General features: G+C 60.0%; 103 protein-coding genes and 3 pseudogenes (2 of these 106 running past the window's edge). 45 read left to right on the forward strand and 61 right to left on the reverse strand.

Annotated features, from left to right (window positions below; translation table 11 throughout):
• Both rep and ACF6ZU_RS11890 read left to right on the forward strand, forming a co-directional pair.
• Positions 1-784, forward strand: the end of a protein-coding gene (gene rep, locus ACF6ZU_RS11885) for a DNA helicase Rep (protein WP_392892612.1). 1226 nt of this gene lie to the left of the window's left edge; 784 of the gene's 2010 nt are visible here — the last part of the coding sequence; its start codon lies off the left edge, out of view; it ends in the stop codon at positions 782-784.
• Between the two features lie 70 nt (positions 785-854).
• Positions 855-1427 carry a xanthine phosphoribosyltransferase gene (locus ACF6ZU_RS11890; RefSeq protein ID WP_090326577.1) on the forward strand — a complete coding sequence of 191 codons (573 nt, stop codon included), beginning with the start codon at positions 855-857 and terminating at the stop codon, positions 1425-1427.
• A gap of 119 nt (positions 1428-1546) precedes the next feature.
• Here the strand turns inward: ACF6ZU_RS11890 and ACF6ZU_RS11895 are convergent, their stop codons facing one another.
• The 6 genes from ACF6ZU_RS11895 to dadA form a co-directional block, all read right to left on the reverse strand.
• A complete protein-coding gene (locus ACF6ZU_RS11895; protein WP_392892614.1) occupies positions 1547-3469 on the reverse strand; it encodes an acetyl-CoA hydrolase/transferase C-terminal domain-containing protein in 1923 nt (640 codons plus the stop codon).
• Between the two features lie 276 nt (positions 3470-3745).
• Entirely contained in the window at positions 3746-4156 is a 411-nt protein-coding gene (locus tag ACF6ZU_RS11900) for a c-type cytochrome (protein WP_392893785.1), read from the reverse strand.
• Positions 4157-4338: 182 nt separating this feature from the next.
• A complete protein-coding gene (locus tag ACF6ZU_RS11905; protein ID WP_007947433.1) occupies positions 4339-4887 on the reverse strand; it encodes a cupin domain-containing protein in 549 nt (182 codons plus the stop codon).
• 125 nt (positions 4888-5012) lie between these two features.
• Entirely contained in the window at positions 5013-6089 is a 1077-nt protein-coding gene (alr, locus tag ACF6ZU_RS11910; protein ID WP_392892617.1) for an alanine racemase, read from the reverse strand.
• Positions 6090-6184: 95 nt separating this feature from the next.
• Complete coding sequence (locus ACF6ZU_RS11915) at positions 6185-6538, reverse strand: RidA family protein (protein ID WP_392892619.1); 354 nt, start codon at positions 6536-6538, stop codon at positions 6185-6187.
• Positions 6510-7814: a D-amino acid dehydrogenase gene (gene dadA / locus ACF6ZU_RS11920; RefSeq protein ID WP_392892621.1), complete on the reverse strand. Its 1305-nt coding sequence runs from the start codon at positions 7812-7814 to the stop codon at positions 6510-6512. The genes ACF6ZU_RS11915 and dadA overlap by 29 nt, the downstream gene beginning before the upstream one ends.
• A gap of 155 nt (positions 7815-7969) precedes the next feature.
• On the opposite strand from dadA, the gene ACF6ZU_RS11925 reads away from it, so the two are divergent.
• Positions 7970-8458 carry an Lrp/AsnC ligand binding domain-containing protein gene (locus ACF6ZU_RS11925; RefSeq protein WP_003177284.1) on the forward strand — a complete coding sequence of 163 codons (489 nt, stop codon included), beginning with the start codon at positions 7970-7972 and terminating at the stop codon, positions 8456-8458.
• A gap of 111 nt (positions 8459-8569) precedes the next feature.
• On the opposite strand, the gene ACF6ZU_RS11930 is transcribed toward ACF6ZU_RS11925, so the two are convergent.
• Entirely contained in the window at positions 8570-8923 is a 354-nt protein-coding gene (locus tag ACF6ZU_RS11930; RefSeq protein WP_007947437.1) for a YkgJ family cysteine cluster protein, read from the reverse strand.
• 147 nt (positions 8924-9070) lie between these two features.
• Between ACF6ZU_RS11930 and ACF6ZU_RS11935 the strand changes: the two genes are divergently transcribed.
• The gene (locus ACF6ZU_RS11935; RefSeq protein WP_392892624.1) at positions 9071-10363 is read left to right on the forward strand and encodes an NAD(P)/FAD-dependent oxidoreductase; all 1293 of its coding nucleotides are present in this window, start codon (positions 9071-9073) and stop codon (positions 10361-10363) included.
• A 125-nt stretch (positions 10364-10488) separates the two neighbouring features.
• Here the strand turns inward: ACF6ZU_RS11935 and ACF6ZU_RS11940 are convergent, their stop codons facing one another.
• Positions 10489-10734, reverse strand: coding sequence for a DUF1127 domain-containing protein (locus ACF6ZU_RS11940; protein ID WP_392892626.1), 246 nt, complete (start codon positions 10732-10734; stop codon positions 10489-10491).
• Positions 10735-10913: 179 nt separating this feature from the next.
• Here ACF6ZU_RS11940 and ACF6ZU_RS11945 point away from each other — a divergent pair, with 179 nt between their 5' ends.
• Together ACF6ZU_RS11945 and ACF6ZU_RS11950 are read left to right on the forward strand one after the other, a co-directional pair.
• Positions 10914-12347 carry a PLP-dependent aminotransferase family protein gene (locus ACF6ZU_RS11945; RefSeq protein ID WP_392892628.1) on the forward strand — a complete coding sequence of 478 codons (1434 nt, stop codon included), beginning with the start codon at positions 10914-10916 and terminating at the stop codon, positions 12345-12347.
• Positions 12348-12407: 60 nt separating this feature from the next.
• Positions 12408-13976 (forward strand): phospholipase D family protein, encoded by a 1569-nt coding sequence (locus tag ACF6ZU_RS11950; protein WP_392892630.1) that lies wholly within the window; start codon positions 12408-12410, stop codon positions 13974-13976.
• A gap of 109 nt (positions 13977-14085) precedes the next feature.
• Here ACF6ZU_RS11950 and ACF6ZU_RS11955 read toward each other — a convergent pair whose 3' ends face one another.
• Both ACF6ZU_RS11955 and ACF6ZU_RS11960 read right to left on the reverse strand, forming a co-directional pair.
• Positions 14086-15231, reverse strand: coding sequence for an MFS transporter (locus ACF6ZU_RS11955; RefSeq protein WP_392892632.1), 1146 nt, complete (start codon positions 15229-15231; stop codon positions 14086-14088).
• 176 nt (positions 15232-15407) lie between these two features.
• Positions 15408-16901: an aldehyde dehydrogenase gene (locus ACF6ZU_RS11960; protein WP_392892634.1), complete on the reverse strand. Its 1494-nt coding sequence runs from the start codon at positions 16899-16901 to the stop codon at positions 15408-15410.
• A gap of 248 nt (positions 16902-17149) precedes the next feature.
• Between ACF6ZU_RS11960 and ACF6ZU_RS11965 the strand changes: the two genes are divergently transcribed.
• Together ACF6ZU_RS11965 and ACF6ZU_RS11970 are read left to right on the forward strand one after the other, a co-directional pair.
• Positions 17150-17512 (forward strand): cupin domain-containing protein, encoded by a 363-nt coding sequence (locus ACF6ZU_RS11965; RefSeq protein WP_392892636.1) that lies wholly within the window; start codon positions 17150-17152, stop codon positions 17510-17512.
• Between the two features lie 180 nt (positions 17513-17692).
• Positions 17693-17965, forward strand: a complete 273-nt coding sequence (locus ACF6ZU_RS11970; RefSeq protein WP_392892638.1) for a peptidase inhibitor — start codon at positions 17693-17695, stop codon at positions 17963-17965.
• Between the two features lie 71 nt (positions 17966-18036).
• Here the strand turns inward: ACF6ZU_RS11970 and rpmG are convergent, their stop codons facing one another.
• Both rpmG and rpmB read right to left on the reverse strand, forming a co-directional pair.
• On the reverse strand, positions 18037-18192 hold the full coding sequence (rpmG, locus tag ACF6ZU_RS11975) for a 50S ribosomal protein L33 (protein WP_007894709.1): 156 nt from the start codon (positions 18190-18192) through the stop codon (positions 18037-18039).
• 11 nt (positions 18193-18203) lie between these two features.
• Positions 18204-18437 carry a 50S ribosomal protein L28 gene (rpmB, locus tag ACF6ZU_RS11980; RefSeq protein ID WP_007894701.1) on the reverse strand — a complete coding sequence of 78 codons (234 nt, stop codon included), beginning with the start codon at positions 18435-18437 and terminating at the stop codon, positions 18204-18206.
• Positions 18438-18880: 443 nt separating this feature from the next.
• Here rpmB and ACF6ZU_RS11985 point away from each other — a divergent pair, with 443 nt between their 5' ends.
• Positions 18881-20467, forward strand: coding sequence for an ABC transporter substrate-binding protein (locus tag ACF6ZU_RS11985; RefSeq protein WP_392892642.1), 1587 nt, complete (start codon positions 18881-18883; stop codon positions 20465-20467).
• Between the two features lie 138 nt (positions 20468-20605).
• Here the strand turns inward: ACF6ZU_RS11985 and radC are convergent, their stop codons facing one another.
• The gene (gene radC, locus ACF6ZU_RS11990) at positions 20606-21280 is read right to left on the reverse strand and encodes a DNA repair protein RadC (protein ID WP_392892644.1); all 675 of its coding nucleotides are present in this window, start codon (positions 21278-21280) and stop codon (positions 20606-20608) included.
• 136 nt (positions 21281-21416) lie between these two features.
• Here radC and coaBC point away from each other — a divergent pair, with 136 nt between their 5' ends.
• The 4 genes and pseudogenes from coaBC (at position 21417) to argB (ending at position 25738) form a co-directional block, all read left to right on the forward strand.
• A complete protein-coding gene (coaBC, locus tag ACF6ZU_RS11995) occupies positions 21417-22625 on the forward strand; it encodes a bifunctional phosphopantothenoylcysteine decarboxylase/phosphopantothenate--cysteine ligase CoaBC (RefSeq protein ID WP_392893787.1) in 1209 nt (402 codons plus the stop codon).
• Between the two features lie 5 nt (positions 22626-22630).
• Entirely contained in the window at positions 22631-23086 is a 456-nt protein-coding gene (dut, locus tag ACF6ZU_RS12000; protein WP_010465200.1) for a dUTP diphosphatase, read from the forward strand.
• Positions 23087-23411: 325 nt separating this feature from the next.
• Positions 23412-24815: pseudogene (locus ACF6ZU_RS12005) on the forward strand (phosphomannomutase/phosphoglucomutase); the annotation flags it as partial.
• Between the two features lie 17 nt (positions 24816-24832).
• Positions 24833-25738, forward strand: coding sequence for an acetylglutamate kinase (gene argB, locus ACF6ZU_RS12010; RefSeq protein WP_008030582.1), 906 nt, complete (start codon positions 24833-24835; stop codon positions 25736-25738).
• Between the two features lie 127 nt (positions 25739-25865).
• Here the strand turns inward: argB and ACF6ZU_RS12015 are convergent, their stop codons facing one another.
• Entirely contained in the window at positions 25866-26729 is an 864-nt protein-coding gene (locus ACF6ZU_RS12015; RefSeq protein WP_392892646.1) for a LysR family transcriptional regulator, read from the reverse strand.
• A gap of 112 nt (positions 26730-26841) precedes the next feature.
• On the opposite strand from ACF6ZU_RS12015, the gene ACF6ZU_RS12020 reads away from it, so the two are divergent.
• On the forward strand, positions 26842-27450 hold the full coding sequence (locus tag ACF6ZU_RS12020) for a LysE family translocator (protein ID WP_392892648.1): 609 nt from the start codon (positions 26842-26844) through the stop codon (positions 27448-27450).
• A gap of 125 nt (positions 27451-27575) precedes the next feature.
• On the opposite strand, the gene pyrE is transcribed toward ACF6ZU_RS12020, so the two are convergent.
• Positions 27576-28220 carry an orotate phosphoribosyltransferase gene (gene pyrE / locus ACF6ZU_RS12025; RefSeq protein ID WP_253433763.1) on the reverse strand — a complete coding sequence of 215 codons (645 nt, stop codon included), beginning with the start codon at positions 28218-28220 and terminating at the stop codon, positions 27576-27578.
• A gap of 82 nt (positions 28221-28302) precedes the next feature.
• Between pyrE and ACF6ZU_RS12030 the strand changes: the two genes are divergently transcribed.
• Positions 28303-29082 carry an exodeoxyribonuclease III gene (locus ACF6ZU_RS12030; RefSeq protein WP_392892651.1) on the forward strand — a complete coding sequence of 260 codons (780 nt, stop codon included), beginning with the start codon at positions 28303-28305 and terminating at the stop codon, positions 29080-29082.
• Between the two features lie 116 nt (positions 29083-29198).
• Here the strand turns inward: ACF6ZU_RS12030 and ACF6ZU_RS12035 are convergent, their stop codons facing one another.
• Positions 29199-29567 (reverse strand): DUF4870 domain-containing protein, encoded by a 369-nt coding sequence (locus ACF6ZU_RS12035; RefSeq protein WP_008038052.1) that lies wholly within the window; start codon positions 29565-29567, stop codon positions 29199-29201.
• Positions 29568-29596: 29 nt separating this feature from the next.
• Positions 29597-30319 carry a ribonuclease PH gene (rph, locus tag ACF6ZU_RS12040; protein WP_392892653.1) on the reverse strand — a complete coding sequence of 241 codons (723 nt, stop codon included), beginning with the start codon at positions 30317-30319 and terminating at the stop codon, positions 29597-29599.
• Positions 30320-30600: 281 nt separating this feature from the next.
• Here rph and ACF6ZU_RS12045 point away from each other — a divergent pair, with 281 nt between their 5' ends.
• The 6 genes from ACF6ZU_RS12045 (at position 30601) to ACF6ZU_RS12070 (ending at position 35895) form a co-directional block, all read left to right on the forward strand.
• On the forward strand, positions 30601-31464 hold the full coding sequence (locus ACF6ZU_RS12045) for a YicC/YloC family endoribonuclease (RefSeq protein WP_392892654.1): 864 nt from the start codon (positions 30601-30603) through the stop codon (positions 31462-31464).
• 12 nt (positions 31465-31476) lie between these two features.
• Positions 31477-32097, forward strand: a complete 621-nt coding sequence (gene gmk / locus ACF6ZU_RS12050) for a guanylate kinase (RefSeq protein ID WP_392892656.1) — start codon at positions 31477-31479, stop codon at positions 32095-32097.
• 167 nt (positions 32098-32264) lie between these two features.
• A complete protein-coding gene (rpoZ, locus tag ACF6ZU_RS12055) occupies positions 32265-32528 on the forward strand; it encodes a DNA-directed RNA polymerase subunit omega (protein WP_003177259.1) in 264 nt (87 codons plus the stop codon).
• A gap of 57 nt (positions 32529-32585) precedes the next feature.
• Positions 32586-34691: a bifunctional GTP diphosphokinase/guanosine-3',5'-bis pyrophosphate 3'-pyrophosphohydrolase gene (spoT, locus tag ACF6ZU_RS12060; protein ID WP_392892659.1), complete on the forward strand. Its 2106-nt coding sequence runs from the start codon at positions 32586-32588 to the stop codon at positions 34689-34691.
• Positions 34692-34716: 25 nt separating this feature from the next.
• Positions 34717-35097: a RidA family protein gene (locus tag ACF6ZU_RS12065; protein ID WP_003229509.1), complete on the forward strand. Its 381-nt coding sequence runs from the start codon at positions 34717-34719 to the stop codon at positions 35095-35097.
• Between the two features lie 57 nt (positions 35098-35154).
• On the forward strand, positions 35155-35895 hold the full coding sequence (locus tag ACF6ZU_RS12070) for a hypothetical protein (RefSeq protein ID WP_392892661.1): 741 nt from the start codon (positions 35155-35157) through the stop codon (positions 35893-35895).
• 135 nt (positions 35896-36030) lie between these two features.
• On the opposite strand, the gene ACF6ZU_RS12075 is transcribed toward ACF6ZU_RS12070, so the two are convergent.
• Entirely contained in the window at positions 36031-36888 is an 858-nt protein-coding gene (locus tag ACF6ZU_RS12075) for an SDR family oxidoreductase (RefSeq protein ID WP_392892663.1), read from the reverse strand.
• Between the two features lie 188 nt (positions 36889-37076).
• Between ACF6ZU_RS12075 and exbB the strand changes: the two genes are divergently transcribed.
• From exbB to ACF6ZU_RS12105, 6 genes are all read left to right on the forward strand, one after another.
• Positions 37077-38033, forward strand: a complete 957-nt coding sequence (gene exbB, locus ACF6ZU_RS12080; protein ID WP_392892665.1) for a tonB-system energizer ExbB — start codon at positions 37077-37079, stop codon at positions 38031-38033.
• A gap of 6 nt (positions 38034-38039) precedes the next feature.
• Entirely contained in the window at positions 38040-38468 is a 429-nt protein-coding gene (exbD, locus tag ACF6ZU_RS12085; RefSeq protein WP_392892667.1) for a TonB system transport protein ExbD, read from the forward strand.
• A complete protein-coding gene (locus ACF6ZU_RS12090) occupies positions 38465-39211 on the forward strand; it encodes an energy transducer TonB (protein WP_392892669.1) in 747 nt (248 codons plus the stop codon). Before exbD ends, ACF6ZU_RS12090 begins: the two co-directional genes overlap by 4 nt.
• 284 nt (positions 39212-39495) lie before the next feature.
• Positions 39496-40425 (forward strand): hydrogen peroxide-inducible genes activator, encoded by a 930-nt coding sequence (locus ACF6ZU_RS12095; protein WP_008030615.1) that lies wholly within the window; start codon positions 39496-39498, stop codon positions 40423-40425.
• Positions 40426-40434: 9 nt separating this feature from the next.
• A complete protein-coding gene (gene recG, locus ACF6ZU_RS12100) occupies positions 40435-42510 on the forward strand; it encodes an ATP-dependent DNA helicase RecG (RefSeq protein WP_392892672.1) in 2076 nt (691 codons plus the stop codon).
• 78 nt (positions 42511-42588) lie between these two features.
• Positions 42589-43989 (forward strand): aminoacyl-tRNA deacylase and HDOD domain-containing protein, encoded by a 1401-nt coding sequence (locus ACF6ZU_RS12105; protein WP_392892674.1) that lies wholly within the window; start codon positions 42589-42591, stop codon positions 43987-43989.
• A 96-nt stretch (positions 43990-44085) separates the two neighbouring features.
• Here the strand turns inward: ACF6ZU_RS12105 and ACF6ZU_RS12110 are convergent.
• Positions 44086-44202: pseudogene (locus ACF6ZU_RS12110) on the reverse strand (helicase); the annotation flags it as partial.
• A gap of 94 nt (positions 44203-44296) precedes the next feature.
• Here ACF6ZU_RS12110 and ACF6ZU_RS12115 point away from each other — a divergent pair.
• Complete coding sequence (locus ACF6ZU_RS12115; protein ID WP_392892676.1) at positions 44297-44554, forward strand: hypothetical protein; 258 nt, start codon at positions 44297-44299, stop codon at positions 44552-44554.
• Positions 44551-45315, forward strand: coding sequence for a Fic/DOC family protein (locus ACF6ZU_RS12120; protein ID WP_392892678.1), 765 nt, complete (start codon positions 44551-44553; stop codon positions 45313-45315). The genes ACF6ZU_RS12115 and ACF6ZU_RS12120 overlap by 4 nt, the downstream gene beginning before the upstream one ends.
• 38 nt (positions 45316-45353) lie before the next feature.
• Here the strand turns inward: ACF6ZU_RS12120 and ACF6ZU_RS12125 are convergent, their stop codons facing one another.
• Positions 45354-45737, reverse strand: a complete 384-nt coding sequence (locus tag ACF6ZU_RS12125) for a helicase (RefSeq protein ID WP_392892680.1) — start codon at positions 45735-45737, stop codon at positions 45354-45356.
• Between the two features lie 500 nt (positions 45738-46237).
• On the opposite strand from ACF6ZU_RS12125, the pseudogene ACF6ZU_RS12130 reads away from it, so the two are divergent.
• Positions 46238-46635 (forward strand): annotated as a pseudogene (locus ACF6ZU_RS12130) (DUF6124 family protein).
• A gap of 130 nt (positions 46636-46765) precedes the next feature.
• On the opposite strand, the gene ACF6ZU_RS12135 reads toward ACF6ZU_RS12130, so the two are convergent.
• The 24 genes from ACF6ZU_RS12135 to tssA all read right to left on the reverse strand — a co-directional run bounded on the left by ACF6ZU_RS12135 (position 46766) and on the right by tssA (position 77220).
• Positions 46766-48004, reverse strand: coding sequence for a lysozyme inhibitor LprI family protein (locus ACF6ZU_RS12135; protein ID WP_392892682.1), 1239 nt, complete (start codon positions 48002-48004; stop codon positions 46766-46768).
• A 190-nt stretch (positions 48005-48194) separates the two neighbouring features.
• Positions 48195-48605, reverse strand: a complete 411-nt coding sequence (locus tag ACF6ZU_RS12140) for a hypothetical protein (RefSeq protein ID WP_392892684.1) — start codon at positions 48603-48605, stop codon at positions 48195-48197.
• Positions 48606-48608: 3 nt separating this feature from the next.
• The gene (locus ACF6ZU_RS12145) at positions 48609-51626 is read right to left on the reverse strand and encodes a hypothetical protein (RefSeq protein ID WP_392892686.1); all 3018 of its coding nucleotides are present in this window, start codon (positions 51624-51626) and stop codon (positions 48609-48611) included.
• Positions 51626-52648 (reverse strand): sel1 repeat family protein, encoded by a 1023-nt coding sequence (locus ACF6ZU_RS12150; RefSeq protein WP_392892688.1) that lies wholly within the window; start codon positions 52646-52648, stop codon positions 51626-51628. The genes ACF6ZU_RS12145 and ACF6ZU_RS12150 overlap by 1 nt, the downstream gene beginning before the upstream one ends.
• A gap of 11 nt (positions 52649-52659) precedes the next feature.
• Positions 52660-54696: a type VI secretion system tip protein TssI/VgrG gene (gene tssI / locus ACF6ZU_RS12155; protein WP_392892690.1), complete on the reverse strand. Its 2037-nt coding sequence runs from the start codon at positions 54694-54696 to the stop codon at positions 52660-52662.
• Between the two features lie 28 nt (positions 54697-54724).
• Positions 54725-55726, reverse strand: a complete 1002-nt coding sequence (locus ACF6ZU_RS12160; protein ID WP_392892692.1) for a serine/threonine-protein kinase — start codon at positions 55724-55726, stop codon at positions 54725-54727.
• The gene (locus tag ACF6ZU_RS12165) at positions 55723-56451 is read right to left on the reverse strand and encodes a PP2C family protein-serine/threonine phosphatase (protein WP_392892694.1); all 729 of its coding nucleotides are present in this window, start codon (positions 56449-56451) and stop codon (positions 55723-55725) included. Before ACF6ZU_RS12165 ends, ACF6ZU_RS12160 begins: the two co-directional genes overlap by 4 nt.
• The gene (gene tssM, locus ACF6ZU_RS12170) at positions 56451-59975 is read right to left on the reverse strand and encodes a type VI secretion system membrane subunit TssM (protein WP_392892696.1); all 3525 of its coding nucleotides are present in this window, start codon (positions 59973-59975) and stop codon (positions 56451-56453) included. The genes ACF6ZU_RS12165 and tssM overlap by 1 nt, the downstream gene beginning before the upstream one ends.
• A 13-nt stretch (positions 59976-59988) precedes the next feature.
• The gene (icmH, locus tag ACF6ZU_RS12175; RefSeq protein ID WP_392892698.1) at positions 59989-60864 is read right to left on the reverse strand and encodes a type IVB secretion system protein IcmH/DotU; all 876 of its coding nucleotides are present in this window, start codon (positions 60862-60864) and stop codon (positions 59989-59991) included.
• Between the two features lie 5 nt (positions 60865-60869).
• Complete coding sequence (tssK, locus tag ACF6ZU_RS12180) at positions 60870-62201, reverse strand: type VI secretion system baseplate subunit TssK (protein ID WP_392892700.1); 1332 nt, start codon at positions 62199-62201, stop codon at positions 60870-60872.
• A 2-nt stretch (positions 62202-62203) separates the two neighbouring features.
• A complete protein-coding gene (gene tssJ, locus ACF6ZU_RS12185; protein ID WP_392892702.1) occupies positions 62204-62704 on the reverse strand; it encodes a type VI secretion system lipoprotein TssJ in 501 nt (166 codons plus the stop codon).
• 5 nt (positions 62705-62709) lie between these two features.
• The gene (gene tagH, locus ACF6ZU_RS12190; protein ID WP_392892704.1) at positions 62710-63906 is read right to left on the reverse strand and encodes a type VI secretion system-associated FHA domain protein TagH; all 1197 of its coding nucleotides are present in this window, start codon (positions 63904-63906) and stop codon (positions 62710-62712) included.
• A 17-nt stretch (positions 63907-63923) separates the two neighbouring features.
• Positions 63924-64064 carry a type VI secretion protein gene (locus ACF6ZU_RS12195; RefSeq protein ID WP_392892706.1) on the reverse strand — a complete coding sequence of 47 codons (141 nt, stop codon included), beginning with the start codon at positions 64062-64064 and terminating at the stop codon, positions 63924-63926.
• 93 nt (positions 64065-64157) lie between these two features.
• Positions 64158-65675, reverse strand: coding sequence for a sigma-54 interaction domain-containing protein (locus ACF6ZU_RS12200; protein ID WP_392892707.1), 1518 nt, complete (start codon positions 65673-65675; stop codon positions 64158-64160).
• 10 nt (positions 65676-65685) lie between these two features.
• Positions 65686-68316: a type VI secretion system ATPase TssH gene (tssH, locus tag ACF6ZU_RS12205; protein WP_392892709.1), complete on the reverse strand. Its 2631-nt coding sequence runs from the start codon at positions 68314-68316 to the stop codon at positions 65686-65688.
• 13 nt (positions 68317-68329) lie between these two features.
• Positions 68330-69337, reverse strand: a complete 1008-nt coding sequence (tssG, locus tag ACF6ZU_RS12210) for a type VI secretion system baseplate subunit TssG (protein WP_392892710.1) — start codon at positions 69335-69337, stop codon at positions 68330-68332.
• Positions 69301-71088: a type VI secretion system baseplate subunit TssF gene (gene tssF, locus ACF6ZU_RS12215; protein WP_392892712.1), complete on the reverse strand. Its 1788-nt coding sequence runs from the start codon at positions 71086-71088 to the stop codon at positions 69301-69303. Before tssF ends, tssG begins: the two co-directional genes overlap by 37 nt.
• Positions 71089-71243: 155 nt before the next feature.
• Positions 71244-71666: a hypothetical protein gene (locus ACF6ZU_RS12220; RefSeq protein WP_392892714.1), complete on the reverse strand. Its 423-nt coding sequence runs from the start codon at positions 71664-71666 to the stop codon at positions 71244-71246.
• Positions 71666-72604 (reverse strand): DUF6402 family protein, encoded by a 939-nt coding sequence (locus ACF6ZU_RS12225; protein WP_392892716.1) that lies wholly within the window; start codon positions 72602-72604, stop codon positions 71666-71668. The genes ACF6ZU_RS12220 and ACF6ZU_RS12225 overlap by 1 nt, the downstream gene beginning before the upstream one ends.
• Positions 72605-72669: 65 nt before the next feature.
• The gene (locus ACF6ZU_RS12230; RefSeq protein ID WP_392892718.1) at positions 72670-73194 is read right to left on the reverse strand and encodes a PAAR domain-containing protein; all 525 of its coding nucleotides are present in this window, start codon (positions 73192-73194) and stop codon (positions 72670-72672) included.
• Between the two features lie 10 nt (positions 73195-73204).
• Positions 73205-73612, reverse strand: coding sequence for a type VI secretion system baseplate subunit TssE (gene tssE, locus ACF6ZU_RS12235; protein ID WP_392892720.1), 408 nt, complete (start codon positions 73610-73612; stop codon positions 73205-73207).
• 14 nt (positions 73613-73626) lie between these two features.
• Positions 73627-75102: a type VI secretion system contractile sheath large subunit gene (tssC, locus tag ACF6ZU_RS12240; protein ID WP_017341541.1), complete on the reverse strand. Its 1476-nt coding sequence runs from the start codon at positions 75100-75102 to the stop codon at positions 73627-73629.
• Positions 75103-75127: 25 nt separating this feature from the next.
• Complete coding sequence (gene tssB / locus ACF6ZU_RS12245) at positions 75128-75631, reverse strand: type VI secretion system contractile sheath small subunit (RefSeq protein WP_223415127.1); 504 nt, start codon at positions 75629-75631, stop codon at positions 75128-75130.
• A 32-nt stretch (positions 75632-75663) separates the two neighbouring features.
• Entirely contained in the window at positions 75664-77220 is a 1557-nt protein-coding gene (gene tssA / locus ACF6ZU_RS12250; RefSeq protein ID WP_392892723.1) for a type VI secretion system protein TssA, read from the reverse strand.
• 674 nt (positions 77221-77894) lie between these two features.
• Between tssA and tssI (ACF6ZU_RS12255) the strand changes: the two genes are divergently transcribed.
• The 4 genes from tssI (ACF6ZU_RS12255) (at position 77895) to ACF6ZU_RS12270 (ending at position 83433) form a co-directional block, all read left to right on the forward strand.
• Positions 77895-81314 (forward strand): type VI secretion system tip protein TssI/VgrG, encoded by a 3420-nt coding sequence (gene tssI / locus ACF6ZU_RS12255; protein ID WP_392892725.1) that lies wholly within the window; start codon positions 77895-77897, stop codon positions 81312-81314.
• Positions 81307-81978 carry a DUF2931 family protein gene (locus ACF6ZU_RS12260; protein ID WP_392892727.1) on the forward strand — a complete coding sequence of 224 codons (672 nt, stop codon included), beginning with the start codon at positions 81307-81309 and terminating at the stop codon, positions 81976-81978. The genes tssI (ACF6ZU_RS12255) and ACF6ZU_RS12260 overlap by 8 nt, the downstream gene beginning before the upstream one ends.
• The gene (locus tag ACF6ZU_RS12265; RefSeq protein ID WP_392892729.1) at positions 81965-82669 is read left to right on the forward strand and encodes a DUF2931 family protein; all 705 of its coding nucleotides are present in this window, start codon (positions 81965-81967) and stop codon (positions 82667-82669) included. The genes ACF6ZU_RS12260 and ACF6ZU_RS12265 overlap by 14 nt, the downstream gene beginning before the upstream one ends.
• A gap of 386 nt (positions 82670-83055) precedes the next feature.
• A complete protein-coding gene (locus ACF6ZU_RS12270) occupies positions 83056-83433 on the forward strand; it encodes a DUF6124 family protein (RefSeq protein WP_392893789.1) in 378 nt (125 codons plus the stop codon).
• 231 nt (positions 83434-83664) lie between these two features.
• On the opposite strand, the gene ACF6ZU_RS12275 is transcribed toward ACF6ZU_RS12270, so the two are convergent.
• The 3 genes from ACF6ZU_RS12275 to ACF6ZU_RS12285 all read right to left on the reverse strand — a co-directional run bounded on the left by ACF6ZU_RS12275 (position 83665) and on the right by ACF6ZU_RS12285 (position 85469).
• Positions 83665-83940: an HU family DNA-binding protein gene (locus ACF6ZU_RS12275; protein WP_003213368.1), complete on the reverse strand. Its 276-nt coding sequence runs from the start codon at positions 83938-83940 to the stop codon at positions 83665-83667.
• A gap of 192 nt (positions 83941-84132) precedes the next feature.
• The gene (locus tag ACF6ZU_RS12280) at positions 84133-85281 is read right to left on the reverse strand and encodes an NAD(P)/FAD-dependent oxidoreductase (RefSeq protein WP_392892735.1); all 1149 of its coding nucleotides are present in this window, start codon (positions 85279-85281) and stop codon (positions 84133-84135) included.
• A gap of 20 nt (positions 85282-85301) precedes the next feature.
• Positions 85302-85469, reverse strand: coding sequence for a rubredoxin (locus ACF6ZU_RS12285; protein WP_007954349.1), 168 nt, complete (start codon positions 85467-85469; stop codon positions 85302-85304).
• 201 nt (positions 85470-85670) lie between these two features.
• On the opposite strand from ACF6ZU_RS12285, the gene ACF6ZU_RS12290 reads away from it, so the two are divergent.
• Together ACF6ZU_RS12290 and ubiA are read left to right on the forward strand one after the other, a co-directional pair.
• Positions 85671-86222 (forward strand): chorismate--pyruvate lyase family protein, encoded by a 552-nt coding sequence (locus tag ACF6ZU_RS12290; protein ID WP_392892737.1) that lies wholly within the window; start codon positions 85671-85673, stop codon positions 86220-86222.
• Positions 86222-87112: a 4-hydroxybenzoate octaprenyltransferase gene (ubiA, locus tag ACF6ZU_RS12295; RefSeq protein WP_392892739.1), complete on the forward strand. Its 891-nt coding sequence runs from the start codon at positions 86222-86224 to the stop codon at positions 87110-87112. The genes ACF6ZU_RS12290 and ubiA overlap by 1 nt, the downstream gene beginning before the upstream one ends.
• A gap of 126 nt (positions 87113-87238) precedes the next feature.
• Here ubiA and ACF6ZU_RS12300 read toward each other — a convergent pair whose 3' ends face one another.
• Positions 87239-87631: a hypothetical protein gene (locus tag ACF6ZU_RS12300; protein WP_392892741.1), complete on the reverse strand. Its 393-nt coding sequence runs from the start codon at positions 87629-87631 to the stop codon at positions 87239-87241.
• Positions 87632-87783: 152 nt separating this feature from the next.
• Here ACF6ZU_RS12300 and phoB point away from each other — a divergent pair, with 152 nt between their 5' ends.
• The 3 genes from phoB to ACF6ZU_RS12315 all read left to right on the forward strand — a co-directional run bounded on the left by phoB (position 87784) and on the right by ACF6ZU_RS12315 (position 91305).
• On the forward strand, positions 87784-88473 hold the full coding sequence (gene phoB, locus ACF6ZU_RS12305) for a phosphate regulon transcriptional regulator PhoB (RefSeq protein WP_007896474.1): 690 nt from the start codon (positions 87784-87786) through the stop codon (positions 88471-88473).
• Positions 88474-88554: 81 nt separating this feature from the next.
• A complete protein-coding gene (gene phoR / locus ACF6ZU_RS12310) occupies positions 88555-89841 on the forward strand; it encodes a phosphate regulon sensor histidine kinase PhoR (RefSeq protein WP_392893791.1) in 1287 nt (428 codons plus the stop codon).
• 123 nt (positions 89842-89964) lie between these two features.
• Complete coding sequence (locus ACF6ZU_RS12315; protein WP_392892744.1) at positions 89965-91305, forward strand: hemolysin family protein; 1341 nt, start codon at positions 89965-89967, stop codon at positions 91303-91305.
• Between the two features lie 122 nt (positions 91306-91427).
• Here the strand turns inward: ACF6ZU_RS12315 and ACF6ZU_RS12320 are convergent, their stop codons facing one another.
• The 8 genes from ACF6ZU_RS12320 to ACF6ZU_RS12355 all read right to left on the reverse strand — a co-directional run bounded on the left by ACF6ZU_RS12320 (position 91428) and on the right by ACF6ZU_RS12355 (position 102137).
• Entirely contained in the window at positions 91428-92324 is an 897-nt protein-coding gene (locus tag ACF6ZU_RS12320) for a peptidoglycan DD-metalloendopeptidase family protein (protein ID WP_392892746.1), read from the reverse strand.
• Between the two features lie 232 nt (positions 92325-92556).
• Positions 92557-93459, reverse strand: a complete 903-nt coding sequence (locus ACF6ZU_RS12325) for a response regulator (protein WP_392892747.1) — start codon at positions 93457-93459, stop codon at positions 92557-92559.
• A 167-nt stretch (positions 93460-93626) separates the two neighbouring features.
• Entirely contained in the window at positions 93627-94388 is a 762-nt protein-coding gene (gene phoU, locus ACF6ZU_RS12330; RefSeq protein WP_008150055.1) for a phosphate signaling complex protein PhoU, read from the reverse strand.
• Between the two features lie 71 nt (positions 94389-94459).
• Positions 94460-95293, reverse strand: a complete 834-nt coding sequence (gene pstB / locus ACF6ZU_RS12335) for a phosphate ABC transporter ATP-binding protein PstB (protein WP_224541637.1) — start codon at positions 95291-95293, stop codon at positions 94460-94462.
• A 145-nt stretch (positions 95294-95438) separates the two neighbouring features.
• On the reverse strand, positions 95439-97109 hold the full coding sequence (gene pstA, locus ACF6ZU_RS12340; protein ID WP_392892750.1) for a phosphate ABC transporter permease PstA: 1671 nt from the start codon (positions 97107-97109) through the stop codon (positions 95439-95441).
• 15 nt (positions 97110-97124) lie between these two features.
• Complete coding sequence (locus ACF6ZU_RS12345) at positions 97125-99158, reverse strand: ABC transporter permease subunit (RefSeq protein WP_392893792.1); 2034 nt, start codon at positions 99156-99158, stop codon at positions 97125-97127.
• A 468-nt stretch (positions 99159-99626) separates the two neighbouring features.
• The gene (locus ACF6ZU_RS12350; protein ID WP_214379900.1) at positions 99627-100628 is read right to left on the reverse strand and encodes a phosphate ABC transporter substrate-binding protein PstS; all 1002 of its coding nucleotides are present in this window, start codon (positions 100626-100628) and stop codon (positions 99627-99629) included.
• 210 nt (positions 100629-100838) lie between these two features.
• On the reverse strand, positions 100839-102137 hold the full coding sequence (locus tag ACF6ZU_RS12355; protein WP_392892753.1) for an MFS transporter: 1299 nt from the start codon (positions 102135-102137) through the stop codon (positions 100839-100841).
• 360 nt (positions 102138-102497) lie between these two features.
• On the opposite strand from ACF6ZU_RS12355, the gene ACF6ZU_RS12360 reads away from it, so the two are divergent.
• Both ACF6ZU_RS12360 and ACF6ZU_RS12365 read left to right on the forward strand, forming a co-directional pair.
• On the forward strand, positions 102498-102902 hold the full coding sequence (locus tag ACF6ZU_RS12360; protein WP_007896491.1) for an acyl-CoA thioesterase: 405 nt from the start codon (positions 102498-102500) through the stop codon (positions 102900-102902).
• 57 nt (positions 102903-102959) lie between these two features.
• Positions 102960-103859 (forward strand): D-hexose-6-phosphate mutarotase, encoded by a 900-nt coding sequence (locus ACF6ZU_RS12365; RefSeq protein ID WP_392892756.1) that lies wholly within the window; start codon positions 102960-102962, stop codon positions 103857-103859.
• A 113-nt stretch (positions 103860-103972) separates the two neighbouring features.
• Here ACF6ZU_RS12365 and ACF6ZU_RS12370 read toward each other — a convergent pair whose 3' ends face one another.
• The 5 genes from ACF6ZU_RS12370 to ACF6ZU_RS12390 form a co-directional block, all read right to left on the reverse strand.
• Positions 103973-104509 carry a DUF3299 domain-containing protein gene (locus tag ACF6ZU_RS12370; RefSeq protein WP_392892758.1) on the reverse strand — a complete coding sequence of 179 codons (537 nt, stop codon included), beginning with the start codon at positions 104507-104509 and terminating at the stop codon, positions 103973-103975.
• Positions 104510-104596: 87 nt separating this feature from the next.
• Complete coding sequence (locus ACF6ZU_RS12375) at positions 104597-104842, reverse strand: GlsB/YeaQ/YmgE family stress response membrane protein (RefSeq protein WP_008030708.1); 246 nt, start codon at positions 104840-104842, stop codon at positions 104597-104599.
• 270 nt (positions 104843-105112) lie between these two features.
• Positions 105113-106195 (reverse strand): 5-(carboxyamino)imidazole ribonucleotide synthase, encoded by a 1083-nt coding sequence (locus ACF6ZU_RS12380; RefSeq protein WP_059403824.1) that lies wholly within the window; start codon positions 106193-106195, stop codon positions 105113-105115.
• Between the two features lie 11 nt (positions 106196-106206).
• Positions 106207-106698 (reverse strand): 5-(carboxyamino)imidazole ribonucleotide mutase, encoded by a 492-nt coding sequence (gene purE / locus ACF6ZU_RS12385; protein WP_008030713.1) that lies wholly within the window; start codon positions 106696-106698, stop codon positions 106207-106209.
• A gap of 331 nt (positions 106699-107029) precedes the next feature.
• Complete coding sequence (locus ACF6ZU_RS12390; protein WP_392892760.1) at positions 107030-107947, reverse strand: LysR substrate-binding domain-containing protein; 918 nt, start codon at positions 107945-107947, stop codon at positions 107030-107032.
• Between the two features lie 180 nt (positions 107948-108127).
• Here ACF6ZU_RS12390 and aspA point away from each other — a divergent pair, with 180 nt between their 5' ends.
• The 4 genes from aspA to ACF6ZU_RS12410 all read left to right on the forward strand — a co-directional run.
• On the forward strand, positions 108128-109552 hold the full coding sequence (gene aspA / locus ACF6ZU_RS12395) for an aspartate ammonia-lyase (protein ID WP_392892762.1): 1425 nt from the start codon (positions 108128-108130) through the stop codon (positions 109550-109552).
• A gap of 497 nt (positions 109553-110049) precedes the next feature.
• Positions 110050-111501, forward strand: a complete 1452-nt coding sequence (locus ACF6ZU_RS12400; protein ID WP_392892764.1) for an alanine/glycine:cation symporter family protein — start codon at positions 110050-110052, stop codon at positions 111499-111501.
• Positions 111502-111650: 149 nt separating this feature from the next.
• Positions 111651-112655, forward strand: a complete 1005-nt coding sequence (locus ACF6ZU_RS12405) for an asparaginase (protein WP_392892766.1) — start codon at positions 111651-111653, stop codon at positions 112653-112655.
• A gap of 120 nt (positions 112656-112775) precedes the next feature.
• Positions 112776-113639, forward strand: the 5' end (the start) of a protein-coding gene (locus ACF6ZU_RS12410; RefSeq protein ID WP_392892768.1) for a dermonecrotic toxin domain-containing protein. It continues 3744 nt past the right edge of the window; only the first 864 of its 4608 coding nucleotides appear in the window; it begins with the start codon at positions 112776-112778; its stop codon lies off the right edge, out of view.

The raw sequence follows: 113639 nt of genomic DNA on the forward strand, positions 1-113639 counted from the left end.
GCGCCGGGAGATCGGTTCGACCACGCTTGAGAAGCTCGGCAACTACGCCACCGAACGCAAGATTTCGATGTACGCCGCCACCGACGAAATCGGCCTGGGCGAGCACCTGGACACGCGCTTCACCGATCGCCTGTCGCGCTTCAAGCGCTTCATGGACAAGGTCCGCGAACAGTGCGCCGGCGAAGACCCGATCTCGGCCCTGCGCAGCATGGTCATGGACATCGACTACGAGAACTGGCTGCGCACCAACAGCTCCAGCGACAAGGCCGCCGACTACCGCATGGGTAACGTCTGGTTCCTGATCGAGGCGTTGAAGAACACCCTGGAGAAAGACGAAGAAGGCGAGATGACCGTCGAGGACGCCATCGGCAAACTCGTCCTGCGCGACATGCTGGAGCGCCAGCAGGAAGAGGAAGACGGTGCCGAAGGGGTGCAGATGATGACGCTGCACGCCTCCAAGGGCCTGGAATTCCCCTACGTGTTCATCATGGGCATGGAAGAGGAAATCCTCCCGCACCGCTCCAGCATCGAGGCCGACACCATCGAAGAGGAACGCCGCCTGGCCTACGTCGGGATTACCCGCGCGCGTCAGACCCTCGCGTTCACCTTCGCAGCCAAGCGCAAGCAATACGGCGAGATCATCGACTGCGCCCCCAGTCGCTTCCTCGATGAACTGCCACCGGACGATCTGGCCTGGGAAGGCACCGACGACACGCCGGTTGAAGTCAAAGCCGTTCGCGGCAATACCGCATTGGCGGATATACGCGCGATGTTAAAGCGCTAGAATTGGCTACTTTTTAACCGAACACTTTTGACACGCTTCGGCGCACACGGCGCCACAAGAGGAAAGCTTCATGGAAGCACTGCACCAGAAAATTCGCGAACAAGGCATCGTGCTTTCCGATCAGGTCCTGAAGGTCGACGCCTTCTTGAACCACCAGATCGACCCGGCCCTGATGAAGCTGATCGGCGACGAATTCGCCACGCTGTTCAAGGACTCGGGCATCACCAAGATCGTCACCATCGAAGCCTCGGGCATTGCTCCGGCGATCATGACTGGCTTGAACCTCGGCGTTCCGGTGATTTTCGCGCGCAAGCACCAGTCCCTGACCCTGACCGAAAACCTGCTGTCGGCGACCGTCTACTCGTTCACCAAGCAGACCGAAAGCACCGTGGCGATCTCCCCGCGTCACCTGACCAGCAGCGACCGCGTGCTGATCATCGATGACTTCCTGGCCAACGGTAAGGCGTCGCAAGCGCTGATCTCGATCATCAAGCAAGCCGGCGCGACCGTTGCCGGCCTGGGGATCGTGATCGAGAAGTCGTTCCAGGGTGGACGTGCGGAGCTGGATGCGCAGGGTTATCGCGTTGAATCGCTGGCTCGCGTCAAGTCGCTGGCCGGCGGCGTTGTGACGTTCATCGAATAATTTACTGACACAACTCCACCTGTAGGAGCCGGCTTGCTGGCGATGGCGGTGGATCAGCCAACATTGATATTGACTGACCCACCGCCATCGCCAGCAAGCCGGCTCCTACAAGTTGGCAGTTATTGCGCGGTGGCTTTGAGGCCGGTGAGCAGCAGCCGCTGGAACAGATCCTCTTTCAAACCCTCCGGGTTCGCCAGCTGCATGCGCTCCAGATGCTCGGGAAACGCTGCCGGCTCCGGCGCATCCAGTGCAGCCTTGCCCAACTCCAGAATCTCCGTCAGCTTGAACTTGCTCTTCAGCCAGTTCAGCGCCCGCAACAGATCCCGCTCTTGCGCCGTGAAATCACTCCCCAGCGGATACTCCGGAAACAACTGCGGGTGCCGCGTCTGAATCCCCTGCAAACGCTCCGGAAGGTTGTCGGCAAACCGCGGATCGAGGCGGAAGTCCTTCGGCAATTTACCGACATTCTGCGCCTGCTCGATCAACCCCGACTGGAACCGTGAATCGCTGACGTTCAACAGCGCCTCGATCACTGCCGCATCGGTCTTGCCACGCAAATCGGCGATGCCGTACTCGGTGACCACGATGTCCCGCAGATGCCGCGGGATCGTGCAATGGCCGTATTCCCAGACGATGTTGGAACTGACCTCGCCCCCCGACTCACGCCAGCTGCGCAGCAGCAGAATGGAACGTGCACCTTCCAGCGCATGGCCCTGGGCAACGAAGTTGTACTGCCCACCGACACCGCTGAGCACCCGGCCGTCTTCAAGTTGATCAGCCACGCCGGCGCCCAGCAACGTCATGGTGAACACGGTGTTGATGAAGCGCGCATCCAGGCGCTGCAAGCGTTTGAGCTCTTCCTGACCGTAAAGCTCGTTGATGTAGCTGATGCGCGTCATGTTGAATTCGAGCCGCTTGCCTTGCGGCAACTCCCTCAGGCGCTCGTAGAAACTGCGGGGCCCGAGGAAGAAGCCGCCGTGCACCGAGATGCCGTCGGTTTGCGCCGCTTCGTCGAGGGTGCCGTCGTTGGCCTGTTGCTGGGTCGCCACGTCTGGATAGACCTTGCGCCGCACGATCCCGGCGTCCGCCAGTACCAGCAGGCCGTTGACGAACATTTCGCTGCAACCGTAAAGCCCCTTGGCGAAGGGCTCGACACCGCCTTCGCGGCCAATCAACGGCGCCCACTGGCTCAGGTTCACCTCCGCCAGCAGTGCCTGGTAACCGGCGTTATCCGCCTGACGCGCCAGCAACGCGGCCGTCAGCGCATCGCCCATGGCGCCGATGCCGATCTGCAACGTACCGCCATCGCGCACCAGGGCGCTGGCGTGCAGGCCGATGAAATGGTCCTGGAAACCCACCGGCATGTTCGGCGTGGAGAACAGTGTGGTGCTGTCTTTCTCATCGATCAGCAGGTCGAACCCATCGATGCCGATTTCGGCGTCGCCGGGCATGTACGGCAGATCGTTGTGCACCTGGCCGACCAGCAGGATCGTTTCCCCCGCCGCCCGGCGTTTCTCGATCATCGGGAACAGGTCGAGGGTGATGTCCGGGTTGCAGCTCAGGCTCAGGCGATCCGGGTGCTCGGAATGGCTGGCGACCAATTGCGCGACCAGGTTCAAACCGGCGGCGTTGATGTCCCGCGCGGCATGGCTGTAGTTGCTGCTGACGTAATCCTGCTGGGCGGACACGCTATGGAGAAGGCTGCCGGGCTGCATGAAGAATTGCTGGACGTGGATGTTGGGCGGCAGGTTGTCCTTGTGCAGGCCCGCGAGGAAATCCAGCTCCGGATAATCACCGAAGACCCGTTCGATGAAGGGTTCGAGGAAGCGCTTCTGCAAACCATCGCCCAATGCCGGACGGCCAAGGCACAGCGCGGTGTAAATGGTCAGCTGCCGTTCGGGCAGTTGCACAACGCGTTGAAACAGCGCGTTGACGAAGTGGTTGGGTTTGCCGAGGCCGAGGGGCAGGCCCATGTGGATATGCGCCGGCAACCTTGCCAGCACCTCATCGACCGCCTGTTCGATAGAACACAGCTGCACCATCTGATCCTCCCTTATATTCCGTCAATGGGGGTTGGACCGAGCTTGCCGGGTCTTTGCTGCAAAGAACAGCTTGTTAGTAATCCGGCGTGACAAAGAACCTTGTAGGAGCGAGCCTGCTCGCGATGGTCGTCAACGATGATGCGTAGAAACTGACGCCCTCCGGCGCCTTCAAATTCTTCGCGAGCAGGCTCGCTCCTACAAGGGACGCGGCGTGTCCGAAATGGCAGGCACAAAAAAGCCGCCCGGAGGCGGCTTTTCGCGAAGGATGCGGGCGTGTTACAGACCGGACATCTCTTTGATGGCGCCTTTCAGCTCATCATCGGAGCAGTCGGCGCAGGTGCCTTTAGGCGGCATCGAGTTGATACCGGTAATGGCCTTGGCCAGGATGCCGTCGAGGCCGCCCTGGTGATCGGCGCGCTCTTTCCAGGCAGCCTTGTCACCGATTTTCGGTGCGCCCAGCAGGCCGGTACCGTGGCAAGCGTTGCAATGTTTTGCAATCACGTCTTTAGGCGCCTTGGCACCACCGCCGCCGGTAGCAGCAGCGACTTCCATGCCCTTGCACTCCTGGCCCGTCACACAGACCTGGCCGACAGGCTCAAGGCGTTTGGCAATGTCTTCATTCGTCGCAGCTTGAGCGCTGACAGCCCATAGGGCCAATACGGTTGCTGGTACGGCCAGCATTTTCATAATTAGGTTCACGCGTTCACCCTCAATGGTGGCTAGTCACGCCTACGGCCACGGTTCGCAGGCGGGCGCAAGTATAGCGGTAAGCCCGCCGCACTGAAACAACCCCAAAGTCGAAGGGGTCTTGTTGCGCCGCGGAAAAACCCTTCGGGTGTCGCTGCCGTGCTGGCAGGACGCCTCTTCTCTTAGAAATTCGCTGGCGTGGCTGCGCTGATTAGTCGCGCCGGCGCGTCGAACGGATTACGGAAACGATGCGGCTTGGTACTTTCAAAGTAGTAGCTATCGCCGGCTTCGAGCACAAAAGTTTCCAGCCCGACCACCAACTCCAGTCGCCCTTCCACCAGAATCCCGGTTTCCTCGCCCTCATGGGTGAGCATCTCGTCACCGGTGTCGGCGCCAGGCGGGTAGATTTCATTGAGGAAGGCGATCGCGCGGCTCGGGTGCGCCCGGCCGACCAGCTTCATGGTCACTGCGCCATCGGAAATATCGATCAGCTCGTTGGCCTTGTAGACGATCTGAGTCGGTTTTTCCTGCAGGATCTCTTCGGAAAAGAACTCGACCATGGACATGGGAATCCCGCCCAGAACCTTGCGCAGCGAACTGATCGAGGGGCTCACGCTGTTCTTCTCGATCATCGAAATGGTGCTGTTGGTGACGCCCGCGCGTTTGGCGAGTTCACGCTGCGAAAGACCTTTGAGCTTACGGATGGATTGCAGTCGTTCACCGACGTCCAAGCTTGCGCCTCCAGGATTCAGGTTGTAGGAATATTGAGCGTTATCATGGCGACAGCGTTCAGTATTTACAACACTTTGGCCTGAATCCTGTTCGGCGAAACGACTTCCGGTCCGCGAGGTTCGGGTCAAGCCCCGGAATAGAGCAGCGGAACCCGGCGCAGGTTGCAGAAGATCTGGTAAGGAATCGTGTCTGCCGCTTCCGCCACCGTGCTGGCGAGCACGTTTTTGCCCCACAACTCGACGGTCGAACCGAGCCCGGCTTGCGGTACATCGGTCAAATCGATGCAGAGCATGTCCATCGACACCCGGCCGATCAACTGGCTGCGTTGCCCGGCGACCCACACGGGCGTGCCGGTCGGCGCGTGGCGCGGATAACCATCGGCATACCCCATGGCCACAACGCCTACGCGCATCGGCTTCTGGGTGATGAATTTGGCGCCGTAACCGATCGGCTCGCCGGCCGGCAGTTCACGCACGCAAATCACTTTCGATTCCAGGGTCATCACCGGTTGCAGGCGCGAGGCCACGGCGTTGGTTTCTTCGAAAGGCGTGGCGCCATAGAGCATGATGCCCGGGCGCACCCAGTCGCTCGGGATCTGCGGCCAACCGAGCACGGCCGGCGAGTTGCGCAGGCTGACTTCCGCGGACAAGCCCTGGCGCGCCGCTTCAAACACCGCCACCTGCTCGGTGCTGGCCTGGCTGTGCAGCTCATCGGCGCGGGCGAAGTGGCTCATCAGCACCACTTTCGCGACCTTGCCGCTGGCCAGCAGCCGTTGATACGCCCCTTGATAATCCTTGGGATGCAGCCCGACACGGTGCATGCCCGAATCGAGTTTGAGCCAGACCGTGATCGGCTTGCTCAGCGCGGCTTTTTCGATCGCGTCCAGCTGCCACAGCGAATGCACCACGCACCAGAAATCATGCTCGACGATCAGTGCCAGCTCGTCGGCTTCGAAGAAACCTTCCAGCAACAACACCGGGGCACGAATGCCGGCAGCACGCAGCTCCAGTGCTTCTTCAATGCACGCCACAGCAAAACCGTCCGCCTCGGCTTCCAGCGCCTGGGCGCAACGCACCGCGCCATGGCCGTAGGCATCGGCCTTGATCACCGCAAGGGCCTTTGCCCCCGGCGCAAGCTCACGGGCGAGTTGGTAGTTGTGGCGCAGGGCTTGGAGGTCGATCAGGGCACGGGCTGGACGCATGGCGGCAGGCTTCTAGGCAGTCATGGGAATAAAAACCGGCGCTGGCTGACGGCGCGAACCGCCAACAGCACCGGGAGAGGGATCTTTGCGAAGGCTTACGGCAGAGCGGCTACAACCGACAGCTCAACCAGGATTTCCGGTTCGCACAGTTTCGACTCAACCGTCGCGCGGGCCGGGGCGACGCCTTTTGGCAGCCACGTGTCCCACACCGCGTTCATGCCTTCGAAGTGCGCGTCGATGTCCTTCAGGTAAATCGTCACCGACAGCAAATGGTGCTTGTCGGTGCCGGCCAGATCGAGCAAACGCTCGATGTTGGCGAGGGTTTCACGGGTCTGCTGTTCAATCCCGGCGCTCATGTCGTCGCCCACCTGGCCGGCCAGATACACGGTGCCGTTGTGGCTGACGATCTGGCTCATGCGTTCATTGGTGAGCTGGCGCTGGATTGACATGTTTTGCGGACTCCTGAATTTTTTTGCTGTAACGGGAAATATCGAGGCCTTCGGCGCTGATCTGCGGCGTTTTCTTCGCCATCAGGTCGGCCAGCAAGCGACCGGAACCGCACGCCATGGTCCAGCCGAGTGTGCCGTGGCCAGTGTTCAGGAACAGGTTGCTGAACGGTGTCGCGCCAACGATCGGCGTACCGTCCGGGGTGGTCGGACGCAGGCCGGTCCAGAAACTCGCCTGGGCCAGATCGCCGCCCTGAGGATAAAGGTCGTTGACGATCATCTCCAGGGTTTCGCGCCGACGCGGGTTCAGCGACAGGTCAAAACCGGCGATCTCCGCCATGCCGCCGACGCGGATGCGGTTGTCGAAACGGGTGATCGCGACCTTGTAGGTCTCGTCGAGAATGGTCGACGTCGGGGCCATCGCGGGGTTGGTGATCGGCACGGTCAGGGAGTAGCCCTTCAGCGGATACACCGGCGCCTTGATGCCCAGCGGCTTGAGCAGTTGTGGCGAGTAGCTGCCGAGCGCCAAAACGTAGCGGTCAGCGGTTTCCAGCTTGCCGTCGATCCACACGCCGTTGATGCGATCACCGGCGTAGTCGAGCTTTTGAATGTCCTGGCCGTAACGGAATTCCACACCCAGTTTCACGGCCATTTCGGCCAGGCGGGTGGTGAAGATCTGGCAGTCACCGGTCTGGTCGTTCGGCAGGCGCAGGGCACCGGCGAGGATGTCGGTGACGCTGGCCAGCGCCGGTTCAACCCGGGCAATGCCGGCGCGGTCGAGCAGTTCGAACGGCACGCCGGACTCTTTCAACACGGCGATGTCTTTCGCGGCGCCGTCGAGTTGGGCCTGGGTGCGGAACAACTGAGTAGTCCCGAGGCTGCGGCCTTCGTAGGCAATGCCGGTTTCGGCGCGCAGTTCGTCGAGGCAGTCACGGCTGTACTCGGACAGGCGGACCATGCGCTCCTTGTTCACCGCGTAACGGCTGGCGGTGCAGTTGCGCAGCATCTGCGCCATCCACAGGTATTGGTCGATGTCGGCGGTGGCCTTGATCGCCAGCGGCGCGTGGCGCTGCAACAGCCACTTGATGGCTTTGAGCGGTACGCCCGGCGCGGCCCACGGCGAGGCATAACCCGGCGATACCTGCCCGGCGTTGGCGAAACTGGTCTCCATGGCCGCAGCCGGCTGACGGTCCACCACCACCACTTCGAACCCGGCACGCGCCAGATAATAAGCACTGGTGGTACCGATGACGCCGCTACCCAAGACCATAACGCGCATTTTCATTCCCTCATCGCGGCGTGCCGCTGACGTTTGTAGTTCAGACCGTAGATGTGGGCAGTTTAAAAAAGATTAGCCAGTGCATTTCACTATATAAGTGCCTATATTTGGCGACAATTCTCGGCAAAAACGCTTTTCACGGAGGCGCATCCCCTATGCGTACCAACACTCAGACCAAACGCGAGCTGGACAAGATCGACCGCAACATCCTGCGGATCCTGCAGGCGGACGGGCGAATCTCCTTCACGGAGCTGGGGGAAAAGGTCGGACTCTCGACCACGCCCTGCACCGAGCGGGTTCGGCGGCTGGAGCGTGAAGGGATCATCATGGGCTACAACGCCCGGCTGAATCCGCAGCACCTCAAGGGTAGTCTGCTGGTGTTCGTCGAGATCAGCCTCGACTACAAATCCGGCGATACTTTCGAAGAGTTCCGACGCGCGGTGCTGAAACTGCCCCACGTGCTGGAATGCCATTTGGTATCAGGGGATTTCGACTACCTGGTGAAGGCGCGGATCTCGGAGATGGCTTCTTATCGCAAGCTGCTGGGCGACATCCTGCTCAAGCTGCCGCATGTGCGGGAATCGAAGAGCTATATCGTGATGGAAGAGGTGAAGGAGAGTTTGAGTTTGCCGATTCCGGATTGAAAGTTTTGCGGTGTCTGCTCGGGCCCCATCGCGAGCGGGCTCGCTCCTACATGGAATGCATTTCAACTGTAGGAGTGAGCCTGCTCGCGATTGTGGCGACTCGGTTTCGACCTAGACGAGGACTTGCCGGGTAGAAGCCATGTACTCATGAATCTGCTTCTCCACCCGCGGATGAATCAGCTCCACCGGCCCCCGCCCATTCGGGCACGGCAAGGTCTTGGTAGTACCAAACAACCGGCAAATCAGCGGACGCTCGTCATACACCGTGCAGCCATTCGGCCCCAGATGCACACAGTTGAGTTCATCCATCGCCGCATCCTGCTCGGCGCGGGTCTTGCGCGGCAGGCGCGACATTTCTTCCGGCGACGTGGTCACCGGCCCACAGCAGTCATGGCAGCCGGGTACGCACTCGAACGAAGGAATCTGCTGACGCAGCGTGCGGATTTTCTGACTGTTGCAGCTCATGAAAGCGGTGACCCAATGCGGACTAGACTGCGATTCTGAAGCAAAAGCCCCGATCCAGACAGCCACAACCGACCAGTGTTGCCCGTGTCGGAAGGTCCGGCTTATGCTCCGTCAAATTTTATAAACACAAGAATCAGGATGACGCGCATGAATGCCCGTGCCCAGCACACTGCCTCCTACTACGCCGCCAGCAGCCTGCCGCAGCCTGATCATCCGGCGCTGATGGGTGAACTGGTGGCCGACGTGTGCGTGGTCGGCGGCGGGTTTTCCGGGCTGAACACCGCGCTTGAACTGGCGGAACGCGGCCTCAGCGTGGTGCTGCTCGAAGCCCATAAAGTCGGCTGGGGCGCCAGCGGCCGTAACGGTGGGCAGCTGATTCGTGGCGTCGGGCACGGGCTCGATCAGTTCGCCAACGTCATCGGTGCGGACGGCGTGCGTCAGATGAAACTCATGGGCCTGGAAGCGGTGGAAATCGTCCGACAGCGCGTCGAGCGTTTTCAGATCCCTTGCGACCTGACGTGGGGTTACTGCGACCTCGCCAACAAGCCCCGCGACCTGGAAGGTTTCGCCGAAGACGCCGAAGAATTGCGCAGCCTCGGCTACCGCTACGAAACCCGATTGCTGCAAGCCCACCAAATGCACAGCGTGGTGGGCTCCGATCGCTACGTCGGCGGTTTGATCGACATGGGCTCGGGCCATCTGCATCCCTTGAACCTGGCACTGGGCGAAGCGGCGGCGGCACAGCAACTGGGTGCCAGACTGTTCGAACAATCGGCGGTGACCCGCATCGATTATGGCCCCGAGGTGAAGGTCCATACAGCGCAGGGTTCGGTGCGTGCGAAAACGCTGGTGCTCGGCTGCAACGCCTACCTCAACCAGCTCAACCCCGAACTCAGCGGCAAGGTGCTGCCAGCCGGCAGCTACATCATCGCCACCGAACCCTTGAGTGAAGAACAGGCGCATCTGCTGCTGCCGCAGAACATGGCGGTGTGTGATCAGCGGGTGGCGCTGGATTACTACCGGCTCTCGGCGGACCGTCGCTTGCTGTTCGGTGGCGCCTGCCATTATTCAGGTCGCGACCCCAAGGACATCGCCGCGTACATGCGGCCGAAGATGCTGGAGGTGTTCCCGCAACTGGCCGGCGTGAAGATTGATTATCAGTGGGGCGGGATGATCGGCATTGGCGCTAACCGACTGCCGCAGATCGGTCGACTCAAGGATCAGCCGAACGTGTATTACGCCCAGGCTTATTCGGGTCACGGGGTGAATGCCACGCACCTGGCGGGCAAGTTGTTGGCCGAGGCGATCAACGGGCAGCAGGGTGGCGGGTTCGATCTGTTTGCCAAGGTGCCGCACATTACGTTCCCTGGCGGGAAGCATTTGCGCTCGCCGCTGCTGGCGTTGGGGATGTTGTGGCATCGGCTCAAGGAGTTGGTCTGAAAGTTTCATGTCGTCAGTAAGGACGCCTTCGCGAGCAGGCTCGCTCCCACAGGGATCTATGTCGCCCACACATCCACTGTAGGAGCGAGCCTGCTCGCGATTGGATTTCATGAACACCACACACCTCAGATCCGCCAGAACGGCTTAAGACCCTCCTCCCGCGCCTGCTCCCGACTCAACCCGATATCCCGCAGTTGCTCCGGCGTCAGCTCCAGCAACGCCTTGCGCGTGTGCAGACGATGCCAGAACAGACCCCAGCGACTCAGGCCGGACGGCGCATTGCGCATCAGCGCCTCACGCGCGCCGTTTTTTTGCCCTGCCGCCAGTTCCTGACTGCGTAACGTCAGCCGCACATCGCTCAAGCCGTTCATTTTGATTGCTCCTGTTTACTTGGGTAGCCAGAGCTTTCATGATGCGCGGACGTCGAAAAGCATTACAGATTCAACTAACCTGTATTACTTCCATACAGATTTGCCGATTCTGTCACTGAATCCTAGTTTTTTGCCTCATCTGTACTGGTTAACCGAATCACCCACACCGAGACTGCGCCATGACCCTATACGTCAACCTCGCCGAGCTGCTCGGCACGCGGATCGAACAGGGCTTCTATCGCCCCGGAGACCGGCTGCCGTCGGTGCGGGCGTTGAGCGTCGAACACGGGGTCAGCCTGAGCACGGTGCAGCAGGCCTATCGGGTGTTGGAAGACAGCGGCCTGGCGATGCCGAAACCCAAGTCCGGCTATTTCGTTCCGGTCAGCCGTGACCTGCCGGAATTGCCGGCGATCGGTCGTCCGGCGCAACGCCCGGTGGATATCTCACAGTGGGACCAGGTGCTGGAACTGATCCGCGCGGTGCCGCGCAAGGACGTGGTGCAACTAGGGCGCGGCATGCCGGATATCACCACGCCGACCATGAAACCGCTGCTTCGCAACCTCGCGCGCATCAGCCGGCGGCAGGACATGCCCGGTCTGTATTACGACAACATCCACGGCACCCTCGAACTGCGCGAGCAGATCGCCCGCCTGATGCTGGATTCCGGCTGCCAACTGACGGCCAATGACCTGGTGATTACCACCGGCTGCCACGAAGCGCTGTCCACCAGCGTTCGCGCGATCTGCGAGCCGGGTGACATCGTCGCGGTGGATTCGCCGAGTTTTCACGGCGCCATGCAGACGCTGAAAGGGCTGAACATGAAGGCCCTGGAAATCCCCACCGACCCGCTGACCGGGATCAGCCTCGATGCGCTGGAACTGGCCCTGGAACAATGGCCGATCAAGGTCATACAGTTGACCCCCAACTGCAACAACCCGCTGGGCTACATCATGCCGGAGTCGCGCAAACGCGCGTTGTTGACGCTGGCACAGCGTTTCGACGTGGCGATCATCGAGGACGATGTGTATGGCGAACTGGCCTACAACTACCCGCGACCACGCACAATCAAATCCTTCGACGAAGACGGCCGCGTCCTGCTTTGCAGTTCATTTTCCAAGACTCTGGCACCCGGTTTGCGCATCGGCTGGGTGGCGCCGGGCCGGTATCTGGAGCGGGTGCTGCACATGAAATACATCAGCACCGGTTGCACGGCGCCACAACCACAGATTGCCATTGCCGAATTCCTCAAGGCCGGCCACTTCGAACCGCATTTGCGGCGGATGCGCACGCAATACCAGCGCAATCGCGACATTATGATCGATTGGGTCAGCCGCTATTTCCCCGCCGGCACCCGGGCCAGTCGCCCGCAAGGCAGCTTCATGCTCTGGGTTGAACTGCCGGACGGTTTCGACACCCTGAAACTGAACCGCGCCTTGCACGACCAGGGCGTACAGATTGCCGTCGGCAGCATCTTTTCCGCCTCGGGCAAGTACCGTAACTGCCTGCGGATGAACTACGCTGCCAAGCCAACACCGCAGATCGAAGACGCGGTGCGCAAGGTGGGCACCGCGGCGATCAGACTGCTCGCGGAAAATGACAGCTTCTCTGACTGACCTTTCGCCGGAATCCAGCGTCCATATGCTCACACCTGCCGCCAATCGGAACGATCCTACGTGAGAGTCAGACAGCCCCTGCTTGCTCTTCTGCTACTCGCCTCGCTCCTGGGCGGTTGCGCCAGCCTTGATGTTCAACGCGAACCGAGCCAGGCGCTGCCCGCCAGCGACTCGGCATTCGGTCGCTCAATCCAGGCTCAGGCCGCACCCCACGAAGGCAAGTCCGGTTTTCGACTGCTGGCCAATAGCAGCGAAGCCTTCATGGCCCGTGCCGAGCTGATCCGCAACGCGCAAAGCAGCCTCGACTTGCAGTACTACATCGTCCACGACGGGATCAGCACGCGGATGCTGGTGGACGAATTGCTCAAGGCCGCCGACCGTGGCGTACGGGTGAGGATCCTGCTCGATGACACCACCAGCGATGGCCTCGACTGGATCATCGCCACACTAGCGGCGCATCCACAGATCCAGATCCGTCTGTTCAACCCGCTGCACCTGGGCCGCAGCACCGGCGTGACGCGGAGCATGGGCCGGCTGTTCAACCTGTCGCTGCAACACCGGCGCATGCACAACAAGCTGTGGCTGGCGGACAACAGCGCCGCTATCGTCGGCGGTCGCAACCTGGGGGACGAGTATTTCGACGCCGAGCCCAACCTGAATTTCACCGACATCGACATGCTCGGCGTCGGGCCGGTCGCGGAGCAACTGGGCCACAGTTTCGACCAATATTGGAACAGTGCGCTGAGCAAGCCGATCGATGAGTTCCTGTCGAGCCGACCGACGCAAAAGGACCTGCAGAACACCCGAACGCGCCTGGAAGAATCGCTGGAAGAAACGCGTAAACAGAATCACGCGCTGTATCAGCAATTGATGACCTACACCACACAACCGCGCATGGACATCTGGCGCCGGGAACTGATCTGGGCCTGGAACCAGGCGTTGTGGGACGCACCGAGCAAGGTCTTGTCGGACGGCGAGCCCGACCCGCAATTGCTGCTGACCACGCAGTTGGCGCCCCAGCTCAACGGGGTCAGCAAAGAGTTGATCATGATCTCGGCCTACTTTGTGCCGGGCCAGCCAGGGCTGGTGTACCTCACCGGCCGCGCGGATGCCGGGGTTTCCGTCACCCTGCTGACCAACTCACTGGAGGCCACCGACGTGCCGGCGGTGCACGGCGGTTACGCGCCCTATCGACGGGCGTTGCTGGAACATGGCGTGAAGCTGTATGAACTGCGCCGCCAACCCGGCGAAGGCGGCGGCAGCGGGCCGCATATTTTCTACAGCAAGTCCTTTCGCGGTTCCGATTCGAGCCTGCACAGCAAGGCGATGATCTTCGACCAGCAAAAATCCTTCATCGGTTCCTTCAACTTCGACCCGCGCTCAGTGCTGTGGAACACCGAGGTGGGCGTGCTGGTGGACAGCCCCGAACTTGCCGCGCATGTGCGCAAAGCGGCCATGGAAGGTATGACGCCGCCCCTGAGTTATCAGGTGAAGCTGGAAGGCGACCGGATCGTCTGGGTGACCGAGGACGACGGCAAGATGCACACGTTGACCCGAGAACCGGGAAGCTGGTGGCGGCGGTTCAATGCATGGATGAGCACAGCGGTCGGCCTGGAGAAAATGCTCTAACCCACAACAAAGAAACCCTGTAGGAGCGAGCCTGCTCGCGATGGCGTGTCAGTCAAACCTGTGTGGCTGACGCACCATCGCGAGCAGGCTCGCTCCTACAGTTTGGTTTTTAGGCAGGCTCGGCGACGGTGCCGAACGCACCCTGGCGCGACAGCAAAATCACTAGCCCGAACGCCCCCGCCGCCATGAACAACGGCAACGCATGACCACTGATCCACTGGCTGCCAGCGCCCGCCGCCAAAGGCCCGACCAGGCAACCAATGCCCCACAACTGCGCAATATGCGCATTGGCCCGCACCAGCGCGTCATCACGATAACGCTCGCCGATCAGGATCAGTGACAAGGTGAACAGCCCACCGGCACTGGCGCCGAACAACACCCACAACGGCCAGATCAACAAGGTGTCGATCAGCATCGGAATCGCCAGGCTCGACAACATCAGCACCACCGCGCACCCCGCAAACAACGTGCGTCGCGACAGGTAATCCGCCAGCGCGCCGATCGGCAATTGCAGCAAGGCATCGCCGACGACCACGGTGCTGACCATCGCCAGGGCGATGTCCGTGGTGAAGCCCTGACGCAGGCAATAGACCGGCAGCAAGGTCAGGATCATCGCCTCGAACGCCGCGAACAGCGCCACGCCCCAGGCAATCGCCGGCAGGCCTCGGCAAAAGGCCCACAGATCGCTGAACGTCACGCTGCAGGCTTCGCTGGTCGGCGCACCGCTGCGGCCAAGCAACAGGAACGGCGCGGCCGTGAGCAGACCGACCCCAACCCAGAACCCGTAATCGTGTTCGGTGCCCAGAACGCCCAGCAGCAATGGCCCGGCCAGCTGACTCAGCGCATAGCTGCTGCCATACAGCGCCACCAACCGGCCGCGCCACTGCTCGACCACCAGTTGATTGATCCAGCTTTCACCGAGGATGAAGACGAGGGTCAGGATCACCCCGATCATCAGGCGCAACACCAGCCACACCGGATAACTCGGCAGCAGCGCCAGCACACCGATGGACACCGCCCCAGCCCAAAGGCACAGGCGCATCAGATTGGCCGTGCCGAGCCGTGCCGCCAGATGACTGGAAATCTTTGCCCCCAGCAGCACGCCAATCGCTGGCATCGCAGCCATTACGCCGATGGCGAACGAACCGTAACCCCAACCCTCCAGGCGAAAGGACACCAGCGGCATGCTGACACCCAAGGCCAGGCCGACACTCAAGACAGACGCCAACACGGCGAAATAAGTCGCCCAACGCATGTTCCACGCTCCTGTGGATATTTTTTGTGTGACACAAAACACTGTGGGAGCGAGCCTGCTCGCGATGACGTAGCAACATTCAACATTTCGTCGACTGTTACACCGCTATCGCGAGCAGGCTCGCTCCCACAGGGGATCTGCGTTGAGCCCCGGAAACCACCGGGGCTCACATCAAATTACAACTTGATCCAGGTCGCCTTCAGCTCGGTGTACTTGTCGAACGCGTGCAGCGACTTGTCACGACCGTTGCCCGACTGCTTGAAGCCACCAAACGGAGCGGTCATGTCGCCGCCGTCGTATTGGTTGACCCACACGCTACCGGCGCGCAGTGCGCGGGCGGTCAGGTGTGCCTTCGAGATGTCCTTGGTCCACACTGCAGCTGCGAGGCCGTACGGCGTGTCGTTGGCAATCGCGATGGCTTCTTCGGCGGTATCGAACGCGATGACCGACAGTACCGGGCCAAAGATTTCTTCCTGGGCGATTTTCATCGCGTTGCTGACGCCGTCGAAAATCGTCGGTTCAACGTAAGTGCCGCCGGTTTCCTGCAACGTGCGCTTTCCTCCAGCAACAAGCTTGGCGCCGTCGCTGTGGCCGGACTCGATGTAGGACAGCACGGTGTTCATCTGCTGGGTGTCCACCAGCGCGCCGACGTTGGTCGCCGGGTCCAGCGGGTTGCCCGGCTTCCAGCTTTTCAGGGCCTCGATTACCAGCGGCAGGAATTGGTCCTTGATCGAACGCTCGACCAGCAGACGCGAACCGGCGGTGCAGACTTCGCCCTGGTTGAAGGCGATGGCGCCCGCTGCCGCTTCGGCGGCTTCCTGCAGGTTCGGCGCATCGGCAAACACGATGTTCGGGCTTTTGCCGCCGGCTTCGAGCCACACGCGCTTCATGTTCGATTCGCCCGAGTAGATCAGCAGTTGCTTGGCGATCTTGGTCGAACCGGTGAACACCAGGGTGTCGACATCGTTATGCAGGGCCAGGGCCTTGCCGACGGTGTGACCGTAACCCGGCAGCACGTTCAGCACGCCTTTCGGGATGCCGGCTTCAACGGCCAGCGCAGCGATGCGGATGGCGGTCAGTGGCGATTTTTCGGACGGCTTGAGGATCACCGAGTTACCGGTGGACAGCGCCGGGCCTAGTTTCCAGCAGGCCATCATCAACGGGAAGTTCCACGGCACGATCGCGCCGACAACGCCGACCGGTTCGCGAGTGACCAGACCCAACTGATCGTGCGGGGTCGCAGCGACTTCGTCGTAGATCTTGTCGATGGCTTCACCGCTCCAGCTCAGGGCTTGCGCCGCGCCGGGAACGTCGATGTACAGGGAGTCGCTGATCGGCTTGCCCATGTCCAGGGTTTCAAGCAGGGCCAGCTCTTCGGCGTGCTGTTTCAACAGGCCGGCGAAACGGATCATGGTGGCTTTGCGTTTGGTCGGCGCCAGGCGCGACCACACGCCGGAATTGAACGTGGCGCGAGCGTTTTCAACGGCACGTTGTGCGTCGGCGGCGTCACAGCTGGCAATCTTGCCCAGCAGACGGCCATCGACCGGGCTGATGCACTCGAAGGTCTCACTGGAGACGGCATCGGTGTATTCGCCGTTGATGTAGGCGCGGCCTTCGATCTTCAGATCGCGAGCCCGTTGTTCCCAATCGGCACGAGTCAGGGTGGTCATTCGAGTGTCCTCCTCTTATTGAATACGAGCGCCCCGCGTTCTTCGCGGACGTCCCCAGGAATTCTGCCCGGCCAGCCTGCAATTCGGCCGAAGGCAACCGCCACCCTAAACCAGTGGCCGGGGTTGTTTCAATATATTTGACATAAGGTCGGCAAACGGCCTTGCGGTGTTCATTTTAATAAACATAGACTTTGGGCTTTCCAACACCTTTCAAGCCACTCGCGCCGCAATCACGGGGGATAACAACAATGAGCATCCAGAACGTCGTCGACTTCAGCCACGCCACTACCGAGCCCGAACGCTACAGGCCGGATCAGGCCAAAATCCTCAAGGGAGACCCCGAGCAAGTGGTTTACAACCACTACAACAGTCCTTGCGGTCAGTTGAATGCCGGGGTTTGGGAAGGCGCAGTCGGTCAGTGGCATGTGAACTTCACCGAGCATGAGTACTGCGAAATCGTTCAGGGTGTTTCCGTACTGCGCGACAACGACGGCAACAGCAAAACCGTGCGTGCAGGCGATCGCTTCGTTATACCGGCCGGTTTCAGAGGCACTTGGGAAGTGCTGGAGCCGTGCCGCAAGATTTATGTGGCGTTCGAACAGAAGGCCTGACGCGATTCCTCAAACGATAAAAAAGGCCCGTCTCTCGCGATTCGGGCCTTTTTCGTGGAACGGCCTTTTAAAGCCGAACGACATACATAGTTACCGCACGCAGTCGCTGGCCATGGCGGATGCTGGTCCGAGCCTCGAAAGAGACCCTCGACCCCTTCATTCACAAGGAAGCGAATTAACATGAAAAAGTTTTTCCCCCGTGGCCTGCTGACAGGCCTCACCCTTGCAGCCACCCTGACGACGGCGCATGGCGACGAATCATCGCAGCAATGCAATGCGCAGTGGACAGCGGACTTCATCGGCCAATATCTGACACGGGCAATCAAGGAGCAGGCGCGCGTGGAGGCGCGTGCGGCGAAGGTCGTGGTCAATTTGCTTAATCAGGAGTTTGAGCCCAACCGCCTGCGGATTGTAACTGAAGGCTATAAGATTATTAGAATCTACTGCGGCTGACCCAAAGGCATCGCCAAAAAAAAGGCCCGTATCTCGCGATACGGGCCTTTTTCGTAAGAGGGAAAAATCAATTACTTGATTTTGCCTTCTTTGTAGATCACGTGCTTGCGAACAACCGGATCAAATTTCTTGATCTCGATTTTGTCCGGAGTAGTGCGCTTGTTCTTGTCGGTAGTGTAGAAGTGACCAGTACCGGCGCTCGAAATCAAACGAATCAATTCACGCATGATTAGCTCCCTTAGATCTTGCCGGCTTTGCGGATTTCGGCCAGAACGACAGTGATGCCGCGCTTGTCGATGATACGCATGCCTTTGGCAGATACGCGCAGACGCACGAAACGTTTCTCTTCTTCAACCCAGAAGCGATGATGCTGCAGGTTCGGCAGGAAACGACGACGGGTTTTGTTGTTTGCGTGGGAAATGTTATTCCCAGTCACCGGACCCTTACCGGTAACTTGACATACTCTCGACATGCCTCAGCCCTCTAAAACCACATGCCCAACCCGGCATGGGTTGGCCGCTTAATCTCTCAGTTGGCGCCGAGGCGCCGCGTTTCTTTAGGGGTCTTACCGGCTACACCTACAGTGAAGGAACCGGGCCCCTAGAAAAGAGCGCTGCTTTATACCAGAAAGACTGGAGAGCAACAACATTCGTTGTGAACAGACCTGATAAAAACCCCGGTTTTCTGGCTCCGAGCGCCTTGGATAAAGGCTATCGCCGACCAAGACCGCTCGTCGCAGAGAACGAGCCGATCCGCCAATTCAGGATTTCGCTCGGGCACTGCATACCAAAAACGATCGCACATAGTCCCCTTAAAATGAAAAAGGGGATAGTCATTTGCAAAAGAGCCCACTAGGGTAGGCCTTTTCCAGACTGCACTTGCAGATGGGCCTTCGATCTGTAAAGGAATCCGACCATGCGCCTCGCTGCCCTACCGCTGTTGCTCGCCCCGCTACTCCTGAGCCCGCTGGCCCACGCCGCCGCCCTGAGCGTCTGCACCGAGGCCAGCCCGGAAGGGTTCGACGTGGTGCAATACAACTCGCTGACCACCACCAATGCCTCGGCCGACGTGCTGATGAACCGACTGGTGGACTTCGACACGGCCAGTGGCAAAGTGGTCGCCGGCCTCGCAGACAGCTGGGAAGTGAGCCCGGACGGCTTGACCTACGTGTTCAAGCTGCACCCGCAGGTGAAATTCCACCGCACCGAATACTTCAGCCCGACACGCGAACTGACCGCCGAAGACGTGAAATTCAGCTTTGACCGCATGCTCGACCCGGCACACCCGTGGCACAAAGTGGCGCAAAGCGGCTTCCCGCACGCGCAATCGATGCAGCTGCCCGCACTGATCAAGAAGATCGACGCGCTGGACCCGCTGACCGTGCGCTTCACCCTCGATCATCCGGATTCGACCTTCCTGCCGACCCTGAGCATGGGCTTCGCCTCGATCTACTCCGCCGAATACGCCGACCAGCTGCTGAAGGCCGGCACCCCGGAGAAGCTCAACAGCCAGCCTATCGGCAGCGGACCGTTCGTGTTCACGCGCTTCCAGAAGGACGCCACGATTCGCTACAAGGCCAACCCGGATTACTTCCGTGGCAAGCCTTCGGTGGACCCGCTGATCTTCGCCATCACCCCGGACGCCAACGTGCGGTTGCAGAAACTGCGTCGCAACGAGTGCCAGATCGCCCTCTCTCCGAAACCGCTGGACGTACAGGCCGCGCTGAAAGAGCCGACCCTGAAAGTGGAAAAAACCGACGCGTTCATGACCGCGTTCGTCGCCATCAACAGCCAGCATCCGCCACTGGACAAGCCTGAAGTGCGTCAGGCGATCAACCTCGCCTTCGACAAGACCAACTACATCAAAGCCGTGTTTGAAGACACCGCCGAGGCCGCCAACGGTCCGTATCCGCCGAATACCTGGAGCTACGCTAAAGGCTTGCCCGGCTACGCGCATGACGTGACAAAGGCCAAGGCATTGATGGCCAAGGCCGGTCTGAAGGACGGTTTCCAGACAACCATCTGGACCCGTCCGTCGGGCAGCCTGCTGAATCCCAACCCAAGCCTCGGCGCGCAGATGCTGCAGTCGGACCTGGCGGAAATCGGCATTCAGGCCGAAATCCGCGTGATCGAATGGGGCGAAGTGATCCGCCGTGCCAAGGCCGGCGAACATGACTTGCTGTTCATGGGCTGGGCCGGTGACAACGGCGACCCGGACAACTTCCTGACGCCGCAGTTTTCCTGCGCAGCGGTCAAATCCGGCACCAACTTCGCCCGTTACTGCAACCAGGACCTGGACAAGCTGATCAGCGCCGGCAAGACCACCTCAGAGCAAGGCGTGCGCACCAAGCTGTATGAACAGGCCCAGGCGCAGATCCAGCAGCAGGCGCTGTGGGTGCCGCTGGCGCACCCGACGGCTTTTGCAATGATGCGCAAGGAAGTCGAGGGTTACGCAGTGAGCCCCTTCGGTCGCCAGGACTACTCCAAGGTCAACCTCAAATAACAGCCTCTCGCAAAACCTTGTAGGAGCGAGCTTGCTCGCGAAAAACGGACAGACAACGCGGGCAGCCAGGCACCCCGTGTCATCGTTGACGTTCTTCGCGAGCAAGCTCGCTCCTACAGGGAGTTTCGCAACCCTCGCCTACATCCACCCGTACTCGGCCATCGACAGCGGATCGCCGTCGCCGATGATGAAATGGTCGAGTATCCGCACATCGATCAAGTCCAGCGCCTCTTGCAGACGCTTGGTCAGCTTTCGGTCGGCCTGACTGGGGTCGGGATTGCCTGACGGGTGATTGTGGCAAAGGATCACAGCTGCGGCGTTGTGAGCCAACGCGCGCTTGACCACCTGACGCGGATAAACACTCGTGCAGTCGATAGAACCGCGAAACAGCGATTCAAACGCCAGCACTCGGTGTTTCGAATCGAGAAACAGACAACCAAACACCTCATGAGGCTCATGTCGCAGCATCGACTTGAGGTAATCCCGCACCATCAGCGGATTCTCCAGCACGGAGCTGTGACGCAAGCGCTCAGCCAGATGCCGACGGGCCATTTCCAACACTGCCTGCAACTGCGCAAACTTGGCCGGTCCGAGCCCCAACTGCCCGCTGAAGGCTTTCAAATCCGCTTCAAGCAAGGCGCGCAGACTGCCAAATTGACTCAACAAATGTCGCGCCAGATCCACCGCGCTCTTCCCGGACACGCCGGTGCGTAAAAATATCGCCAGCAGCTCTGCGTCCGAAAGGCTCGCCGAACCCAACTCAAGCAATCTCTCCCGCGGCCGCTCGGCTGCCGGCCAATCCCGAATACTCATAGCACCTCCCTGGTCTGTGGGCGCCGCTGTTCCGTAGCGGTCGCTGTGATATCGTAGCCCATCTTTTTTGCGAGCGATTTCACTCCTGGGGAGGGGGTATCGCCACGCAGTCATCAACGAAATGAAAGGCAGACCTATGCAGCGGCTGTATCGGAAACGCATCGTTCTGGGCGTCGGCGGCGGCATTGCTGCCTACAAGAGCGCCGATCTGGTTCGCCGCCTGATCGACCAGGGCGCCGAAGTGCGCGTGGTCATGACCCGTGGCGGCGCCGAGTTCATTACTCCGCTGACCATGCAGGCCTTGTCCGGGCACCCGGTTCACCTGGACCTGCTGGACCCCGCGGCCGAAGCGGCGATGGGCCACATCGAACTCGCCAAGTGGGCCGACATGGTGCTGATCGCTCCGGCGACCGCGGACCTGATCGCACGTCTGGCCCAAGGCATCGCCGACGACCTGCTGACCACGCTGGTGCTGGCCACCGACGCCGTGGTCGCCGTTGCCCCGGCGATGAACCAGGCCATGTGGCGCGACCCGGCGACCCAGGCCAACCTGCAAACCCTTGAAAATCGCGGCATCAAGGCCTTCGGTCCGGCTTCCGGCAGCCAGGCCTGCGGAGACGTCGGCCTCGGCCGCATGCTCGAAGCCGTCGAACTCGCCCAGTGCGCCGCAGACTGCTTCAAGCGCCAGGCGCTGACCGGCAAACACGTGCTGATCACCGCCGGCCCGACCCAGGAAAACATCGACCCGGTGCGCTACATCACCAACCACAGTTCCGGGAAAATGGGCTTTGCCCTGGCCGAAGCGGCAGTGGAAGCCGGTGCCCGCGTGACCCTGATCACCGGCCCGGTGCACCTGCCGACCCCCGATCGCGTCACCCGCATCGACGTGGTCAGCGCCCGCGACATGCTCGCCGCCTGTGAAGCCGCGATCCCTTGCGACCTGTTCATCGCCTCGGCAGCGGTTGCGGACTACCGTCCGGAAGTCGTCGCCCCACAGAAACTCAAGAAAGACCCTACAAACGGCGACGGCTTGCTACTACAAATGGTGCGCAACCCGGACATCCTGGCCACCATCGCCACCCGTCCCGACCGTCCGTTCAGTGTCGGTTTCGCCGCTGAAACCGAACACCTGCTCGACTACGCTGCGCGCAAGCTGAAAGACAAGAACCTCGATTTGATCGTCGCCAACGACGTCGCCAACCCGAGCATTGGCTTCAACAGCGAAGAAAACGCCTGCAGCGTGATCGACCGTGAGCTTCACGCCACACTTTTCGCCCAGACCAGCAAGAGCAAGATTGCTCGCCAGCTGATCACTTTTATCGCCGAACGTCTGAACCAGGTTTAATTTACATGCACGCTTTGCAAGCCAAGATCCTCGACCCACGCATCGGTACCGAATTCCCGCTGCCGCAATACGCCACCCCGGGCTCCGCCGGCCTCGACCTGCGCGCCATGCTGGAAAAAGACACCGTGATCAAGCCGGGCGAAACCCTGCTGATCCCGACCGGCCTGTCTGTCTACATCGGCGATCCAGGCCTGGCAGCGTTGATTCTGCCTCGCTCCGGCCTGGGCCATAAGCACGGCATCGTGCTGGGCAACCTGGTCGGCCTGATCGACTCCGATTACCAGGGTCCTCTGATGGTTTCCTGCTGGAACCGCGGTCAGACCGATTTCAACATGGTGGTGGGCGAACGCCTGGCCCAGCTGGTTCTGGTGCCGGTGGTTCAAGCGCACTTCGAGATGGTCGAAGAGTTCGTTGAAACCGAGCGCGGCGCGGGTGGTTTCGGGCATTCCGGCAGCCATTGATCCCGGCTGTCTCACCCAGACATTCCACTGTGGGAGCGAGCCCGCTCGCGATGACGGTTGCACATCCAACACGAGTGTTGCCTGGCGGTCCGCTATCGCGAGCAGGCTCGCTCCCACAGGTTTTGCGTTGAAAATTGCACAGCCGTCATCTGCAAGGTTTAACACTGGAAATCAAGGCATTGGCCGGCCAAATGCTCCATGAAGCCGGTGTCATGGCCTTTTCGCACCACGAACTCTCTGCGGAAAACGCCGTCATACCCTTCAGTTTGAGCCCGCCGACGAGTTCTTCGCGGACAGGTCCAGCCACTTTCGAGATGGAGCATTCCCACAGATGAGCACCCCCGCCCAAGTCGCACCGAAGTTTCCCGACAGCATTTTCCGCGCCTACGACATTCGCGGCACCGTCCCGGAATTCCTCAACGCCGAGACCGCTTACTGGCTCGGTCGCGCCATCGGTGCGCAGAGCCTGGCTCAGGGCGAACCGAACGTGTCCGTGGGTCGCGACGGCCGCCTGTCCGGTCCGGAACTGGTCGAGCAACTGATCAAAGGCCTGGCCGAGGCCGGTTGCCACGTCAGTGACGTCGGACTGGTGCCAACGCCGGCGTTGTACTACGCCGCCAACGTACTGGCCGGCAAATCAGGCGTGATGCTGACTGGTAGCCACAACCCGTCGAACTACAACGGCTTCAAGATCGTCATCGCCGGCGACACCTTGGCCAACGAACAGATCCAGGCCCTGCACGATCGCCTCAAGACCAATAACCTGAGCAGCGGCAAGGGCAGCATCACCCAGGTTGAGATCCTCGATCGCTACAACACCGAAATCGTCCAGGACATCAAACTGGCCCGTCGCCTCAAAGTCGTGGTCGACTGCGGCAACGGCGCGGCTGGCGTGATCGCCCCGCAACTGATCGAAGCGCTGAACTGCGAAGTCATCCCACTGTTCTGCGAAGTGGATGGCAACTTCCCGAACCATCACCCCGACCCGGGCAAGCCTGAAAACCTGGTCGACCTGATCGCCAAGGTCAAGGAAACCAACGCCGACATCGGCCTGGCTTTCGATGGCGACGGCGACCGCGTTGGCGTAGTGACCAACACCGGCAGCATCGTCTACCCGGACCGCCTGCTGATGCTGTTCGCCCGCGACGTCGTGGCGCGCAATCCGGACGCGGAAATCATCTTCGACGTCAAATGCACCCGCCGCCTGACGCCGCTGATCAAGGAATACGGCGGTCGTCCGCTCATGTGGAAGACCGGTCATTCGTTGATCAAAAAGAAAATGAAACAAACCGGCGCCCTGTTGGCCGGCGAAATGAGCGGGCATATTTTCTTCAAAGAGCGCTGGTTCGGTTTCGACGACGGCATTTACAGCGCCGCACGGCTGCTGGAGATCCTCAGCAAGGAAAAATCCACCGCGGAAGAGCTGTTCGCCACCTTCCCGAACGATATTTCTACGCCGGAAATCAATATCCATGTGACCGAAGAGAGCAAATTCAGCATCATTGATGCATTGCACGACGCGAAGTGGGGCGAAGGCGCTGACCTGACCACCATCGACGGCGTGCGAGTCGACTACGCCAAAGGCTGGGGCCTGGTGCGCGCATCCAACACCACACCGGTGCTGGTGCTGCGTTTCGAGGCCGATGACGAGGCTGAATTGCAACGCATCAAGGACGTTTTCAAAGTCCAGTTGAAGCGTGTTGCACCTGATCTCCAACTACCGTTCTGATTCACCCGGAGCCCTGAATGACCCTCGAACGCGAAGCCGCCGCCAACACCGCCAAGGTCCTGTCCGAAGCGCTGCCTTACATCCGCCGCTATGTCGGCAAGACGCTGGTGATCAAATACGGCGGCAACGCGATGGAAAGCGAGGAGCTGAAAACCGGCTTCGCCCGCGACATCGTGCTGATGAAGGCCGTCGGCATCAACCCGGTGGTGGTTCACGGCGGCGGCCCGCAAATCGGCGATCTGCTCAAGCGACTGTCGATCGAGAGCCACTTTGTCGATGGCATGCGCGTCACCGACGCGGCGACCATGGACGTGGTGGAAATGGTCCTCGGTGGCCAGGTCAATAAAGACATCGTCAACCTGATCAACCGTCATGGCGGCAGCGCCATCGGCCTGACCGGTAAAGATGCCGAGCTGATTCGCGCGAAGAAGCTGACCGTCACCCGTCAGACGCCGGAGATGACCCAGCCGGAAATCATCGACATCGGTCACGTCGGCGAAGTGGTCGGCATCAACACCGACCTGCTGAACCTGCTGGTCAAAGGCGACTTCATCCCGGTGATCGCGCCAATCGGCGTCGGTGCCAACGGCGAGTCGTACAACATCAACGCCGACCTGGTGGCCGGCAAGGTGGCCGAAGCGCTGAAAGCCGAGAAGCTGATGCTGCTGACCAACATCGCCGGGTTGATGGACAAGTCGGGCCAGGTTCTGACCGGCCTGAGCACTCAGCAGGTCGACGACCTGATTGCCGACGGCACGATCTACGGCGGCATGCTGCCGAAGATCCGTTGTGCGCTGGAAGCGGTTCAGGGCGGCGTGGGCAGCTCGCTGATCATCGACGGTCGCGTGCCGAACGCGATTTTGCTGGAAATCTTCACGGATACCGGCGTGGGCACCTTGATCAGCAATCGCAAGCGTCACTGACTTCATAACCTAAAAAAGACCGCAGTCTTCAACGATTCCTACGGCAATTCGGGCTCTTGCGCGAAACGTCCGTAGGACTTGATGAAACCTGCGGTCTTTTTTTTCGCGAAGGAAAGGCCCGACAAACCTACGCCTGAAGTCTTAGCGCACTGATGATGAAAGCATGAAGGCTATTGACCGCTTTAGACCCGCGAGAGGCTCGGCTACGTAGAATCGACACTTCCATAGGTTCAATGCCACCCAAGCCGTGCTCGCTGCTCAAGACCTGAAGCGACGCCTGCACCGTGCACTGAGTGATGGCGGCAATAGCGAGCCCGCCCTCGACGGCGGCCACTTGGCCAGCAAGGCTGGAGCTGTTGTATACCAACTTGAATTCACGCCCCTGTTGGGTCAATGAGTTCACTGCATAGCGCCGCGCCAGGCTTTCACTTTCATAGACCGCGATAGGCAGCGGATCTCGTCTCCACAGTTCGAACTGCGGTGAACCCACCCAGACCATGGGCTCCTTGAAAAGAAATGTGCCGCATTGAGGCGAGTCCCTGGACACCAGCGCAAGGTCAAGATCACCGTTTCGCACCCGCGGAATAAGCGCGGTCGACTGCTCACAGGTCAGCTCTATCTCCACGCCCGCGTAGCGCGGCGAAAAACGCTTCAGAACCGGCGTGAGGTATTTCGCCGCGTAGTCCTCCGCGACGCCGAGGCGGATTCGTCCGGTTAACTCTTCGCCGTGAAAAGCCGCCTGGGTCTCAGCGTGCAGTGCGAGCATGCGACGGGCATAGCTCAGCAGTGTCTGGCCGTCAGCGGTCAGTTGCAGGTGCCGCGGGCCACGACTCAACAACTGCCGTCCAAGCGCGGCCTCCAGTTTCTTCATCTGCATGCTGACGGCGGACTGCGACCTGTTTACCTCATGGGCTGCGCCCGATAGCGACCCGGCATCCACCACTGCCACGAAACACTTGAGCCAATCGATCTGCAAATCACTGGCAGGCATTGCCGTTACCTCTATTCGTTAATCGAATGGCTACCACGTGAATTATGCGCTTTCCATGATAGCGGCTCACCCGCAAGCTGCCGGCCTGAATCAACATCTACTGGATCGGAACATGCCATTCGAGACCTGGTTGCTCTACCTGTTCACCTGCTGTGGCATAGCGGTAGTACCCGGGCCCAATGCGTTATTGGTGCTGACCCATGGCGCTATCCACGGGAACCGAAAAACACTGTTCACTATCAGCGGTGGCGTGCTCGGCTTTGCGGTCGTGCTTTCGCTTTGCGCATTGGGATTGGGCGCACTGATCCAGGCGTCGGCCACCTGGTTCACAGCCTTGAAGGTGGTTGGCGGGCTCTATCTGATCTGGTTGGGCTTCGGGCTATGGCGGGCCGCGCCCGTCAGCCTGGAGACGACCGGTACCAAAACCTTGCGAAGCTGGTCACTGTTCCGCCAAGGGCTGGTATCGGCCATTTCCAACCCCAAGGCACTGCTGTTATTCACGGCGTTTATCCCGCCATTCCTTGACCCCCATAGAAGCATCATCGCGCAGACGGCCGCCATCGCACTGACTTACGCCGTCGTCGAGTTCGTCGTTGAGTATCTGGTGGCCAGCGCTGCGCACCGGGTCAGGCCTTGGTTGGCTCGAACGGGGCGCCGATTCAACAAGGTCTGCGGTGGTTTTTTTGTGCTCTTCGGGTTGGCACTGCCCATCCATACCTGAGGCACGGCTAACAAAAAGGCCCCTCCAGATGATCTGGAGGGGCCTTTTTGTGCGGCACATCGGCGATGGCGTCCGGCCTGATACACCGCGTTGCCAGGATCGCCAGCAAGCCGGCTCCTACTGGGTCAGACGCCGAATTGGGCGCGGTAGGCTTCCACGGCTGGCAGGTGTTGCTTGAGCTGTGGATCGTCGGCCAGGAATTCCAGCACCTGGTTCAGCGAAACAATGCTGATCACCGGAATGCCGAAATCACGCTCAACTTCCTGGATCGCCGACAATTCACCATTGCCACGCTCCTGACGGTTGAGGGCGATCAGCACGCCTGCCGCCTTGGCGCCGTCCTGGGAAGCAATGATCTGCATTACTTCACGGATCGCGGTGCCGGCAGTGATTACGTCGTCAATGATCAGCACATCGCCGGTCAATGGCGCGCCAACCAGGCTGCCTCCTTCGCCGTGGGCCTTGGCTTCTTTGCGGTTGAAGCACCACGGCAAATCACGCTCATGATGCTCAGCCAGCGCGACCGCCGTGGTCGCCGCCAAAGGGATGCCTTTGTAGGCCGGGCCGAACAGCACGTCGAACGGAATGCCGCTCTCGACGATGGCTGCTGCGTAGAAGCGACCCAGCTGCGCCAAGGCCGAACCCGAGTTGAACAGGCCGGCATTGAAGAAGTAAGGACTGGTGCGCCCGGACTTCAGGGTGAACTCACCGAAGCGCAAAACGCCGCGATCGATGGCAAAACGAATGAAATCGCGCTGATACGCTTGCATGAAAAAAACCCCAAATACCACGGATTTAGCTAATTAGGTTGACGCCGTGTATCATACACGCACGCGATTTTTGGGGCCATTTATGCGGATCATCAGTGTGAACGTCAATGGTATTCAGGCTGCAGTGGAGCGAGGTTTGCTCAGTTGGCTGCAAGCACAGAATGCCGACGTCATCTGCCTGCAGGACACCCGCGCCTCCGCCTTTGAACTGGACGATCCAGCTTTCCAACTGGATGGCTACTTCCTTTATGCCTGCGAAGCCGAAGTTCCCGCCCAGGGTGGCGTGGCTTTGTACTCGCGGTTGCAACCGAAGGCAGTCATCAGTGGTCTCGGGTTCGAGACAGCCGACCGCTACGGGCGCTACCTGCAAGCCGATTTCGACAAGGTCAGCATCGCGACCTTGCTGCTCCCTTCGGGGCAGAACGGCGATGAAGACTTGAACCAGAAGTTCAAGCTAATGGACGACTTCGCCCGTTATCTGGATAAACAGCGGCGTAAACGTCGCGAGTACATTTATTGTGGCTCGCTGTACGTGGCGCAACAGAAGCTGGATATCAAGAACTGGCGCGACAGCCAGCAATCCCCGGGCTTCCTGGCACCTGAGCGCGCCTGGATGGACGAGATTGTCGGCACTATGGGTTATGTCGATGCCCTGCGCGAAGTCAGCCGTGAAGGCGATCAGTACAGCTGGTGGCCGGATAACGAACAGGCCGAGATGCTCAACCTGGGCTGGCGCTTCGATTACCAGATCCTGACTCCGGGCCTGCGTCGCTTCGTACGCAGCGCACGCCTGCCACGTCAGCCAAGGTTTTCGCAGCATGCGCCGCTGATCGTGGACTACGACTGGACGCTGACCATCTAAGCGTCGTTACACAGACACAAAAAAGCCGACAGCAGTGTCGGCTTTTTTGTGGGCGCTGATTTTGCTTTCTGTAGGAGCTGGCAAGCCAGCTCCTACACCGAAAACTGTGTTGATCGTTATTTGATCAACCGCCAGGTAAACGGATACCGATACGGCACCCCTTCATTGGCCTTCACGCCAGCAATGATCGTCAATACCAACGCACCTATCGCCAGCAATCCGAACAGGAAGAACCCGATGATCAACACCATCAGCAGGAAGCAGATGGCAGAAGCAATCGCGACGGTGATCTGAAAGTTCAGCGCCTCCTTGCCCTGCGCATCGACGAACGGGTCCATCTCACGCTTCATCTGCCAGAGAATCAACGGGCCGATCAGCGTGCCGAACGGAATCCAGATCCCCAACAAGGCGGACAGGTGACAAAACATTGCCCATTGCCGAACTTCTTTGCTCGGGACGGGAAGCAGCTCTTGCTCGTCACTCATATTGTCCTCCTTGTCTGGAATGGTTCCGGTCAGTCAGCCAGTGCGGCCTTTTGCAGTTCGAAGATCTCGGTCATGCCTTTCTTCGCCAGCTCAAGCATAGCGGTCAACTCTTCAGGCTGGAACGGCGCGCCTTCGGCAGTGCCCTGAACTTCGATGAAGCCGCCAGTGCTGGTCATCACCACGTTCAGGTCAGTCTCGGCAGCCGAGTCTTCCAGGTAGTCGAGGTCGAGCACAGGCTCGCCCTGGTACATACCTACCGACACAGCGGCGATCATTTGCTTGAGTGGGTCGCCGCCTTTCAGGCCGCCGCGCTTCTTGATCACTTTCAACGCATCGACCAGCGCGACCATGGCGCCGGTGATGGACGCAGTGCGGGTACCGCCGTCAGCCTGGATCACGTCGCAGTCGACGTACAGGGTAACGTCGCCCAGCTTGGACATGTCCAGCGCGGCGCGCAGCGAACGACCGATCAGGCGCTGGATTTCCAGGGTGCGACCGCCTTGTTTGCCACGGCTCGCTTCACGCTGGTTACGCTCGCCGGTGGCGCGCGGCAGCATGCCGTATTCAGCGGTCAACCAGCCCTGGCCCTGGCCCTTGAGGAAACGCGGCACGCCATTTTCGACGCTGACGGTGCAGATGACTTTGGTATCACCGAACTCGACCAGTACGGATCCCTCGGCGTGTTTGGTGTAGTTGCGGGTAATGCGGATCGAGCGGAGCTGATCGGCAGCGCGACCACTTGGACGTTTCATAGGGAATACCTGTACGGGGGACGGAAAACTGCCGAGCATTATAGAGCCGCGCGCCGAGCCTGGGCACTTCTAAAAAATCCGCCCGACGATCGAAGGCTCTGGCTTGAGCTTAGAACAGCGCTTTACCGACGGCCTGCAGCCCTTTGTCACACCGTGTGTTTGGGCGCATCCGCGCCGTTGCGCTACAATCCTGCGCCTTTGCTGCCTGTCGGCTTTAATTCACAGATAGCGGGTCCGCGAAACCTCTGGTAACGCATGGACCTGCATTGCGAGGTACCTCCATGGTGCACAGCATGACCGCCTTCGCCCGCGTCGAAAAAGCCGGCGTCCAGGGCACCCTGAGCTGGGAATTGCGCTCGGTCAACAGCCGCTACCTGGAACCGCACCTGCGCCTGCCCGAGTCGTTTCGCGACCTCGAAGGCGCGGTCCGTGAAGCCCTGCGCCAAGGCATCTCCCGGGGAAAGCTCGAATGCACCTTGCGCTTCACCGAAGAAAACACTGACAAACCCCTGCAAGTGGATCGCGAGCGCGCCGCGCAATTGGTCGCTGCCGCCGAGACCATCGCCAGCCTGATCAAGAACCCGGCAGCGCTGAACCCGCTGGAAGTGCTGGCCTGGCCCGGCGTTCTGGTCGGCGACGCCACCGACCCGCAAGCCTTGAACGCTGAAGCGCTGGCCCTGTTCAACGAAGGCCTGAAAGAACTCAAGGCCGGCCGCGAGCGCGAAGGCGCGGAGCTGGCACGGTTGATCAACGACCGCCTGACCTCCATTGAAGAAGACGTGGTGACCCTGCGCGAACTGGTCCCGCAGATGCTCGCCACCCAGCGCCAGAAAGTCCTCGACCGCTTCGCCGACATGAAAGCCGAGATGGACCCGCAGCGCCTGGAACAGGAAATGGTCATGCTCGCTCAGAAGAGCGACGTCGCCGAAGAACTGGATCGCCTGAGCACTCACATCATCGAAGTTCGCCGGGTGCTCAAGTCCGGCGGCGCTGCCGGCCGGCGCCTCGACTTCCTGATGCAGGAACTCAACCGCGAAGCCAATACACTGGGCTCCAAAGCCTTCGACCCGCGCAGCACCCAGGCGGCGGTCAACCTCAAGGTGTTGATCGAGCAGATGCGCGAACAAGTGCAGAATATTGAGTAAGGCAAACCCGACATGACCCACAGCACCGGCACCCTGTACATCATTTCCGCCCCTTCGGGCGCGGGCAAGAGCAGCCTGGTCAAGGCTTTGACCGACGCTGACCAGGAGATCCGCGTTTCGGTCTCCCACACCACCCGCGCCATGCGCCCCGGTGAAGTGGACGGCGTGAACTATCACTTCGTCGAGCGCAGCGAGTTCGTGAAGATGATCGAGCACGGTGATTTCCTGGAGCGAGCCGAAGTGTTCGGCAACCTCTACGGCACCTCGCAAAGCCATCTGCAGCAGACGCTGGATGAAGGTCACGACCTGATTCTGGAAATCGACTGGCAGGGCGCCGAGCAAGTACGCAAATTGATGCCGCAGGCTCGCTCGATCTTCATTCTGCCGCCGTCTTTGCAAGCCTTGCATCAGCGCCTGACCAACCGTGGCCAGGACAGCGACGAGATCATCGATGGCCGGATGCGTGAAGCCGTCAGCGAGATGAGCCACTACGTCGACTACGACTACCTGATCATCAACGACAATTTCGCCCACGCCCTGCACGATTTGCAGGCGATTTTCCGCGCCAATCAGCTGCATCAGAAGCGTCAGCAGCAGCGCAACGGCAAACTTTTGGCTGAATTGCTCGGCTAAACAGCTCTTCCCAAAACCGCTGCAAGGGCTTTACATTGGCACTTGCAGCGCGTTGAAGGGCTTGGTCAAAAAATCAGCGCTTCCCTAATCGCTGGTGATTTTTTAAACTGTTGAGTCCGCTCGCCCAACCGGGCAGCGCGCATATTGCATTCGCTCCGAGGAATACCATGGCCCGCGTAACCGTTGAAGACTGCCTAGAACACGTGGAAAACCGCTTTGAGCTGGTCATGCTCTCTACCAAGCGTGCCCGTCAACTGGCCACCGGCGGCAAAGAGCCCCTGGTTCAGTGGGAAAACGACAAGCCTACCGTTGTAGCCCTGCGTGAAATCGCCGAAGGCCTGATGAGCTACGAGTTCATCGCCAACGCTGAAATCGTCGAAGACGAACCGCTGTTCGCAGCGTTCGAGGACGAGTCCAACGAGGCCGTCTAAGCCTATGCCTGGTCGACGTAGCACGGCGCGGGGTCACAGCGAACGGCAGGAGTCATCATGCCGAGCATAGACGCCCTCGCCGATCGCTTATCGGCCTACCTCGGCAAGGACCAGGTCAATCTGGTCCGCCGAGCGTACTTCTACGCCGAACAAGCCCACGACGGCCAACGCCGCCGTAGCGGTGAGGCGTACGTCACGCATCCTCTTGCCGTGGCAAACATTCTTGCCGACATGCACATGGACCATCAGAGCTTGATGGCTGCAATGCTGCATGACGTGATCGAAGACACCGGTATTGCCAAGGAAGCGCTGCAAGCGCAGTTCGGCGAAACCGTGGCCGAACTGGTCGATGGCGTCAGCAAGCTGACCCAGATGAACTTCGAGACCAAGGCCGAAGCACAAGCCGAAAACTTCCAGAAAATGGCCATGGCCATGGCGCGCGACATTCGCGTGATCCTGGTCAAGCTCGCCGACCGCCTGCACAACATGCGCACGCTGGAAGTCCTGTCCGGCGAAAAGCGCCGGCGGATCGCCAAGGAAACCCTGGAAATCTATGCGCCCATCGCCAATCGGCTGGGCATGCACGCCATCCGCATAGAATTCGAAGACCTCGGCTTCAAGGCCATGCACCCGATGCGTTCCGCGCGGATCAACCAGGCCGTCAAACGCGCCCGGGGCAACCGCAAGGAAATCGTCAACAAGATCGAAGAATCCCTCGGCCACTGCCTGGCCATCGACGGGATTCAGGGCGAAGTCAGCGGTCGCCAGAAACACCTCTACGGCATCTACAAGAAAATGCGCGGCAAACGTCGGGCCTTCAACGAGATCATGGACGTCTACGCGTTCCGGATCATCGTCGACAAGGTCGACACCTGCTACCGCGTGCTAGGCGCTGTTCATAATTTGTACAAACCGTTGCCGGGGCGCTTCAAGGATTACATCGCGATCCCCAAGGCCAACGGCTATCAGTCGCTGCACACCACGTTGTTCGGCATGCACGGCGTACCGATCGAGATCCAGATCCGCACCCGTGAAATGGAAGAGATGGCCAACAACGGCATCGCCGCCCATTGGCTGTACAAATCCAGTGGCGAAGAGCAGCCGAAAGGCACTCACGCCCGCGCCCGCCAGTGGGTCAAGGGCGTGCTGGAAATGCAGCAACGCGCCGGCAACTCGCTGGAATTCATCGAAAGCGTGAAGATCGACCTGTTCCCGGACGAGGTCTACGTGTTCACGCCCAAAGGCCGGATCATGGAGCTGCCCAAAGGCTCCACTGCGGTCGACTTCGCGTATGCGGTGCACACCGATGTTGGCAACAGCTGCATTGCCTGCCGGATCAATCGCCGACTCGCGCCGCTGTCCGAGCCGCTGCAAAGCGGCTCCACGGTCGAGATCGTCAGCGCCCCTGGCGCGCGGCCGAATCCGGCCTGGCTCAACTTCGTGGTCACCGGCAAGGCGCGAACGCACATCCGCCATGCGCTGAAACTGCAACGCCGCTCGGAATCCATCAGCCTCGGCGAACGCCTGCTGAACAAAGTCCTCAACGGTTTCGACAGCGCCCTGGACAAAATTCCGGCCGAGCGCGTCAAGGCCATGCTCACCGAATACCGTCTCGAACTGATCGAAGACCTGCTCGAAGACATCGGTCTGGGCAATCGCATGGCTTACGTGGTCGCCCGTCGCCTGCTGGGCGAAGGCGAGCAACTGCCGAGTGCGGAAGGCCCGCTGGCGATTCGCGGCACCGAAGGCCTGGTCCTCAGCTACGCCAAGTGCTGCACGCCGATTCCGGGCGACCCGATTGTCGGTCACCTGTCGGCGGGCAAAGGCATGGTCGTGCACCTGGACAACTGCCGCAACATCAGCGAAATCCGCCACAACCCGGAAAAATGCATCCAGCTCTCGTGGGCCAAGGATGTCACCGGCGAATTCAACGTCGAGCTGCGCGTGGAGCTGGAACACCAGCGCGGCCTGATCGCGCTGCTGGCCAGCAGCGTCAACGCGGCCGACGGCAATATCGAGAAAATCAGCATGGACGAACGCGATGGTCGCATCAGCGTGGTCCAACTGGTGGTCAGCGTGCACGACCGCGTGCATCTGGCCCGAGTGATCAAGAAACTGCGCGCATTGACCGGGGTGATCCGCATCACCCGCATGCGCGCCTAAGCCCACCTATTACAAGGAGTCATTCATGACCAAGACTGTTATCACCAGCGATAAAGCCCCGGCCGCCATCGGCACTTACTCCCAGGCGATCAAGGCTGGCAACACCGTTTACATGTCGGGCCAGATTCCTCTGGACCCAAAAACCATGGAACTGGTTGAAGGCTTCGAAGCCCAGACCGTCCAGGTGTTCGAGAACCTCAAGGCCGTAGCCGAAGCGGCAGGCGGTTCGTTCAAGGACATCGTCAAACTGAACATCTTCCTCACCGACCTGAGCCACTTCGCCAAGGTCAACGAGATCATGGGCAAGTACTTTGACCAGCCATACCCTGCCCGCGCCGCCATCGGCGTTGCCGCCCTGCCGAAGGGTTCGCAGGTAGAAATGGATGCCATTCTGGTCATCGAGTAATGCGTCCGGCGCAGCCTTGCGAGGTTGCGCCGACTTTGTTTCTGAAAGGATTTCACCATGCGCCAAGCGCTAGCCCTCTCGCTGGTCGCCCTGTTCCTGGGCGGATGTGCCAGCAACCCTGCCGACCGTGACATCAGCGGCACCTGGATCAACCAGGTGGCGATCGACGCTGCGTCCAAAGGCGGCCCACTGCGTGAAGCACTCCAGGCCTATGGCCCGAACCTGGAATGGGACATCAACACCAAGGCCGGCCAAGCCCGCTACACCAATGGTTTCGAAAACGTCGATGGCAAGTTGCTGGGCGAAGAGTCCGGCGCCTGGAAAATCGACTTTTATGGCAGCTCCGGCAGTGAGCTGAAGCGCGACGGCAAGCAACTGAGCCAGGCTGCAACCGAAAACGAATCGGCACAAGTGTTCGACCGCGCACTGATCCCGGTGCCGGATGGCGCACCGATTGGCGCCAGCTTCGAACGCGCGCTGTACTCGGCCTACATGGGTGGTAGCTGGACAGTCGTCAGCGGCCCCGGTGAAGGCAGCACCGTGCAATTTCAGGCTGACGGTCAAGTGACCGGCTTGCCGGGTGCGGATCGCTATGCGCTGTGCCTGGCTGGCGACTGCGCTTCGATGAGCGGCGGCAACGACAACATGTGGTTGCAACAGAACGGCCAGGGCAACACCTGGATCTTTGCGCGCAAGGGCAAGGAGCTGGAGATTCTGCAGGCGGTGAACACCGCGCAGGCAGACGAAATGCCGCAGTTCACGCCGGGTGATCGCAAGTGGTTGCTGGAAAAGCAGTAACCCGAAAGCCCCACGCAAAACAACTGTAGGAGCCAGCTTGCTGGCGATGAGGCCGTAACATCCAACATCATAGTTGACTGATGCGGCCTCATCGCCGGCAAGCCGGCTCCTACAATTGTTTGGGGTGACCGGAAATCAGCAGCGGCCTTCGAGAATGGCCGCATAACCTTCGCGATAGCTCGGGTACTTCGGCTCCCAGCCCAACGTCTTCGCCCGCGCATTGCTGCACTGCTTGCTGCCGGTGCGCCGCACGCTCGCATCGTCATCCCACTCTGTCACGCCCAGATACTCGCGCAACCAGTCGACCACTTCGGCCAACGGCGCTGGCGCGTCGTCGACTCCGATATAGATGTTATCCAGCGCTGTACCTTTCCGATCCGCCTCAAGCAGAAACGCCATCAACCCGGCCGCGTCATCGGCGTGAATGCGATTGCCATATAAAGGCGGATCGATCGCCACGCGATAACCGCGACGCACCTGGGTCAACAACCACTCGCGGCCCGGGCCATAAATGCCGGTCAAACGCACGATGCTCGCGGGGATACCGCTGTCGAGAGCGATTTGCTCCGCTTCGAGCATCACGCGCCCTGAAAAGCCCGCCGCCACCGCCGGGGAAGTCTCATCGACCCACTCGCCGTCCTGCTGGCCGTAAACGCTGCTGCTGGAAACGAACAACAAGCGATTCGGCACCTGACCGTAATCGCCCAGCCACTCCAGCACATGCTTCAGGCCCTCGATATAGGCCGCGCGATAGCCCGCCTCATCGTGATCGGTCGCAGCGGCGCAATACACCAGGTAATCCACCGCACCGACCGGCCAGGTGTCCGGGCAGTCCTTGTTGAACAAGTCGCCGGCGACGCCGATCACGCCCTCGGGCAGACGCGAGACGTTACGCCGCAGGCCATGAACTTCCCACCCTGCGGCCAACAATTGCGTGGCCAGACGACTGCCGACATCACCGCAGCCGGCGATCAAAACAGATGGCGCGGACATCAAGAAACTCCTATCGGAAAGCCACAGACTAGCGCCGGCAATGGACGAGCGGCTAGTAATGCAGGAAAAAAAGATACTCTATTACTTCTGTTAACAAGAATTACTTGCAATAATGCTCGCCACTTTTGTTCTCGGCCTTCGAGGCCTGGAAGAACATTTACCGTCTTTTTCTCTCAGGTCCGGCCAGCATGACACGCAATCAATTCCCCGCCTCGCCAACCAAACGACCTCGCGCCTGGAGCGCAGTGGCCGCCCTGCTGCTCAGCCTGATGCTGGCGCCGGTCGCCGCATTCGCTGACGCACAAGCACCCGCCACCCCGGCTGCCGCCGCAGCACCGGCTCCAGCCGATCACGCCGCACCGGCGGCCATCGAGCCGGTCCAGGCTGTAGACGCCACTGCCGAAGACGCTCCTGAAGTCCTCGAAGCCGACAACACCCTGGGCATGGCCCATGACCTGTCGCCGTGGGGCATGTACCAGAACGCCGACATCATCGTGAAAATCGTGATGATCGGCCTGGCCATCGCGTCGATCATCACCTGGACCATCTGGATCGCCAAGGGCTTTGAGCTGATGGGCGCCAAGCGTCGTCTGCGTACCGAAATCGTCCACCTGAAAAAGGCCTCCACCCTTAAAGAAGCCAGCGCGACGGCGGCCAAGCCCGGCACCCTCGCCAACCTGCTGGTCCACGATGCACTTGAAGAAATGCACCTGTCGACCAACAGCCGCGAAAAAGAAGGCATCAAGGAGCGTGTGGCCTTCCGTCTCGAGCGTCTGGTCGCCGCCTGCGGTCGCAACATGAGCAGCGGCACGGGCGTGCTCGCTACCATCGGCTCCACCGCGCCGTTCGTCGGCCTGTTCGGTACCGTGTGGGGCATCATGAACAGCTTCATCGGCATCGCCAAAACCCAGACCACCAACCTCGCCGTCGTTGCGCCCGGCATCGCCGAAGCCCTGCTGGCCACCGCGCTGGGTCTGGTTGCCGCGATCCCGGCCGTTGTGATCTACAACGTCTTCGCCCGCTCCATCGCCGGTTACAAGGCGCAAGTGTCCGACGCATCGGCAGAAGTCCTGCTGCTGGTCAGCCGCGACCTCGACCACCAGCCTGAGCGCAGCTCGCAACCGCACATGGTGAAAGTGGGGTAATCGGCCATGGGCCTGCATTTGAAAGAAGGCGCAGACGACGATCTGGCCGAGAACCACGAAATCAACGTCACGCCGTTCATCGACGTGATGCTGGTGCTGTTGATCATCTTCATGGTGGCGGCCCCGCTGGCCACCGTGGACATCAAGGTTGACCTGCCTGCCTCGACCGCCAAACCGGCGCCGCGGCCAGAGAAGCCGGTGTTCCTCAGCGTCAAGGCTGACCAGCGTCTGTTCCTCGGCGAAGAGGAAGTGAAGGCTGAAGCGCTCGGCGCCACGCTGGACGCCAGGACCCAGGGCAAGAAAGACACGACGATCTTCTTCCAGGCCGATAAAGGTGTGGACTACGGCGACCTGATGAGCGTGATGGACAACCTGCGCTCGGCTGGCTACCTGAAGGTCGGCCTGGTCGGACTCGAGACGGCAGTCAAGAAATGATCACGACGCGCCATAAGCTGACGCGTTACGGCGGTAGCCTGGCCGTAGTGCTGGGCGTTCATGCGCTGGCCATTGCGCTGGCGCTGAACTGGACGTCGCGCCCACCGATCGAGCTGCCGCCCCAGGCGATGATGGTCGAGTTGGCGCCAGTTCCGGCCCCGCCTCCTCCGGCACCGCCGAAGGTGATAACGCCGCCACAACCACCGGCACCGGTGGAAGAACTGCCGATCCCGAAACTGGCTGAAGCGCCGAAGGCCGAGATCGCCGTGCCGAAACCAGTGAAACCCAAGCCGAAGCCTCAGCCGCCCAAGCCTGTGGAGAAGAAACCGGAGCCACCGAAGGAAAAGCCGGCCGAGGAAAAACCGAGCGACGCGCAACCAACCCAGGCACCGACGGAGAAATCCGCCCAGCCGGCACCGGGTCCGTCGCCCGCGCAGCAAGCCGCCAAGGCCAGCTGGCAAGGGACGTTGCTCGCTCACTTGGCCAAGTACAAAAAGTACCCGGCCAGTGCGCAGGCACGGGGCAAGGAAGGTTTGAACCGTCTGCGCTTCGTGGTGGATGGGGAAGGTAACGTGCTGTCGTTCGAACTGGTGGGCCGCTCCGGTAACGCCGATCTGGACCGGGCCACCCTGGAAATGATCCGCCGCGCGCAACCGCTGCCCAAGCCACCGGCCGACATGCTGAACAACGGCTCCATCGAAATTGTTGCGCCGTTTGTTTACTCGCTGGAACGCCGCCGCTAAATCACCGCGAACCACTGTAGGAGCGAGCTTGCTCGCGATGGAAGTGAACGATGACGTTTGAAGTCTGACACCCCGCGGTGGCTTCAGGTTTTTCGCGAGCAGGCTCGCTCCTACAGGTTCTGCGGCGGTAACAGGATATGCAAAAGGCACCCAAAAGGTGCCTTTTGCATATCCGCCAGCGGCAAACCTGCATTGCCCGGTGTCACTCGACACACTCTCTCTGATAACGTGCGTCTATCGATTGCAGCCGTTATGCTTGGCCCGCAACTTCATGGACGCTCGCTATGACTCTTACAGAATTACGCTACATCGTTACCCTCGCCCAAGAGCAGCACTTCGGCCATGCGGCCGAGCGCTGCCACGTCAGTCAACCGACCCTGTCGGTGGGCGTGAAAAAGCTTGAAGACGAACTCGGTGTGCTGATTTTCGAGCGCAGCAAGAGCGCCGTGCGCCTGACCCCGGTCGGCGAAGGCATCGTGGCCCAGGCGCAAAAAGTCCTGGAACAGGCCCAAGGCATTCGCGAACTGGCCCAGGCCGGCAAGAACCAGCTGACCGCCCCGCTGAAAGTCGGCGCCATCTACACCGTCGGCCCTTATCTGTTTCCACACCTGATTCCACAACTGCACCGGGTCGCCCCGCAGATGCCGTTGTACATCGAAGAAAACTTCACCCACGTGCTGCGCGACAAACTGCGCAACGGCGAGCTCGACGCGATCATCATCGCCCTGCCGTTCAACGAAGCCGACGTCCTGACCCTGCAGCTCTACGACGAGCCGTTCTACGTCCTGATGCCGGCCCAGCACCCGTGGACGCAAAAAGAATCCATCGACGCCGCCCTGCTCAACGACAAGAGCCTGCTGCTGCTCGGCGAGGGCCACTGCTTCCGCGATCAAGTGCTGGAAGCCTGCCCGACCCTGACCAAAGGCAACGACGGCGCCAAGCACACCACCGTGGAATCCAGCTCCCTGGAAACCATTCGCCACATGGTCGCTTCGGGTCTCGGGATTTCGATCCTGCCGCTGTCGGCGGTGGACAGCCACCATTACGCCCCGGGCGTGATTGAAGTGCGCCCACTGACCGCGCCGGTGCCGTTCCGCACCGTGGCCATTGCCTGGCGCGCGAGCTTCCCGCGTCCGAAGGCCATTGAGATTCTCGCTGACTCCATTCGCCTGTGCTCGGTGGCCAAGCCGCCCGCGCCGGTGGCTGCGGCTTAAGTTGCAGTCATGACCGAGTTGTCGCAAGTGTCGGTCACGGCACTCAAGGGTGTCGGCGAGGCCATGGCCGAGAAACTGGCCAAGGTCGGCCTGGAGAATCTCCAGGACGTGCTGTTTCACCTGCCATTGCGTTATCAGGATCGCACCCGCGTGGTGCCGATCGGCCACTTGCGACCGGGGCAAGACGCCGTGATCGAAGGCACCGTCAGCGGTGCCGACGTGGTCATGGGCCGGCGCCGCAGCCTGGTCGTGCGCCTGCAGGACGGCACCGGCGGACTCAGCCTGCGCTTCTACCACTTCAGCAATGCGCAGAAAGAAGGCCTCAAGCGCGGCACGCGGATTCGCTGCTACGGCGAAGCGCGGCCCGGTGCGTCGGGGCTGGAGATCTACCACCCGGAATACCGTGCCCTCACCGGCGACGAGCCTCCACCGGTGGATGAAACCCTGACCCCGGTCTACCCGCTCACCGAAGGCCTGACCCAGCAACGCCTGCGCCAGTTGTGCATGCAAACCCTGACGATGCTCGGCCCGACCAGCCTGCCCGACTGGCTGCCGACCGAACTGGCGCGGGACTATCAACTCGCACCACTGGCCGACGCGATCCGCTACCTGCATCACCCGCCCGCCGATGCCGATGTCGATGAGCTCGCCCTCGGTCACCACTGGGCGCAGCACCGTCTGGCGTTCGAAGAACTGCTGACCCATCAACTGTCGCAGCAACGCCTGCGCGAAAGCATGCGCTCCCTGCGCGCGCCGGCGATGCCGAAAGCGACCAAACTGCCGTCCAAATACCTGGCCAATCTCGGCTTCAATCCGACTGGCGCCCAGCAGCGCGTCGGCAACGAAATCGCCTACGACCTCAGCCAGCATGAACCGATGCTGCGGCTGATTCAGGGCGACGTCGGTGCGGGCAAAACCGTGGTCGCAGCCCTCGCCGCGCTTCAGGCACTGGAAGCGGGTTATCAAGTGGCCTTGATGGCGCCCACCGAGATCCTCGCCGAGCAGCATTTCATCACCTTCAAACGCTGGCTCGAACCGCTGGGCATTGAAGTCGCTTGGCTGGCCGGCAAGCTCAAGGGCAAGAACCGCGCGGCCGCGCTGGAACAGATCGCCAGCGGCGCACCGATGGTGGTCGGCACCCATGCGCTGTTCCAGGACGAAGTGCAGTTCAAGAACCTTGCGCTGGTGATCATCGACGAACAACACCGTTTCGGCGTGCAACAGCGGCTGGCGTTGCGGCAGAAAGGCGTCGGCGGGCGGATGTGCCCGCATCAGCTGATCATGACCGCCACACCGATTCCACGGACGCTGGCGATGAGCGCCTACGCCGACCTCGACACCTCGATCCTCGACGAACTACCGCCCGGCCGAACCCCGGTGAACACCGTGCTGGTCACCGACACCCGCCGCGTCGAAGTCATCGAACGGGTGCGCGGCGCCTGTGCCGAAGGGCGTCAGGCCTATTGGGTGTGCACGCTGATCGAGGAGTCGGAAGAACTGACCTGCCAGGCGGCGGAAACCACCTTTGAGGACCTCACCGCCGCCCTCGGCGAGTTGAAGGTCGGGCTGATTCACGGTCGCATGAAACCCGCCGAGAAAGCCGCCGTGATGGCCGAGTTCAAGGCCGGCAACCTGCAATTGCTGGTCGCGACCACCGTGATTGAAGTCGGCGTCGACGTGCCCAACGCCAGCCTGATGATCATCGAAAACCCCGAGCGCCTCGGCCTCGCGCAACTGCACCAATTGCGCGGCCGCGTCGGTCGGGGCAGCGCCGCCAGCCATTGCGTGCTGCTCTACCATCCGCCGCTGTCACAGATCGGCCGGCAGCGCCTGGGTATCATGCGTGAAACCAACGACGGCTTTGTGATCGCCGAAAAAGACCTGGAACTGCGCGGCCCCGGCGAAATGCTCGGCACGCGGCAGACCGGTCTGCTTCAATTCAAGGTCGCGGACCTGATGCGCGACGCTGATCTGCTGCCCGCCGTGCGCGACGCCGCCCAGGCATTGCTGGAGCGTTGGCCCGATCACGTCAGCCCGCTGCTCGACCGCTGGTTGCGCCATGGGCAGCAATACGGCCAAGTGTGAGCACCGTCGCAGTTTCTCGACGATGCTTTTGACCAAGCTGGTTATACTCCTGCAATTGTTTGAATACGGATACAGACCATGACTGAAGCTGCCCTCGCCCCCGAAACCCCGCACGCTCCGTCTGTTATTCGGCTGCTGCTCGGCAAACTGGGCATCGCCTACGAAGAAGTCCTCGACCACCACGGCCTGAACGCCTCGCGCAAAGTGCAGGCAGTGCTGCTCGACGACGCCGTGGGCGCGCTGATGGTGCTGTTCCCGCAGAGCCAGTTGCTTGACCTCAATCGCCTCGCCGAACTGACTGGCCGCCGCCTCACCGCCGTGCCGACCGAACGCCTGGAAAAGATGCTCGGCAAACACAGCCTGAGCCTGTTGCCCGGCCTGCCGGCGCTGACCAGTTCGCCATGCCTGTACGAAGAAAGCCTGCTGCGCGAACCGAAGTTGCTGATCAACTCGGGCGAGCCGGGCGTACTGCTGGAGATCACCAGCGAAGCGTTCAAGACCATGCTGACCAAGGCCAGTGCCGCCAACTTCGGCGAAAACCTGACCCGCATCCGTCCGAACCTCGACCGCCCCGATGATGACCGCGAGGAAATCACCCAGGCCGTTCAAGCGTTCACCGCGCGCCGCATCCAGCAACGCCTGGAAGCGACCATCGAAATTCCGCCGCTGGCCGAGACCGCGCAGAAGATCATCAAATTGCGCGTCGACCCTAACGCCACCATCGACGACATCACCGGCGTGGTAGAAACCGACCCGGCCCTGGCCGCACAAGTGGTGAGCTGGGCAGCGTCGCCGTACTACGCCTCGCCGGGCAAGATTCGTTCGGTGGAAGACGCCATCGTCCGCGTGCTGGGTTTCGACCTGGTGATCAACCTCGCGCTGGGCCTGGCCCTGGGTAAAACCCTCAGCCTGCCGAAAGATCATCCGCAACACACCACGCCGTACTGGCAGCAATCGATCTACACCGCCGCCGTCATCGAAGGCCTGACCCGCGCCATGCCGCGCGCCCAGCGCCCGGAAGCCGGCCTGACTTACCTCGCCGGCCTGCTGCACAATTTCGGCTACCTACTGCTGGCCCATGTGTTCCCGCCGCACTTCTCGCTGATCTGCCGCCACCTGGAGGTCAACCCGCACCTGTGCCACAGCTACGTCGAGCAACACCTGCTCGGCATCAGCCGCGAACAGATCGGCTCATGGCTGATGCGCTACTGGGACATGCCCGAAGAACTGGCCACCGCGCTGCGCTTCCAGCACGACCCGAGCTACGACGGCGCCTACGCCGAGTACCCGAACCTCGTGTGCCTGTCCGTGCGCCTGCTGCGCGGTCGCGGCATCGGCTCCGGCCCGGATGAAGACATCCCCGACGCCCTGCTGGAACGCGTCGGCCTGACCCGCGAAAAAGCCAACGACGTCGTGACCAAAGTCCTCGAAGCCGAAGTACTGCTGCGCGAACTGGCTTCGCAGTTCAGCCAGGCCTGAAAGCAATCGCGAGCAGGCTCGCTCCCACAGGATGTACGCGATGCCTGTGGGAGCGAGCCTGCTCGCGATGAACCCACCCCGGTCCACCTGACCACCTCAAACCTTGGCAGCAACCTTCGCCTTGCGCGGCTTCAAATACTTGGTCAACCCCTGAAACCAGATCACCAACGCCGGGTTGCCCTTGATCTGAATCGACTTGTCCTGAATCCCCCGCCTGCTTGTTTTTCGTCCAATCCGCGGCTATCGGCCAACTGGGACAACGAGCAAGTGCCCTGCTATGATTTGACTGCAAATAGAGGGCTTTCCGATGACCCAAACAGCTGCTGTCAGTGTTGCAAGCCAAGTCCGCAAGCTTGCCAAAGATCATATGGTCTCTGCTGATCCCGACGGCATGAGCCTCATGGCGGTGATCATTACCCGTATGGCTGGCGATGTCGTTGAGTTGGACGGCGTCGAACAATTGCTCGTCAACCTCAAGAAGAAAGGCGTCCTGAGCAAGTCTGAAACCTTGGCACTTCAAGGTCGCTACCTTCAGGAAAGACGCTCAAAGAAACAAAGCGCATGACTTTTGATCCGTTCGGCGACTTTGAAACTGCAGGTTATCTTCAAAATTCGCTGCAACTGAAAGATCCCACCGAAGTAAAAGAGTCAGAGCATCTTTCGTTCGAATTAAGCATCGAAGATGCGCTGGCCTATTTGGCCAAGAAAAAGCCAATCGATTACCAGACAGTACTCAACGTTCACGAAATCCTGTTCTCCGGCTTTTATCACTGGGCAGGAAAAGATCGGAACGAGCTTGTCCCTCACCTGGCAGTCTTCAAGGGCTCCTTCAACGACCCCAGAAGCACCGTGTTCGAGCGCCCGGACTCCATCAAAATGTCCGTCGACTACGCGCTTAAGCTCGCAGCAGACAAAAAACGCTTTAGAGACCATCCAGGCGGAGTGATGGGCCAGTTGGCTTTCGCACACCCCTTCCTCGACGGCAACGGACGCACGATTCTGTTGGTCTTCATGGAACTCTGCTATCGAGCCAAATTCGCAATCGACTGGTCCAGGACAAACAAGGACGACTACCTGCGGGCACTCAGCGACGAGATTCGAGAACCTCGTGAGGGGTATCTCGATAACTACCTGAAACCGTTCGTGGTCGATATATCCAGTCGCGACGACTGGCCAGCAACCATCAGCGGCATTAGAGGCCTGGATGGCCTGGACAAGGAAGGCATTACCTACGAAAGCCTGGACAGTCCGGAAGTCCAGCAGATCTACCAGACATACAGAGCAAAGCCCCTCGACAACCGGGAGGCTTCCGAATCAGATAACTGAAAAAGCTAACGCGCTCTGGGCGAAGATCCAAAGAGCCCTCAAACCTTTGGCTTCGCCTTGCGCGGCTTCAAATACTTGGTCAAGCCCTGGAACCAGATCACCAACGCCGGGTTGCCCTTGATCTGAATCGACTTGTCCTGAATCCCCGTCATAAACGCCAACTGCTTGTTCTTCGCCTGCATCGTCGCAAAACCATACGCCGCATCTTTAAAGGCAATCGCAAATGCCGGCTCGGCATATACGCCCGACTTGCTGGTAATGCGCTGATCCTTCACAAAGAAATGCCGCGCCACTTTCCCGTCCAGGGTCTGCAGCTGGAACACCAACTCCTTGTCGCCCAACTGCTGTTGAAACGCAGGATTGGTCCGACTGGCCTTACCCATCAACAAACCCAGCATCCACAGAAGAAAACGAAATTTCATGCGCACAGCCTCAAGAGAAAAATGAACGGCCGGCGCAGTGTAGCGGCTTCGAGTAAGAACGCCACTGTTGCGTAGTGTTAGAAGAAGATGCCGTGGTTTTTGACGCTGATGACTACCAAGTCATTGACGAAACGGTGTTGTTTAAAGCTGAGGCTTGTTGAGGTTTCTACGCTCGGGGACATCGGATATTTCCTTCAACACGTGGCGTTGTTCATGAACTAGGCAGGCATCGGCTGCACCGATAGTCTTTGTTCGTTACCTCAAAAACGGTGACACGGACGTGCAAGTCCGGTACATATCGCCGCATATTCGCCAACCGAACATCGAGCGTCTTTCTTGCTCGCTGTAAATGCTTTATGGCGGCTGTGCGTGGGAGGCCCTTTTGGGTCTGCCGGGTTCCGATATGCCTGGTCTTGCACACCTGCGCACGGATGCCACCCTTATTCGAATGCAAGCGAAGAGGAGGCGGCGACATCCACAACACATATCGGGAAACACCAATGATAAAGCCAACGCCGAATCCCCCAGAACACGAAGCCACCTCCCCCTACGAATCCTCCGATTCCAAAAAACTCCACGAAGCCGCTGAACGCGCCCTCGACCATCACCTCGGCACACCACCGGATCAAAAATCCAAACGTCGCAACGGCGACCTCTTCAGCGTCTGCCCCGACATCAACACCGAAACCCTCCTCGCCAACGCTTCGGAAGACCTCCTGTCCATCAGCGCCATCGCAGCCGGCCTAGCGGAGGTGTGGGCGGCTCAAGCCGCTCCGTAGCCCTGGCGCTCAGCCGCATGGCCGACGGGGTGCATTTGCTGGTTGAACGAGCGCTGGATCATCTAGATGAACCAGAAATGGCGGCTATTTTCGCCAAGCAACAAAGCCGAGCCAGCTGACCTGTAGGAGCCGGCTTGCTGATGATGGTGGCGCATCAATCGACGTAAAAAAGGGGACTCGCGCCCCCTTTCTCGATCATCCCTGACTCGACAGCCTGTCTCGGGCGGCAAGTCCAAACCAGTCACGTTTTTAGCGGTTCATAGGTAACTGAAAGCGCATTCGTACAGCGCAATAGGCAAGGTCTTCGCGCATCAGACGGAAACTCATGTCGCACTGCGCATCGGCGTATAGCTTCCAAACCGGATCGTCGAATTCAACTCCGCCTAGCAGGTTGATCGAGCCCTTTAGGCCGCTTTCTCGATCCTGCCCTGCCATCAACGATGCAGCTTTGTAAAAGCCATCATTCGGCAGCCCTGTCTGTAGATAAATGAGCTCACCCAACCGGGCATTGGTTGCACGTGCCAAACACGCAAGCTTCTCGATGGGCGCCTCAGCTCCCGGCAAAGCGGACTGATAGATATCCTCGCAATACGCTTCTTTAAAGCGCACCCACTTTCTTTGTACATCGGTCAGTTGCTTCTTGTCTGCGGGAGACAAGCTGGCCATTGCTTTCTTGTATTGCTCATTCAAGACGGCATCGACTTTCTCAAGGCTTTGCTGACCGCAAGTGATCAAATCGGGATTGGTGAAGCTGTCGGGGTTGCAGGTTTCCTTTGCGCTAGCGGAAACCCTTGAAGCAGGTGAAGCATTCCCCGCCGGCGACCTGGTCTTTTCCGATGGGCTGGAAACGCAATTAGACAGACAGGACACCGTTGGCAGATTCGGCTCGTCACTTCCAGCAAATACGTAAGTCGCAACGCCTGCGCGGGTTCGGGCTCTATACACGGGAACGCTTACGCCCACGGATTTGGAGGGCACAGAGACGGATGGGTCTATCGGCACAACGACCACGTCACCCTCAACATCTCCACACAATGCCTGCATAGCTGATTCACTGAAAGGCACACCGCTTGACGGAGTGAATTGTTTGGAGTCAGGTCGGCAGTCGTAACCGTGCCAGTAAGGCCCCGACTGTTTAGAGGTATCTAAGGAGAAGATGTAAATCCTCTGTAGTTCAATTCTTCCACCTTCGTATCCAAACACCACCCAGCGGCGGGACCGAGCACTGGAAAGACTTTCATTAGCCAGAATGTACTGACTGCCATCCCGATAGAGCTCAAATGAATTCAAAGCGCCGGTCGGCTCCGCCGTGTCGGATAACGTCTTAGCGGAACCGGCATCCAACATATAACCATTGCCATCCAGCACCACCGAGCAATTATTCGTTGCGCTCCCTTTCTGCGCGCACGACCGCAGGGATTGAAAGATCGGTTCAGCAGCCACAATCGGTGGACACAAGAACATCACCAGCAACAAAAACCTAGTCAATACCATTTCCTTGTATTGATGCATATACAGAAATAAAACAGCGAATGCACTTATATACAACCCAAAACAATACAACTAACAACCTCTGTCAACCACCATCACACTACCCACACCCAACCAAGGGGGCGGATTTATCTGCTGCCTCCCTTAGTCAGAGAAGGAGACAGCTAAATAAATTGACGCCTCGCAGTTATTTCCCTGATTCGGAACAGCTCAAGTCTTTAATTACCGCTGCCGCAACAGGAATGACACAGCTTCTGCGCTGCTCACCGGTTGGCTGCAGAGGGGTAATACTAAGTGTCAAATGAACCCCGTCAGCTTTCACCGAAATATCCTCGAAACCAGCATCAGCAAAGTCCGAACCGAATTTTTTACCTTCAAAGGTGCAGAAATTCGAAGAAGACAGAACTTTCCAGTTTTTTTCAGGGCTAATCACCTGAACATAAAGACAACTATTGCCGAATGTTTTTACATATCTGACGACATTATTGCCAACGCGACCGGCCCCAACTTCCGAGACAGAGCCGATATCTGGAATTTCAGCTGCTGCGTGTCCCAGGTAAAAAACACAAAATAATGGCATCAACTTTGAAAAGTTCATAAATCACCTAAGATAATCAACACGTCTATTAAACCGATCTTCAGGCACATTGCCCCATTTCGAGCGATCGCCTATCACATCTGAAAATGCAGACAAATTATTGTCTGTCATATGTCTTTGAATAAGAGCCCTGGAATCCCCTGTGTAGTCACCTCGATAAATCAAGTCGATGGCCATATCCTGAATTCTAGGATTTGTAGAATCCCAATTCAAACGGCCGTAAAGATTAATAGCATCGGTTTTATCCGATATCCTCACAACTTCACTTTTCATGAATTCATAAATTGGCACGAACAATTGATGCTGCTGTTTCCGGGTTATGAATATTTTTCTGATTTCCGGGCTCGCGCTCTGCAGATAGTTTCTTGCGGCACTCCCACTTAAACCTTTTGCCCCCAATAGCCAACCCAGCAATGGTTCTTTAATCCCTACAGCAGCAAGATCACTTTCGGGATTAGGTCTCTGGCCAAGGTCGTAGCCTCTCCCAATAGTGACTCCAGAAACGCCTCCAGGCCAATGGACCTTCCGACTGAAATACATATGCAATGGGTTCGCCGGATCTTCCAGATCATTCCCCTCCACGTCAAATGTCAACTGGCCTTTATCGACCTTCAGCCACCTCAAATCATTGTCATCATCCACGGCAAGGGAGTTTGCGATAAATCCTATTGGATGAAAGTGATAAATCAAACCTGATTCGATGGCCGCTTTCCCGGAAAGCTCACCCCAAAAAACATACTTGCTGATCCGCTCTTTCTCATGCTTCAACGTCTTGGGTGAGGTTTCCAACAACTGATCCAACTTGCTCCACTTACCAGAGTCCGCTTTGTCCTTCCATTCGGTCGGATGATGAGCGATCAGCTTCGACCACCGTGAACGTGTTTCGGCATTTTTTAGCGCTTCCGCTAGCTCAGCTGAATCGACTTGGCCGTCGTGGTTTGCGTCAATTTTGGCGAACAAGTCTTTGAAGAACTGCGGCATGTCTTCAGGGTCAAGAAAACCATCCGCCGTAGCGTTCGTTTCTTCAACAATCTGGTATCCCAGTTTTTCCCAGTCGTGCTGGGTGATGATGTTCGCGCCTGCTTTTTGTACCAGGCCGCTGACCGGTTGACCGTCGTCAGTAACGCTTACGTTGTACCAATCTTCCGTGCCGACCTTTATCACCGGGGTCTTGCCGAGGTCGACGGCGTGATTGAGCTTCAGTGGTGTCGTACCAGTCGCCGGGGCTGCGTTCTTGAGCTCTGTTCCGGCTGGCAATTGGAGGTACTGTTTGCCTGTTTTAAGGCCAGCGAAGTTTTTCAGGAAATCTTTCACGTCCGCTTCGGCGGTGAATATTTCAACATGAACCTGAAACTTGCTGTCCGACGCGCCTTGCTCGCTGGTGAGGTTTTCGGTCTGCCCCAGATAGCCAATCGGGTCACCCGCCTTGATGCCGGTGCCAGCAACCACAACACTATCGAATTCGCTGGGCGTGACGGTCTGCCAGCTTACGCATTTATTCGGCAGTACGTTCTCCACACAGGCCCAGAACGTTGGCGGCACGACACCATTCCCCCAAAGCGCGCCACTCACTAATGTGCAGGCGGCCATGCGCTGTGTTTGATTACCGACGGTCAGGTTTAACACTTCTTTGCTGTCGAATTCGATGACGCTGTCAACGTTCAACTGCAGCGTCCCTTTAGGGCTTCCGGCGGGCTGTCCGTTAGTGGGGGTTGCAGGCGCGTCGTACAATGGCAAGCGCTTCACCAGTTTCGCTTTAACCTTGCCCTGCCAGTAGTTCGGGCGAAGACGCTCAGGCAGCAGCTCTTCCTTCCAGATTTGAGTGTTTGCGGTGTTCCTGTAGGGCACTCCATTTTTCAGGTAAGCGAACCAGATTACATCTCCAACGCCACGGGTTTTGGTCGTGCCTTTTTTTACGCTTCCGGAAAGAATTTTGCCTTTGGCATAAGTCAGCTCACCGCTCTCAGCAGTTTCGAGAATTTCCAGTTGAGTTCCATTAACCAGTTTCCCGTCGGGCTGTGAGACAACACCAGCAGGGGGGGCCGTTGGATAGGCATTGAAGTCACCGACCTTCATGGTGACTTTTTTGGCTGGCGTTTCCTCAGGGGATAAAGGGTAACGAGCGTGAGGCAACAGGTGCATGTAGAGGCTGAAAAAATTCAGCTTGTTTTGCTTACCCTTGTTCGGCCCTTCTTCTGGATTGGGCGCCGACTTGTACTCATGCCGCACCAGGCAAAAGGAATTGGAGTACTTCAGTTTTTTCGCCGTGTCGCCGTCGCCGAATGTCGACTCCAGATAGTCGTCGTTGAGGCGGTAAGCGACGACTTCACCATCGGCCATGCAACGAACCGGCTCATCCAATACGCATTGCGGCGCACTTACATTGCTGATGTGAATACCGCCATGCCAGAAGTTGTTGCTACCCAACAAGTAGTGACCTGACTTCTCATTTTCGAGTGCTTTGTAAACTTCCTCTGCGTCGGTGAACTGCTTCCCGTCAGCCTTTCGGAAGGGGTACTGGAAACTCATCAGGGGTGCAGGTCCCGCTGGAACAGCTGCTGGGGCGGGCGCTGCCGCTGGCGTCGGTTGCGCGCCTGTCCTGTATTGGGCTTTCGGCCGCAAAAACTTTTCTGGCATTGGCCAGTAACCACTACCGTCCCCATACTTGGCGGATTTCGGCCCCGACGAGCTCTGCGAGCCGAAAAAGTCACCAGCGTTCCGCTCCGAATTGATTCTTTCAATTACACCTGTGTGTCCGTTGAAATTTATCCACAGGGCAATATCACCAGCCTCGACACTCGCAAGCGGGACTACGTCGAAGTAGGTGACGTCAGTGTTTAACTGTCCCGTTGTCAGGTAAGGGATTGTGTATCCCGCATCTTTCAGCATCCGGTACAACAGACCTGAGCAGTCGATTTCCTTTCGACCATCGTTGTCAGCGTCGTTGTAGCCCTTGGCAGGACCGTATTCATATTGGGTACGGGGGTAGTTAGCCCGCTGTTCAAGTAGTCCGGTACTCATCAAAAGCTTCCTGCTTTAAGACACTGAATTGAGTTGTTAGCGAAGACACCCTGGTCCGCTAGACGGGCGACGCCGCGCGACTCAAGTCCATTTTTTTTAGCCTCCTGATAACACGCCATGGCCCGAGGAAGATCGGCAGGCTGGAGGGTACCGGTCTCATACACTTCCCCCAACCGAGTCAATGCGATATTGGAGCCCTTCCGAGCGGCATCTTCCAATGCAGTCATCGATAGTTGCGGGTTGATGCACGCGTGCTCATCGTCGTATTCACCCTCGTCGCAGTAAAAATCCGCGAGTGTCAAACCTGCATCCGGGATGCTTTTCGATGCCATCATCAACAGGTCCAGGATTTTGGTGTTATCCAGTCGCGGGGCTTGCCCAGAAAGACTGATTCCTGCAGCCGACAATGCCGCTCGCGGCGAACCGTTTTGCGCTCCGGCTAAATAGCTATCCAGTGCTGAGGCGTACAGGTAAACACCGGACTCGGGCGAAGCATGATTAGCCAGACGGTCAAACCACACACCTTTCTTCAGCTCTCGCTCACCGGGCGTAAAACTCTCCGTTCGAGCCACACCCTCTAAAACGTTTTCAAGCGACCAATCTTCGACGCTGCTCAGAACCCAGCAGTTGGTGTGTTTGAAGGCGAAAATTTTCAGAAACCCGCCCACACCGTCACGAACGATCACCTTGTCAGGCAATTCGACCTTAATGGTGAGATTCAACTCAGCGGCTTTTTCGGGAATGAGAACGCTAAGTTCAGCAGGGTCCAGTGTTTTGAGTTTACGTTTGACTACCTTTGGCTTATCACCATCGAAAACCACTCGAATCTCTTGAACGGGAGAGTCAGTAAAGGCCGTCTGTATCTCAGGTTGAGAGGCGAAAACTTCAACGAACGCTTCAAAGTCTTCGCTTGGACATTGAGCATCAATGGACGATGAGGCAAAGGCACCGCTGTGCATGCCTAAGGTCAGCAGTACGATGGAATACCACTTCACCAGCCTTATGTGTTTGTTTGCTGTCATCTCGAATCTCATCACTCAGAAAACACAAAAAAAGCCTTCGGTTTAACCTTCTCAGGCGGCGCATTCATCAACGCCTGATCCATCAAACTCCCCGCCTTATCCTTGTCCGCCGCCCCCGGCAGCACCGGCGGCTTAATCCCGATCCCACTCCCCGACCCCGCCGCCCCACCGGCATTGATCTTCACAATCGGCCCAACAACCGTCACACCACCGCCATCCAGCTTGATAAAGCTCCCACCCCCCTTGATGGTTAGCTCCGACCCGGCCTCGATAACAATCTTCGCCCCAGCCTTCAGATGGATCTCTTTCCCAACGCTGGTCAGTTGAGCGGTGCCGAGCTTCACATGCTGGTTCTGCCCAACCGTCAGATGGTCATCCACCCGCGCCTCAACCTTGCGATCAGCAATCGTGGTGCGATGCTCTTCAGCCTTGAGCTCGGTGTAGGTGTTCTTCACCACCGTGTCGTGTCGTTCATTGCCGACGCGAATCTTCTGGTCGTGCTCGATGTTTTCATCCCAATCCCGCTGGGCGTGGATGAAGATCTGCTCCGCGCCTTTCTTGTCTTCAATGCGCAGTTCGTTGTACCCGCCGCCTCCCGGTGAGCTGAGGGTTTTGATTACGCTGCGGGTTTTGTTCGCCGGCAGGTCGTAGGGAACCTGGTTTTCCTTGTGGTACAGGCAGCCGGTCACCAGTGGTTGGTCGGGGTCGCCTTCGAGGAAGGTGACGAGGACTTCCATGCCGATGCGCGGGATGACGATGGCGCCGTAGCGGTCGCCGGCCCAGCTTGAGGAGACGCGCATCCAGCAGCTGGTTTTGTCGTCGGCCTGGCCCTCGCGGTCCCAGTGGAATTGCACTTTGATGCGGCCGTATTGGTCGCAGTGGATTTCTTCGCCGGCGGGGCCGGTGACTTTGGCGGTCTGGCTGCCGAGTACGCGGGGTTTCGGGTGTTGCAGTGCCGGTCGGTAGAACACGTCCCACGGGGTGGCGAGGAAGCGGTTGCGGTAGCCCTGGTGGAAGTCGTCCTTGTTGTCGGTGGTGTCGCTGGTCACGGACTCTTCGAGGACTTGCGGCTGCTTGCCTTCGTGGACGATTTCGGTGAGCAGCCAGAGGTCGTTCCACTCGCTGCGCGGGTGGTCGGACATTTCCAGGAAGTGGCCGCTGATCAGGCGAATCTGGTCGCCGCGACCTTCAGCTTGGCGGTAGTCGGCACGGTGGCGTTCGAGGGCGCGCTGGCTGAGGAATTTGCCCCGCGCGCGGTCGAGGAAGCGGCCGGGGTAGTCGTAGTTTTCGAGGTCCGGCTCGGTGCTTTCGCCGTCAGGTTTGTACGCGGCTTCGAGTTGCAGGCGCGGTTTTTCGAAGTCGTAGTCGCGGCGGGTGGTGCGGCTGGTGCGGGTTTCCAGGCGCAGCTTGAAGCCTTTGATCACCGGCTCGTCGGCGACCATGCCGCTGCCTTGTACGTAAGCCGTTGGCTGGCCCAGTTTGCGAAACACTGTCTGGTCGTCACCGAAGACCAACAGGTGACCTTTGGTGCTGTGCTGGAAGTGGTAGTGAATGCCTTCTTCTTCGCACAGGCGCTGGACGAAGTGCAGGTCGGTTTCGTCGTATTGCACGCAGTAGTCGCGGTCCGGGCACGGCTGGCTGAGCTGGAAGCTGTAGGCGTTGCCCTTGATGCCGTGTTCTTCGAGGATCAGCGCGATGATTTTCGGCGCGGACATCTGCTGGTAGATGCGCTGGTTGGTGCGGTGATGCAGGTATTGCAGTTGCGGCACCAGGGAAACCTTGTAACGGGTCAGGCGCTTGCCGGCATCGCCCTGGGCGACGCGGTAGATCTGGCCGTGGATGCCGGAACCCTGCGGATCGAACGCGAGGAACGCCTGCTTGTGCAGGAGCTTTTCCAGGTCCAGATCGGGGTTTTCGCTGACCAGTTCCAGGTCGAAACGATACGGCTGGCTGATGCCTTCGGTGCCTATGAACGACAGCACTTCCAGGTCGCCCACATAGTCTTCCACCGTCAGGCTGAAGTGCGTCTCGTTAGCTGAGTTGAACATTGCTTGCTCCCTGTTCGGTAGTCATCCATTACGCCCGAAGTCGCAGACGTTGCAGCAAAGACGAAGTGGCGCCCATGGCGTCACGCAGTTGTGCAGCGGTGATCGTTCGATCGGCCGCATCGAAAGCCAGCGCCGTGCGCAAGGCTGGCCAGCAGTGTTTCGGTAGGTGTCGAGGGGCGTGCAGCTCGCGGTCCAGGTGTTCGTCGCGGGCCTGGGTCGAGGGCAAACGGCGGAACGGGTGTTTGCCGCTCGCCAGTTCGTAGAGCACGCACGCCACGCCATAAACGTCGGCGCTGGCGCTCAGCGGCAAGCCTTCGAGCAGTTCCGGTGCGGCGTAGCCCGGTGTCCAGGCGTTGAAGCGGTCGCGGCTCAGGTGCGGCAGGCCGGGCAGGATCCCCTCCTCGGCCTGGCCCAGGCCGAAGTCGAACAGGCGCACGCCTTCTTCGCTGAGCATCACGTTGCTCGGCTTCATGTCACCGTGCAGCACACCGCGAGCGTGGGCGTAGGCCAGTGCGTCGAGCAGCGGCAGCGCAATGTCGCGCAGTTCGTTCCACGGCAGGCCAAGTGGCCGCTCGCAGAGCAGTTTGTCCAGGGTCAGCCCACGCATGAGTTCCATGGTGATGAAGGCGCGCTGACAATCGGTGTCCACTTCAAAGGTGTGCGGGCGCAGCACGTTGTTGTGGCGCAAGCGTCGGGTCAGGGCGAACTCGCTGTAGAGCAAGGCGCTGGCGTCCGGCGACTCGGCAAATTCTTCGCTGAGAATCTTCAGCGCGATGTAAGGGTCGGGATCGCCGAACTGTTCGCTGAGCAAATCCCGTGCACGGTAAACCGCCCCCATGCCACCGGCACCGAGCAGACGCTCGAGGCGGTAACGGCCTGCCAGCACGTCCGGCAGTTCACCGACGCTGGCCTTGGTCGGCGCCAGCGCAGGCTCTGCGGTGTGCGCTTTGGCAAACGCAAAGTAAGTCAGGTTACTGGCCTGCTCTTCGCTCATCAGCAGGTCGTCGAGCGGCGGCATGAGTTGGGTCATTGGCGGATCACCACGGCTGTCAGGTTGTCCCGGGCCGAGCCACGCAATGCGCCGTCAAACAGGCGCTCCAGCGCGACGTGTGGCGCGGTCAGGCTCAGGGCATTGCCCAACGCGTCGGAGCTCAGCCCGTTGTACAAACCATCGCTGCACAGCAGGAACGCATCGCCGGGGTAGACCTCGAGTTCGAGCACGTCCAGGGTCAGCTGCTCGGCCGCCCCGACCGCACGGGTCAAGGCATGCGCGGCAGGATGCGCGCTGGCGTCTTCGACGCTCATCTGTTGCTCGTCGATGAGTTGCTGTTGCAGCGAATGGTCCTTGGACAGCTGATACAACCGCTGGCCACGCCACAGGTAGCAACGGCTGTCGCCGGCCCAGATGCAGGCCGCGCGATTGCCTTCCACCAGCAGCGCCACGACGGTGCTGCCCATGATGCTGTCGTGGCGCCCGGCGGTGACGGTCAACTCCTGACCCAGGCGGCGGTTGAGCCAGTGCAGGCACTGGCGAATGCCTTTGAGTCGTTCGTCGAAGTCATCCGACGTCGGCAATTCCGCCAGGCTGGCGACGATCAACTGGCTGGCGATGTCACCACCCTGATGACCGCCCATGCCGTCCGCGACCGCCCACAGCCCCTGCTGTGGACTGTCGAGAAAAGCATCTTCGTTGCGCGCCCGAACCTTGCCGGCATCGGTGCGCGCAGCGCTGCGCCAGGGGCTGGCCACCAGCATCAGAGCTGCACCGGCATGCGGAAGGTGCGCAACACGCCCATGTCGAACGGGTTCGGCGTGCGTTGGCTCGACAGCAGGTAGTTGGCGCGCAGGCCTCCCACGTCCGCCTTCAGCACCAGCACATCACGCCCGCTCAGGTACTCGGTCTGCATCAGGTCCAGCAGACGGAACAGCGACCAAGGGCCGGTGTTCTTTTCGATACCGATCGGGCGGCCGGCCATTTTGTCGAGGACCAGGCTGGTACGACCGTCTTCAGCATCGGTCGGCCATTTGAACGACACCGGCACGATCGGGCCGTGACGGTACTCGATGGTCTTGTCGCCGAACTTGAACTCGGACCGGCTAACCGCCGGATCGAGGGTGTACGGCTCCAGCTTGAACTGCACTTGCGGCTCGGCCGGGTTGATCGCGAAGAAGCTCTGGCGGATCACCTGGGCTGCGGCCATCTGATCGAGGTAGAGCTTGGAGATCGGCATGCTGTGACCGTCGATGCTGCGCAGACGGTAGTTGCCCGGATCGCCGCTCACGAACGGCCGCATGTAGGTCTCAAAGAACCGATCGGCAATGCCCTGGGCCTTGAAGAACTCGCGGAAGTCGCTGATCGCCACGTCGCTGGTGCTGTGGGCCGTGAACGGGTAGCGCTTGTTGATCGCCTTGCCGTAGAAGCTGTACAGCTCGCTTTGATAACGCTGGTTCAGGTACTGGTATGAATCGTTCAGCACCAGGCGCCAGGTGTCTTCGGCCAACACGTTGAACCACACGCTGACCGGACGTGGCAGGCGATTCGAGGCATTGCGCAGGTTGCTCAATGCATCACGCTGGCCGCTCATGCGGGTCTTGGCCATTTCGAAAGCGGCCTGCTCCGGTGCACTGGCACGGGCGAGGCTCGACAGCTGCATTTGCAGGTCGTTGAGCGCCGTCAGTGCCGGGGTCAGATCAGCCGCTGGACCGTTGTTGTCATCCAGCAGACGGTGCAGGGGTTCGAAGCGCCGTTGCAGGGATTTCTTCGCGGTGTCTGGGAGGTTCTTGGTCATGTCGGCGGCCTTGTCGGCAGCCGCCGCAGCCAGTTTGCCGAGCTTGCCGCCCTTCTCTGCCAGTTTTCCGGCTGCATCGGCGGCGTCTTCCGCACTGTCGGCAACCACCGGGAACCGGGTGTTTTCGCGCACTTCCACCAACAATTGCAGCACCGGCGAGTTGGCCGAGGTCAGGCCCGCCAGTTGCTCGGCGCCTTCACCGAAGTCGCTGATCGCGGGCAGTGCAACCTGGCCCACGGCTTCGCTCCAGAAATTGGCGTAGTCGCGGAAATACAGTTGCTCCAGTTCGACCATCAAGCGACGCAAGTCCATGCCGCTGATGCCCGAGCCTTCTCCCAGCACCCAGTTGTCACGCAGGAGATCGGTGATCAGTGCGCTGCCCTGAATCGAAAAATACTGCTGATAACCCTGCTGCGTGTAGAAACCCGGGATCACGTAGTCGGTGCCGACAAACAGTGCACCTTGTGGGCCCAGGTGTTGGCTCAAACGGTATTCCGGCAGATCCCGGGCCTGGTCGCGCAGCATCCGGTAAACCACGTTGGCCAGCGACTCGCTGCGCAGCACCTGACGCGCCTGAGCCACCAGTTGATCGTTCAGCGGGTAAATGAACGGCTGCTTGAGCAAGCGCTCGAAATGCGTGATCAGACCGTTCTGCACCGCCGTGTTGCCGGCGTAACGCAGGGACCAGTCAGTGGCGACCCAGTCCTTGAGCCACGCGGTGTCGCGGCGGTCTTTCATGTTCAGCATCAGGTACGCGCGCAGGCTGTTGAGCAGACGTTCGCGGTCCTTCATGTTGGCGCGGATCTGCCCTTCCAGCAGCGTCGCGACCTTCGGCAGCAATTGGGTTTCGAGCTCACGCTCGTACGCCGCACTGACCACCGGATTGACGTCTTCACCCTGATACAGACCGCCGCGTTCGTGGTAACTCACGTCGCCCTTTTTCGGGAACACCTGGGTGGCCGCGTAGCTGGTGTCGAGGGTCTTGAGAACCGCCATCGAATCATCGCGCGCGGTCAGGGCCGAGCGTTGTTGCGTCCAGGTTTGCGCCAGGTTGCGCAGGTTTTCCAGGCGTTCGTAGTTGGCCGAGAAACCGCCCGCCCACAGCAGGCCAAACAGGCCCAGTGCCGCCAACGCACCGACGTACAACGCGCGCTGCCCCCAATGGATGCGACTGCGTTCGCGCTTGTCCAGACCAGCCAGGTCGGCCTCGGGGAAAATCACCCGGCTGAGCAAGTGGTGGATGAACCGCGAACGGCCGCTGCGCAGGGTCGGCAACACACCGGCCTTGAGCCCCAGATTGGCGCCGATGCTGGCGGTGTCGGCATCCATTTCCTGGGTCAGGTACGGTGCGCTGGTCAGGTAGAAACCGCGCAGCTGGCTGACACGCTGGTAACGGTTGCCGGTAAACGCCATGTCGACGAACAGGCACAGACGCTCGCCGATCTGCCCCAACTGGTGCGGGAAGTCGAGGATGCGACCACGACGCTGGGTGTCGCGCTCCTGGTGCATGCGCATGATCACCTGACTGTTCAGGCGACGCAGCAGCTCTTCGAACTCGGCGCGCAGTACGGTGACGTCGGTGCCGCTCTGCTCTTTGCGGAAGCTGGTGCCGAGCACCTGATCGCTTTCTTCGCGGGTCAGTTGATCGAAGAACTCGTCGAAGCCGAGCAGCTTGTCTGCCTTGCTCAATACCAGATAAATCGGCACATCGACGTGCAGCTTCTGATGCACGTCTTGCAGCCGCGCACGCACCTGGCGTGCCAGCGTCTCCAGTTCCTGCTCGTTAACGCCCAGCAGCAGTTCCACGGGAATGGTCACCAGCACACCGTTCAACGGACGGTTGCGGCGACGCTTGCGCAGCAGGTCGAGCAAGGTGCTCCAGGCGCTGCCGTCGACTTCGGCATCCGCCTGGGTCAGGTAACGCCCGGCGGTGTCGATCAGCACGCCGTGGTCGGCGAAGTACCAGTCGCAATGCCGGGTGCCGAGGGTGTCGCGGGTCAGCTTGCGGTCGATCTTGTTGATCGGAAACTCAAGGCCCGAGAAATCCAGCAGGCTGGTCTTGCCGGCCCCCTGCGGGCCGATCAGCAAGTACCAAGGCAAATCGCTGCGCCAGCGTTCGCTGCGGCCGCGATACAGGCTCGACGTCTTCAGGGTTTTCAGGGCGTCCTTGAAACGCTCCTTCAATTCCTTCTGCTCTTCGTCGATCAGCTCTTCGCGGCGGATGCGGTCCTGACCGTCTTCAGTGGCTTCGACGGCTTTTTTCCGCACACCGGCGCGCCAGCTGACGAAGACCATGGTCAGGCCCCAGATCAGGAACAGCACGCTGATGGTCAGCAAGCGGGCGGTCGAGCCTTCCCAGAACTTGTAATCATCCACGGCCAGCAACGGCCCGACGAACCACACCAGGAGTGCGACGAACAGCACCAGCAGCAAGGTCCAGACCCATGTCTGACGCAGGAAGGCGCCGACTTTCTTGAAAAACTTTTTCATCACACGTCCCTGTTTACGGCTGCGACAGCGGCTGCGCCGCGGCCGGATCCAACGGCTGATAAGGTTGCAGAACGATGTCGCGTTGTTCGCCCAACACCCAGGCGAACCCCGAATACATCACCACCAGGCAGACCACGGTGAACAACACCACCATCCACGCCGGCACGATGCGCACTAGGCTGCGGCGCTGATCGTTCAAGCCTTCCCAATGCGGCGACAGTTCGCGCGGCACATCGCCGCGCAGCTGACGAATCTGCCGGTACAAGGCGTCGCGAATGCCTTCGAGTTCGAGCATGCCGCGGGCTTGCACGCGGTACTTGCCTTCGAAACCGAGGGACAGGCACAGGTACATCAGCTCCAGCATCGGCAGGTGCTTGACCGGGTTTTTCGACAGGCGATCCAGCAGCTGGAAGAACTTCTCGCCACCGAAGGTTTCGTTGTGGAAGCTGCTGAGCAGGCTCATCTGCGACCACTCGCTTTCGTTGCCCCACGGCGTGGTCACCACAGCTTCGTCGACCACGGTGCAGAGCACGTAACGCGCGGCCATTACCTGGCTGCTTTCGGCGCCGTTGTGCAGCGCGCGCACTTCAAACAGTTTCAGCCCGGCGGTCAGGCGCTCGTTGAGTGCGTACAGGTCTTCGCGGGTGGCGCTGTGCTTGAGGCGCACCACTTCCGACAGCAGGTCGGAACCGGCGGCCACCAGCGAGTTGAGACTGATATTGAACGCCTCGGCCGGGCGCAAACGCGCGGCGTAGATCATCCGCTCTTCGAGTTGTTCGAAACGTGGCGGCGCGGCGAAGTCGGTCAGCGGACTCTGTGCCGGGCCGTGGCCCTGGCGGTCGAGCAAGACGGTCTTATCGTCCTGATGGTGTTCCATGTCCTTGATCATGTCGGTCAGTTCCTGATGGCCCAGAATTTCAGTTCAAGCTCGGCGAATTCGCCGGACACGTGGAACGCGAAGCCGCCGGAACGCTCCAGTTGCGCCAGGTCTTCGGAACTGAGTTCGAGGATGAAATAGGTTTTGTTGGAGTGGAACGCGATCTGCCGCGGGGCCACCGGCAACGGTTTGACCTTGATGCCCGGCAGATGCAGGTTGACCAGTTGGCGGATGCGCTCCACCGGGCCGACCTTGAGGTGCGCCGGCAAGCGGTGGCGCAGTTCTTCGGAATCGCAGTTGGCGCTGGCCGCGAGTACAAACGACGCCGAGCCCAGCAGTTTGTGGTCGTGCAGCGGCGAGACGATGATCCCGTACTGACGCGCTTGCAGGATCAGTTCGATGGCGTGCTGTTCGAGCACCATCGACAGCACCTGACGAATCGCTTCCATCAGTTTGCGAAAACTCGCGCCCTGGTCGCTGTGCTGGTAACGGCTGTCCAGGCGCGGGCGTTTGCTGTCGCTGGAAAACGTCGCCAGGTCGCCGAGCATGGTCAGCAGCGTGCGGTACAACTCTTCCGGATGCACCTGTTCCAGGCCGAGGTAGTGACGCAGCAACAGCTCGGTGCGGTTGATCAGTTGCAGCATCATGAAGTCGCCGACTTCCGCGCCACCGACCTTGCCGTTGGAGCGGATACGCTCGGCGATGGTGTCGCCCCGGTGACCGAGCATGCTGATCACTTCTTTCAGGCACGACAGCAGGTAGCTGGAGGAATGCGCCTGAATGTAGGTCGGCACGAAATCCGGATCGAGGCTGATCACGCCGTCGGGCGTGGTGTCGAGCACGTCGCAGATTTTCAGTTTCACGTAGGCCTGATCGCTCTGCTGCTCGCCGAGCAACAGCTTGAAATCCGGGCGACCACAGCTGACCTGACTGGCGGAATCGTCGCCGGCATTGGAGTCGGCCACTTCCGCTTCGTACGCGGTGTAGCGCGCCAGCACGTCCGATTGCTCCGGACGGCGCGACTCGATGTGATTGCCGGTGACCAGCGGCAGCGCCAGGTAGATCGGCGTATTGCCGGTGTTCGGCGGCACGTCCAGGGCCAGCGGCTCGGTGTTGCCGCCGAGTTCGAACAGGCTGCCGTCCGGCAGAATCCCCGAGGCCTGGCTGATCACCAGTTTGCCCATGTTGAGGAACTGCAAGTCGATGTCGAGATTGAGGAAACCCCAGGTGTAACTGCCCAGCAACTGGGTGCGGGTTTTCATCTGGTGGTCGTAGTAGCGATCGTTGTGCTGGAAGTGCTGCGGACGCAGCAGCATGCCTTCCTGCCAAATGACTTTATGGGAATTCATGATCAGTCATCCGCCTTGGCGAGCGTTTCGTTGCTGTTGCGAATACCGGCCTGGTCGAGGGTCAGGTCAGCCTCGGTGACTTCCACCGGCGTGATTTGCACCGTGTAGCGCCATTTGGTTTCCGGCAGGTCGCGGTAGGCGGCGAGGATCCCGACGTAACGACTGCCCTCCTCCACACTGAGTTTCAACTCGATGGTTTCGCCCGGGCGCAGTTCGAGTTCTTCGCTAGCCACAAGATCTGGGGCCAGGGATTCCTTGGCGCGCTCGTACAGGCTGAAGAAGTCGGCGTTCTCGAATGTCACCGGGTGCTTGAGCTCGAACAGACGCACAACAATCGGCGACGGGCGCCCGTTGAGGTCCGGGTTCAGCTGATCGCTGCCGGTCAGCTTCAGGTTGACCTTGGTCACTTTGGAATACGGCGACAGCGACGAGCAGCCAGCCAGCAACACCAGCATCGCCAGCGCAGTCAGCATCTTGAAAAAAGCGGTCGAGCAGCGAGACATGCGCATCATCCTTGGTGGTCGGTGTGAAGGGTGGAAATCAGGCGGATCTGTTCTTCGTAGGCTTGGGCGAAATCCCGGGCCAGCAGGCGCTCGCTCCAGTCGTCGTCCTGACGCAGGGCCTGGTGATAACGGCCGTAGGCTCTCCAGCGACTGCCGGACGTGGCCAGCAACGGCTTGTTGTCGCGCTCGAAACGCAGGGTCAATTGCTGCGGTGAGAAGTGCTCCAGCGTGCCGCGAACGGCGGCGCGGCTTGCCGTCAGCAAGGCCACCTGATGCGCCTGCAAATCGCGGAATGCACGGGAGATCGATTGCTCGGCCGGCAACTGGCCCGGTTTGTTTGGCTGCAACAGAATGCCCAGCGCCTCACCGGCATCGACGGCGAATTTCAGCGGGTTCTTGTTCGTGCCTTGCACGGTGGTTTGGGCCAGGCGCAGCTCGTTTTTCAGTTCGCTGCGGGTACGCAGGCTCTGCTGCAAACCACCGACGCTTTGCTTGAGCAGGCGTGCAGCGTTCAGTGCCAGGGCCTCGCGGGCATCGTGGTCGAGGCCTTTGAGGTCCACGCCCAGCGCCGCACCGAAATGCTCCCAGAAACCTTCGCTCTGCCGCGTCGGCGCGTGTGGCGCAGCGGCTGGCGCAGGTTCGGCCGGGGCGTTGACCAGCTCCGGCACCATCAGGCCTTCCATGTCGATGCGTGCGTAATCGGCGCGCTGACGTGTGTCCTCGATCGTGGTGCTCGGGGTGATCAACTCTTCGATTTCCGAATACACGCGCTCTTGCTGATCGAGGGCGTTCAGCGGATCGAGGTCGAGGAACGCGTCATCCGGGATGATGCTGCCGGCGGCTTGCGGGCGGCCGACTTCAACGTCGAAGGTTGCCGGGTCACGCACCAGCCGCGCGCGGATCTCGAAATCACCCAGCACGTAGATGCTGCCGTGCTCGATGCGCATCGGTTCGCCCTTGCGCAGGCGCGCGCCGCTGTCGCTGTCCTGGATCCCGTTGCTGCTGGTATCGGTCAGGAAAAACGTGCCCTCGCGGTAGCTGATCATCGCGTGGTGGTTGGACAGATGACGCTTGCGGTCCGGGATGATCCAGTCGCAATCCTCACCCCGGCCAATCACGCCGCCGGCCTGTTTGAAGGTCTTCTGGCACAACTCCGTGGGCACGAACTGCTTGGTGTTCAGCATTTCGAAAACCAATTCCATGGTAAGACTCCTTGCGGTCACTTGCCGCGATTGACCGCCTGCGGATCACCCAATGGGCGATAGGTGTTGTCGTTGTATTTGTAATTGCCGCTGCAGCCGCCGAGGCCGCATAGAACGACGAGGGTCAGCAGGACGGCGTGCCAGTGACGAACAGACATCAGAGGGTCTCCAGGGGTAGACAAAGCACAAAGCGCCAGCCCGTTCGGGCGGCGCTATCAGAAGCGAATGAGGTGAAACCGGTGGTCATTGGCCTAGCCATCGAAGTCACCGAGATTGATGTTCAGGCGCCCGAGGCGGTACAGCAGCGTGCGCCGTGGCAGCCCGAGCTCACGGGCGGCGAGGGTCTGGTTGCCGTCGTTCTTGCGCAGGCAATCGAGCAGCAGGCTGCGCTCGACCTGCTCCAGGCGTTCGCGCAGGTTCAGGCTGTTGTCTTCCGGCACGGCTTCCATTCGCAGGGAGAAATGCTCGGCCAGCAACTCGCCGCCCTCGCACAGCAACACCGCGCGCTCGACCAGGCCTTTGAGTTCGCGCACGTTGCCGGGGAACGCATAACCGGACAGGTGATCCAGCGCCGCATCGGACCAACGCACCGCATCACGCTGCAAGAACGAGCAGGCCTTGTCGGCGAAGTGCCGGGCGAGATCAAGGATGTCGCCTTCGCGCTGACGCAGGGCCGGCAACTCGATCGGGAATTGTGCGAGGCGGTAGTACAAGTCCTCGCGGAATTTGCCTTCGCTGACCAGCACCGACAAATCCCGGTGCGTCGCGGCGATGATGCGTACATCGATTTTGTGGGTGTCGTTGGAACCCAGCGGGCGGATCTCGCCTTCCTGCAACACACGCAGCAACTTGGCTTGCAGCGACAACGGCATGTCGCCGATTTCATCGAGCAACAAGGTGCCGCCGTTGGCCGCGTCGAACAGCCCGGCGCGGTCGCGATCCGCGCCGGTGAAGGCGCCTTTGCGGTAGCCGAACAGTTCGCTTTCCAGCAGGTTCTCGGGGAACGCCGCGCAGTTCTGCACGATGAACGCCTGGGAACGGCGCGGGCCGCAGTCGTGAATGGCGCGTGCGACCACTTCCTTGCCGGTGCCGGTCTCGCCGCGCAGCAGCACGGTGTACGGGCTGTGCAGGACTTTGCTGATAAGCGAATAGGTTTCGCGCATGGCCTTGCTCTTGCCGATCAGGCCGTAACCGCTGGCGCTCGGGACACTGGCCTTCAGCGGTCGGGCATCACCGGCCGGCTGACGCAGGCGTTGCAGCAAATGCAGCTGGCCGAGCACGAACGACCCCAGTTGCCCGAGGGAATCGGCGAAGCCTTGCAGGTCGATGTGCCGGCGGCTGGCGCACAGCAGCAAACCTTCGACCGCCTTCTGCTGATTGACCAGCGGCACACACAGCAGCGATTGCCACGGCGTGGCCTGTGGCGGTAGGAAGCTGGTTTCGTGCAGGCTGCCGCTCAGTTCGCCAAGGCTCACCACACGGTTCTGGCACAGGGCGAATTGCAGTAGTTGCTCACCGTTGTAATCCGCCGGCAGGCTCGCCGATTCGCGCGGCTGCAGAATGCCGTTGAGGCACTCGGCGTTCATCCCCAGGCACGTGTGTGTCGCGTCCAGCAGGTACAGCTGCGTCAACTCGCAGCCGCTGAGTTCCGCCACCCCGCGCACGAAGTCACCCAGCAGCGCAGCGCCGTCCGCCGCGCGCGACAGGCTGGCGAACTGCGCCAGCAAGGCTTCGGCATACACCAGCGGTTGCGGCACTTGAGTGAACATCACACCCACCTCAGGCGAACTCGCAGGTCACGCTGGCGCCACCGTCGAGCGTCGCGTGAACGCGCTTGAGGCTTTCACCGCTGGCCATCGCGTCGAGCAAGCGGTCGGCCACCAGCGGCAGCACGTGCAGGTCGAGCAAATGGTCGATCAGGCGCGCGCCGCTGTCGCTTTGGGTGCAGCGTTCAGCCAGGTGATCGACGAGGTCTTGCGAGTAGGTGAAATCCAGCTGACGGCGGTTCAGGCGCTCGCCCAGACGACCGAGTTTGATTTCGATCAGCTCGCGCAGCACCGGGCCGCCGACCGGGTAGTACGGCACCACGCGCATCCGCGCCAGCAACGCTGGCTTGAAGTGTTTGCTCAGCACCGGGCGAATGGTTTCTTCGAGCACTTCGGCGGTCGGCCGCGCGCCGTTTTCGCAAAGGTCGCTGATGCGGTCGCTGCCCAGGTTCGAGGTCATCAGGATCAGCGTGTTGCGGAAGTCGATTTCGCGCCCTTCGCCGTCGTTGGCCACGCCTTTGTCGAAGATTTGGTAGAACAGGTTGAGCACGTCCGGGTCAGCCTTTTCGACTTCATCGAGCAGCACAACGGAGTACGGCTTCTGCCGCACCGCCTCAGTGAGCATGCCGCCCTCGCCGTAGCCGACGTAGCCCGGCGGCGCGCCGATCAAACGCGAGACGGTGTGCTTCTCCTGGAACTCGGACATGTTGATGGTGGTGATGAAACGGTCACCGCCGTACAGCAAGTCCGCGAGGGCCAGCGCGGTTTCGGTCTTGCCGACACCGCTCGGGCCGACCAGCAGGAACACACCCACCGGGGCGTCCGGTTTGTTCAGGCCGGCAGCCGTGGCGCGCATCGAACGGTCGAGTGCGTGCACCGCTTGTTCCTGACCACGGATGCGCGTGCGCAGGTCGGTGGCGAAGCTGGCGACCTTGGCGTTGTGCTCGCGGGCCAGTTGCGCCAAGGGCACACCGGTCCAGGCGCTGATGACTTCGGCGACCAGGCGCGGGCAGACTTCGAAGCTCACCAGACGCTCCTTGATCTGGGCATCGGTCAGGGCTTTGTGGGTTTCGTTGAGCGCGGTTTCGAGGGACGCGACGTCATTCACCGTTTCGAGGGTTTCGATCACGGTGCCTTCGGCGTCTTCTTCGACCGTGACAGAAGCGGCTTCGCGGGCCGTGGCCAATTGCTGACGCAGATCCAGCAAGCGCTCGGCCAGTTCTTTCTGCTCGGTCCACAGGGTTTCGAGAGCGACCATTTCGTCTTCGGCGGCGGCCAGACGATCTTCCAAAGCATCCAGCGCTTCATGATCGATCAGCAATCCGGCTTCGGCATCGCGACGCAGGGCCTGACGCTGACGGCCACCTTCAGCCAGTTCGCCGCGCAGGCGCTCAAGGCTTTCCGGCGCGGCCGCAAGGCTGATGCGAACGCGGGCGCACGCGGTGTCGAGCACGTCGACGGCCTTGTCCGGAAGCTGACGACCGGCGAGGTAACGGGCGGACAATTCCGCCGCTGCCACCACTGCGTCGTCGCGCAGGTAGATGCCATGGCTCTTCTCGTAGACCTGGGCCAAACCACGGAGGATGGTCACCGCTTCGCTGACAGTCGGTTCGTGCAGTTGCACCGGCTGGAAACGACGGGCCAGCGCCGGGTCTTTTTCGAAGTACTTCTTGTACTCGGCCCAGGTGGTGGCGGCGATGGTGCGCAACTCGCCACGGGCCAACGCTGGTTTGAGCAGGTTGGCCGCATCGGAACCGCCAGCATTACCGCCCGCGCCGATCAACGTGTGGGCTTCGTCGATGAACAGGATGATCGGTTTTGGCGAGGCTTTGACCTCATCAATCACGCCTTTGAGGCGGCGTTCGAATTCACCTTTGACGCTGGCGCCGGCCTGCAACAGGCCCATGTCCAGCGACAACAGCTCCACGCCTTTCAATACTTGCGGCACTTCACCGGCGGCAATGCGTGAAGCCAGACCTTCGACGATCGCGGTTTTACCGACGCCGGCTTCACCGACCACAATCGGGTTGTTCTTGCGGCGACGGGCGAGGATGTCGACCATCTGCCGGATCGCGCCATCGCGGCACAGCACCGGGTCGAGTTTGCCGTCGCGAGCCTGCTGGGTCAGGTTGTGGGTGAAGCGCTGCAGCAGTGATTCACCTGGCACGGCCGGTTTGCCGCTGGCAGGTTGTTCTTTCTGCGACAGGGCGAATTCTTTCAGGCGCTCGATGTTCAGTTTGGCGAGCAACGACTGGTAGCGGCTGCCGGCGTAGCGCATCGGGTTGCGCAGCAGCGCGAGGATCAACGCGGCTTGCTCGACCTGGCTCTGGCCCAGTTCGAGGTTGGCCACCAGCAACGCATCTTGCAGCCACTGCACCAATTCCGGGGCGAACACCGGGTTGCGCGAGGCGCTGTGCTCGACCCGCGATTGCAACGCGGCGCTCAGCTCGCCGGCATCCACTTCAGCGTCTTGCAGCGCACGTGCGAGCAAGCCTTGCGGGCGCTCCAGCAGGCCCAGCAGCAAGTCTTCGACGAGGATCTTGCTGCCGCCACGGGCGACGCAACGCTCGGCAGAACTTTCCAGATCACGACGGGTTTCGGCGTCCAGCGCCTGGATAAGTTGTTGCAGGTCTACGTTGATCATTGGTCATCTGTCCTTAATGAATTTTGCTGCCCAGGGTCACCACGCCGTCCGCTTTTTCGCGGCCCAGCCAACTGGTCCATCCCAGGCGACAGGCGTTCTGCTCACCGATGCGCAGTTCGCGGATTTCTTCCTGGCGCAACACCAGGCGAATGTCGTAGTCGAGCGGGTCACGCAGGGTGAAGCGCACCAGCGCGCACAGCGGCTGGTAGCCGAAACCGATCGGCAGGAATTCGTGAAAGCGTTGCCAGTCGAGTTCGCGAATGTGAATGCGGAATTTGCCGCTGCGGTCGCGCACGTGTTCGCCCAGCACCAGGTCTTCGCCGAGCAGGCTGTTGGCACGCCCCAAACGATTGCGCTGCTCGTCGAGAATTTCCACGCGACGCTCGATGCACTGCTCGATGGTCAGTTCGGCGTGCTTGAAGTAGTAACGCAGCACCGCTTCGATCAGCGCCGCCGAGTGCGCGCGCAAGCTGAGCAAACCGAGGTACGGCAGCAGGCGTTTCCAGTTCAGTTCCTGGGCCTTGCGGATCTCTTCGCCACCGAGGCCGATCAAGGCAAACAGCTGCGCCGAAAACGGGTCGAGCGCGCCGCTCTGGAAGCTGGCGCGGTAGCGGTACTTGCGCCAGATCGGCAGCATCAGCCGTTGCAGGCGATGGTGAAACAGGTCGAGGAAATTGCGTGTCGGGTTGCCGTCTTCGCTGTCGCCCAGCGCCTGTTCGCCGTAGAACGCCGGCAGCGGCGAACCGGAGCCGACCAGGCCGATCAGGTTGAAGCGCAGGCGCGCACGCATGTGCCCGTGCTCCTCGAAAAACTCCACGCGATCGATGTCGCTGCCCGGGAAACCCAGGCTCGGGTTGGCCTGGAATTCCAGCTGGTCGTACAGGTCGTCCTCGCTCAGGTGCGGGTGAGCCTCGCGCAGCCGGTCAATCACCAGCAGCACGGCCTGAAACAGCGAGTACTCGCGTATGCCTCGGGTCAGTCCGCTTAAAGAAGCGGCTGCAGGCCCATACGTGGTGTCCATTGGTACACCTCTCCTTGTGTACTTTTTACCCGCAGCTCGTGGTACGAATTGAGACTGGCGTAAAGCGCGAAAAACTCGTTGAGAACCGACGCGAACACGAACAGGTCGCCTTCGCCGATATAACCTTCCGGATCGATGGTCAGCTCGGTACGCAACCCGCGAACCGGCAACCCTCGGTGCAATCGATCGACGTGCTGGTGCTTGATCGACTTGAGCCCGCCGAGCAGGCGCTTGCTGACTTTCTCCGCGTGCTGGTCGTAGTAGCGCGGCAGGTCGTAGGTTTCGAGAATCACCTTCAACGCATTGACGTCCGCCAGGGACAGATAGTTAAGCGACATGTTGCTGATCAGCTTCCACAGGAAGTCGCGGTTCAGCGGCGGCGCGAAGCTAGACGTGGCCGGGGTGATGTTGCGAAAACTCAGGAACTCCGGCGTGTCTTCGCTGGCCATGCAGATCTCGCCGAGCTTGAGCCTGCGCGGCAGGTTCTGGTTGGTGCACATCAGCTCGATCGACAGGGTTTCGTGGGCTTCGGTGTGGCGGATGCCGAAACTCAGGTAGGTGTCGAGGCCGTCGTGCAACAACGAAGAGCGCTGGCGAATGCTGTAATGCGGACGGCTGTTGGGCACGTCGAAACTCGGGTCGTGCTCGAAGGATTCGAACGGCACGTACTCCTGATAGCCGAGGCCGCCGGGCTTCCAGCCGGTCACCGTTTCCACCGAGAACACACCGCAGTTCTGCAGATCGAATTCGGCGGGCAGCAGCAGGTATTCGTCCTGCTTGCCGTCGAGGCGGATCGGCAGTGCGTCGTGCTTGAACAGGTTGACGATGGGCGTGCAGTAGAGCTTCACGTTGTCCAGGGTCGGACGCATGCGCATGATGCCGCTCTTGCGAATATCGAAGCGCAATTCGAGGCCGCGCATCTGCTTGAGCGTGTCTTCCGGCAGCGCCTTGAGCAGGTCCAGGCCGTTGATGTCGACGAACAGGAATTTGTCCTGGAAGGCGAAGTATTCCTGCAAGTAGCGATAGCCACGGAAGGTGTTCAGCGGATACGGGATCAACGCTTCTTCCTCGGCAAACCCCACCGGCTGCACGCGGTCGCCGGGCATCTTGAACGCCATCGGCGTGCCGTTGGCGCCGGGGATAGGCTTGCCGGCGCCGTCCAGCGGGATCAGCTCGATGCCTTCCAGGTTGCGCAGCAGGCTCAGATACAGCATCTGGCTGATGTAGCGCTCGCCGGCGAAGTGCAGGCGCAAGCGACTCAGCTCCAGTTCACCGAGATGACCGTCAGCGCTCATCTCCAGACGCAGGCTCAACAGCGAACCGTCGCCCTTCACCGAGTAATTCAGCGCGGCCAGATCCAGCGGCAAGACTTCGGTCGGGTAGCAGGTGCGAAAGCGGCAACGCACGTCATCGAGCGGCTTGCTCTCGACCGCCGTATCACGCTCGACCCGCAACGCAGGCCCGGAACGCTTCAACGGATCGAACTGCAAAATGCTGAACGCCGGCAACGGCCGCATGTAATTCGGCCACAGCAGGTGCATCAGGGAATGGCTGAGCTCCGGCAGCTCGTCATCGAGCTTCTGACGCAGGCGGCCGGTCAGGAACGCAAACCCCTCCAGCAACCGCTCCACGTCCGGATCCCGCCCGGCCTGCCCGAGGAAAGGCGCCAACGCCGGACTACGCTCGGCGAATCGGCGACCTAACTGGCGAAGTGCGGTGAGTTCGCTTTGGTAGTAGTGGTTAAAGGACACGGGGTACCTTCCTGGTGGTGGATCTCATGAAAAAAACGTCCTGTAGAGCGCGACTGTCAGGCCGGCAACCACGTAGCCAGCGAAAAGCAGGTACGGTAAAAAAGCCAGCCAAACATCATCGGGAACCCGGCGAGATTCCCCGAAGCACCAACATTTCAGTCGTTTTCCAAGTTCATATAGGGCGTATTACTTATAAATATATTCAGCCAACTTTCTTTCCACTGCGGCATAGAAATCGTGAAGGCCTTAGTCTGCTGATCGAAATCAATCCAAGAGATACCGACCTTTTTTTCGTTTTCAAACGGACGCATATCCAGAGACTGCATATCATACAAAGGTGTGCGATAAACCTTCTGTGGATCTTGTTTGTCGGTAACGCGCAGATAAGCCATTCCGCCTAGCATGAAAATTTTCTCAACTGGGACGTTTTGCATAACATAACGTCCCGAGGGGCTTTCCACAGAAACATCTGAGGGATAGCCCAACATTGCTTTTACGCAATAGATCAATATGGCAGCGAATACCGCTATAACGACCAACCCTCGTATAAGCCATTTTTTTTGAGCTAGGGCGGTCATTATTTACTTTCCCATAAATGTATAACCACTAAAGGAACGCTTTCATAAAGTACGTCTGAAAAAACTTGAAAGTCGCCGCCTTTGCCGTGATCACTCCGATACTTTTCAAAACTGGAGTTAGTAATATAGTAATAGCGTGCCTCGGCTAGCTCTTTATACATTTTGCTTGCTGATTCACCTGTTGCAAATGGATTACCTGCCATATCGCTCTGCATCTGCTGCATGCCTATATTGGCGGCATTGGCTGACATCGGATCGGCTATTCCGTCAAAATTCCAATATCCCAAAGGCTGGCTTGGTTTGAAGCCTGGAGAGTCCACAAAATCGTAAGCATCTTCAACATATATTCCAACGCGATCTACGAATAACTGAATACGGTCAATCGCTATAACCACTTTACCTTCAACAAAGATTCGGAGATTGAAGTTAGCCAGAGCAGCCCTTAACTCATCTGTTTCATCGATCAGGTCGAACTCAACCGGTCTTGAGTTGGAGTAACCAAACGCCTCCACCGCCCTGGCATCACCATCAAACTTCAATGGGTATATCCCCGGTGCCTTCCCCTGAAACTTTGGCAAATATTTATCCTGCATCTGCTTTATCGCAGCAGGATTATTCCAGGACGATTTTAGAACTCTAATAACTCTATTTGCGCGTTCAAACCCAACCAACCAACTCATCTTAACGATGGTCGTTTCAACATATGGCTCTTTAGCAAGAACCTCATGTCTTTTTACTTCCGAAGACATGCCGCCATCTTTCGTGGGCCACGGCTTACCAGCAAACCAATAGTCCATTAGTGCAGCCGCAACGGGCCACTTCATTTTTTTCATTGCAGCAGGAATATCGGAGACACCGAATTTGCGCGGAGCAGTAGCAGACTGGCCGGCCTTTTTACTTGCTGGCGTCATACTTGTATTTACTACTGTGTCCGCCATCTCAACACCCCTTGAACAATGAAGTCAACAACCTCAGGTACAACTAACCCAGGCCCAGCTGTTACTTAAGCAATCGCTACTTCCGTTTGCTGCAAAATAATCAATTCAACTGCTTCTGCCGTAGCCGAGAACACGGTTTGAGTCTTTCCGTCCACCCCGGTAACGCCATTGACGACCTTTCCCGAAGCGGTTTTCAGCGTGTACTCAATACCGGCCATAGGCTTCCCTGTGTCCTGGCAATTGATCACAAAATGCTCGTTAAACGGCCACTGAATCTCCACCGGCAAAGGCGCCACAAACGGCACCGCCGAATGCGAGTTCCCGATAATCACCGTACCTGACCCGGCCGTAACCTTGTTGCCATGGGTCCCAACGGAATCCACCGTCGCCGCCGGTTTCCCGTTAATCAAAACCGTCGTCGCCAACCCGCCCGACATCGCACCACCACACGCCGAGGCATCGCCTTGGCGGGCGGCCGCGAGGCCGTCGAAGAAGACGTCGCCGGAACCGGCGGCGATCGGGTTGGTGCCGTGGCCGGGGAGCGGGCAAGCGGTGGGGTCGGATACGCGTGCTGCTGGTTTGCCGGACATACGAATCTCCTTAAGTGACCTTGACTTGACCGCTGCCATCCAGGCGCGCGGCGAAACTGACCTGGCGCTTGAAACCATCAACTTCCAGCAGGCCTTCGATGCTGAAGGACAGGCGAAGCTGATCGTGTTCACGCGGCAGGGAGATGACATGCACGTTGCTCAGGCGCGGCTCGTAGGCTTCGATGAAGCTTTCGATGGCCAGGCGGGCCTGACTCAGGGAGTCGTGCAGGCTCAGGCGCATGTCATTGAGATCGGGTAGCCCGTAATCGGACAGCGTTTGCACGCTGCCCGCACGGGTGCTGAGCATCTTGGCCAGATGGGCAGCCACGGACGCCATGGCGGAAACCTCGCGGCTCCAGCCGACGCGTTTGTCCGCGTCGCCACCCAGGCGTTCGAAAAGGCTGCCGTATCCAGTCATGAGTTAGGCTCCGCTTACTCTTTGTCCAGCTTGCCAACCAGCGACAGGGTGAAATCGGCACCCATGTACTTGAAGTGCGGGCGCACGTTCAGGCTGACGCGGTACCAGCCAGGCTCGCCTTCGACATCGCTGACGATGATCTGGGCGGCACGCAGCGGACGACGGCCACGGACTTCGGCGCTCGGGTTTTCCTGGTCGGCCACGTACTGGCGGATCCACTTGTTCAGTTCCAGCTCGAGGTCGGTGCGTTCTTTCCACGAACCGAGTTGCTCGCGCTGCAGCACTTTCAAGTAGTGAGCCAGGCGGTTGACGATCATCATGTACGGCAGTTGGGTGCCGAGCTTGTAGTTCAGCTCTGCCGCCTTGCCTTCTGCGCTGATGCCGAAGAACTTCGGCTTCTGCACCGAGCTCGCGGAGAAGAACGCCGCGTTGTCGGAGCCTTTGCGCATGGTCAGGGAGATGAAGCCTTCCTCGGCCAGTTCGTATTCACGACGGTCGCTGACCAAGACTTCGGTAGGAATCTTGGTTTCGATTTCGCCCATGCTTTCGAAGTGGTGCAACGGCAGGTCTTCAACCGCGCCACCGCTCTGTGGGCCGATGATGTTCGGGCACCAGCGGAATTTGGCGAAGCTGTCGGTCAGCTTGGTGCCGAACGCGTAGGCCGTGTTGCCCCACAGGTAGTGCTCGTGGCTGTTGGCGACGGTCTCTTTGTACACGAACGATTTGACCGGGTTTTCTTCCGGGTCGTACGGGTTGCGCAGCAGGAAACGCGGCACGGTCAGGCCGACGTAACGGGAGTCTTCCGACTGGCGGAAGCTCTGCCATTTGGCGAATTGCGGGCCTTCGAAGTGATCTTTCAGATCCTTCAGGTCCGGCAGGCCGGTGAAGCTTTCCAGGCCGAAGAATTTCGGGCCGGCCGCAGCAATGAACGGCGCGTGAGACATGCAGGCGACGCTGGACACGTACTGCATCAGTTTCACGTCCGGCGAGCTTGGGGACATGAAGTAGTTGGCGATGATCGCGCCTACCGGCTGACCACCGAACTGGCCGTATTCAGCGGTGTAGATGTGCTTGTACAGGCCAGCCTGCATCACTTCCGGCGAATCTTCGAAGTCGTCCAGCAGGTCTTCTTTGGAGACGTTGAGGATTTCGATCTTGATGTTTTCGCGGAAGTTGGTGCGATCGACCAGCAACTGCAGGCCACGCCACGACGACTCCAGCGACTGGAAGTCCGGGTGGTGGAGGATTTCGTCCATCTGGCGGCTGAGCTTGGCATCGATCTCGGCGATCATGCGGTCGACCATGGCTTTCTTGACCGGCTCACCGTTGTTCTGCGGCTTGAGCAGCTCTTCGATGAAGGCCGACACACCGCGCTTGGCGATGTCGTAGGCTTCGTCGTCCGGGGTCAGGCGGGTTTCGGCGATGATGCTGTCGAGAATGCTGTATTCGCCGTTCTCGTTACTCTTTTGCTGCGCTGCACTCGTGCTCATGTTGGCATCCTTGGCTGATGGAGACTCAGGCGTCCTGGGCGGCGGCATTCAAGCCCAGCTCACCCAGTACGCGACCGCGGGATTCGTCGTCGGCGAGAACGCCTTCGATGGCTTTGCGGAACGCAGGCGCATTACCCAGCGGGCCTTTGAGGGCCACCAGCGCGTCGCGCAGTTCCATCAGTTTTTTCAGCTCGGGCACTTGCTCGACCAGGCTGGCCGGGTTGAAGTCCTTCATCGAGTTGACGCGCAGTTTCACGGCCAGTTCTTCAGTGTCGCTTTCTTCCTGAAGACGGTTCGGTACGCTCAGTGTCAGCTGCAGTTCCTGCTTGGCCAGCACTTCGTCGAAGGTCATCTTGTCGATGCTGATCGGCTTGCGATCTTCGACTTTGCGTTCGTCCTTGCGGTGGGTGTAGTCACCGATTGCCAGTAGTTTCAACGGCAGTTCGATCTCTTCCTGGGCACCACCGGTGGCAGGTTTGAACGTGACGTTGATGCGTTCCTTGGGGGCTACCGAGCCTTCTTTGGCCATGGCTTTTCTCCTTGCGGTTGTGGCCCGGGGGCCTATTCGAGTACCACTTCGAGATCGAGGTGGCACAGCCTGCGATAAATCTCTTCCTTGCGTTCACGTACGGCATGGTTCTGCGGCAACAACTCGCAGCAGCTATGCAGCAAATGCAGCACTTCCAGCGCAAGATCGGGCTCCCAGGCGTGCAGGCCTGAGTCCTGTAATGTTTGGTCGAGGGTTTCGAGTTGGGTCTTGGCCAGTTCGTATTTCTTGGCCATGAAGCACAGCCGCGCGAGGGCGAACTGCCAGAAGAACCGGGCCCGCCCGCCCTGGGCGCCTTGCAGGCCCTGCTTGAGGATTTGCACGGCGGCCTTGAGGCCGTCCTTGCGCAAGATCGGCAGGACTTCTTCGAGGGCCAGTTCCCAGGCGGGCTGGGTGTCGGCGACTTCGACCTTGCGCGGCGCACTGGCGCTTTGCAGGTGTGGCATGACGTTGGCGCTGATCCAGGCGCGGGTGGCCGGATCAGCGAACGGCGCGCCGTCATGGAAACGCAGTTCGACAATTCCGGGCAGGCGCTGAACCAAAAGCGCGAAGTGGATTTCCACTTCGCGCATCGCCATTTCTGCGTTGAGGGCCTGGAGACATTCCCAGACCATTCGCTGGCCATCGAACCAGAACGGCGCCTTCGCCAGGCTCGCCTCCAGTTCCACCAGCAGGTCGGCGTATTTGCCTTGATCGTAACGGTCCTGGTAGGCCTTCAACTTGTCCGCCGGCAAGCCACGCAGGACGGTGATCTGCTCGGCGTTGCGTTCGGGGACGGCGTCGATCGGCAACCACAACAACGTGCGATTGAGGCGCAGGGCACGCAGGTCGGTGGCTTTCTGCTTGAGCCACCAGGCACACAACGGCCGGGCGCTTTCCTGTTGGGCGCGCAGGGCCTTGTGGGCTTCTTTCTCGTTGTCGATCGGCGCACCGGGCGTCATCAGTTGCGTCGCAACTTGTTTGACTTGAGCCACCGCCGCACCGACCACACCGGGTTCCGGCTGGTTGTCGGCGGCGCGTTGCACCATGTTTTTCAGACGGCGGGAGATCGGTAGCAGCAACGGCGCGTCGTCGCCCAGGTGCTCGGTGCACGCGGCGTCGAGGCCTTCCAGGTGTTCCACCAATCGGCGGAACATCGGCAACTGCTCTTTGATCGCAACGTTTTCGGTCAGCACCTGCTCAAGACGCGGCACCAGCCAGCTGATCGCAGCCGCGCGAGTACGGGCCTTGTTCGGATGAATTTCAGGCCAATGGCTTTCGCACAGGTAGTGCAACAGACCGAGGCCGGCGAGCAGGCCTTGAAAGGATTCGCGCTGGTAAAGGGCCCAGGTCAGCCACGCGCCGACGCGCAAATCCTTGGATTGGGTACGCAGCAGGTTTTCGCTGGTTTCACGGATTTTCAGCCAATCGATCTGACCGCTTTCGTGCATGGACGAGGCCTTGGCCAGCTCGCTTTCCAGGGCCTCATAGTCGCTCGAAAAGCGAACATCCTCGCCCGCGAAATTCTCTTTGGAAACAGAGACTTTTGCGAGTTCGAGGTAATGGGCGGAAAGTTTGCTCGAGTAGGACATCCATGGCCTTTAGTTTGGATTACGGTCATACGCCCATTGGAATTCCAACGGCTGCGGACAGTAACGAAGAGCTACGAAAAGTCTCATCCAATTGAGATCGTGCGCTTCAAAGTGGGCGCATCGTACTCACGATGGTGGCCACTAGCAAGCATCTGATTAAACAATAAGATGAAGCGTCTTAATGTGCTGTAGGAGATTGCCCTATATGTAGCAAGGGAATCCCTGAGGTCCGTTTAATAATTCATCGTTCGACCCCGCGCCCTGAAACCAGCGAGATAGAGCCTTCCTTGTCTTGCATCCGAATAAACCACGTATTCATTGCCGATCGCTCCCTATGGCAGGCGCGCAGCATGCCAAAAAATAAAAAATATAAATGTAGGAGCATTCCTAAATGTTACTGCCCGCGATGAATAAATCGACGAGTGACAACTGGCGATAAGAAAAGTGCTATCACCGTGATGGCCACTCTTAAATTAAAACAAAGTTCCAAAATGGAACTTCGGGTATCTAGGAAATTTCACACCACACTTCAAGATCCTTCCGACATCAATACTTTGCATGCCCTGTTAGCGTGCCCGGCATTTTGGCGACTTGATCCGGACACTATGGCTCCGTATCGCCGATTTTTTCTTTCCGCTTAAGGACGAGCGACTACGAAGCAAAAGGATAAGCGCATGCTTGCATCGGCCAATCTTGCCCATTTCACCCTCCTGATCCCGACGGTTCGCAACGACTTCAAAGTGCTGGCCTTCGAAGGGACTGAAGCCATCAGTGTCCTGTACTCCATTCACATCGAACTGGTCAGCGAATACCCGGATTTCGATCTGGAGAGCTTGCTCAATCAACCCGCCTTTCTTCAGTTCGGCCTCAACGGCGAAGGCATTCACGGCCTGATCGCCGGGGTGTCCGTGGGCGATGCCGGCAAACGCCTGACCCGCTACCGCATGCATTTGGTGCCGGCACTGCACGACTTGCAGTTCAGCCATGACCAGCGAATTTTCCAGAACCAGACGGCGCCGCATATCATCGCAAAAGTCCTCAAGGGGCATGGCATCCAGGCCGACGCGGTGACCTTCCACGTCCGGACGAGTATCGAGCGCAAGTACTGCACCCAATACCGGGAAAGTGATTTCGAATTCATCCAGCGACTGTGCGCCGAAGAGGGCATTGCCTGGCATCACCAGCATTCCCGGGAGGGCCATGTGCTGGTGTTCAGCGATGACCAGACCGCCTTCGCAAAACTGGGCGAAACGCCTTATCTGCAAGGCGCCGGACTGGTGGCGGAGTATCCGGTCGTCAGCCGGTTTTCCATGCGCTACAGCACGCGTGCCAGCAAAGTCACCCGCCGACACTACGACCCGAAACGCCCGAACGCGCTGCTGGAAAGTCGCTTCATCGCCGAGTTCAGCCCCGAGCTTGAGGACTATCGTTACCCGCTGTTTTTCGAGAGCGAAAAGCACGGCAAACAGCTCACCCGACAAGCACTGGAACGGCACCGCGCGGACTATCAATTGGCGAAGGGAAAAAGCGATCAGCCGAGCCTGCGCAGCGGCCACTTTTTCAGCCTGACGCAACACCCGCGCGCCACATACAACGATCTATGGCTGTTGCTCAGCGTGACCCACACCGGAAAACAACCCCAGGTGCTGGAAGAGTCGTTCACCGACACCGAGGGCAGTTTCACCCAGGGCTACCGCAACAGTTTCAGCGCGATTCCCTGGGACGTGTTTTATCGGCCGCCGATGCCCGCACAACGCCCGGCACTGGTCTGCCAGACCGCCCGCGTCACCGGGCCTGCCGGGGAGGAGATCTACTGCGATGAAGACGGTCGCGTCAAAGTCGAATTCCATTGGGACCGCGCGGAGCACAACAGCGAAAAAAGCAGTTGCTGGCTACGAGTGGCGTCCAGTTGGGCGGGCGATCATTTCGGCGCGGTGACCATTCCGCGAATCGGCATGGAAGTCCTCGTCACTTACCTCGAAGGCAATCCTGACGAGCCGCTGATCACCGGATGCCTGATCAACAAGGTCACGCCGGCGCCCTACACCTTGCCCGAAAACAAAACCAGAACCGTGCTGCGCAGCCACAGTTCGCCGCATACCGGTGGCTACAACGAACTGTCGATCGAAGACCGCGCCGGGATGGAGTTGATCCACCTGCGAGCGCAGCGGGACATGGAGCAGAAGGTCGGGAACGACAGCCGACTCGACGTGGGGAATGAGCGCCGGGAAACCATTGAGGGCAACAGCATCACGGTGCTCGGCGCGGAAGAACATCGCACGGTGACGGCGGATAGAAAGGTTCAGCTCAAGGCCAGCGACTATCTGCACATTTCCGGGAGCAGCCACAACCAGATTGACGACGCTTGGGTGGTTGAGGCTGGTGAGCACGTCCACATAAAGGCCGGAGCGAATCTGGTGCTGGACGCGGGCGCCAGCATTACGTTGAAGGCCGGTGGTCACCATGTCGTCATCGATGCGGGTGGGGTGTTCAGCAGTAGTGAGGTTGCAGTCGGTGGTTCGCCGGTGATGGGGATGGCGGCGCATGCGTTGTTGCCGGGGACGGTGGCGGGGTTGTTAGCGGCGGTTGTGCCTGAGCCGGTGGAAGAGGAAGAGCTGGAGGAAGAAGAGGAGGAAGTTGAAGAAGAAGGGATTACGTTGCGCATCGGGGTGTTCTTCGATGGCACGGGGAACAACAAGGCCAATAGCGAGACCGTGGCAGCGTGCTATGCGCCGGACGCCAAATTGGATGAGGCCGCCGAGGAGGTGCAGAAGTATTGCGCGGCTTATGGGTATGACGGCAATGGGAGCTCGCCGGACAATAGTTATGGGAATGATGTGAGCAATATCGTGCGGCTTTACAAACTCTATGAGGACCGCGTGGACGAAACGCTGTCGGAGGAAGCAACGAAGACTTCGATCGCCGTTTATGTTGAGGGCATCGGGACCACGAGTGGGGGTGAGGACTCACGTTATTCCCAGGCAACGGGGCGGGGTGAAACAGGGGTGGCTGCGCGGGTTGAGCAGAGTCCGGGGCTTATCGGCGAGCAGATACGGCAGCTAAGAGCACGTAACCCGGAGTTGGTTATAGATCGGATTGAGTTCGATATTTTCGGTTTCAGCCGCGGCGCCGCCGCAGCGAGGCATTTTGCGAACGAAGTGCTTAAAGGAAATGAAGGCGTTCTTGCCAAAAGTTTTCCTAGCGGCTTCGAAGGCTTGGCTAAAAATTTTGCATGGCGGCCGAAAATAGATGCGGTTATTAACTTTATCGGTCTGTTCGATACCGTCGCTTCGATTGCCAACCCGTGGGTGTTGGACTTCAACGGTGGCAACAGCAGGAACCCTTTCCTCAATCTCAAGCTTTCCGACGACTGTGCCAACAAGGTTGTCCACTTGGTCGCGCGAGACGAAATCCGTGAAAATTTCGCACTTAATAGCCTCGGCGATATAGACCTGGTTTTGCCCGGTGTGCATTCCGACCTTGGTGGTGGTTATTTGCCGATTGCCAATGAAAAACTTTTGCTGGGTAAACCCCTAACAAGCACCGTGAACGAGAGCACGGACGCAACCCGCAGTGTCGCTTACCTTTCAGCCGAAAAAGAGGCATTCGCCTGGTACGGAAAAGGCGTTATCGACTTCGAAGGGCCACACAAAAAAGTCAAAGTGGCGTATTGGGAAAAACCACTGCCTTATGAAAGAGGGCCTGCTGGAACACAGATCGAACCGCAGAAGAGGGTTTTCGCAGCAACCGCAATTGAACGTCCGGTACGAGGTGAGCTGTCGCTTGTTTATTTGCGAATCATGCGGGAACTGGCAGTCAGGCACGATGTGCCATTCAAGCCAATCCCCGATATTCCAACCCTTCGACTACCCGATGAACTGGAGCCTATCCACAAAAAGCTGCAAGCCTATGCCCTCGGCGAAACAACGGTCGAGGGATTAACCCACCAGGAACGAGCATTGCTGCGCAGTCGCTACATCCACATCTCCGCTAGCTGGAACGCAGCCAGAGATCTCAATAGCAGCGATATGAGCGTTTTCTTCATCAACCGGCCAGCTCAAGACAACAAGCGCGTGGTGCATCCCAATGAGTAATTCCCTCTGCTTTGTCGCCAAATGCACCGGCTTACTGTTTGGGCTGCTTTTTACAGGTGGCTCGCAGAGCTTCGCCCAAAACAGCAAGGAACTGCCTTGGTTCTTGGGTTTTTCAGCACCGGCTTATATGGAGGTCTGGATTGAAACTGCCGACGTAGTCGACGTCCAAGAGAGGATTTTCCGAGGTGCGGGAGGTGGCATCGCTTCTGTGCCTCACCCCCCGAATAATCGAGGTATTGCCAGTGGATGGGTCAGCAATAATGGCGCGGGTAAGGGCCGGTATGTCACTGGTGCCGATTTGCCTCGTTTGATTTACGTACGCTGGCAATCGCTGGCCGAACCGCAAACCTATGAGGCCTATATCGTCATCCCCGAGTCCGCACGGGAAATCATGCGTAAACCTGAAAAGGCGTTTTGCAACTTTGGCGCCGAATGGATCACCGAATCCCGTGACAACATCGGCATTGGTTTAGCTCCAGGTGGTATTGCGAAGGTTTGGCTTGGTGGTGCCTGCTTGAAAGCGGTCGAAATTGTTCGGGTGATGGGTACCGTCAATACACAAGGTCCCTCTCAGGGGAAAAATGAAGGCCGTTATGCTCTGCCTTTGTCACCGGAGTCCAAAACCTACATTGAGAAGTTCGGGATTCCTTATGGCTCTTGGTAACCACTACCTCACGGCCTCGATGAGCATCAAATCGGCCAAATTGATCACAAAATGCGTCCGTCTGCTGTTTGGATTGCTGTTGATCGCGAACACTCAAAGTTTTGCGCAATCAAGGAACGACGAGCCTTGGTCTCTAGGCTTCGGGGCGCCGGATTACATGGAAGTCTGGATTGAAACAGCGGACGTTGTAGATATCCGCGAACGTGTTTTTCGTCGTGCGGGCTCTGGGATCGCATCGGTACTGACTCCAAGAGACAACAAGGGAAAGCCCGCTGGTTGGCCTAAAAGTCCCGGCCGAGGTGCCGGTCGTGACGTAATTGGCGCGGACCTGCCTCGTCTGATTTACGTGCGCTGGCAGTCATTGGCGGAACCACAAACCTACGAGGCTTACATCGTCATACCCGAATCGGCGCGGGAGATCATGAGCAAACCTGAAAAGGCTTTTTGCAGAGCTGACAGTAAATGGATCACCGATTACCGCGATGACATTGGCATTGGTTTGGCGCCGGGCGGTATTGCCAAGATATGGCTGGGCGGTCCTTGCTTGAGGTCGGTCGAGATTGCTCGAGTCAAAGGAACCATTAATCCAAGGGGCCCCTATGAAGGAAAATCCGGTGGCAAGCATCGACCCTTTTCTGAGACATCCAAGGCTTACGTAGAAAAGTTCGGAATCCCCTACGGCAGTTGGTAAGGAATGCCTAGATTTCCGGTGATTAAACGCCGCTCAATAGCGCTTGTTTAAAACGCCTCAAGGTTACTTCTCGCAAGCTACAACACCTTGCGTCGTTGCCTACGGCTACGCCAGAATCCGCCGGCTTGTGCGCCTTGGGGGCGGTCGGTAGTTTGATTGCTGTCACTGCCCATCAGTGATCGGGTTTAGTCGCTCGCTGGTAATTGAAGATGCACAAGCGTCCGTCAGGCAGGTATTTCCAACCTGCAATTGATGGTGGCTGTGCGCAGGGCACCTTCGGGTGCGCCGGCTTCTTCAATTCCCCGGTCCGACTAACCTGCGTACAGCTGCCACCCCTTCGTTTAGTCGGCGAAGTGGTGTCGGCATCACTCAAGGAATTGAAGATCATGTTCAAGGTCACGCCCAATCCGCCAGACACCGATTTTGCTTCCCCATCAGAAACCCACGACCCAACTCGTCTCAACGAAGCTTCTGAATCCATCCTCGATCAACCCTCTCCACCACAACGCAACGGCCTCCTATTCTGCGTCTCTCCAAACATCAACACCGAAACCCTCCTCGCCAACGCCTCGGAAGACTTGCTGTCCATCAGCGCCATCGCCGCCGACCTCGCGGACGGTGTAGACGGCCCGCGCCGCTCCAAAGCCCTGGCGCTCAGCCGCATGGCCGATGGAGTTCATTTGTTGGTAGAGCGTGCGCTGGATCATCTGGATGAGCCGGAGATGGCGGCGATTTTCGCCCGGCAAGAAAACCACACCGGATAAATCGTTAAGCAGCACTTAACCCGTAGTGGTTAACGATAACGGTGGAAGTCTGATATCCCGTGGTGTTCTCTGGTCCATCGCGAGCAGGCTCGCTCCTACAGGGTTGGGCGTTTAATCAGGCACCCAGCGTTATCACATGGACGATCGCCGGGCACAAAAAATGGGCACCCAACCAGGTTGGCGTGCCCATTTTTTATTCCGCGTCCCCGTTATACGGGGCGGGAATACTAATTACGGATTAACGCTGTCTTTCAACGATTTGCCTGGCTTGAACGCTACGGTGTTGCTGGCCTTGATTTTCACTGGCTCACCGGTTTGCGGGTTTTTGCCGGTGCGGGCGCCGCGGTGGCGTTGCAGGAAGGTGCCGAAGCCGACCAGCGTCACGCTGTCCTTGCGGTGCAGGGCGCCGGTGATTTCTTCGAGAACGGCGTTGAGAACGCGGTTGGCCTGTTCTTTGGTGAGATCTGCTTTTTCCGCGATGGCGGCGGCGAGTTCTGGTTTACGCATTAGTGAAGCCCCTTTGACGGTTTTTTGTTGTTATGTCCGTGCTGTTCTCGTTGGAACAGCGCCCAAAGCGCCGCAGGTGCTCTACTCTGCGGCAGACGGGAGTGAGAATGGCACGCACGGAAGAGCCGCGCCAGTCTCGGCGCGACGTTTGTGGGGGCAAAAGAGGGGTGATTCCGACAGAACGACCAGTATTTACGCCAGCAGCGGTGGAAGCTCTTTGTTCAGCGCGAGTTTTTCCATTACCGCCGCGCCTGTCAGGGCATAACCGAGCAGTTTTCCACTCGCATCGCGGCATAAAACCTTGATGTCAGCGCCCTGCCCTTCGACGGTCCAGACGCCCTCCAGACCTCGTGGCGGCGGCGAAACCACCAGCGGGCACACCGGCGTTTTGACGGTGATCGGCATCGCGCCGTAGCTCACGGCCGTCGGGTTGCCGGCGAGGGTTTGTGCCAGCGCTCTCGCACAGCTCATCAGGGGCATCACGTACAACAAGTTCAGCCCGTCGACTTCGGCGCAGTCGCCCAGGGCGTAGATGTTGGCGTGAGAGGTTTTCAGGTGACGGTCGACTACCACGCCGCGATTGACCTGCACACCGGCGGCGGCCGCCAGGTCGATGCGCGGGCGCAGACCGATGGCGGACACCACCACATCGCACGGAATGACCTGACCGTCCGACAGATGCGCTTCCAGTCCATCTTCAACACGCTGCAAGCGGTTGAGCACCGGCCCGAGGTGGAAACGCGCACCGAGGCTTTCCAGCCCTGCCTGGACCGCAGCGGCGGCGGCTGGGTGCAACAGGGTCGGCATGACCTGCTCGCACGGCGCAACCAGTTGCACCTCGTAGCCGCCGAGGATCAGGTCGTTGGCGAATTCACAGCCGATCAGGCCGACGCCGAGCATCAACACCCGGCGCTTGCCGTCGGCAAAGGCACGAAAGCGCGCATAGTCTTCGAGGTCATTGATCGGGAACACCGCATCTGCCGCGTCACCCTCGATCGGCACGCGCACGGTTTCGGCGCCCCAGGCCAGGATCAGGTCGCGGTAGTTCACCGCTTCTTCGCCGATCCACAGGCGCTTGTGGCCCGGGTCGATGCCGCTGATGCGCGTGTGGGTGCGCACTTCGGCCTTCAGCTGTTCGGCCATGGCGCCGGGCTCGGCCATGCTCAGGCCGTCGGCGTCTTTGTTTTTGCCAAAGCCGGTGGAGAGCATCGGCTTGGAGTAGGAGCGCCCGTCATCAGCGGTAATCAGCAGCAGCGGGGTTTCGCCATCGAGCTTGCGAAACTCGCGGGCCAGGTTGTAGCCAGCCAGCCCGGTGCCGACGATCACGACAGGTGCGTTCATTCCTTACTCCTCTAAATGTCTTAGTTGATTTCGATCATTTCGAAATCCATCTTGCCGACGCCGCAGTCCGGGCACAGCCAGTCTTCCGGCACGTCCTGCCACAGGGTGCCCGGCGCAATGCCGTCATCCGGCCAGCCGTCGGCTTCGTTGTAGATCAGGCCGCAGACCACACATTGCCACTTTTTCATTCAGGTACATCCTCAGGATTCAGGCTTTTTGCCGGCGCGAACGGTCGATGGTTGAAACGCTGCCGTCCGGCTCAGGGCGTTTTGTACTGATCGGGCCCGGCAGATGCAAGCCTGTTCGACGCAACGACGCGCCGGGTCAATCAAAATCGCCGACCGACATGGTAAGCTCGCCGCCTCATTTGCTGCCAATAATGACTCACTGTGCCGCACTCAAAACCGCCATTCTGGCTTCCCCAAAGCCGACTCTCGCCCCTCCCCGACGCCTCTATTCTCGACTGGTTGTTCGACGAAGGTTCGCTGACCCGGCGACTGATCCGTCTGTCGAATGACGGGTTCAGCGTCACGCCGCTGTTCGAAGGCTGGCAACCGCTGCGCGCGGACGAATGTGCGGCGCTGGACCTGGCCGAAGGCAGTGAAGGCTGGGTACGCGAGGTGTATTTGCGCGGCCACGGTGAAGCCTGGGTGTTTGCCCGCAGCGTGGCGTCGCGCAGCGCCTTGCAGGGCGACGGGTTGCACATGGACGAATTGGGCAGCCGCTCGCTGGGCGAATTGTTGTTCTGTGATCAGGCGTTTCAGCGTCGCGCCATCGAGGTTTGTCACTATCCTCAGGAATGGCTGCCGCTGGAATCCCGAGCGTCCGAGTTGTGGGGCCGTCGCTCGCGTTTCGACCGAGGCGCCTTGAGCGTGCTGGTGGCCGAAATTTTCCTGCCGACCTTGTGGCTCGCCGCCCGCGCCCATCCGGAGAACTGCTGATGTACCAGAGCCTGCTCAAGTCCCTGAACCGCTTGAACCCACGGGCCTGGGATTTCATTCAGCTGACGCGCATGGACAAGCCGATCGGCATTTACCTGCTGCTGTGGCCGACGTTGTGGGCGCTGTGGATTGCCGGCAAAGGTTCGCCGTCGCTGGCCAACGTGGTGATCTTCGTGCTCGGCGTGGTGCTGACCCGCGCCGGCGGTTGCGTGATCAATGACTGGGCGGATCGCAAGGTTGACGGCCATGTGAAGCGCACCGAACAGCGCCCGTTGCCGAGCGGCAAGATCAGCTCCAAAGAAGCCCTGGTATTTTTCGCGCTGTTGATGGGCCTGAGTTTCCTGCTGGTACTGTGCACCAACGCGGCGACGGTCTGGCTGTCGTTCGGCGGTTTGGCGCTGGCCTTCACTTACCCGTTCATGAAGCGCTACACCTATTACCCGCAAGTGGTGCTGGGCGCGGCGTTTTCCTGGGGGATGCCGATGGCGTTCACCGCCGAAACCGGTGAATTGCCGGCAGCGGCGTGGTTGCTGTGGATCGCCAACCTGCTGTGGACGGTGGGCTACGACACGTATTACGCGATGACCGATCGCGACGACGACTTGAAGATCGGGGTGAAATCCACGGCGATTCTGTTTGGCGAGGCCGACCGGGTGATCATCCTGACCTTGCAGGGCTTGGCATTGGGTTGCCTGCTGCTGGCCGGGTCGAAGTTCGAGTTGGGTGGCTGGTTCCACGTGGGACTGTTGGTGGCGGCGGGCTGTTTTGCGTGGGAGTTCTGGTACACCCGTGGCAAGGACCGGATGCGTTGCTTCAAGGCGTTCCTGCACAACCACTGGGCGGGCCTGGCGATTTTTGTCGGGATTGTGCTGGATTACGCCGCGCGCTGAGGCCGACTCGGTTCCCTGTAGGAGCGAGCTTGCTCGCGATAGACTCAAGGGCGCCTCGGGGTGTCAGGCGCCCAGCGTTATCGTTGACGTCCATCGCGAGCAAGCTCGCTCCTACAGGAAGGGTGTTTACATCTTCGGCCCGGAGTTGGTGATGACGTGCCAGACGTCTTTCATCTTGTCACCCTCCTTCTGCCCCGGCTTCGTGTCCTTCATGAAGTAGTACAGCGGTTTGCCCTTGTAGGCCCACTGCATCGTGCCGTCGTCGCGCGTGACGATTGTCCAGTCACCCTCGGCCTTGGCACCCGCCTCTGCCTTGAATGGCGGCCAGTTTTCCGCGCACTGACCGGTGCACACCGACTTGCCGCCCGTGTCCTTGTCGAAGGTGTACAGGGTCATGCCTTTGTGGTCCGCCATCACACCGTCTTTCATCATCACAGGCTCAGCCGCGAAGGCCATCGCCGGCAAAGACAGGGCAGCTGCCAGCATCAGGGCTTTAAGGGATTGCGTGTATTGAGTCATGGAAACCTTCTTTTGTGGTTGTCAGGATTCGGACTTAGAGAATAGTTCAGGTTCGCGACAATCGCCGGGCGACTAAAATACTGTCACACGACTGCAATAATTCCGTTATCTAATGCGGCGCAAGACAGTTAAATGACAAGAGGATTAAAGGCATGGTTGGCAGGAGCATTCTGATCGTCGACGACGAAGCGCCCATTCGCGAAATGATCGCCGTTGCGTTGGAAATGGCCGGCTATGACTGCCTGGAGGCCGAGAACTCGCAGCAGGCCCACGCGATCATCGTCGACCGCAAACCGGACCTGATCCTGCTCGACTGGATGCTGCCCGGCACCTCCGGTATCGAACTGGCCCGCCGCCTCAAGCGCGATGAACTGACCGGGGATATCCCGATCATCATGCTCACCGCCAAGGGCGAAGAGGACAACAAGATCCAGGGCCTCGAAGTCGGTGCCGACGACTACATCACCAAACCGTTTTCCCCCCGTGAGCTGGTGGCGCGCCTCAAAGCCGTGCTGCGCCGCGCCGGCCCGACCGATGGCGAAGCGCCGATCGAAGTCGGCGGCCTGCTGCTGGACCCGATCAGCCACCGCGTGACCATCGACGGCAAACCCGCCGAGATGGGCCCGACCGAATACCGCTTGCTGCAATTCTTCATGACCCACCAGGAACGCGCCTACACCCGTGGCCAGTTGCTGGACCAGGTTTGGGGCGGCAATGTGTATGTCGAGGAACGCACCGTTGACGTGCACATCCGTCGTCTGCGCAAAGCCCTCGGTGATGCCTACGAAAATCTGGTACAAACCGTGCGCGGCACCGGCTACCGGTTTTCCACCAAAGCCTGATTCAGCCCTTTCCCGCCCGACAAGCTGACAAGGACGCGCGTTCACGTGAACCAAAACTGGCATGGCACCCTGATTCGCCACATGCTGCTACTGGTCACCGCCTGCCTGGTGATCGGCCTGATCACCGGCTACTACGGCTGGAGCCTCGCCGCGGGCCTGGGCCTTTACCTGGCCTGGACGCTCAAGCAATTGCTGCGTCTGCACGAGTGGCTGCGCCTGCACAAACCCGATGAAGCACCGCCCGATGGCTATGGCCTGTGGGGCGAGGTGTTCGACAGCATCTACCACCTGCAACGCCGCGACCAACGGGTACGCGGGCGCCTGCAAGCGGTGATCGACCGGGTCCAGGAATCCACCGCCGCGCTGAAAGACGCGGTGATCATGCTCGACACCGACGGCAACCTCGAATGGTGGAACCGCGCGGCGGAAACCCTGCTCGGTCTCAAGACGCCACAGGACAGCGGTCAGCCGGTAACCAACCTGGTGCGCCATCCGCGCTTCAAGGAATACTTCGAGCAGGAAAACTACGCCGAACCGCTGGAAATTCCGTCGCCGACCAACGACCGTCTGCGCATCCAGCTGTACATCACCCGCTACGGCAACAACGAACACTTGATGCTGGTGCGCGACGTAACGCGCATCCATCAGCTGGAACAGATGCGCAAGGACTTCATCGCCAACGTCTCCCACGAATTGCGCACGCCGCTGACGGTGATCTGCGGCTATCTGGAAACCCTGCTCGACAACGTCGAGGACGTGAACCCGCGCTGGAGCCGCGCCCTGCAGCAAATGCAGCAGCAAGGCGGGCGCATGCAGACGCTGCTCAACGACTTGCTGCTGCTGGCCAAACTGGAAGCCACCGATTACCCGTCGGACAACCAGCCCGTGGCCATCGATGGCTTGCTGCAATCGATCAAGGGCGACGCCCAGCAACTGTCCGGGCAGAAAAACCAGCGCATCACCCTGGAAGCCGACCCGACGATCCTGCTCAAGGGCAGCGAAGCCGAACTGCGCAGTGCGTTCTCCAACCTGGTGTTCAACGCGGTGAAATACACCCCGGCCGAAGGCAATATCCGTATTCGCTGGTGGGGCGACGAACAAGGCGCGCACCTGAGCGTGCAGGACTCCGGCATCGGCATCGACAGCAAACACCTGCCGCGCCTGACCGAACGGTTCTACCGCGTCGACTCCAGCCGCAACTCCAACACCGGCGGCACCGGGCTGGGGCTGGCCATCGTCAAGCATGTGCTGCTGCGCCACCGCGCACGGATGGAAATCAGCAGCGTGCCGGGACATGGCAGCACCTTCACCTGCCATTTCGCGCCGGCCCAGGTCACCAAATCCCGGGTTATCAGCACGGCCGATTGATACCGGCCAGCATTCGCCACTAGGCAAGCACCCGGTCAGCCGCTACATTGGCTGACTTGTGCCTGCCTTTCAGGCACCGCATTGACCCCCTTTTCGAATACACGGAACCCGCAAAACTCCATCATGGACCCTTCCCCTGGCTTGACCCTCGCAACACTCTTTGCCGATTTCGGCATGATTCTTTTTGCTCTGATCCTGGTTTTGCTCAACGGATTTTTCGTTGCGGCGGAATTTGCCATGGTCAAACTGCGCTCGACCCGGGTCGAGGCCATCGCCGACAAGAACGGCTGGCGCGGGCACATCCTGCGCACCGTTCACAGTCAGCTCGATGCCTACCTGTCGGCGTGCCAGCTGGGCATCACCCTCGCCTCCCTGGGCCTCGGCTGGGTCGGCGAACCGGCGTTCGCGCACATCCTCGAACCGCTGCTGGAAGCCGTGGGCGTGCAGTCGCCCGAAGTGATCAAGGGCGTATCGTTCTTTGCCGCGTTCTTCGTCATCTCGTACCTGCACATCGTGGTCGGTGAACTGGCGCCAAAATCCTGGGCCATCCGCAAACCCGAATTGCTGTCGTTGTGGACCGCCGTGCCGCTGTACCTGTTCTATTGGGCGATGTACCCGGCGATTTACCTGCTCAACGCCAGCGCCAACACCATCCTGCGCATTGCCGGCCAGGGCGAGCCCGGCCCGCATCACGAGCACCATTACAGCCGTGAAGAACTGAAACTGATCCTGCACTCAAGCCGTGGCCAGGACCCGAGCGACCAAGGCATGCGCGTGCTGGCCTCGGCCGTGGAAATGGGCGAACTGGAAGTGGTCGACTGGGCCAACTCCCGGGAAGACCTGGTGACGCTGGAGTTCAACGCGCCGCTGAAGGAAATCCTGGCGATGTTCCGTCGCCACAAGTTCAGCCGTTATCCGGTGTACGACAGCGATCGACAGGAGTTCGTCGGCCTGCTGCACATCAAGGATTTGCTGCTGGAACTGGCCGCGCTGGACCACATTCCCGAGTCGTTCAACCTCGCCGAACTGACCCGCCCGCTGGAGCGCGTGTCGCGGCACATGCCGCTGTCGCAGCTGCTGGAGCAGTTCCGCAAAGGCGGTTCGCACTTCGCCGTGGTTGAAGAGGCCGACGGCAACATCATCGGCTACCTGACCATGGAAGACGTGCTGGAAGTACTGGTCGGCGACATTCAGGACGAACACCGCAAGGCGGAACGCGGGATCCTCGCCTACCAGCCGGGCAAGCTGCTGGTTCGCGGCGATACGCCGCTGTTCAAGGTCGAGCGCCTGCTGGGCATTGACCTGGACCACGTCGAAGCCGAAACCCTCGCCGGGCTGGTGTATGAATCCCTGAAACGGGTGCCGGAAGAGGAAGAAGTGCTGGAAGTCGAAGGCTTGCGGATCATCATCAAGAAGATGAAAGGGCCGAAGATTATTCTGGCCAAGGTGTTGATGCTGGACTGAGACCTCACCCTGTAGGAGCCGCTTGCCGGCGATGAACGATCACGCGGTTTCACATGACACCGCGGCGCTGCCATCGCCGGCAAGCCGGCTCCTACAACGATGGTGTCAGTCCAGGCACCCCATCATTGCTTGCCCAACGCAAAGTTGGGCAACGCGCCGACCGGTTGATTGAACTGGTACGGAATCGAAACAAGCCCCATCCCCGTATTGCGCTGCACCACGAAATGCAGGTGCGGCCCGCTGCTGTTGCCGGTATTGCCCGACAGCGCCAGCGGACTTCCCACCGACACCCGTTGCCCCTCGCGAACACTCACCGAACCTTGCTTGAGGTGCAGGTACACGCCCATCGTCCCGTCATCGTGCAGCACTCGCACGAAATTGCCCGACGGATCGTTGCCGCGCCCGCTCTGGGCATTCTCGGTTTTCACCACCACCCCGCCACGCGCCGCGATGATCGGCGTACCGACGGGCATCGCGATGTCCATGGCGTAGCGATTCTTCGGCCCGAAGTGACTGTATTGACCGTTGGCCCCCTGACTCAGCCGAAACGGACCACCCCGCCAGGGGAACGGGTATCGATAGGCCATGGCGGCCCCTGCAGGGTCGCCCAGGTTGTATTCAAATTTCGGGGTGTACACGAGCGGCCTTTCGGCGCTCATGGCCGTGAGCAACGCCAGGCGAATGCTGCTGCGCGCCGGCATCACTCGGCGAATCGGTCGGCTCGGCGCGCCGTTGACATTCTGCAGCCCGGCAAAACTCAACTCGATCTCGACGGGCGCATACAGGTCGTTGCGCACGTAAACGCTGTCGGCGCCCTTCTTCTTGGTGATGACGAGGTACACCTGACGCTCGAGGTGCTCGACCATGCGATCACGGAAGGTAAACACCTGAGAGCCCTTCGTGGGGCGGTCGCTGTAAGAGACCACGCCGTTGGCGTCGGTGGATTTGTAGATGGTCACGGCCATGGCCGTGGAGGCGACCATGAACAGACCACAAAAGAACAGCAGGCGCGCGAGCATGGGCAAGAATTCTGTCGAGGGAGGCCTGGGGATCAGCCTAGCAGCTGCAATGGACCCGGGTAGTCGGCAGATGTTTCAAAAAGGACTGTTGCGCAGACGTGCGGTGTAGCGGATGGCCCTTCGCGAGCAGGCTCGCTCCTACAGGGATCTTCGGTGGACACAAATTATGTGTACGGCGAGATACCTGTGGGAGCGAGCCTGCTCGCGATGGCGCCCTGTCAGGCGCCGAAGATCACGCGCCTGGAACGAAATGCTTCTGCGCCGTGCCCCGTGCGATCAAACGCGATATGTAATCGAGCTTCTGCGCATCCTGATCGACAAAGCGGAACGTCAGCTGCAGCCATTCGCTGTCAGGTTTCTGCTCGTGGGCGACGATGGCGTGGAGGTAGCCGTTCAGACGAGCCACCTCGGCGTTGTCACCCTGCTCCATGTCGAGCACGGCGCTGTCGAGCACCTGCGGCAGCGCCTCGCTGCGTTTTACCACCAGCAGCGCTTCCTTGAGGCTCAGCGCCTTGATCACGCATTGCTGAATGCCGTTCGGCAGACGCAGCTGGCCCTGGCCACGACCGCTGGACGCTGCCACGGCAGCAGCCGGCGCCTTGACTGGCGGGCTGTTGAGAATGCCACGTGCCGGCGCAGCAGCCGGGGCCGCAGCGACCACTTCAGCCTTGCCGCCGGTCAATGCGCTGAGGGAATCGTTGCCGAATGCCGAGTTCATTTTGGTCGGTGCGCCGCTCATCAGGGCGTCGAGCTTGCCGACCTTGTTCAAGGCCTGTTTGACCTTGTTCAGCAGTTGTTCGTTGGTGAACGGTTTGCTGACGTAACCGGAAACCCCGGCCTGGATCGCCTGGACGACGTTCTCTTTGTCGCCACGGCTGGTCACCATCACAAAGGGCATGGTCTTGAGGCTGTCCTGCTGACGGCACCAGGTCAGCAGTTCCAGGCCGGACATTTCCGGCATTTCCCAGTCGCACAGAACCAGGTCGAAAGCTTCCTTGGCCAGCATGGCCTGGGCCTTCTTGCCGTTGATGGCGTCTTCAGTCCGGATGCCCGGGAAATAATTGCGCAGGCACTTCTTTACCAGGTCACGAATGAACGCCGCATCGTCCACCACCAACACACTGATCTTGCTCATCCACTACCCCTCGAAAATATCCCGGCAAGCATACCGTTTTGCTGATGGCACATTGCCAAAAACCTTCAGTCACGCCGGGACTTTTCGTTCGCGGGTGCTGCGTCCAGCCTCTAAAACCACACACAAAAACGCCCGGCCAAAGGACCGGGCGTTTTTCTTGGGCAGTCTTACTTATCGTCAGCTTTGCCCGGAACATTAGCGGTTTCGCCACTTGTTCCTTCAACTTCTTCTTTCATGCGCTTGAGACCGAGGTGACGCACGTCCGTGCCGCGCACCAGGTAAATCACCAGCTCCGAGATATTGCGCGCGTGGTCGCCGATGCGCTCCAGCGAACGCAGGACCCAGATAATGCTCAGAACCCGCGAGATAGAGCGCGGGTCTTCCATCATGTAGGTCGCCAGTTCACGCAGTGCGGTCTTGTATTCGCGGTCGATGATCTTGTCGTACTGCGCCACCGACAACGCCAGGTCGGCGTCGAAGCGGGCAAACGCGTCCAGGGCATCACGCACCATGTTGCGCACCTGGTCGCCGATGTGGCGCACCTCGACGTAACCGCGCGGCGCTTCACCTTCCTCGCACAGCTGGATGGCGCGACGGGCGATCTTGGTCGCTTCGTCGCCGATGCGCTCAAGGTCGATCACCGACTTGGAAATGCTGATGATCAGACGCAAGTCGGACGCCGCCGGCTGTCGACGGGCCAGAATGCGCAGGCATTCTTCGTCGATGTTGCGTTCCATCTGGTTGATCTGGTCGTCGATCTCGCGAACCTGCTGGGCCAGGCCGGAGTCGGCCTCGATCAGCGCGGTGACCGCGTCGTTGACCTGCTTCTCGACCAGCCCGCCCATGGCCAGCAGGTGGCTGCGCACTTCTTCCAGTTCGGCGTTGAACTGCGCGGAAATGTGATGGGTAAGGCCTTCTTTACTAATCATGTTGGCGTCCTTGGAGCGTCCGGTAAAGTGCGGTGGGCCGCAGCGTCAGTTCAGTGAGCAACCACAGCTTCCTAGCCGTAACGACCGGTGATGTAGTCTTCGGTCTGCTTCTTCGCCGGATTGGTGAACAGGGTGTCGGTGTCGCCGAATTCCACCAGCTTGCCCATGTACATGAACGCCGTGTAGTCGGAAACCCGCGCGGCCTGTTGCATGTTGTGGGTCACGATGACGATGGTGAACTTCGATTTCAGTTCGTAGATCAGCTCTTCGACTTTCAGCGTCGAGATCGGATCGAGTGCCGAGCACGGTTCGTCGAGCAGCAGCACTTCCGGTTCCACGGCGATGGTGCGCGCGATCACCAGACGTTGCTGTTGACCACCGGACAGGCCGAGGGCCGATTCATGCAGACGGTCTTTGACTTCGTCCCACAGCGCCGCGCCTTTCAACGCCCACTCGACGGCTTCGTCGAGAACGCGCTTCTTGTTGATGCCCTGGATGCGCAGGCCGTAGACCACGTTTTCGTAGATGGTTTTCGGGAACGGGTTCGGCTTCTGGAACACCATGCCGACGCGACGACGCAGCTCGGCCACGTCTTCGCCCTTGCGGTAGATGTTATTGCCGTAGAGGTTGATTTCACCTTCTACGCGGCAGCCGTCGACCAGGTCGTTCATGCGGTTGAAGGTGCGCAGCAGCGTGGACTTGCCGCAGCCGGACGGGCCGATGAAGGCGGTCACGCGCTGTTTCGGGATGTTCATGCTGACGTCGTACAGCGCTTGTTTTTCGCCGTAGAACAGGCTCAGCCCCGGCACTTCGATGGCCACGGTTTCCTGCGCCAGGTTCAGGCTCTGTTTGTCTCGGCCCAGGGCAGACATGTTGATGCCGTGGGTATGTGTTTCGTGCTGCATGGGAAGCTCCCTGTGCTGACAAATTCGGTTCGGTTTTTGTGGGAGCGAGCCTGCTCGCGATACGGTCGACGCGGTTCAAATCTGAAACCGCGGTGATGCCATCGCGAGCAGGCTCGCTCCCACAGAGAAATCAGTGCTGCATCAATCAGCTATCCAGCGCTTTGTACTTCTCGCGCAGGTGGTTACGGATGTAAACGGCCGACAGGTTCAGTGTCGCGATCACCAGCACCAGCAGCAGCGCCGTGGCGTACACCAGCGGTCGTGCGGCTTCGACGTTCGGGCTCTGGAAGCCGACGTCATAAATATGGAAGCCCAGGTGCATGATCTTCTGGTCCAGGTGCAGGTATGGGTAGTTGCCGTCCAGCGGCAGCGACGGCGCCAGTTTCACCACACCCACCAGCATCAGCGGCGCCACTTCACCGGCGGCGCGAGCCACCGCGAGGATCATCCCGGTCATCATCGCCGGGCTGGCCATCGGCAGCACGATCTTCCACAAGGTTTCAGCCTTGGTCGCGCCGAGGGCCAACGAGCCTTCACGCACGGTGCGAGGAATCCGCGCCAGGCCTTCTTCGGTGGCCACGATCACCACCGGCACTGCCAGCAACGCCAGGGTCAACGAAGCCCAGAGCAGACCCGGCGTACCGAAGGTCGGAGCCGGCAGCGCTTCAGGGAAGAACAACCGGTCGACCGAACCGCCCAGCACGTAAACGAAGAAGCCCAGACCGAACACGCCGTACACGATCGCCGGAACACCCGCCAGGTTGTTCACCGCGATACGGATGATCCGCGTCAGCGCGTTCTGCTTGGCGTATTCCCGCAGGTAAACCGCCGCCAGTACACCGAACGGCGTCACGATCATCGCCATGATCAGCGTCATCATCACGGTGCCGAAGATGGCCGGGAAAATCCCGCCTTCAGTGTTCGCTTCACGTGGGTCGTCGCTGAGGAATTCCCAGACCTTGCTGAAGTAGAAACCGATCTTGGTCAGTGTGCCCATGGCGTTCGGCTGGTAGGCGTGAACCACCTTGCCGATGCCGATTTCAATCTCTTTGCCGTTGGCATCGCGGGCCGTCAGGCTGTCGCGATTGAATTGGGCGTGCAGGTCGTTCAGGCGTGCTTCGATGTCCTGATAGCGGGCATTCAGCTCGGCGCGCTCGGATTCCATGTCCGCTTGCGCGGTGGCATCGAGCTTGCCGGCCAGTTCCAGTTTGCGACCGTGCAGACGGATGCGTTCGAGGCCGGAGTTGATCGCGCCGATGTCGACTTTTTCCAGGCTCTTGAGCTGCGCGGCGAGCTGGTTGACCCGGGCGACACGGGCCTGCAGCTCAGGCCACGCGGCCTCGCCTTCAGCGATGACCTTGCCGTCCTGTTTGACGTTGACCAGGTAGCCGTAGAAATTGCCCCACTCACGACGCTCGATAGCCATCAGCTCAGGCGGGGTTTTCTGGTTGGTCAGCCACTCGCCGACGATCCAGGTGAAGTCGTTGCCATTCAAGTCACGGTTGCCGACCTTGATCAGCTCGCGGGTCATGAACTCCGGGCCCTGATCGGGCACCGGCAGGCCCGCGCTTTTCAGGCGCTCGCGGGGCACTTCTTCCTTCTGTACCACTTCGCCGATGACCAGGTGATTGGCCTGGCCCGGTACGTCGTAGCTGGCGTGAATCAAATCCGCCGGCCAGAAGTGACCCAGACCGCGTACGGCAATCACTGCCAGCAGGCCAATGGTCATGATGACCGCGATGGACACCGCGCCACCGCTGATCCAGACGCCGGGGGCGCCGCTCTTGAACCATCCATTCAGGGAGTTCTGTTTCACAGACTTCTACCTTTCTTAAAGCGACGAGTATTTCTTGCGCAGACGCTGACGAATCAGTTCCGCGAGGGTGTTCATGACGAAGGTGAACAACAGCAGCACCAGCGCCGAGAGGAACAGCACGCGGTAGTGGCTGCCGCCGACTTCCGATTCGGGCATTTCCACCGCGACGTTGGCGGCCAGCGTTCGCAGACCTTCGAACAGGTTCATTTCCATGACCGGGGTGTTGCCGGTGGCCATCAGCACGATCATGGTTTCACCAACCGCGCGGCCCATGCCGATCATCAGCGCCGAGAAGATGCCCGGGCTGGCGGTGAGGATCACCACGCGCGTCATGGTCTGCCACGGCGTGGCACCGAGCGCCAGGGACCCGAGGGTCAAACCGCGAGGCACGCTGAACACGGCGTCTTCGGCGATGGAGTAGATGTTCGGGATGACCGCGAAGCCCATGGCCAGACCGACCACCAGTGCGTTGCGCTGGTCATAGGTGATGCCCAGGTCGTGGGAGATCCACATGCGCATGTCGCCGCCGAAGAACCAGGTTTCCATGTACGGGCTCATGTACAGCGAGAACCAGCCCACGAACAGGATCACCGGGATCAGAATCGCGCTTTCCCAACCGTCCGGCACTCTCAGGCGGATCGGCTCAGGCAGGCGACTGAAGACAAAACCGGCCACCAGGATGCCGATCGGCAAGAGCATCAGCAGGCTGAAGATGCCCGGCAAATGCCCTTCTACATAAGGTGCGAGGAACAGACCGGCGAAGAAGCCGAGGATCACCGTCGGCATCGCTTCCATCAGTTCGATCACCGGCTTGACCTTGCGGCGCATGCCCGGTGCCATGAAGTACGCGGTGTAGATCGCCGCAGCGACGGCCAGTGGTGCGGCCAGCAGCATGGCGTAGAACGCGGCTTTCAGGGTGCCGAAGGTCAGCGGGGACAAGCTCAGCTTGGGTTCGAAGTCGGTGTTGGCCGCAGTCGACTGCCAGACGTATTTAGGCTCGTCGTAGTTCTCGTACCAGACCTTGCTCCACAGCGCGCTCCACGAGACTTCCGGGTGCGGGTTGTCGAGCAGCAGCGGTTGAATCTTGCCGCCCGCCTCGACGATCACGCGGTTGGCCCGTGGCGACAGACCGAACAGGCCCTGGCCTTCCACGACCTGATCCACCAGCAAGGTGCGGTGCGCGGTGCTGTGGAACACGCCGAGCTTGCCGGAAGCGTCGAGGGCGATGAAACCTTTGCGGCGCTCTTCAGCGGTGATTTCAACGATGGGCGTGGTGCCCATCTGGAACGTGCGGATCTGCTTCAGGCGCAGTTCGCCATCCGGGTCGCGGGCCATGAACCACTGGGCCAGGCCACCCTTGGAATCGCCGAGGATCAGCGAGATACCGCCCACCAGCTGGGTGCTGGCAGTGATTTCGGCGTCGCCGTTTTCGAGCAGCTTGTAGCGACCGTTGAGACTCTTGTCGCGCAGGCTGAACACGTCGGCCTGGGCGCGACCATTGATTACGTACAGCCACTGCTGGCGCGGGTCGACGAAGATGTTCTTCACCGGCTCGGTCATCTGCGGCAGGTCGATGCGCTTCTGCTCGCTGGTGATTTCGCCGGTCATCATGTTCTCTTCGCTGGTCAGCGACAGGACATTGAGTTGCGAACCGGTGGAGCCGACCAGCATCAGGGTCGAATCGGTGGCGTTGAGGCTGACGTGCTCCAGCGCACCGCCCGCCTCGTTCAGCGCAACCGGGGTTTCGCCGTACGGGTATTCAATGGCAGGCGAGATGGTTTTCTTGCCGTCGGGGTAGCTGACTTTATAAGTGTGACGGAACACCAGCGCCTGACCGTTGGACAGGCCCACCGCCACCAGCGGGTGACCGGGCTGGTCTTCACCGATGGAGGTCACGGTGGTGCCGGCCGGGATCGGCAGATCGACGCGCTTGAGTTCAGCGCCACTGTCGATGTCGAAGAACAGCGCCTGTCCTTTATCGGAAACGCGCATGGCGACCTGGTTCTGCTCTTCCAGGGAGATCATCAGCGGCTTGCCGGCGTCCTGAATCCAGGCCGGGGTGATGGCGTCCTTGGCTGTCAGGCTTGCACCCTGGAACAGGGGCGCGACGACGTAGGCCAGGAAGAAGAAGATCAGCGTGATCGCGCCGAGAACGGCAAGGCCGCCAACGAGGACGTACCAGCGGGTCAGGCGATCTTTAAGCGCGCGGATGCGGCGCTTGCGTTGCAGCTCAGGCGTATTGAAATCAATTCGCTTGGGGGGATTAGTAGTCATGGTGGAATTGGCCAGATCATTCATGCGCACACCCTAGCGATCCTGTATGACAGAAAGATGACAATGCAGTGACGCAGCAAATCCACCGCGAGTGAGAACTGGCAGTGGATCAAAAATTTGGGGATGTAGGAGCCGGCTTGCTGGCGAAAAATGGTACATCCGACGCATCCTCTGTTGGATGGACGACCATCGCCAGCAAGCCGGCTCCTACACAGGTCCGGGGTTTACCCCGGGCCTAGGGTTTTACTTTTTTGCGACTTCAGCGCCGCCTTCCGCCAGACCCAGGTCAGCCAGTGCTTTTGCAGCAACCTTGGCCGGCAGTGGGATGTAGCCGTCTTTCACTACCACTTCCTGGCCCTGTTTCGACAGAACCAGTTTCACGAACTCGGCTTCCAGCGGGGCCAGAGGCTTGTTCGGGGCCTTGTTGACGTAAACGTAGAGGAAACGCGACAGCGGGTACTTGCCGTTCAGGGCGTTTTCTTCGGTGTCTTCGATGAAGTCAGTGCTGCCTTTCTTGGCCAGGGCAACAGTCTTCACGCTAGCGGTCTTGTAGCCGATGCCCGAGTAACCGATGCCGTTCAGCGAGGAGCTGATCGACTGCACGACCGAAGCCGAACCTGGTTGTTCGTTGACGTTTGGCTTGTAGTCGCCTTTGCACAGGGCTTCTTCTTTGAAGTAGCCGTAAGTGCCGGATACCGAGTTACGACCGAACAGCTGGACTGGCTTGTTGGCCAGGTCGCCGGTCACACCCAGGTCGCCCCAGGTTTTCACGTCGGTTTTAGCGCCGCACAGACGAGTGGACGAGAAGATCGCGTCGACTTGTTCCATGGTCAGGTGCTGGATCGGGTTGTCTTTGTGAACGAAGACAGCCAGGGCGTCCACGGCAACCGGGATAGCGGTTGGCTTGTAGCCGTACTTCTGCTCGAAGGCAGCCAGTTCGGTGTCCTTCATCTTGCGGCTCATCGGGCCCAGGTTGGAGGTGCCTTCAGTCAACGCAGGTGGCGCGGTGGCGGAGCCAGCGGCCTGAATCTGGATGTTTACGTTCGGGTATTCTTTTTTGTAGTTCTCAGCCCAGAGGGTCATGAGGTTGGCCAGGGTATCGGAGCCGACGCTGGACAGGTTGCCCGACACACCAGTGGTCTTGGTGTAGCTCGGGATCGACGGGTCAACAGCGGCGAACGCGTTGGCAGTCGCAACGCCAGCAGCGACAAAAGTCATTGCCGCCATCAAACGCTTCAGTTTCATGCCTTACTCCTAGCAGATAGGGTGTGTTAAGTCGGGGCCAAGTATCAGGAGGCCGTGTGAACACTCTATGGCTGAAATATGACAATTGGATGAAAGGCCACCATTGCGGGTTTCAACGGGATTTCGCGTTATCGTTCATCGCCGGCAAGCCGGCTCCTACAAAGGCAACAATCAACTGTAGGAGCCAGCTTGCTGGCGATGAGGCCTGAATTAGCGCCCTTTCTTCCAGAGATAACCGCCCACAACAATCCCGACCCCGCAGATGATCGCCACGTAATACGCCGGCCCCATCGGGCTTTCCTTCAGCAGCAAGGTCACCACCATCGGCGTCAGGCCACCGAAAATCGCGTAGGCCAGGTTGTAGGAGAACGACAACCCGCTGAAACGCACCACCGCCGGGAAGGCTTTGACCATCACGTACGGCACCGCACCGATGGTGCCGACCAGCAGACCGGTCAGCGCGTACATCGGGAACAGCCAGTCCGGGTGATTGAACAGGCTGTGATAGAAGGTCCACGAACTGATCAGCAGCGCGGCACTGCCGAACACGAACACCCGGCCCGCGCCAAAGCGGTCAGCCAATGCGCCGGAAGCCACGCAGCCCAGGCTCAGGAACACGATCGCCAGGCTGTTGGCCTGCAACGCGGTGGTCGGTGTGAAGTGATAAATGGTTTGCAGCACGGTCGGCGTCATCAGGATGACCACGATGATGCCGGCCGACAGCAGCCAGGTCAGCAGCATGGAGATCGCGATCGCGCCGCGATGGTCGCGCAACACCGCGCGTAGCGGCACTTCTTCGGCCAGGGCCTTGCGCAGTTGCAGCTCGGCAAAGACCGGCGTCTCGTGCAGCCAGCGGCGCAGGTAAACCGAGAACAGGCCGAACACGCCACCGAGCAGGAACGGGATCCGCCAGGCGTAATCGGACACTTCCACCGGGGTATAAATGCTGTTGATCGCGGTGGCGACCAGCGAACCCAGGAGGATGCCGGCCGTCAGACCGCTGGTCAGCGTGCCGCAGGCGTAGCCGATGTGCCGCTGCGGCACGTGTTCGGAAACGAAGACCCAGGCGCCAGGCACTTCACCGCCAATGGCCGCGCCCTGGATCACCCGCATCAGCAGCAACAGGATTGGCGCCCACATGCCGATCTGCGCGTAGGTCGGCAGCAGGCCCATGATCAGGGTCGGCACCGCCATCATGAAGATGCTCAGGGTGAACATTTTCTTGCGACCCAGCAGGTCGCCGAAGTGTGCCATCACGATGCCGCCCAACGGGCGGGCGAGGTAGCCGGCGGCGAAGATGCCGAACGTCTGCATCAGCCGCAGCCACTCGGGCATGTCGGCCGGGAAGAACAGCTTGCCTACTACCGTGGCGAAGAACACGAAGATGATGAAGTCGTAGAACTCCAGCGCGCCGCCGAGTGCGGACAGCGATAGAGTCTTGTAGTCATTGCGGGTCAACGGACGTGCGGGCTGGGTCGGCTGCGCGATGCTCGAGGGCGCTGGGGTCATGGCAAGGGCTTCTCTTATAGTCGAATCTGCAACCCCAACAACGCTGGCGGAGGCTTGGGCAGGCCCGCACGATAGCAAATTGTTCGAAAAAGCACATAGAGGCGCGTATTTGACGGTCAAAATGAGAACCGGACGGTCGTCTCGGAGTCTACCGACCGATATACTCGCGATCTTGCAACAGTTTGAAAGGGTTGCTGTGCGAAGACGCTGCTGGCCTACCAGTCGATTTCGCAGAGTTTCCCTTTAGGCGCCTTACGAAAAACGTGACGAACGTAGTATGTTCGGGGCTGAATCGTTTTTCCGAGACGGCTATTCACCCGCAACACCTATGAAGAGTCACGGGTCAGAGGCACCCCCGGCATGATAGAGCTCGAACAAGAAGATCCAATCCCGCAAGGCGACCTGGCCCTGCAAATCACCGCGCTTCCGCGTGAAACCAACGGCTTCGGGGATATCTTCGGCGGCTGGCTGGTGGCGCAAATGGATTTGGCTGGCACCGCAATGGCCAGCAAGGTCGCGGGCGGCCGTGTCGCCACCGTGGCGATCGACCGCATGGCCTTCCTCGTGCCGGTGGCGGTGGGCGCCCAGCTCTCCTTTTATACCCAGGCACTGGAAATCGGTCGCAGCTCGATCCAGATGATGGTCGAGGTCTGGAGCGACGATCCGCTGTCCAGCGAGTGGCGTAAAGTGACGGAAGCGGTGTTTGTGTTCGTGGCCATCGACGGCAGCGGTCGCACCCGTTCGGTTCCGCCCCGCGCGCGTTAAACACGGCGGGCGTTTTGCGGTCCATAGCAGTCATTGTTCCTGATCGAGAGTTGCCCCATGAGCACGCCCAACGTTGAAGCCGTGAAACTGGATGAACTGAACTGCTGGCGCATCCGCCACGGTCAGGCCGAATTGCTGGTCGCCCAGCAAGGCGCGCACATCCTCAGTTATCAGCTGGCCGGCCAGCCGCCGCTGATCTGGCTCAACGACGAAGCGGTGTTCAAGGCCGGCAAAGGCATCCGCGCCGGTGTGCCGGTGTGCTGGCCGTGGTTCGGCAACTTTTCGCGCAACCCGCCGAGCGTTCAGGCGATGCGCGTCAGCCAGGAACCGCCGACCGCCCACGGATTTGTGCGAACGACGGACTGGGTGCTCGACGGCATTGAGACCGAAGGCGAAAGCCTGAAGGTGGAATTCGTCCTGCCCTACCCTGAAGGCGGCTTTCCGGGCTGGCCGCACCAGGTGGATCTGAAGCTGAGCATTCGTCTGGATGAGCAACTGCACATCAGCCTGACCAGCCACAACCAAGGCACCGACGAAGTCACCCTCAGCCAGGCGCTGCACAGCTATTTCGCCGTCAGCGATGTGCGCAATGTGCACGTTGAGGGGCTGGATGGCCTGAAGTACATCGAGACGCTGGATGACTGGAAAACCGTTACTCAGTCCGGCGACCTGAGTTTTACCGGCGAGACGGATCGCATCTACCTCGATACTCCGGCGAAGCTGAGTATCGTCGACCCGGCCTGGGAACGGCGCATCGAGCTGACCAGCAGCGGTTCGCGCACGGCGGTGATCTGGAACCCGTGGATCGATCGCGCAGCGGCGTTCAGCGACATGGCCGACGATGGCTGGCAACGCATGCTGTGCATCGAGACAGCGAATGTGATGGGCGATGTGGTGACGCTGGCGCCGGGAGCCAGCCATACCCTGGGCGTGAGCATTGCCAGCAAATCCCTCTAATACCAGATACCCAATGTAGGAGCGAGCCTGCTCGCGATGAGGTCATCACATTCAACATCCATGTTGAGTGAAATACCGCTATCGCGAGCAGGCTCACTCCTACATTTGATCGCCTACAAGTCAGATTCCTTGACCACCCGCACTTTCGCCGCATCCAGCGCATACGCCGCGTCGGCCAGGTCATTGTTGACCTTCTCGATCTTCAGCGTGCCGGTCACCCACAGCGGCGTGTAGATATCGTTCAGCTTCAAGCCTTGCGGATAACGCACCAGCACCAGCTGGTTGGGCGGCGGTGGCGGCACGTGGATGCAGGCGCCCGGGTACGGCACGAGGAAGAACAGCGTGCTGCGGCCCTTCGCGTCGGACTCCAGCGGCACCGGGTAACCACCGATGCGAATGTTCTTGTCGTTCATCGACGGCACGGTTTTGGTCGAGTACATCACCGCCGGCAAGCCCTTGCTCTGCTTCATGCCACCCTTTTCGGTAAAGGTGCCATTGGCTTCGGGGGAGTTGTGGTCGATTTCGGGCATGGCCTCGAGGGCTTTCTGGTCCGACTTGGGCATCAGTTCGAGCCAGTCGGTTTCCGGCAGTTCGCCGGCGTGGGCAAGGCCCGTACTCAGAAAAAGAACAGTCAACAGAAGACGGCGCATGGAAGTGCTCGGTAAAGGAAGGACGATAAGTCGCCGAGCATTCTAGTCCTCCCGGACTGCGCAGCCGAGAGGACTTTGTCGCCTGGATCAGTTCTTTTTGATCAAGCCGTAGATCACCAGCAGCACCACGGCGCCGACCAGCGCACCGATGAAGCCCGCGCCCTGGCCCGCTTGGTAGATGCCCAGGGCCTGACCGCCGTAGGTGGCCGCCAGCGAACCGCCGATACCGAGCAGGATGGTCATGATCCAGCCCATGCTGTCATCGCCCGGTTTCAGGAACCGAGCCAGCAGGCCGACGATCAAGCCGATAAAGATGGTTCCGATAATTCCCATGGCATTTCCCTCTGATTGAATGGCTGTGTCCTGTCTCACCAATAATGTTCCTCTTTTGACGAGTGGCTGTTGTCGTCAGGCAAGGCGCCGCGACGAGTCATAGCGCGCTATGGCGAGGAGCGGCAACGCAGCATGATGGCAACAGACGCCGTCAAAAAGGAACAGTATTGGTGAGACAGGACACCTTGCAGAAGCCTAGTCAGACTTTCGCATCCTGCCATGAGAGAACGGCGGCCCCTGAATGGTTCCGCCGCTGCCACATGAAACTGTTTACTCGGCGATGAGGGCTTCGACCTTGAGGATCTGAGCCGCCAGCGTTTCGCGATCCGCGCAACGCAGGTTGGCGTGACCGACCTTGCGGCCGACCTTGAACGCCTTGCCGTAGTGATGCAGATGGCAATCGGCGATGGCCAGGACCTTCTCGGTCTCCGGCACTTTACCGATGAAGTTGAGCATCGCGCTCTCGCCGACCTTGGCCGTCGAGCCCAGCGGCAAACCGGCTACGGCTCGCAGGTGGTTTTCGAACTGGCTGCACTCGGCGCCTTCGGTGGTCCAGTGCCCGGAGTTGTGCACGCGCGGGGCGATTTCGTTGGCCTTAAGGCCGCCGTCGACTTCAAAGAACTCGAACGCCATCACGCCAACATAATTCAGCTGCTTGAGCACACGGCTGGAATAGTCTTCGGCCAGGGCCTGCAACGGGTGATCGGTGCTGGCCACGGACAGCTTGAGGATGCCGCTGTCGTGGGTGTTGTGCACCAGCGGGTAGAACCTGGTTTCGCCATCGCGAGCGCGCACGGCGATCAGCGACACTTCGCCGGTGAACGGCACGAAGCCTTCCAGCAGGCAGGCCACGCTGCCCAGCTCGGCGAAGGTACCGACCACGTCTTCAGCGGTGCGCAGGACTTTCTGGCCCTTGCCGTCGTAACCCAGGGTGCGGGTTTTCAGCACGGCCGGCAGGCCGATGGAGGCCACGGCAGCGTCGAGATCGGCTTGCGACTGGATGTCGGCGAACGCCGGGGTTGGAATCCCCAGGTCCTTGAACATGCTCTTCTCGAACCAGCGGTCACGGGCGATGCGCAGGGCTTCGGCACTCGGGTAGACCGGGACGAATTGCGACAGGAACGCCACGGTTTCAGCCGGGACGCTCTCGAACTCGAAGGTCACCAGATCGACTTCATCGGCCAGCTGGCGCAGATGATCCTGATCGCCGTAATCGGCCCGCAGGTGCTCGCCCAACGCGGCTGCGCAAGCATCCGGCGCGGGATCCAGGAAAGCGAAGTTCATGCCCAGCGGAGTACCCGCCAGCGCCAACATGCGACCCAACTGGCCGCCACCGATTACACCGATCTTCATCGTCAACAACCTCAGGCAATGCGTGGGTCTGGATTGTCCAGGACGCTGTCTGTCTGCTCAGCACGGAAGGTTTTCAGCACTTCATGGAACTGCGGGTGCTTGGCGCCCAGGATGCTCGCCGACAGCAGCGCGGCGTTGATCGCGCCCGCCTTGCCGATGGCCAGGGTGGCGACCGGAATGCCCGCCGGCATCTGCACGATCGAGAGCAGCGAGTCGACGCCAGAAAGCATCGCCGACTGCACCGGCACGCCCAGCACCGGCAGGTGGGTCTTGGCCGCACACATGCCAGGCAAGTGGGCTGCGCCACCGGCACCGGCGATGATCACCTCGATGCCACGCGCCTCCGCCTCTTCGGCGTACTGGAATAGCAGGTCCGGGGTGCGGTGGGCAGAGACCACTTTCACCTCGTAAGGAATGCCGAGCTTTTCCAGCATATCGGCGGTGTGGCTAAGGGTGGACCAATCGGACTTGGAGCCCATGATCACGCCAACCAGTGCACTCATCGTCGTGCCTCTTCTCTCTGGGCGCCCGCAGGCGCGTCAAAAAACAACAAGCCACGCAAAATGCGTGGCTTGATTGTACGAAAAATGGCCGGACGAACCGGCCGAAGGCCGCGCAGTATACCTCAATGAAGCAGATAAACAGCCCCCGATGCGACCATCTGTCATACGGCGCAAAACCCCGGTTTTATTGACTTAAAGGTCAACGTGATACACCGCAAATCCCCTGTGGGAGCGAGCCTGCTCGCGAAGATCGTGTATCAGGCAACATTAACGTCGACTGACCCAACGCTTTCGCGAGCAGGCTCGCTCCCACAGTGGATCTTCACAAGGCTCAGGAACCCATCGTACCTTGCGCGGCGCCGCCTTCGAGTTTGCGCCACAGCAACCGCACATTCGCCTTGCGCACCAGCGCGCAGCGGTACAGACGAATCTCCAGCGGCACATGCCATTGCGGGCCGCCGCAGACCACCAGTTCACCGCGGGCCAGCTCGGCACGCACACTCAGCTGCGGCACCCAGGCAATACCCAGCCCTTCCAGCGCCATGCTTTTCAGGCTGTCGGCCATGGCGGTTTCATACACCGTGGTAAACCGCAGCGCGCGCTGGCGCAGCAAGCCGTTCACCGAACGCCCGAGAAAGGCGCCGGCGCTGTAGGCGAGCAACGGGACGCTGGCTTCGCCTTCCAGATCGAACAGCGGCTTGCCGTCGGCATCCGCTGCGCACACCGGCAACATTTCGGTGTGCCCAAGGTGCAGCGACGGGAAGATTTCCGGGTCCATCTGCATCGCCGCGTCCGGGTCGTAGAACGCCAGCATCAGATCGCAACCGCCTTCGCGCAACGCATGCACCGCGTCACCAACGTTGGTCGCCACCAGCCGCGTGGCGATGTTCAAGCCTTCATTGCGCAGCTGCGCGATCCAGCGCGGAAAGAAACCCAACGCCAACGAGTGAGCTGCCGCGACCTGCATCACTTCGCCCTGCCCGCCTTCCAGATGATGAAGATGGCGCAGCACTTCGCCGAGTTGCTCGACCACGGTGCGCGCGGTCACCAGAAACAACTGCCCCGCCGCGGTCAGCTCGACCGGCGTGCGCGAACGGTTGACCAGTTGCAGCCCCAGCGCGGCTTCCAGGCTGCGGATTCGCCGGCTGAACGCCGGCTGGGTCACGAAGCGGCGTTCCGCAGCCTGGGAGAAGCTGCGGGTGGCGGCCAGAGCGCTGAAGTCCTCAAGCCATTTACTTTCCAGATTCATCACGTCCTCCCGGACACGCACCAAATTAGGTCACACGCTCGCCGTGAACACGGCGTCACACGGGCATTATGCCGAATGTGCATAGGCCAGTGTTTAACAGCATTGGCCCAAAATTCTCCACAAGCCTAGCATTTGCAGTGTTCCGGCACAGACCGGGTCCATATCGAGATGATTTCTATCATGTCCTCCGCTGCATCATTCCGCACAGAAAAAGACCTGCTTGGCGTACTCGAAGTACCGGCTCAAGCGTATTACGGCATCCAGACCCTGCGAGCGGTGAACAACTTCCGTCTCTCCGGCGTTCCGATTTCGCATTACCCGAAGCTGGTTGTCGGCCTCGCGATGGTCAAACAGGCCGCCGCTGACGCCAACCGCGAGTTGGGTCACCTGAGCGAAGCCAAGCACGCTGCCATCAGCGAAGCCTGTGCACGATTGATCCGCGGCGATTTCCACGAAGAGTTCGTGGTGGACATGATTCAAGGCGGCGCTGGCACATCGACCAACATGAATGCCAACGAAGTCATCGCCAATATCGCGCTGGAGGCCATGGGCCACCAGAAGGGCGAATACCAATACCTGCACCCGAACAACGACGTGAACATGGCGCAGTCGACCAACGACGCCTACCCGACCGCGATCCGCCTGGGTCTGCTGCTGGGTCACGACGCCCTGCTGGCCAGCCTCGACAGCTTGATCCAGTCGTTCGCCGCCAAGGGTGAAGAGTTCAGCCACGTCCTGAAGATGGGCCGTACCCAGCTGCAAGACGCCGTGCCGATGACCCTCGGCCAGGAATTCCGCGCCTTCGCCACCACTCTGGGCGAAGACCTGGCACGCCTGAAAACACTGGCACCAGAACTGCTGACCGAAGTGAACCTGGGCGGTACTGCAATCGGCACCGGCATCAACGCCGACCCGCGCTACCAGCACCTGGCCGTTCAGCGCCTGGCCCTGATCAGCGGTCAACCGCTGGTGCCAGCCGCCGACCTGATCGAAGCAACGTCCGACATGGGTGCCTTCGTGCTGTTCTCCGGCATGCTCAAGCGCACCGCGGTCAAGCTGTCGAAGATCTGCAACGACTTGCGCCTGCTGTCCAGTGGTCCGCGCACCGGCATCAACGAGATCAACCTGCCAGCGCGTCAGCCAGGCAGCTCGATCATGCCCGGCAAGGTCAACCCGGTGATTCCGGAAGCCGTGAACCAGGTGGCGTTCCAGATCATCGGCAACGACCTCGCACTGACCATCGCGGCCGAAGGCGGCCAGCTGCAACTGAACGTGATGGAGCCGCTGATCGCCTTCAAGATCTTCGACTCGATCCGTCTGCTGCAACGCGCCATGGACATGCTGCGTGAGCACTGCATCGTCGGCATCACCGCCAACGAAGCCCGCTGCCGTGAACTGGTCGAACACTCGATCGGCCTGGTCACCGCGCTGAACCCGTACATCGGCTATGAAAACGCCACCCGCATCGCCCGTATCGCCCTCGAAAGCGGCCGCGGTGTGCTGGAACTGGTGCGCGAAGAAGGCTTGCTCGACGAAGAAATGCTCGCCGACATCCTGCGCCCGGAAAACATGATTGCTCCACGTCTGGTTCCGCTGAAAGCCTGAACCGACGCGTTACTTGTAGCACCGCTCACCAGGTCGAGGGACTAGACACCTCTCACCTTTTGAGGGCTTGGGGATTTATTCCCCAGGCCCTTTTTTTTATCAGCAGCACTGCAAAACCTGTAGGAGCGAGCCTGCTCGCGAAGTTCGTTAACGATAACGCGATGAATCTGATGCCCCGTGGTGTCTTTGCGTTTTTCGCGAGCAGGCTCGCTCCTGCAAGAACCCGGCGCCGGTAACGCCGGGTGTTTCAAAGGCTTCGTTTCACCGAATGCACCACAACCGTGCAGACGGACGGCACTTTCATCCGTATAGTGCCGCCCCTCTTCGCGTGGGCGGTCGTCGGTAACGAGGCCCAAACCCATGTGAAACCCGAACTAATAACAAACCCGCCAGATGAAACCGGGACGAACATTCGCCTCGCCTGTTGTGCCGTGCGCACAGCGGTGTAACGCGATGTTTCCGACCCTGCCTACACAAAAAACAGCGAGGAATAATCCATGCTCGAAGTCATTAACGACTTCCTCTCAGGGAAAGTACTGATCGTGCTCATTGTCGGGCTCGGTAGCTACTTCACGATCCGCTCGCGTTTCGTTCAACTGCGTCACTTCTTCCACATGTTCGCGGTGTTCCGCGACAGCCTCAAAAGCAGCGCCGGGCAGCTCAGCTCGTTCCAGGCCCTGATGCTCAGCCTCGCCGGCCGTGTCGGCGCGGGCAACATCGCCGGTGTCGGCATCGCCGTGACCCTCGGCGGCCCCGGTGCGGTGTTCTGGATGTGGGTGACCGCGCTGGTCGGCATGTCCAGCAGCTTCTTCGAATGCTCCCTCGGCCAGCTCTACAAACGCGCCGACGCCGACGGCACGTACCGTGGCGGCCCGTCTTACTACATCCAGCACGGCCTGCAGAAACGCTGGCTGGGCATGATCATGGCGTTCCTGTTGCTGGTGACCTTCGGGTTCGCGTTCAACGGCCTGCAATCCCACGCCGTGACCCACTCGCTGAACAACGCCTTCGGCCTCGACACCACCTGGACCGGTCTGGCCCTGGCCGTGTTGCTGGGCCTGGTGTTCATCGGCGGGATCAAGCGCATCGCCAAGGTCGCCGACCTGCTGGTGCCGGTGAAAACCCTGGTGTACATCGGCGTGACCATCTACGTGATCGTGCTGCAATTCGACCACGTACCGGCGATGCTGATGACCATCGTCAAAAGCGCGTTCGGCCTGGATCAAGCTTTCGGCGGCCTGATCGGCAGCGCCATCGTGATGGGCGTGAAGCGTGGCGTGTTCGCCAACGAAGCCGGTTTGGGCAGCGCGCCGAACGTGGCGGCGGTCGCGGCGGTCGAGCACCCGGTGGCGCAAGGCGTGGTCCAGGCGTTCAGCGTGTTCCTCGACACCTTCGTGATCTGCACCTGCACCGCGTTGCTGATCCTGCTCTCGGGTTTCTACACCCCGGGTTTCGAAGGCGATGGCATTGCCCTGACCCAAAACTCCCTGGCCGCCGTGGTCGGTGACTGGGGCCGGATGTTCATCTCCGTGGCGCTGGCGTTGTTCGTGTTCACCTCGATCCTCTACAACTACTACCTGGGCGAGAGCAACCTGCGCTTCCTGATCGGTGAAAACCGCAAGGCGCTGATCGGCTATCGCGCGCTGGTTCTGGTGTTGATCTTTTGGGGTGCCATCGAAAACCTCGGCACGGTGTTCGCGTTTGCCGACATCACCATGACCCTGCTGGCGTTCGTCAACCTGATCGCGCTGTTCCTGCTGTTCAAGGTCGGCATGCGCATCTTGCGTGACTACGATGACCAGCGTGCTGCCGGGATCAAGACGCCGGTGTTCGATTCGAGCAAGTTCCCGGACCTGGACCTCGACCTGAACGCCTGGCCGGCCAATCCGCCAGCGGTCGCGCCAAAGGCTGAAGCCGAGCCGCAAGGCGTACCCGCAGCGCAACGCTGATCGGTTAAAGTGCGCAAAACCCCTGTAGGAGCGAGCCTGCTCGCGATAGCGGTCTATCAGCCAGCATTAGTGCCGCCTGACACGCCCTCATCGCCGGCAAGCCGGTCTCGCTCCTACAAGGGGGACGTCATTGCTCTCGGAGAGTCTCCATGAATTCCTCTACTTACCCTGCCGCCCAGCACGTCATGGTGCTCTACACCGGCGGCACCATCGGCATGCAAGCCAGCGCCAACGGCCTGGCCCCGGCCTCCGGTTTCGAAGCGCGGATGCGCGACTACCTGGACAGCCAGCCTGAACTCGTGGTGCCGCAGTGGCGTTTTCGCGAGATGTCGCCGCTGATCGACAGCGCCAACATGACCCCGACTTACTGGCAGCAACTGCGTGAAGCGGTGGTCGATGCCGTCGACGTGCAAGGCTGCGACAGTGTGCTGATCCTGCACGGCACCGACACCCTGGCCTACAGCGCCGCCGCCATGAGTTTCCAGTTGCTCGGCCTGCAAGCTCGCGTGTGCTTCACCGGCTCGATGCTGCCGGCCGGCGTGACCGACAGCGATGCCTGGGAAAACCTCGGCGGTGCGCTGGTTGCCTTGGGCCAGGGCCTGGCACCGGGTGTGCATCTGTACTTCCACGGCGAAATGCTGGACCCGACCCGCTGCGCGAAAGTGCGCAGCTTCGGACGCCACCCGTTCAAACGCCTGGAGCGTCAAGGCGGCGGAGCGAAGGCGACAGCACTGCCCGCGGCGCTGAACTACAACCAAAGCAAGCAACTGGCGAACGTCGCGGTGCTGCCGCTGTTTCCCGGCATCCGCGCCGGGGTTCTGGATGGCCTGCTCAATAGCGGCATTCAGGGCCTGGTGCTGGAGTGCTACGGCAGCGGTACCGGGCCGAGCGACAACCCGGAATTCCTCGCCAGTCTGGAGCAGGCGCGGGACACGGGAGTGGTCGTGGTAGCCGTGACGCAATGCCACGAGGGCGGTGTCGAGCTGGATGTCTACGAGGCGGGGAGTCGGCTGCGTGGTGCGGGCGTGCTTTCTGGCGGCGGCATGACCCGTGAGGCTGCATTCGGCAAGTTGCATGCGCTGTTGGGTGCCGGGCTGAATCCCGCCGAAGTGCGTCGCTTGGTCGAACTGGATGTGTGCGGCGAATTGAGCTGATTCTGCAAACATCGAGGTGGTAATTAATTACCACCTTCCCTGGCTGACAGCTCCCTAGCATGGAAAAACCCGAGGCGGGTCCTCGGGCAACCTCCATGACTTTGAAACGCAGGGATGCACATGAGCACAGCCGCCTCAACGACCAAGCCACAGACCCCTTCCCACCAGAACGTCATCGACGCACTGATCACTCAACTCAGTATCGGCCCCGACCTCACGGACGTCGCGGCGGTGTTGCTGCGCCAGTCTTTGCAACAACTGTATCCGACGCTGGATCTCGATCCGAGTATCACCATGGTCGGTACACCTTCATGGGGCATCTTCGACGATGAAATCGTCGCCGGCCCCATCCGCTACCAGGCGCTGACCGAAATCCTTGCCAATCTCACGGTGTATGAGGTGCCGGTCCTGTATATCGAGGGCGAACACTTCCTGACCCAGCAGCCGATTACCGAGCCGGCGGTTCATCTGCCGGTACGCATCGATGAAATCGCCAAAATGATCAATCTGCTTGCGCCCGTGATGCTCAAAGGCTTTCAGGAACAACAGGTGGAGTTCTGGAACAAGGCTGAAGGCACCTCCGGTCCCCGCTGGCACGAGCTCTCGAACACATTGCGCAATGTATGGAATGTCGATCAAGTCAAAGGGTGGAGTAACGATGACTGCAACATGGCACTTACCTTGTTCCGCACACCGGACCTGTCAACAAATGGAACTATCAATCCATATCAATGCAAGGCCTATCTGGTTGCTATCGACCTGACTGACGGGAAGGGAACAATCCATTGGAATGAGGCGTCGATGGTGGTTCTGGTTGGCAAACAGCAGGATAAAACCGTCATCCTCACTCATTCACTGCTCAAGGGATTTGAAAAATTCGACTCCCTGGAGAAGCTGGGCGCAACACTGCCCGAGCACGTGAAATCAATACCTCACCAGATAATTCAGTGGCGGCTAGTTGAGCCCGGCAGCAACGTATTCGAC

Source organism: Pseudomonas migulae (assembly GCF_043225285.1).
GTDB lineage: Bacteria > Pseudomonadota > Gammaproteobacteria > Pseudomonadales > Pseudomonadaceae > Aquipseudomonas > Aquipseudomonas migulae_C.

What these genes read in the sequence shown, in the direction of transcription:
- rpmB (WP_007894701.1), bottom strand. Translation starts at nt 18,437, where the DNA reads ATGTCGAGAGTATGTCAAGTTACCGGTAAGGGTCCGGTGACTGGGAAT.
- ACF6ZU_RS12095 (WP_008030615.1), top strand. Translation starts at nt 39,496, where the DNA reads ATGACTCTTACAGAATTACGCTACATCGTTACCCTCGCCCAAGAGCAG.
- ACF6ZU_RS12370 (WP_392892758.1), bottom strand. Translation starts at nt 104,509, where the DNA reads ATGCGCCGTCTTCTGTTGACTGTTCTTTTTCTGAGTACGGGCCTTGCC.
- recG (WP_392892672.1), top strand. Translation starts at nt 40,435, where the DNA reads ATGACCGAGTTGTCGCAAGTGTCGGTCACGGCACTCAAGGGTGTCGGC.
- ACF6ZU_RS12265 (WP_392892729.1), top strand. Translation starts at nt 81,965, where the DNA reads ATGGCTCTTGGTAACCACTACCTCACGGCCTCGATGAGCATCAAATCG.
- ACF6ZU_RS12365 (WP_392892756.1), top strand. Translation starts at nt 102,960, where the DNA reads ATGAGCACGCCCAACGTTGAAGCCGTGAAACTGGATGAACTGAACTGC.
- tssM (WP_392892696.1), bottom strand. Translation starts at nt 59,975, where the DNA reads ATGAAAAAGTTTTTCAAGAAAGTCGGCGCCTTCCTGCGTCAGACATGG.
- tssC (WP_017341541.1), bottom strand. Translation starts at nt 75,102, where the DNA reads ATGAGCACGAGTGCAGCGCAGCAAAAGAGTAACGAGAACGGCGAATAC.
- rpoZ (WP_003177259.1), top strand. Translation starts at nt 32,265, where the DNA reads ATGGCCCGCGTAACCGTTGAAGACTGCCTAGAACACGTGGAAAACCGC.
- ACF6ZU_RS12020 (WP_392892648.1), top strand. Translation starts at nt 26,842, where the DNA reads ATGCCATTCGAGACCTGGTTGCTCTACCTGTTCACCTGCTGTGGCATA.
- ACF6ZU_RS12145 (WP_392892686.1), bottom strand. Translation starts at nt 51,626, where the DNA reads ATGAGTACCGGACTACTTGAACAGCGGGCTAACTACCCCCGTACCCAA.
- ACF6ZU_RS12120 (WP_392892678.1), top strand. Translation starts at nt 44,551, where the DNA reads ATGACTTTTGATCCGTTCGGCGACTTTGAAACTGCAGGTTATCTTCAA.
- tssA (WP_392892723.1), bottom strand. Translation starts at nt 77,220, where the DNA reads ATGTCCTACTCGAGCAAACTTTCCGCCCATTACCTCGAACTCGCAAAA.
- ACF6ZU_RS12090 (WP_392892669.1), top strand. Translation starts at nt 38,465, where the DNA reads ATGATCACGACGCGCCATAAGCTGACGCGTTACGGCGGTAGCCTGGCC.
- phoB (WP_007896474.1), top strand. Translation starts at nt 87,784, where the DNA reads ATGGTTGGCAGGAGCATTCTGATCGTCGACGACGAAGCGCCCATTCGC.
- coaBC (WP_392893787.1), top strand. Translation starts at nt 21,417, where the DNA reads ATGCAGCGGCTGTATCGGAAACGCATCGTTCTGGGCGTCGGCGGCGGC.
- ACF6ZU_RS12165 (WP_392892694.1), bottom strand. Translation starts at nt 56,451, where the DNA reads ATGCTGGTGGCCAGCCCCTGGCGCAGCGCTGCGCGCACCGATGCCGGC.
- icmH (WP_392892698.1), bottom strand. Translation starts at nt 60,864, where the DNA reads ATGATCAAGGACATGGAACACCATCAGGACGATAAGACCGTCTTGCTC.
- ACF6ZU_RS12280 (WP_392892735.1), bottom strand. Translation starts at nt 85,281, where the DNA reads ATGAACGCACCTGTCGTGATCGTCGGCACCGGGCTGGCTGGCTACAAC.
- radC (WP_392892644.1), bottom strand. Translation starts at nt 21,280, where the DNA reads ATGAGTATTCGGGATTGGCCGGCAGCCGAGCGGCCGCGGGAGAGATTG.
- ACF6ZU_RS11970 (WP_392892638.1), top strand. Translation starts at nt 17,693, where the DNA reads ATGAAAAAGTTTTTCCCCCGTGGCCTGCTGACAGGCCTCACCCTTGCA.
- ACF6ZU_RS12285 (WP_007954349.1), bottom strand. Translation starts at nt 85,469, where the DNA reads ATGAAAAAGTGGCAATGTGTGGTCTGCGGCCTGATCTACAACGAAGCC.
- ACF6ZU_RS12350 (WP_214379900.1), bottom strand. Translation starts at nt 100,628, where the DNA reads ATGAAACTGAAGCGTTTGATGGCGGCAATGACTTTTGTCGCTGCTGGC.
- argB (WP_008030582.1), top strand. Translation starts at nt 24,833, where the DNA reads ATGACCCTCGAACGCGAAGCCGCCGCCAACACCGCCAAGGTCCTGTCC.
- ACF6ZU_RS12270 (WP_392893789.1), top strand. Translation starts at nt 83,056, where the DNA reads ATGTTCAAGGTCACGCCCAATCCGCCAGACACCGATTTTGCTTCCCCA.
- ACF6ZU_RS11915 (WP_392892619.1), bottom strand. Translation starts at nt 6,538, where the DNA reads ATGTCAATCCAGCGCCAGCTCACCAATGAACGCATGAGCCAGATCGTC.
- ACF6ZU_RS12015 (WP_392892646.1), bottom strand. Translation starts at nt 26,729, where the DNA reads ATGCCTGCCAGTGATTTGCAGATCGATTGGCTCAAGTGTTTCGTGGCA.
- exbD (WP_392892667.1), top strand. Translation starts at nt 38,040, where the DNA reads ATGGGCCTGCATTTGAAAGAAGGCGCAGACGACGATCTGGCCGAGAAC.
- exbB (WP_392892665.1), top strand. Translation starts at nt 37,077, where the DNA reads ATGACACGCAATCAATTCCCCGCCTCGCCAACCAAACGACCTCGCGCC.
- ACF6ZU_RS12375 (WP_008030708.1), bottom strand. Translation starts at nt 104,842, where the DNA reads ATGGGAATTATCGGAACCATCTTTATCGGCTTGATCGTCGGCCTGCTG.
- ACF6ZU_RS12150 (WP_392892688.1), bottom strand. Translation starts at nt 52,648, where the DNA reads ATGACAGCAAACAAACACATAAGGCTGGTGAAGTGGTATTCCATCGTA.
- ACF6ZU_RS11985 (WP_392892642.1), top strand. Translation starts at nt 18,881, where the DNA reads ATGCGCCTCGCTGCCCTACCGCTGTTGCTCGCCCCGCTACTCCTGAGC.
- pstB (WP_224541637.1), bottom strand. Translation starts at nt 95,293, where the DNA reads ATGCAGCACGAAACACATACCCACGGCATCAACATGTCTGCCCTGGGC.
- ACF6ZU_RS12140 (WP_392892684.1), bottom strand. Translation starts at nt 48,605, where the DNA reads ATGAACTTTTCAAAGTTGATGCCATTATTTTGTGTTTTTTACCTGGGA.
- tssG (WP_392892710.1), bottom strand. Translation starts at nt 69,337, where the DNA reads ATGGACACCACGTATGGGCCTGCAGCCGCTTCTTTAAGCGGACTGACC.
- dut (WP_010465200.1), top strand. Translation starts at nt 22,631, where the DNA reads ATGCACGCTTTGCAAGCCAAGATCCTCGACCCACGCATCGGTACCGAA.
- alr (WP_392892617.1), bottom strand. Translation starts at nt 6,089, where the DNA reads ATGCGTCCAGCCCGTGCCCTGATCGACCTCCAAGCCCTGCGCCACAAC.
- ACF6ZU_RS12360 (WP_007896491.1), top strand. Translation starts at nt 102,498, where the DNA reads ATGATAGAGCTCGAACAAGAAGATCCAATCCCGCAAGGCGACCTGGCC.
- ACF6ZU_RS11935 (WP_392892624.1), top strand. Translation starts at nt 9,071, where the DNA reads ATGAATGCCCGTGCCCAGCACACTGCCTCCTACTACGCCGCCAGCAGC.
- ACF6ZU_RS12230 (WP_392892718.1), bottom strand. Translation starts at nt 73,194, where the DNA reads ATGTCCGGCAAACCAGCAGCACGCGTATCCGACCCCACCGCTTGCCCG.
- ACF6ZU_RS11965 (WP_392892636.1), top strand. Translation starts at nt 17,150, where the DNA reads ATGAGCATCCAGAACGTCGTCGACTTCAGCCACGCCACTACCGAGCCC.
- rpmG (WP_007894709.1), bottom strand. Translation starts at nt 18,192, where the DNA reads ATGCGTGAATTGATTCGTTTGATTTCGAGCGCCGGTACTGGTCACTTC.
- ACF6ZU_RS11895 (WP_392892614.1), bottom strand. Translation starts at nt 3,469, where the DNA reads ATGGTGCAGCTGTGTTCTATCGAACAGGCGGTCGATGAGGTGCTGGCA.
- ACF6ZU_RS12075 (WP_392892663.1), bottom strand. Translation starts at nt 36,888, where the DNA reads ATGTCCGCGCCATCTGTTTTGATCGCCGGCTGCGGTGATGTCGGCAGT.
- dadA (WP_392892621.1), bottom strand. Translation starts at nt 7,814, where the DNA reads ATGCGCGTTATGGTCTTGGGTAGCGGCGTCATCGGTACCACCAGTGCT.
- aspA (WP_392892762.1), top strand. Translation starts at nt 108,128, where the DNA reads ATGTCCTCCGCTGCATCATTCCGCACAGAAAAAGACCTGCTTGGCGTA.
- ACF6ZU_RS12045 (WP_392892654.1), top strand. Translation starts at nt 30,601, where the DNA reads ATGGTGCACAGCATGACCGCCTTCGCCCGCGTCGAAAAAGCCGGCGTC.
- purE (WP_008030713.1), bottom strand. Translation starts at nt 106,698, where the DNA reads ATGAGTGCACTGGTTGGCGTGATCATGGGCTCCAAGTCCGATTGGTCC.
- ACF6ZU_RS12315 (WP_392892744.1), top strand. Translation starts at nt 89,965, where the DNA reads ATGGACCCTTCCCCTGGCTTGACCCTCGCAACACTCTTTGCCGATTTC.
- ACF6ZU_RS12195 (WP_392892706.1), bottom strand. Translation starts at nt 64,064, where the DNA reads ATGTCTGTTCGTCACTGGCACGCCGTCCTGCTGACCCTCGTCGTTCTA.
- ACF6ZU_RS11955 (WP_392892632.1), bottom strand. Translation starts at nt 15,231, where the DNA reads ATGCGTTGGGCGACTTATTTCGCCGTGTTGGCGTCTGTCTTGAGTGTC.
- ACF6ZU_RS12390 (WP_392892760.1), bottom strand. Translation starts at nt 107,947, where the DNA reads ATGAATCTGGAAAGTAAATGGCTTGAGGACTTCAGCGCTCTGGCCGCC.
- ACF6ZU_RS12030 (WP_392892651.1), top strand. Translation starts at nt 28,303, where the DNA reads ATGCGGATCATCAGTGTGAACGTCAATGGTATTCAGGCTGCAGTGGAG.
- ACF6ZU_RS11945 (WP_392892628.1), top strand. Translation starts at nt 10,914, where the DNA reads ATGACCCTATACGTCAACCTCGCCGAGCTGCTCGGCACGCGGATCGAA.
- ACF6ZU_RS12300 (WP_392892741.1), bottom strand. Translation starts at nt 87,631, where the DNA reads ATGACTCAATACACGCAATCCCTTAAAGCCCTGATGCTGGCAGCTGCC.
- ACF6ZU_RS12260 (WP_392892727.1), top strand. Translation starts at nt 81,307, where the DNA reads ATGAGTAATTCCCTCTGCTTTGTCGCCAAATGCACCGGCTTACTGTTT.
- ACF6ZU_RS11925 (WP_003177284.1), top strand. Translation starts at nt 7,970, where the DNA reads ATGCGTACCAACACTCAGACCAAACGCGAGCTGGACAAGATCGACCGC.
- ACF6ZU_RS11940 (WP_392892626.1), bottom strand. Translation starts at nt 10,734, where the DNA reads ATGAACGGCTTGAGCGATGTGCGGCTGACGTTACGCAGTCAGGAACTG.
- phoU (WP_008150055.1), bottom strand. Translation starts at nt 94,388, where the DNA reads ATGATTAGTAAAGAAGGCCTTACCCATCACATTTCCGCGCAGTTCAAC.
- ACF6ZU_RS11900 (WP_392893785.1), bottom strand. Translation starts at nt 4,156, where the DNA reads ATGAAAATGCTGGCCGTACCAGCAACCGTATTGGCCCTATGGGCTGTC.
- ACF6ZU_RS12200 (WP_392892707.1), bottom strand. Translation starts at nt 65,675, where the DNA reads ATGTTCACTCAAGTGCCGCAACCGCTGGTGTATGCCGAAGCCTTGCTG.
- ACF6ZU_RS12380 (WP_059403824.1), bottom strand. Translation starts at nt 106,195, where the DNA reads ATGAAGATCGGTGTAATCGGTGGCGGCCAGTTGGGTCGCATGTTGGCG.
- ACF6ZU_RS12115 (WP_392892676.1), top strand. Translation starts at nt 44,297, where the DNA reads ATGACCCAAACAGCTGCTGTCAGTGTTGCAAGCCAAGTCCGCAAGCTT.
- ACF6ZU_RS12225 (WP_392892716.1), bottom strand. Translation starts at nt 72,604, where the DNA reads ATGGCGGACACAGTAGTAAATACAAGTATGACGCCAGCAAGTAAAAAG.
- ACF6ZU_RS12105 (WP_392892674.1), top strand. Translation starts at nt 42,589, where the DNA reads ATGACTGAAGCTGCCCTCGCCCCCGAAACCCCGCACGCTCCGTCTGTT.
- ACF6ZU_RS12400 (WP_392892764.1), top strand. Translation starts at nt 110,050, where the DNA reads ATGCTCGAAGTCATTAACGACTTCCTCTCAGGGAAAGTACTGATCGTG.
- ACF6ZU_RS12160 (WP_392892692.1), bottom strand. Translation starts at nt 55,726, where the DNA reads ATGACCCAACTCATGCCGCCGCTCGACGACCTGCTGATGAGCGAAGAG.
- tssB (WP_223415127.1), bottom strand. Translation starts at nt 75,631, where the DNA reads ATGGCCAAAGAAGGCTCGGTAGCCCCCAAGGAACGCATCAACGTCACG.
- ACF6ZU_RS12320 (WP_392892746.1), bottom strand. Translation starts at nt 92,324, where the DNA reads ATGCTCGCGCGCCTGCTGTTCTTTTGTGGTCTGTTCATGGTCGCCTCC.
- ACF6ZU_RS12220 (WP_392892714.1), bottom strand. Translation starts at nt 71,666, where the DNA reads ATGACCGCCCTAGCTCAAAAAAAATGGCTTATACGAGGGTTGGTCGTT.
- ACF6ZU_RS11890 (WP_090326577.1), top strand. Translation starts at nt 855, where the DNA reads ATGGAAGCACTGCACCAGAAAATTCGCGAACAAGGCATCGTGCTTTCC.
- ACF6ZU_RS12405 (WP_392892766.1), top strand. Translation starts at nt 111,651, where the DNA reads ATGAATTCCTCTACTTACCCTGCCGCCCAGCACGTCATGGTGCTCTAC.
- ACF6ZU_RS12325 (WP_392892747.1), bottom strand. Translation starts at nt 93,459, where the DNA reads ATGAGCAAGATCAGTGTGTTGGTGGTGGACGATGCGGCGTTCATTCGT.
- ubiA (WP_392892739.1), top strand. Translation starts at nt 86,222, where the DNA reads ATGTACCAGAGCCTGCTCAAGTCCCTGAACCGCTTGAACCCACGGGCC.
- tssI (WP_392892725.1), top strand. Translation starts at nt 77,895, where the DNA reads ATGCTTGCATCGGCCAATCTTGCCCATTTCACCCTCCTGATCCCGACG.
- ACF6ZU_RS12035 (WP_008038052.1), bottom strand. Translation starts at nt 29,567, where the DNA reads ATGAGTGACGAGCAAGAGCTGCTTCCCGTCCCGAGCAAAGAAGTTCGG.
- ACF6ZU_RS11960 (WP_392892634.1), bottom strand. Translation starts at nt 16,901, where the DNA reads ATGACCACCCTGACTCGTGCCGATTGGGAACAACGGGCTCGCGATCTG.
- ACF6ZU_RS12065 (WP_003229509.1), top strand. Translation starts at nt 34,717, where the DNA reads ATGACCAAGACTGTTATCACCAGCGATAAAGCCCCGGCCGCCATCGGC.
- spoT (WP_392892659.1), top strand. Translation starts at nt 32,586, where the DNA reads ATGCCGAGCATAGACGCCCTCGCCGATCGCTTATCGGCCTACCTCGGC.
- ACF6ZU_RS12070 (WP_392892661.1), top strand. Translation starts at nt 35,155, where the DNA reads ATGCGCCAAGCGCTAGCCCTCTCGCTGGTCGCCCTGTTCCTGGGCGGA.
- tssI (WP_392892690.1), bottom strand. Translation starts at nt 54,696, where the DNA reads ATGTTCAACTCAGCTAACGAGACGCACTTCAGCCTGACGGTGGAAGAC.
- tssE (WP_392892720.1), bottom strand. Translation starts at nt 73,612, where the DNA reads ATGACTGGATACGGCAGCCTTTTCGAACGCCTGGGTGGCGACGCGGAC.
- pyrE (WP_253433763.1), bottom strand. Translation starts at nt 28,220, where the DNA reads ATGCAAGCGTATCAGCGCGATTTCATTCGTTTTGCCATCGATCGCGGC.
- tssK (WP_392892700.1), bottom strand. Translation starts at nt 62,201, where the DNA reads ATGAATTCCCATAAAGTCATTTGGCAGGAAGGCATGCTGCTGCGTCCG.
- tssJ (WP_392892702.1), bottom strand. Translation starts at nt 62,704, where the DNA reads ATGTCTCGCTGCTCGACCGCTTTTTTCAAGATGCTGACTGCGCTGGCG.
- rph (WP_392892653.1), bottom strand. Translation starts at nt 30,319, where the DNA reads ATGAAACGTCCAAGTGGTCGCGCTGCCGATCAGCTCCGCTCGATCCGC.
- ACF6ZU_RS11930 (WP_007947437.1), bottom strand. Translation starts at nt 8,923, where the DNA reads ATGAGCTGCAACAGTCAGAAAATCCGCACGCTGCGTCAGCAGATTCCT.
- tagH (WP_392892704.1), bottom strand. Translation starts at nt 63,906, where the DNA reads ATGGAATTGGTTTTCGAAATGCTGAACACCAAGCAGTTCGTGCCCACG.
- phoR (WP_392893791.1), top strand. Translation starts at nt 88,555, where the DNA reads ATGCTGCTACTGGTCACCGCCTGCCTGGTGATCGGCCTGATCACCGGC.
- gmk (WP_392892656.1), top strand. Translation starts at nt 31,477, where the DNA reads ATGACCCACAGCACCGGCACCCTGTACATCATTTCCGCCCCTTCGGGC.
- ACF6ZU_RS12275 (WP_003213368.1), bottom strand. Translation starts at nt 83,940, where the DNA reads ATGCGTAAACCAGAACTCGCCGCCGCCATCGCGGAAAAAGCAGATCTC.
- tssH (WP_392892709.1), bottom strand. Translation starts at nt 68,316, where the DNA reads ATGATCAACGTAGACCTGCAACAACTTATCCAGGCGCTGGACGCCGAA.
- ACF6ZU_RS12125 (WP_392892680.1), bottom strand. Translation starts at nt 45,737, where the DNA reads ATGAAATTTCGTTTTCTTCTGTGGATGCTGGGTTTGTTGATGGGTAAG.
- ACF6ZU_RS12355 (WP_392892753.1), bottom strand. Translation starts at nt 102,137, where the DNA reads ATGACCCCAGCGCCCTCGAGCATCGCGCAGCCGACCCAGCCCGCACGT.